General features: G+C 51.6%; 84 protein-coding genes, 4 tRNA genes, 1 other RNA gene, 1 pseudogene and 3 riboswitches. Of the genes and pseudogenes, 27 read left to right on the top strand and 63 right to left on the bottom strand.

The window, feature by feature from the left end; all coding sequences use genetic code 11:
- Positions 1–496: 496 nt before the first annotated feature.
- The 4 genes from C8R21_RS15875 to wecB all read right to left on the bottom strand — a co-directional run bounded on the left by C8R21_RS15875 (position 497) and on the right by wecB (position 5,165).
- On the bottom strand, positions 497–1,069 hold the full coding sequence (locus tag C8R21_RS15875) for an FxDxF family PEP-CTERM protein (protein ID WP_181258885.1): 573 nt from the start codon (positions 1,067–1,069) through the stop codon (positions 497–499).
- Positions 1,070–1,285: 216 nt separating this feature from the next.
- The gene (locus C8R21_RS08140; RefSeq protein ID WP_107762251.1) at positions 1,286–2,731 is read right to left on the bottom strand and encodes a mannose-1-phosphate guanylyltransferase/mannose-6-phosphate isomerase; all 1,446 of its coding nucleotides are present in this window, start codon (positions 2,729–2,731) and stop codon (positions 1,286–1,288) included.
- Between the two features lie 95 nt (positions 2,732–2,826).
- The gene (gene galE / locus C8R21_RS08135; RefSeq protein WP_107762250.1) at positions 2,827–3,882 is read right to left on the bottom strand and encodes a UDP-glucose 4-epimerase GalE; all 1,056 of its coding nucleotides are present in this window, start codon (positions 3,880–3,882) and stop codon (positions 2,827–2,829) included.
- Between the two features lie 167 nt (positions 3,883–4,049).
- Positions 4,050–5,165, bottom strand: coding sequence for a non-hydrolyzing UDP-N-acetylglucosamine 2-epimerase (gene wecB / locus C8R21_RS08130; RefSeq protein ID WP_107762249.1), 1,116 nt, complete (start codon positions 5,163–5,165; stop codon positions 4,050–4,052).
- A gap of 473 nt (positions 5,166–5,638) precedes the next feature.
- Between wecB and C8R21_RS08125 the strand changes: the two genes are divergently transcribed.
- Complete coding sequence (locus tag C8R21_RS08125) at positions 5,639–6,013, top strand: class I SAM-dependent methyltransferase (RefSeq protein ID WP_107762248.1); 375 nt, start codon at positions 5,639–5,641, stop codon at positions 6,011–6,013.
- Between the two features lie 467 nt (positions 6,014–6,480).
- Here C8R21_RS08125 and C8R21_RS08120 read toward each other — a convergent pair.
- Positions 6,481–6,609, bottom strand: a pseudogene (locus tag C8R21_RS08120) (IS5/IS1182 family transposase); the annotation flags it as partial.
- Positions 6,610–6,727: 118 nt separating this feature from the next.
- Between C8R21_RS08120 and C8R21_RS08115 the strand changes: the two are divergent.
- Positions 6,728–7,036, top strand: coding sequence for a hypothetical protein (locus C8R21_RS08115; protein ID WP_107762247.1), 309 nt, complete (start codon positions 6,728–6,730; stop codon positions 7,034–7,036).
- A gap of 186 nt (positions 7,037–7,222) precedes the next feature.
- Here the strand turns inward: C8R21_RS08115 and C8R21_RS08110 are convergent, their stop codons facing one another.
- Positions 7,223–8,365: a putative sugar O-methyltransferase gene (locus tag C8R21_RS08110; RefSeq protein ID WP_107762246.1), complete on the bottom strand. Its 1,143-nt coding sequence runs from the start codon at positions 8,363–8,365 to the stop codon at positions 7,223–7,225.
- Between the two features lie 238 nt (positions 8,366–8,603).
- Positions 8,604–10,340 carry a hypothetical protein gene (locus C8R21_RS08105; RefSeq protein WP_219906628.1) on the bottom strand — a complete coding sequence of 579 codons (1,737 nt, stop codon included), beginning with the start codon at positions 10,338–10,340 and terminating at the stop codon, positions 8,604–8,606.
- Between the two features lie 278 nt (positions 10,341–10,618).
- Positions 10,619–10,704: riboswitch (cyclic di-GMP riboswitch) on the top strand.
- Between the two features lie 904 nt (positions 10,705–11,608).
- On the opposite strand from C8R21_RS08105, the gene C8R21_RS08100 reads away from it, so the two are divergent.
- On the top strand, positions 11,609–13,969 hold the full coding sequence (locus tag C8R21_RS08100; protein WP_181258884.1) for a right-handed parallel beta-helix repeat-containing protein: 2,361 nt from the start codon (positions 11,609–11,611) through the stop codon (positions 13,967–13,969).
- 13 nt (positions 13,970–13,982) lie between these two features.
- Here C8R21_RS08100 and C8R21_RS08095 read toward each other — a convergent pair whose 3' ends face one another.
- The 21 genes from C8R21_RS08095 to epsA all read right to left on the bottom strand — a co-directional run bounded on the left by C8R21_RS08095 (position 13,983) and on the right by epsA (position 38,032).
- On the bottom strand, positions 13,983–14,747 hold the full coding sequence (locus tag C8R21_RS08095) for a WecB/TagA/CpsF family glycosyltransferase (RefSeq protein ID WP_107762243.1): 765 nt from the start codon (positions 14,745–14,747) through the stop codon (positions 13,983–13,985).
- Between the two features lie 371 nt (positions 14,748–15,118).
- On the bottom strand, positions 15,119–16,399 hold the full coding sequence (locus tag C8R21_RS08090; RefSeq protein ID WP_107762242.1) for a GH39 family glycosyl hydrolase: 1,281 nt from the start codon (positions 16,397–16,399) through the stop codon (positions 15,119–15,121).
- 475 nt (positions 16,400–16,874) lie between these two features.
- The gene (locus C8R21_RS15870; protein WP_181258883.1) at positions 16,875–17,468 is read right to left on the bottom strand and encodes a glycosyltransferase family 4 protein; all 594 of its coding nucleotides are present in this window, start codon (positions 17,466–17,468) and stop codon (positions 16,875–16,877) included.
- Positions 17,469–18,542: 1,074 nt separating this feature from the next.
- Complete coding sequence (locus C8R21_RS08080; protein ID WP_107762240.1) at positions 18,543–19,709, bottom strand: DegT/DnrJ/EryC1/StrS family aminotransferase; 1,167 nt, start codon at positions 19,707–19,709, stop codon at positions 18,543–18,545.
- Positions 19,706–20,638, bottom strand: a complete 933-nt coding sequence (locus C8R21_RS08075; RefSeq protein WP_107762239.1) for a GDP-L-fucose synthase family protein — start codon at positions 20,636–20,638, stop codon at positions 19,706–19,708. The genes C8R21_RS08080 and C8R21_RS08075 overlap by 4 nt, the downstream gene beginning before the upstream one ends.
- A gap of 60 nt (positions 20,639–20,698) precedes the next feature.
- Positions 20,699–21,784 (bottom strand): GDP-mannose 4,6-dehydratase, encoded by a 1,086-nt coding sequence (gene gmd, locus C8R21_RS08070; RefSeq protein ID WP_107762238.1) that lies wholly within the window; start codon positions 21,782–21,784, stop codon positions 20,699–20,701.
- Positions 21,785–21,829: 45 nt separating this feature from the next.
- The gene (locus tag C8R21_RS16410) at positions 21,830–22,225 is read right to left on the bottom strand and encodes a hypothetical protein (RefSeq protein WP_258192318.1); all 396 of its coding nucleotides are present in this window, start codon (positions 22,223–22,225) and stop codon (positions 21,830–21,832) included.
- Between the two features lie 172 nt (positions 22,226–22,397).
- Complete coding sequence (locus C8R21_RS08060; RefSeq protein ID WP_258192321.1) at positions 22,398–23,285, bottom strand: glycosyltransferase family 2 protein; 888 nt, start codon at positions 23,283–23,285, stop codon at positions 22,398–22,400.
- 113 nt (positions 23,286–23,398) lie between these two features.
- Positions 23,399–24,922: an O-antigen ligase family protein gene (locus tag C8R21_RS08055; protein WP_107762236.1), complete on the bottom strand. Its 1,524-nt coding sequence runs from the start codon at positions 24,920–24,922 to the stop codon at positions 23,399–23,401.
- Complete coding sequence (locus C8R21_RS08050) at positions 24,874–26,412, bottom strand: oligosaccharide flippase family protein (protein ID WP_107762235.1); 1,539 nt, start codon at positions 26,410–26,412, stop codon at positions 24,874–24,876. Before C8R21_RS08050 ends, C8R21_RS08055 begins: the two co-directional genes overlap by 49 nt.
- A 308-nt stretch (positions 26,413–26,720) precedes the next feature.
- Positions 26,721–27,653: a glycosyltransferase family 2 protein gene (locus tag C8R21_RS08045; protein WP_107762234.1), complete on the bottom strand. Its 933-nt coding sequence runs from the start codon at positions 27,651–27,653 to the stop codon at positions 26,721–26,723.
- A 309-nt stretch (positions 27,654–27,962) separates the two neighbouring features.
- On the bottom strand, positions 27,963–28,124 hold the full coding sequence (locus C8R21_RS16100) for a hypothetical protein (protein WP_219906626.1): 162 nt from the start codon (positions 28,122–28,124) through the stop codon (positions 27,963–27,965).
- A gap of 9 nt (positions 28,125–28,133) precedes the next feature.
- Positions 28,134–28,811, bottom strand: coding sequence for an exosortase-associated protein EpsI, B-type (gene epsI, locus C8R21_RS08040; protein WP_107762233.1), 678 nt, complete (start codon positions 28,809–28,811; stop codon positions 28,134–28,136).
- 1 nt (position 28,812) lies between these two features.
- Complete coding sequence (gene xrtB / locus C8R21_RS08035; protein WP_107762232.1) at positions 28,813–29,727, bottom strand: exosortase B; 915 nt, start codon at positions 29,725–29,727, stop codon at positions 28,813–28,815.
- Positions 29,728–29,956: 229 nt separating this feature from the next.
- A complete protein-coding gene (epsG, locus tag C8R21_RS08030; RefSeq protein ID WP_107762231.1) occupies positions 29,957–30,886 on the bottom strand; it encodes a chain length determinant protein tyrosine kinase EpsG in 930 nt (309 codons plus the stop codon).
- A gap of 22 nt (positions 30,887–30,908) precedes the next feature.
- Positions 30,909–32,297, bottom strand: a complete 1,389-nt coding sequence (gene epsF, locus C8R21_RS08025; RefSeq protein ID WP_107762230.1) for a chain length determinant protein EpsF — start codon at positions 32,295–32,297, stop codon at positions 30,909–30,911.
- A 12-nt stretch (positions 32,298–32,309) separates the two neighbouring features.
- Positions 32,310–33,104 (bottom strand): polysaccharide export protein EpsE, encoded by a 795-nt coding sequence (gene epsE, locus C8R21_RS08020; protein ID WP_107762229.1) that lies wholly within the window; start codon positions 33,102–33,104, stop codon positions 32,310–32,312.
- Positions 33,105–33,132: 28 nt separating this feature from the next.
- The gene (locus C8R21_RS08015) at positions 33,133–34,104 is read right to left on the bottom strand and encodes an EpsD family peptidyl-prolyl cis-trans isomerase (protein ID WP_107762258.1); all 972 of its coding nucleotides are present in this window, start codon (positions 34,102–34,104) and stop codon (positions 33,133–33,135) included.
- A gap of 261 nt (positions 34,105–34,365) precedes the next feature.
- Positions 34,366–35,688 carry an XrtB/PEP-CTERM-associated polysaccharide biosynthesis outer membrane protein EpsL gene (epsL, locus tag C8R21_RS08010; RefSeq protein ID WP_258192317.1) on the bottom strand — a complete coding sequence of 441 codons (1,323 nt, stop codon included), beginning with the start codon at positions 35,686–35,688 and terminating at the stop codon, positions 34,366–34,368.
- 129 nt (positions 35,689–35,817) lie between these two features.
- Positions 35,818–37,287, bottom strand: a complete 1,470-nt coding sequence (locus C8R21_RS08005) for an undecaprenyl-phosphate glucose phosphotransferase (protein WP_375136001.1) — start codon at positions 37,285–37,287, stop codon at positions 35,818–35,820.
- Positions 37,229–38,032, bottom strand: coding sequence for an XrtB/PEP-CTERM-associated transcriptional regulator EpsA (gene epsA, locus C8R21_RS08000; protein WP_107762227.1), 804 nt, complete (start codon positions 38,030–38,032; stop codon positions 37,229–37,231). Before epsA ends, C8R21_RS08005 begins: the two co-directional genes overlap by 59 nt.
- 471 nt (positions 38,033–38,503) lie before the next feature.
- Here epsA and C8R21_RS07995 point away from each other — a divergent pair, with 471 nt between their 5' ends.
- The gene (locus C8R21_RS07995) at positions 38,504–38,719 is read left to right on the top strand and encodes a hypothetical protein (protein ID WP_107762226.1); all 216 of its coding nucleotides are present in this window, start codon (positions 38,504–38,506) and stop codon (positions 38,717–38,719) included.
- 357 nt (positions 38,720–39,076) lie between these two features.
- Here the strand turns inward: C8R21_RS07995 and C8R21_RS07990 are convergent.
- From C8R21_RS07990 to C8R21_RS07960, 7 genes are all read right to left on the bottom strand, one after another.
- Positions 39,077–39,151 (bottom strand) — tRNA-His (locus C8R21_RS07990).
- Between the two features lie 65 nt (positions 39,152–39,216).
- A tRNA-Arg gene (locus tag C8R21_RS07985) sits at positions 39,217–39,293 on the bottom strand.
- A gap of 35 nt (positions 39,294–39,328) precedes the next feature.
- Positions 39,329–39,405: transfer RNA gene (locus C8R21_RS07980), tRNA-Pro, on the bottom strand.
- A 164-nt stretch (positions 39,406–39,569) separates the two neighbouring features.
- Positions 39,570–40,364: a GTP cyclohydrolase FolE2 gene (gene folE2, locus C8R21_RS07975; RefSeq protein ID WP_107762225.1), complete on the bottom strand. Its 795-nt coding sequence runs from the start codon at positions 40,362–40,364 to the stop codon at positions 39,570–39,572.
- Positions 40,365–40,425: 61 nt separating this feature from the next.
- Complete coding sequence (gene dxs, locus C8R21_RS07970; RefSeq protein WP_107762224.1) at positions 40,426–42,270, bottom strand: 1-deoxy-D-xylulose-5-phosphate synthase; 1,845 nt, start codon at positions 42,268–42,270, stop codon at positions 40,426–40,428.
- Positions 42,271–42,319: 49 nt separating this feature from the next.
- Positions 42,320–43,213 carry a polyprenyl synthetase family protein gene (locus C8R21_RS07965; RefSeq protein WP_107762223.1) on the bottom strand — a complete coding sequence of 298 codons (894 nt, stop codon included), beginning with the start codon at positions 43,211–43,213 and terminating at the stop codon, positions 42,320–42,322.
- Positions 43,203–43,457, bottom strand: a complete 255-nt coding sequence (locus tag C8R21_RS07960) for an exodeoxyribonuclease VII small subunit (protein WP_107762222.1) — start codon at positions 43,455–43,457, stop codon at positions 43,203–43,205. The genes C8R21_RS07965 and C8R21_RS07960 overlap by 11 nt, the downstream gene beginning before the upstream one ends.
- Before the next feature lie 232 nt (positions 43,458–43,689).
- On the opposite strand from C8R21_RS07960, the gene C8R21_RS07955 reads away from it, so the two are divergent.
- The 6 genes from C8R21_RS07955 (at position 43,690) to spt (ending at position 50,132) form a co-directional block, all read left to right on the top strand.
- Complete coding sequence (locus C8R21_RS07955; RefSeq protein ID WP_107762221.1) at positions 43,690–44,787, top strand: aromatic ring-hydroxylating oxygenase subunit alpha; 1,098 nt, start codon at positions 43,690–43,692, stop codon at positions 44,785–44,787.
- Positions 44,788–44,894: 107 nt separating this feature from the next.
- Entirely contained in the window at positions 44,895–45,239 is a 345-nt protein-coding gene (locus C8R21_RS07950; RefSeq protein WP_107762220.1) for a SpoIIAA family protein, read from the top strand.
- Positions 45,240–45,912: 673 nt separating this feature from the next.
- A complete protein-coding gene (locus C8R21_RS07940; RefSeq protein ID WP_107762218.1) occupies positions 45,913–47,742 on the top strand; it encodes a fatty acyl-AMP ligase in 1,830 nt (609 codons plus the stop codon).
- A gap of 7 nt (positions 47,743–47,749) precedes the next feature.
- Positions 47,750–48,664, top strand: a complete 915-nt coding sequence (locus tag C8R21_RS07935) for an NAD-dependent epimerase/dehydratase family protein (protein WP_107762217.1) — start codon at positions 47,750–47,752, stop codon at positions 48,662–48,664.
- A gap of 29 nt (positions 48,665–48,693) precedes the next feature.
- Complete coding sequence (locus tag C8R21_RS07930) at positions 48,694–48,948, top strand: acyl carrier protein (RefSeq protein ID WP_107762216.1); 255 nt, start codon at positions 48,694–48,696, stop codon at positions 48,946–48,948.
- Entirely contained in the window at positions 48,945–50,132 is a 1,188-nt protein-coding gene (gene spt / locus C8R21_RS07925) for a serine palmitoyltransferase (protein WP_181258880.1), read from the top strand. The genes C8R21_RS07930 and spt overlap by 4 nt, the downstream gene beginning before the upstream one ends.
- Before the next feature lie 289 nt (positions 50,133–50,421).
- Here spt and C8R21_RS07920 read toward each other — a convergent pair whose 3' ends face one another.
- Together C8R21_RS07920 and rnpB are read right to left on the bottom strand one after the other, a co-directional pair.
- Entirely contained in the window at positions 50,422–51,018 is a 597-nt protein-coding gene (locus C8R21_RS07920; RefSeq protein ID WP_107762215.1) for a hypothetical protein, read from the bottom strand.
- A gap of 228 nt (positions 51,019–51,246) precedes the next feature.
- An RNA gene (gene rnpB / locus C8R21_RS07915) (RNase P RNA component class A) lies at positions 51,247–51,547 on the bottom strand.
- Between the two features lie 101 nt (positions 51,548–51,648).
- Here rnpB and C8R21_RS07910 point away from each other — a divergent pair.
- On the top strand, positions 51,649–52,179 hold the full coding sequence (locus tag C8R21_RS07910) for an LEA type 2 family protein (protein ID WP_258192316.1): 531 nt from the start codon (positions 51,649–51,651) through the stop codon (positions 52,177–52,179).
- A 6-nt stretch (positions 52,180–52,185) separates the two neighbouring features.
- Here C8R21_RS07910 and pyrE read toward each other — a convergent pair whose 3' ends face one another.
- Positions 52,186–52,872 (bottom strand): orotate phosphoribosyltransferase, encoded by a 687-nt coding sequence (gene pyrE / locus C8R21_RS07905; RefSeq protein ID WP_107762214.1) that lies wholly within the window; start codon positions 52,870–52,872, stop codon positions 52,186–52,188.
- 23 nt (positions 52,873–52,895) lie between these two features.
- Here pyrE and C8R21_RS07900 point away from each other — a divergent pair, with 23 nt between their 5' ends.
- Entirely contained in the window at positions 52,896–53,675 is a 780-nt protein-coding gene (locus C8R21_RS07900) for an exodeoxyribonuclease III (RefSeq protein ID WP_107762213.1), read from the top strand.
- A 68-nt stretch (positions 53,676–53,743) separates the two neighbouring features.
- Positions 53,744–55,123 carry an AmpG family muropeptide MFS transporter gene (locus C8R21_RS07895; RefSeq protein ID WP_107762212.1) on the top strand — a complete coding sequence of 460 codons (1,380 nt, stop codon included), beginning with the start codon at positions 53,744–53,746 and terminating at the stop codon, positions 55,121–55,123.
- 34 nt (positions 55,124–55,157) lie between these two features.
- Here the strand turns inward: C8R21_RS07895 and metW are convergent, their stop codons facing one another.
- From metW to C8R21_RS07855, 8 genes are all read right to left on the bottom strand, one after another.
- On the bottom strand, positions 55,158–55,760 hold the full coding sequence (gene metW / locus C8R21_RS07890; protein ID WP_371265862.1) for a methionine biosynthesis protein MetW: 603 nt from the start codon (positions 55,758–55,760) through the stop codon (positions 55,158–55,160).
- Positions 55,761–55,774: 14 nt separating this feature from the next.
- On the bottom strand, positions 55,775–56,908 hold the full coding sequence (metX, locus tag C8R21_RS07885; RefSeq protein WP_107762211.1) for a homoserine O-succinyltransferase MetX: 1,134 nt from the start codon (positions 56,906–56,908) through the stop codon (positions 55,775–55,777).
- 192 nt (positions 56,909–57,100) lie between these two features.
- On the bottom strand, positions 57,101–58,828 hold the full coding sequence (gene ptsP, locus C8R21_RS07880) for a phosphoenolpyruvate--protein phosphotransferase (RefSeq protein WP_107762210.1): 1,728 nt from the start codon (positions 58,826–58,828) through the stop codon (positions 57,101–57,103).
- Positions 58,825–59,094, bottom strand: coding sequence for an HPr family phosphocarrier protein (locus tag C8R21_RS07875; protein WP_107762209.1), 270 nt, complete (start codon positions 59,092–59,094; stop codon positions 58,825–58,827). Before C8R21_RS07875 ends, ptsP begins: the two co-directional genes overlap by 4 nt.
- A gap of 3 nt (positions 59,095–59,097) precedes the next feature.
- Entirely contained in the window at positions 59,098–59,490 is a 393-nt protein-coding gene (locus C8R21_RS07870; protein WP_107762208.1) for a PTS sugar transporter subunit IIA, read from the bottom strand.
- A 54-nt stretch (positions 59,491–59,544) separates the two neighbouring features.
- Positions 59,545–60,495: a glutathione synthase gene (gene gshB / locus C8R21_RS07865; RefSeq protein WP_107762207.1), complete on the bottom strand. Its 951-nt coding sequence runs from the start codon at positions 60,493–60,495 to the stop codon at positions 59,545–59,547.
- Between the two features lie 264 nt (positions 60,496–60,759).
- A complete protein-coding gene (gene gshA, locus C8R21_RS07860) occupies positions 60,760–62,055 on the bottom strand; it encodes a glutamate--cysteine ligase (protein WP_107762206.1) in 1,296 nt (431 codons plus the stop codon).
- 114 nt (positions 62,056–62,169) lie between these two features.
- Positions 62,170–63,960, bottom strand: a complete 1,791-nt coding sequence (locus C8R21_RS07855) for an AAA family ATPase (RefSeq protein ID WP_107762205.1) — start codon at positions 63,958–63,960, stop codon at positions 62,170–62,172.
- 305 nt (positions 63,961–64,265) lie between these two features.
- Positions 64,266–64,352, top strand: a riboswitch (glycine riboswitch).
- Between the two features lie 21 nt (positions 64,353–64,373).
- Positions 64,374–64,481: riboswitch (glycine riboswitch) on the top strand.
- Positions 64,482–64,523: 42 nt separating this feature from the next.
- On the opposite strand from C8R21_RS07855, the gene gcvT reads away from it, so the two are divergent.
- The 8 genes from gcvT to C8R21_RS07815 all read left to right on the top strand — a co-directional run bounded on the left by gcvT (position 64,524) and on the right by C8R21_RS07815 (position 72,052).
- On the top strand, positions 64,524–65,606 hold the full coding sequence (gene gcvT / locus C8R21_RS07850) for a glycine cleavage system aminomethyltransferase GcvT (protein ID WP_107762254.1): 1,083 nt from the start codon (positions 64,524–64,526) through the stop codon (positions 65,604–65,606).
- 41 nt (positions 65,607–65,647) lie between these two features.
- Positions 65,648–66,037, top strand: a complete 390-nt coding sequence (gene gcvH, locus C8R21_RS07845) for a glycine cleavage system protein GcvH (RefSeq protein ID WP_074973774.1) — start codon at positions 65,648–65,650, stop codon at positions 66,035–66,037.
- A gap of 92 nt (positions 66,038–66,129) precedes the next feature.
- Entirely contained in the window at positions 66,130–67,488 is a 1,359-nt protein-coding gene (gene gcvPA, locus C8R21_RS07840; RefSeq protein WP_107762204.1) for an aminomethyl-transferring glycine dehydrogenase subunit GcvPA, read from the top strand.
- A 55-nt stretch (positions 67,489–67,543) separates the two neighbouring features.
- Complete coding sequence (tpx, locus tag C8R21_RS07835; protein ID WP_107762203.1) at positions 67,544–68,041, top strand: thiol peroxidase; 498 nt, start codon at positions 67,544–67,546, stop codon at positions 68,039–68,041.
- A gap of 158 nt (positions 68,042–68,199) precedes the next feature.
- On the top strand, positions 68,200–69,717 hold the full coding sequence (gcvPB, locus tag C8R21_RS07830; RefSeq protein ID WP_258192320.1) for an aminomethyl-transferring glycine dehydrogenase subunit GcvPB: 1,518 nt from the start codon (positions 68,200–68,202) through the stop codon (positions 69,715–69,717).
- 26 nt (positions 69,718–69,743) lie between these two features.
- On the top strand, positions 69,744–70,679 hold the full coding sequence (locus tag C8R21_RS07825) for a carbohydrate kinase family protein (RefSeq protein ID WP_107762201.1): 936 nt from the start codon (positions 69,744–69,746) through the stop codon (positions 70,677–70,679).
- Positions 70,680–70,693: 14 nt separating this feature from the next.
- Positions 70,694–71,152 (top strand): outer membrane lipoprotein, encoded by a 459-nt coding sequence (locus C8R21_RS07820; RefSeq protein WP_107762200.1) that lies wholly within the window; start codon positions 70,694–70,696, stop codon positions 71,150–71,152.
- Positions 71,153–71,236: 84 nt separating this feature from the next.
- Complete coding sequence (locus C8R21_RS07815) at positions 71,237–72,052, top strand: lysophospholipid acyltransferase family protein (protein ID WP_258192315.1); 816 nt, start codon at positions 71,237–71,239, stop codon at positions 72,050–72,052.
- Here the strand turns inward: C8R21_RS07815 and C8R21_RS07810 are convergent.
- Together C8R21_RS07810 and C8R21_RS07805 are read right to left on the bottom strand one after the other, a co-directional pair.
- Complete coding sequence (locus C8R21_RS07810; RefSeq protein ID WP_107762199.1) at positions 71,973–72,800, bottom strand: symmetrical bis(5'-nucleosyl)-tetraphosphatase; 828 nt, start codon at positions 72,798–72,800, stop codon at positions 71,973–71,975. The genes C8R21_RS07815 and C8R21_RS07810 overlap by 80 nt on opposite strands.
- 131 nt (positions 72,801–72,931) lie before the next feature.
- Positions 72,932–73,486 (bottom strand): c-type cytochrome, encoded by a 555-nt coding sequence (locus C8R21_RS07805; RefSeq protein ID WP_107762198.1) that lies wholly within the window; start codon positions 73,484–73,486, stop codon positions 72,932–72,934.
- Between the two features lie 138 nt (positions 73,487–73,624).
- On the opposite strand from C8R21_RS07805, the gene C8R21_RS07800 reads away from it, so the two are divergent.
- Positions 73,625–73,701: transfer RNA gene (locus C8R21_RS07800), tRNA-Arg, on the top strand.
- Positions 73,702–73,973: 272 nt separating this feature from the next.
- On the opposite strand, the gene C8R21_RS07795 is transcribed toward C8R21_RS07800, so the two are convergent.
- From C8R21_RS07795 to C8R21_RS07760, 7 genes are all read right to left on the bottom strand, one after another.
- Positions 73,974–75,071, bottom strand: a complete 1,098-nt coding sequence (locus C8R21_RS07795; RefSeq protein ID WP_107762197.1) for a nucleotidyltransferase domain-containing protein — start codon at positions 75,069–75,071, stop codon at positions 73,974–73,976.
- The gene (locus C8R21_RS07790) at positions 75,061–75,963 is read right to left on the bottom strand and encodes an HprK-related kinase A (protein WP_258192319.1); all 903 of its coding nucleotides are present in this window, start codon (positions 75,961–75,963) and stop codon (positions 75,061–75,063) included. The genes C8R21_RS07795 and C8R21_RS07790 overlap by 11 nt, the downstream gene beginning before the upstream one ends.
- A 344-nt stretch (positions 75,964–76,307) precedes the next feature.
- The gene (locus C8R21_RS07780; RefSeq protein WP_107762196.1) at positions 76,308–76,751 is read right to left on the bottom strand and encodes a hypothetical protein; all 444 of its coding nucleotides are present in this window, start codon (positions 76,749–76,751) and stop codon (positions 76,308–76,310) included.
- Positions 76,752–77,191: 440 nt separating this feature from the next.
- Positions 77,192–80,458, bottom strand: a complete 3,267-nt coding sequence (locus C8R21_RS07775) for an AAA family ATPase (RefSeq protein WP_107762195.1) — start codon at positions 80,456–80,458, stop codon at positions 77,192–77,194.
- A gap of 11 nt (positions 80,459–80,469) precedes the next feature.
- Complete coding sequence (locus tag C8R21_RS07770) at positions 80,470–81,699, bottom strand: exonuclease SbcCD subunit D C-terminal domain-containing protein (protein WP_107762194.1); 1,230 nt, start codon at positions 81,697–81,699, stop codon at positions 80,470–80,472.
- A gap of 4 nt (positions 81,700–81,703) precedes the next feature.
- Complete coding sequence (locus C8R21_RS07765; protein WP_181258879.1) at positions 81,704–82,018, bottom strand: CHASE domain-containing protein; 315 nt, start codon at positions 82,016–82,018, stop codon at positions 81,704–81,706.
- A gap of 237 nt (positions 82,019–82,255) precedes the next feature.
- The gene (locus C8R21_RS07760; RefSeq protein ID WP_107762192.1) at positions 82,256–84,154 is read right to left on the bottom strand and encodes a potassium transporter Kup; all 1,899 of its coding nucleotides are present in this window, start codon (positions 84,152–84,154) and stop codon (positions 82,256–82,258) included.
- A 134-nt stretch (positions 84,155–84,288) separates the two neighbouring features.
- On the opposite strand from C8R21_RS07760, the gene C8R21_RS07755 reads away from it, so the two are divergent.
- The gene (locus C8R21_RS07755) at positions 84,289–84,564 is read left to right on the top strand and encodes a hypothetical protein (RefSeq protein WP_107762191.1); all 276 of its coding nucleotides are present in this window, start codon (positions 84,289–84,291) and stop codon (positions 84,562–84,564) included.
- A 53-nt stretch (positions 84,565–84,617) separates the two neighbouring features.
- Here C8R21_RS07755 and sixA read toward each other — a convergent pair whose 3' ends face one another.
- The 3 genes from sixA to rsmI all read right to left on the bottom strand — a co-directional run bounded on the left by sixA (position 84,618) and on the right by rsmI (position 86,671).
- Positions 84,618–85,088, bottom strand: a complete 471-nt coding sequence (sixA, locus tag C8R21_RS07750) for a phosphohistidine phosphatase SixA (protein ID WP_107762190.1) — start codon at positions 85,086–85,088, stop codon at positions 84,618–84,620.
- A gap of 311 nt (positions 85,089–85,399) precedes the next feature.
- Positions 85,400–85,639, bottom strand: coding sequence for a thioredoxin family protein (locus C8R21_RS07745; RefSeq protein ID WP_074748058.1), 240 nt, complete (start codon positions 85,637–85,639; stop codon positions 85,400–85,402).
- A 159-nt stretch (positions 85,640–85,798) separates the two neighbouring features.
- Positions 85,799–86,671: a 16S rRNA (cytidine(1402)-2'-O)-methyltransferase gene (gene rsmI / locus C8R21_RS07740; protein ID WP_107762189.1), complete on the bottom strand. Its 873-nt coding sequence runs from the start codon at positions 86,669–86,671 to the stop codon at positions 85,799–85,801.
- A 127-nt stretch (positions 86,672–86,798) separates the two neighbouring features.
- Between rsmI and C8R21_RS07735 the strand changes: the two genes are divergently transcribed.
- The 3 genes from C8R21_RS07735 (at position 86,799) to C8R21_RS07725 (ending at position 89,415) form a co-directional block, all read left to right on the top strand.
- Entirely contained in the window at positions 86,799–87,158 is a 360-nt protein-coding gene (locus C8R21_RS07735; RefSeq protein WP_107762188.1) for a YraN family protein, read from the top strand.
- A 217-nt stretch (positions 87,159–87,375) separates the two neighbouring features.
- Entirely contained in the window at positions 87,376–87,963 is a 588-nt protein-coding gene (locus C8R21_RS07730) for a BON domain-containing protein (RefSeq protein ID WP_107762187.1), read from the top strand.
- A gap of 84 nt (positions 87,964–88,047) precedes the next feature.
- Entirely contained in the window at positions 88,048–89,415 is a 1,368-nt protein-coding gene (locus tag C8R21_RS07725) for an FAD-binding oxidoreductase (RefSeq protein WP_107762186.1), read from the top strand.
- 81 nt (positions 89,416–89,496) lie between these two features.
- Here C8R21_RS07725 and C8R21_RS07720 read toward each other — a convergent pair whose 3' ends face one another.
- The 4 genes from C8R21_RS07720 to C8R21_RS07705 form a co-directional block, all read right to left on the bottom strand.
- Complete coding sequence (locus C8R21_RS07720; protein WP_107762185.1) at positions 89,497–90,114, bottom strand: SCO family protein; 618 nt, start codon at positions 90,112–90,114, stop codon at positions 89,497–89,499.
- Between the two features lie 9 nt (positions 90,115–90,123).
- Complete coding sequence (gene cyoE / locus C8R21_RS07715) at positions 90,124–91,020, bottom strand: heme o synthase (protein ID WP_074973721.1); 897 nt, start codon at positions 91,018–91,020, stop codon at positions 90,124–90,126.
- A gap of 128 nt (positions 91,021–91,148) precedes the next feature.
- Complete coding sequence (locus C8R21_RS07710) at positions 91,149–91,694, bottom strand: SCO family protein (RefSeq protein ID WP_258192314.1); 546 nt, start codon at positions 91,692–91,694, stop codon at positions 91,149–91,151.
- Between the two features lie 37 nt (positions 91,695–91,731).
- The gene (locus tag C8R21_RS07705; RefSeq protein ID WP_258192313.1) at positions 91,732–92,445 is read right to left on the bottom strand and encodes an SURF1 family protein; all 714 of its coding nucleotides are present in this window, start codon (positions 92,443–92,445) and stop codon (positions 91,732–91,734) included.
- Positions 92,446–92,508: 63 nt separating this feature from the next.
- Between C8R21_RS07705 and C8R21_RS07700 the strand changes: the two genes are divergently transcribed.
- A complete protein-coding gene (locus C8R21_RS07700; RefSeq protein ID WP_074973715.1) occupies positions 92,509–92,697 on the top strand; it encodes a twin transmembrane helix small protein in 189 nt (62 codons plus the stop codon).
- Between the two features lie 39 nt (positions 92,698–92,736).
- On the opposite strand, the gene C8R21_RS07695 is transcribed toward C8R21_RS07700, so the two are convergent.
- Positions 92,737–92,832, bottom strand: a 96-nt coding sequence (locus tag C8R21_RS07695; protein WP_176980930.1) for a cytochrome c oxidase subunit 3, incomplete at its 5' end; no start/stop codon positions are given.

The raw sequence follows: 92,832 nt of genomic DNA, 5'->3' as shown, positions 1-92,832 counted from the left end.
GGCCCAGACGTGAATGCCCTGGGCGCGCTTTACGCTTTGCACCACCAAGCCATCGATCCCTAGGATAGAATCGATTGGGGACATCGGTATTGCCTCCATTAAACGTGTTCTTCGTAAAAACAAGTCTAATGAATACCCTTGTCCCCCGTTAATGATGAAGAGCCTATCCTGTTTCCTCCAATAAACAGGATAGCGCGCTTGGTCTTTATCTTGCTTTTTGCTGCACGCTCCCCTGCCATACTTTCTCTCTGCCGCGTCCGATCATTTAAACCATCGAAAGAAGTTTCGATTACACGCGGGTTACGAGCAAAACGCCCAAGACCAGGAAAGCGTTTAAAGTATTCCTTTGAGGGAAGAAAGACCCCTTACTCAAAAAGGGAAAGCAGACAGACGAAAACCTCAGAAATCCGCCGGAATGAAAAGAACATCCCAGCTAGGAAATGAGAACGGCCCCCGAGGGGGCCGCGTAAAAGAGCGAAGGACTGCGGATCTTCGCTTATGAGGTTTTGCGCATTCCCCGGCGACGAACGACGGCACCCATGAGCCCCAAACCAGCCAGAAGCATCGCATATGTCTCGGGTTCAGGTACAGCGGAAGCAATTGCACCAGAATATATACCACCCTCGCTCCCACCAGTCACCCCTGTAATGTTGAGGTAGTGTAATCCTCCGGAAACCGGGGTATCCCAGTTCAGACTAAGATGGTCTGTACTGTTGCCCGATGAGGGGAGCACGACTGACTGGAGAACCGTATCATCGCCACCACCAATGGCGTTATCAGCGCCGGCAGAAACGAGCGACATAGTGGCAAGTACCGTATCGAAAGTAAATCCACTAACGTTAAGTGGAATGTTTACCACCGACGCTCCAACACCGAGATTGGGCTCCGCGACTGTAAACGTGAAGATGTCGCTAAAACCAGTGGTGGTAGGTGCCACAACACTGCTGAAAGTCGTAGGGAAAGAGGTCGATATCGTACCCAGACTCTGTTCCGTATCTGCATAAGCACCCGCGCTCGCTCCCGCGAGAACCGCGATTGCAACAGCTTGTTTCAATGAAAATTTTGTCATCTTATACCTCCTAATGATCATGTACTTGGAAAATTAAAGCCAACCATCCTGTTATTTTTACCATGCAGAAGAAGGCTGGTAATTTTTGTTGGTAGTACTTGCTACCTGCTACACCGAGGTGCGAAATCAATCCGCGAGCCTCGATAGTGAAAGATTACACTCCATGGGAAAATGATCAATAGACCGATAGGACTAGCAGGAAAATTGATTGCGTCTTCAGCTTTCCTTTCTTCCATAAACATCCTCGAATCGCACGATGTCATCTTCTCCCAGATATGAACCGGACTGAACCTCTATCATCTCCAATGGAACGCAGCCAGGGTTCTGCAAACGATGACGAGTGCCCAACGGTATGAAAGTGGACTCATTTTCCGACACGAGATAAGTCGTATCGCCACGGGTTACCTGTGCAGTCCCGTGTACGACGATCCAATGCTCGGCGCGATGATGGTGCATCTGAAGAGACAACGAAGCGCCTGGCTTGACAACGATCCGCTTTACCTGGAAACGCTCGCCCGAATCGACTCCGTCATACCAGCCCCAGGGACGGAATACCTTTCGGTGCAATTCGCTCTCCGGTCGGCCCCTGCGCTTGAGATCGTCCACGATTTTCTTTACATGCTGCGTTTTACTCATGTGAGCCACGAGGATGGCATCAGGGGTTTCAATCACCACCATATCCTCAATCCCGACGCAGGCCACCAGCCGATGCTCGGACAAGGCCAATACGTTGCGGCAATCATTCAACAGCACATCGCCTTGAGACACATTGCCTTGATGATCCTTGGGCAAAACCTGCCACAAGGAATCCCACGACCCTACATCGGACCATCCGGCGGAGAGAGGAATGAATAGGCCAGCCGGCAGCGAGTCATCGTGAGCGAGGCGCTCCATTACCGCATAATCAATCGAATCGCTCGGACAGTGCAGAAATTCTTCTTTATTGACACGTAAAAAATCGCCGTCGACTACGCCTTTCTCCCAGGCGGCACGACAAGCAGTTGAAATATCGAGGCGACAGATGTCAATGGCAGCAAGCCATACGGAAGCCTTCATCATGAATAACCCGCTGTTCCAGAAATAAGAACCGGCTTCGAGATATGTTTGCGCGGTGGCACGGTCGGGTTTTTCAACAAAGCGCGCTATCCTGCTTGCCCCACCTGTTTCCAGTGACTCGCCGGCTTCAATGTAGCCATAGCCTGTTTCCGGCGAATCCGGCGTGATTCCAAATGTTATTACCGCACCGTCCGCAGCCAGTGTCATGCCTGCACGAATGGCCATTTGAAAACGGGGCACATCAACGATCACATGATCTGCCGGCATCACCAGCAGAACTGGATCGCTTCCATCCCGCATGGCGGCGAGTGCAGCCAGTGTAAGTGCGGGAGCAGTATTACGTCCCACCGGTTCGAGCAGAATATTCCCTTTTGTTCCCATGAGCCGCAGTTGCTCGGCGATAACAAAGCGGTACTCCTCGTTGCAAACGACGAGAGGCGCTCCAAGCTCGACATTGGCAAGCCCTTCCATGCGGCGGAGGGTAGCTTGCAACAGCGAGTCTTCACCGATAAAAGACAGGAGCTGTTTCGGATATTTCTGGCGTGAAAGGGGCCACAGGCGGGTTCCGGACCCGCCGGAGAGAACAATGGGAACTAATGGTTGCATAAAGTTTTTACGAAAACGGATCGCCGCTACTCGAGCGGGTTTACCAGGTATCCCGGCTCAGCAAGGAATTGATGGCGACAAAGAAATCGAACCACTTAGTGTGATTTCTCGCCTCCATATCCCTCGGGATTCTGGCTCTGCCAGCGCCATGTGTCAACGCACATTTCTTCCAGCCCCTCCTTTGCCCGCCAGCCAAGCAGATCGGATGCGAGCGCGGGATCGGCATAGCATGAGGCGATATCCCCCGGCCGGCGGGAAGCAATTCTGTGTGGTACCTTATGGCCGCTCGCCTTTTCAAAAGCCCTTACCATTTCCAGCACACTATAGCCCGTCCCGGTTCCGAGGTTTACCGTCAAGCATCCTCCTTGCCTGTTAACGGCTTCTGCATTGCGTACTCCAGGATTCTCCAGGGCTTCGAGGGCTTTGAGATGGCCTGATGCCAAATCCACGACGTGAATATAGTCGCGTACGCCCGTTCCATCCGGCGTTGGATAGTCATTGCCCCACACATTCAGATACTCCCGACGGCCGATGGCAACCTGGGCCACAAAGGGCATGAGATTATCAGGAGTTCCTCTGGGGTCTTCACCGATCAGCCCGCTAGAATGCGCTCCAACAGGATTGAAATACCTGAGGATGGCGCAACGCCAGGAAGAATCACTGCGATACAGATCGCGCAGGATTTCTTCGATCACTAGTTTGCTCCGCCCGTAGGGATTCGTGGCAGAGAGCGGATGGTCTTCGGTTAACGGTAGCCACTTCGGCTCACCATAAACAGTGGCGGAAGAACTGAATACCAGAGTTTTCACTCCGCACTCATTCATCGCCTCCAACAAACGAAGGGTACCGGCAACATTATTATCGTAGTAAGCCAGCGGCTGCTGCACCGACTCTCCCACGGCTTTGAGGCCGGCGAAGTGGATGACAGCGATTGCTTGGCTCTCCTGGAGAGCCTTGGTCACGGAGGAGCGGTCACGGCAGTCGCCTTGCACAACGCGTAGCTTCTTTCCGGTGATATGCTCAACCCGTCTTAATGCCTCGGGATGACTGTTACAAAAATTGTCGAATACGGTGACATCAAGACCTGCATTCAGCAGTTCCACACAGGTGTGTGAACCTATATAGCCTGCGCCACCGGTGACAAGGATCATGATTCTATCCGGATTAAAAATTAACTATTAACAATCTTTAGGCCTCCAGTTAAGCATGCTATTCAAGGAACGCCCTGCTGCAACTTCCTCAGCAATCATAGACAATATCCCATATCTGCTTATGGAGATCCGCGCTGCCGGCTCTCAACGGATAAAAACAGTATGTATTAGGGCTCACCCCGCGCATACTCCGTTGCAAGTATTTGTACGATTCGCTGTGCCGCCTTGCCATCCCACAAATGTGGCCGGCGTCCCTTCTTACCCTCCCCCCGTAGCACCCTCCGTACCTCTGCAATGATACGAAGCGGGTCCGTTCCGGCCAGCACATTCGTGCCCTCTTCCACTGTAACAGGACGTTCGGTGTTGTCGCGGATCGTGATACAGGGCACGCCCAGAGCAGTAGTTTCTTCCTGCAAGCCGCCGCTGTCGGTGAGTACTACAGTAGCGTCTTTCCACAGATTAAGGAAAGGCATGTAGGCCTGCGGTCCCACTAGCGTTACGTTTGGTCCCAGATGAATGTCGAATTTATCCAGGTTTACACGAGTGCGAGGATGCACGGGAAAAATCAGGGGAAGCTCACTCGCAATATCATTCAGGGCTGAACTGATACCTCCCAACGTTTCAGGATCATCTACATTACTCGGCCGGTGTAACGTAACCACCCCGTACCCGCGCTCATTCGTCAGATGAGCAGTCTTGAATAGGCTTGTTTCATATACAGAGGTATCAGCATGGGTCAGTTTTTCCACCTGGTAGAGCAAATTATCGACCATTACATGCCCGACATAGTGAATGGCAGCATCTTCCTTGCCCTCGTGCCTTAAATGCGCAACACCACTTGGTTCGGTGACAAAAAAGAAATCTGAAATACTGTCCGTAACCAGCCGGTTGATTTCCTCGGGCATCCTCATATCGCCACTGCGTAGTCCAGCTTCAACATGAGCGACCGGAATATCCAGCTTTTTGGCGACGATCGAACATGCGAGCGTCGAGTTCACATCACCTACCACCACCACAATATGTGGCCGCTCGCGGAGACAGAGTTCCTCAAATGCGATCATGATCCTGCTCGTCTGTTGAGAATGACTGCCACCGCCCGCTCCCATGAAAACATCAGGTGCTGGAATGCCCAATTCCTCGAAAAATACATCATTCATTTCCCTGTCATAATGCTGACCAGTATGAATGATACGAAAGATAAGACCACCTAGAGTTTGAAGAGCACGCACAATAGGTGCGATCTTCATGAAGTTTGGGCGCGCACCGGCCACTAAATAGATCATGCTCCCTATCCCGATCCTTTCCCGGCTCCACTTATCTGTAAGGAATTGCTTTTCCAGAAAAGAAGCTTATGAAGAAGCGACTGATAGCGAATAAAGGTAAACGACGGTAAACTGCATAATTTGAGTAAGCCTGAAGAGTTCCAATGCATTATGAACTGAAATAGTACGAGAATATAAAAACTGGCGACGCAGAAGCTTTCTATTAAACGACTTAATTTCTGGAAACGTAATACGTCTCTACTAGTCGCTTCAATGCACGATGAACTATTGTCCTTAATAAATTCGCAATGCAAAGGAAGATGCTCCAGAAGCAACGTTAAGCAAAAGACTCGAAGGTCCTATAATGTAATTGTTCCGATTTTTTAAGAGGAACATATGCCGATCTTGGCCCTTTAACAACTCCTACAACTCCTGACAATACTTATCGAATGTAGTAACACTATCAGGAAATACAGCGACTAGAAAGGTCAAAGATGAATCATTTAAGCGCGCTTGAATTTTCACCCAGCCTTGAACGAGAAGTAGAGTTAATAGAGCATTACATTGCTCAGCAGGTAACCACAGAGGATCCGATCTGGATCCTTGAAGCAGGTTGTGGTCAAAGATGGACACTACGCCTCGATGGAATCAGATATTTTTTAACAGGAGTGGATTCTGATCCCCATGCACTCGATATTCGCAAAAACATCCGACAGGACCTAGATCAAGCAGTGGTAGGAGATTTACGAACAGTGAGGCTTGATCCTGGAAAATTTGATGTTATTTATAGCTCCTTCGTGCTAGAGCATATCCAAGGAGCAGAAGGTGTATTGGAGTCATTCGTGCGTTGGTTGAAACCGGGGGGATAATAATTATCAGAATACCTGATCCTGATTCCGTTCAAGGCTTTATCACGCGAATCACCCCCCACTGGTTTCATATATTTTATTATCGCTATACTCGGATACAAAAACGCCGGTCGACCAGGATACGCGCCGTATCCTACCTACTATGACCCAGTAGTTTCTCGTGCTGGTCTTCGCAGATTTTGTGAAAAAAATAACGTCACGATAAAAGTGGAGCTCGGGGATGCATACTATCGACCTGGGCAAGGGGCGGTTCAAAGGGTGATTAGTGCGATCAAGCGAACTGTCAAAACTATATCGCTCGGGAAATTTTCCGACAGGCACACAAATCTTCTCTACATCCTGCAACTTGACAAGCAGTGATTGTTCTTGCACCTGCCGGACTTCAGGGTCTTCCGAAAAAACTGAATACTCCTGCAGGTTCTGACGTCATCCCCAAAAACTGTATCAGTTTTAAATTGCCGTTGACACTCGACGATCCAGCGCTTGGGCATTACCTTGAAAGTGTGCAGTTCGCTGCGCCTGGCGATCTGCACCGAGACTTCTTCTCCCAAGAGATCTCGCCCGCCTTGGGCGAATGATTTTCCCGTATAGCCGCTGTGTGAACAGGTCCTTAGAGGGGCCCTCGATGAAATCCCTGCGGCCTACTCACCCCTACGTGCGTATACGAGCAGGCTGACTTTATCTTGCAGTCCGGATCTATTCTCACGCAAAATCGTGGGCTGGGCAATTGCCCTTGCCATGCCTGCCGAACTGGTGGCCGCGGCATTGCGCATGTCAAATCTGGCAGCGCAAGCTTGCGCCGGAATTGTTGTTGTATCCCGAGCGGGGCAGCCAGTATGCAAGCCTGGAGTACCAGAGCTTGCTCGATCAGCACAGCATCCGCTGCAGCATGAGCCGCAAGGACAACTGCTGGGTAATGCCATGATGGAGCGTTTCTTTCTGAACCTGAAAATGGAACGCGTGTGGCAACGTGATTATGCAAACCTTGGCGAAGCTCGGCGTGATATCACGGATACATCGTGAGCTTCTACAACGGATCAGATTACATTCGAAATTGGACTATCTGTCACCCACCGTCTATGAATGGAAAATGGCAGCAATACCACCTATTCCAGTGTCCGAATTACTTGACACTACACTCGCCACTCCCAGCACCGTCAGCTTTCACCCCTCAGTCCTCGTTAAGTGCTGCTTTTCGACTTTCTCTAGCTAGATGGCAACTTTCCTCCGGAAGAGGAAAAAATGGTCATTAACCCCGATGAATTCACGAAGATCCGGATTCATGTATGCCGGCCTTCGATCCCATAACTCATAGCCGCAATTAAGTACATCAGACAGGAATTCTTTCTTCGTTCCGTCAGCTTCGGTGGTCAACAGTTCGGTGGGGTCGTTCGGCACTATCAGTAACCACTCTATCTCCCGGCTCCGAATCTGCTCCAGCCACCAGCGTACAGCGACATAAGAACATTCGGAAAAGCTATGGATATTGACTGCCAAATCGTAACGTTGACTCAATGTTTGATATTCAGTCAATGGGACAGAACGGGCGCGATCCCCGATTCCTCTGAATTGGAGATAATAGTCACAAAGGAATGTAGACTCCGGAACAGCATCTATACAGTCATACGCACTCAAGTTTGGAAAAGCCTCACACATCCTGTGTGCAAAACGTCCGTAGCCAGCCCCTATATCAAGAACTTTAAATTCGCTGCGTTCAGAAAGATGGAGATGCTCATCGAGGTAATTTATTTCGTTTACTGAATCCAGAAGATCCCGGCTTAAAAGGTCAGTGCGCCCCGTAAAAGAAAAGGTCCAACATCCAAATAATCCGTCTTCCTTCAGCCGTTCAAGCAAACCCAGCTTGTCTCTATTCTCGACATCCAGTACAGCAAGATAAAAGCGAAGACGTGCATCACTTTTAAGCTGGCGATACTGCCAGACGTACAGATTATCGCCGCGAAACCAAGCCAAAGAGAGTTGACGATCAAGTTGTTGCTCCCTCCAGACAGTATGTTGCAGCACCGGTAACTGTAGACCACGATAAGCAGCTCGGAGAGATTGCAAGCGTGGATTTTCGGAATTCAGAAAAGATTGTGCTCCGAGGGGCAGTTCACGACTCTTATCGTAACTGCTTAGAAAATACTTTAATTCGTGTTCCCTAATGCGCTTAACGCTGTAGCCACTCTTAATTAAAAAATTATTTACAACACTTTTTAGGCCGGCTGGCATTTTTAGAAACTCCAAGTTATTAATAGGAAATGCTTCGCGTCCTTTATCACGGAGACAAACGAAACAAGAAATTTTCTCTCTGGCATTAAGAAAAAAACCCGCAGCGTAAAATCCTATTTGCATAAGATTTGCGCGAGCGGAAATCAGGAATAAGAATGTCTTCTTTTATTTTATATTAACCCTTTTAGATGACACGCTACTGGAAGCAATATACTGACGTCGATTTCAAGATTCCTGATAAATACTCGCAAAAATGCGCTATTAAGCAATCGGGTGGAGTTCATATGATACAGAACATTTTCAACCTGAAGGGCCTGCCGCTGGTCTGCCATGCTCATCGCGGATTATTTTTTAGCAGCAATTACTCGACGTACTTCTCCACAGTTCCGCGAAGAAGTTGTTCATAACGGAGCAGGGTTAAGACTTGTAGCAGAAGAGGAAGGTGCCGCTGCCGGGCTTCGGACGACGTAGTTTTACTCAGAAGTGAGTCAAACTGCGGCCGTCTAATGTAGTTCCAAACATGGGAGTTTCTCGTCTCCATACAGAAATTCCGTACTTCGCCAAGTTTTTTCTCGAGAATTATTGCTTGCGTAGAAATACACGAAGTGTCAGCAGGATGCGCTCGACGTATTTTCTTCTCCCAAATCATTTTGAACATGGCAAGGTTAGGATTCTGATTTCGCCAAGGCTCGGTTGAAAATGGAATTCGATGAAGTTTTGGATTAAGCCCTATCAACTGATAATGAAGCGGTTCGGAGAAGCGAAATGATGGAGTGAGTCGGAAGGCCGCTTCTACAAAGGGACGGGTACAAAGTGGTGCAAACAGATTAACACGAGGATGTATTTTTCGTGCATTAGACCCCCCCCAGCGGCGCACGCGCTCGAACGTATAGAAAAGATCGGGAATGTCTGCGACAGGACATCCGGAATCCAGCTTTTGCTCCACCCACTGGTTGAGAAATTCGCCCGCTATAGTGATCAGCTCATCATTGATCAGTTCGGACTTTTGTAAAAGTCTGTCGGCGAGAAAGTGTTTAGCGAACCTGGCGCTCTTCAATCCGTAATGCCATTTAGGATGATCAAAGTTCGCCCGCCCGATTTCGCCCCCAATACCCCAAATCAAAATGGACGGTGATCGCTCCGGTTCGGATCGCCCCAGGACATCCACCATCTGCCAAAGACTGACCATCCCGTCGTTCTGGCGTATCAGTTGATCCATAGCACGAGACCAGTCGCAGATGAGATCATCAACGTCTTTCGTGATAAGGTCATACGAGAGCCCGAATCTTTGGGCTATTTGTTGTCCTGTAACCACATCGGCTTCGCTGCCTGGAAATACATCTGTGTAGTATTGGGCCGGGATATCTGCATGCATCATCAGCAAGACAAGAGCCCGACTATCCCTCCCGCCTGTAAGGGGACATTTCAAAACCCCCTGGTGTTTCGATAGCTCAGCACAGATGCCCGCCAGCTTCGCCGCCAGCTCTACTGCCTCTGAATAACCGAAGCGCGAAACTCGGGGATGGCTCCACAAACGGCTCAAAGGATAATCGCATGACTTTACGGGATCGTTTCTGATTCCTTCCCATTTCCAATGAGCGGCCGCTGGCAAGACTCTGATTGTACGATGAAGCGTCCGATCTCCGGACACCCAGCCAAGTGAAATGGCCAAACTCATACCTAAGGGATCGAGTTCTGCAGACCGGATTATCGTGGCAAGAAGTTCCACGCTGTTGCTGAGCAACCAGCGACCGTGCTCTGTCCAGAAATACACCTGCCCAATGCCGAGAAAGTCATTCCGGACCTCAAGGCGAGGACCCTCTAGTTGGGCTCGAACTGTCCAGAATTGACCTTCACTTGCCTCAACCTCATCCCAGTGATAGAATAAATCTCGTGCATTCATAGGGTTAAATCTTCCCGACGGCTGGACAAGGCATCCATCGTAAAAACAAAGTTCGGTGGCGGTGCCATGTATTTGCATTCGCAATGAGGAAGCGCTTTGATCGGAATTACTGAGTTGCATGACGGCGACAAAGATACCAGGTCCTGTCAACTCGTTCAGCGATTGAAGATCAAGAGACGGATAGATGGAGGTCATGCGTCGTAATGATAGAAGCGCAGAGTTCTGCATCTCCATCGTTATATTCCACCCGGCAACAAAGACGTTTATGGCGAACTCCAAAGATTAAAATTCGATGTTTACTTGAGGAGACTACATTACATAAAACAATTATAAGGCACTGATAAAACTAATATTTTTATACTCAAGGCGATATTGTAGGTAGTCTAATCTCCATTAGCAAGAAAAGCAGGACGTTTACAATTCTATTTGTTCTCTTCATTCCTGCTCCCTGAGCTAAAATTCTCATCTGAAGAATTTGTAAAAGGCAAACCATGCGAAAGCGTGGGACGCAAAGTCATCGGTCTAAAGGGCTAAGCCCCAGGATAGCGAGACTGCCAGAAGTACGGCTCACTCTACCAGGTAGAAAATATTTCCTCGGAAGGGAGAGCGCTGTCTCCTGCAGTTTCGCCTGAATCACAAAAAGGGAGAACTGCAAGATGCAAATTTACGAGAAAGGACAAGAAACCACCCGTTCAAGGGCGCAATCGACAGCTAAAATCTTAAAGGTAGCGGCTTCCAGAGCAACTTTCAACATCAAGGCAATCGGTGCCTTCCTTGTCTGTTTCCTGGGATTCCTTCCCTCCGTTTTCGCAACTACATACTACATTAATTCCGAGCTCGGTGATGATTCTTCGACTGGCAAACAGCCTGTTGCCAGTGGCTCGTCAAAGGATGGCCCCTGGCAGACGTTGGGTAGACTTGCCAGCGCGTCTCTGCTTCCCGGCGACACTGTTTACCTCGCTTGCGGTTCTGTCTGGAATGAAACGCTTCGCATCGCGTCCTCAGGTACTGCAACAGCGCCTGTTGTCATTTCCGCGGGACCGGGCCAATGCGATGTCCGTCCTACTATTGACGGTGCCGTAACGATTCCCCCGCATATGTGGAAACAACATGCAGGGCACATCTATCGGGCTCGCCTGCCAGTCGAGCATATTGCTAACACTGCCTTCAGCGAAGGTATCAACGGGTGGAACATCTGGTCCGCCCGCAATGACGCTTCAATAGGCCTGGATACGGACTGCAGCGGCTTATCGGAACCTTGTCTCGCGTTCATGTCCGGCACCTCTCCGAGCGTTGCAATCAGTAGCAGCTTCGCGGTTGCAGGAGGGGTAAATTATTCTGCGAGCCTGCGCGTCAAAGCGCCAGCAGGAACACGTCTTCGCTTTGCCATTCGCCGCGCTGGCTCAAGCTATGAATCTCTTGCACCTGACCAGTCCATGACAGCATCAGGGGTATGGCAAACCATGAAACTTACCTTTCGCGCCTCCTCGTCGACTCCCAAAGCTCGTCTGGATATTGAAGAGCCGGGGGGAAAGGTCAAAATCTACCTGCGGGAGGTGAGTGTCCGACGCATGCTACCGTTTGAGGGCGTAAACGAAGTGTTCGTAGACGGAGCCGCTGTCCGCAGGGCACATCATCCTAATTTTGGCTGGAAAGATACGAATCCAGACTCAGCTTATGCCCCCATCGCTTCAGACGGTGGAAAAACAACACTTGATACACGAAACCTCGAACTACCGAATGATGGAAGCCTCACATCCGGACTTAACGTATCCATCCGTACAGCACCGTGGATATTGGAAGAACGTCGAGTTGCTTCTGTATCAGGAAGCAAACTGACGCTTGATAAGCCGACTACATACTCGATAAAACCTGGATACGGCTACTTTTTAACGGGGGCATTATGGATGGTTGATTCGCCAGGAGAATGGCACTTTGATTCTTCCACAGGGGACTTATACATATGGATGCCGGATGATTCCGCTCCAGGCGGCCGAGTTTCCATCAACTCCCTTCCGGTTGGAGGAGACTTCAGTTCCAAAGCTTATATTGATGTCGCTGGACTGGCGATACGGCATGTGACAACGGGCGTGCGGTTGAACCGGGCCAGGTCAGTAAATTTAAAATACATGGTACTGTCTGAGCTCGATTCTCAAGGTGTTGAAGCTGATCGTTCCAGCTCCTGTGCTGTTGAAAGCAGCAGTATTACCAATACTGGACTCGAAGCGATAAGGGCATTGGAGGGAGCTACGGGATTCAGTATTTCGGATAGCAGCATTATCAACTCAGGCGGTGGCCGTAGAACTGATGGCTGGCGGCGACTGACACGTGGACCTGCCAAGGCATCCATAGACGTAAATGCCAACGGCAAAATTTTAGGCAACAAGGTTCTGAACTCGGCAAATAACGGTGTTTTTGCCGGTTTGAATTCTGTTATTAAGGATAATTATTTTGGATATTCCTGCCTTCGGTTTAATGATTGTAGCGGCATTTATACAAATAACTGGGGCAATAACTCCTCTATCATAGGAAACGTGGTGGAGACAGTGGTAGGGGACTTAAACGGTCTACCTGAAGGATGGCCTAACCACGCGGTTGGAATTTATCTCGACGAAGTGGGTACCGGGCATGAGGTACGGCGAAATACAGTCACCAATGCAGAGTATGGCCTTCAAATCCATAATGCAAGTCGCTCCATAGTCGCTGACAATCTCTTCTTTGGAAATCGCCGCTACCAGCTCTGGTTGCAGGAACGAACGACAAGCATACGTTCCAGTGGCGACATTTTTGAAAACAGGATCGAGTCAAATACCTTCGTACCCACGGTCGGCGGACCGAGTATAGTGATGGAATCAGAAATTGGAGATACAGCCGACTTTGCCACATTCCACAATAACTATTATTCCACGTTGATCTCTCCCCGTGCCATCAGTGAGCTCTGGCCTGGTGGCAGTGGGGGTTATACTGTCTCTGAATGGCAACTAAAAGGCCGGGAGGAGGGACCTCAAGGCACTGAACCGGCGGGTTACGCAGCTTTCCTTTCCATTGGATCCAATATCATCCCGAACGGAGATTTTGGAAATGGTAGTAGTCAGGGGTGGACGTGGTGGACTAAAACGGCATCTCGTCCTCAAACTCAAATCCTCAGCTGCAGCTTTGGGCCATGCCTGCAAATCACTGCTAACAGCGCCCCCGCGTCGCTCTCTTCACCCAATTTTTCTGTAATCGGAGAACAATGGTATCGTGTCACCTTCGATGCTGCCACTACAGGCTCAGATCAACCCATAAATGTAGTGGTTCTCCGCGGTGGGGGGGGAACTGCGCCTTATGAACTGCTGATGCCGGCAGCCGAGACGTTCTCAATTACTCCAGCTTGGCGCCGGTATTCATTCTTGTTCCGGGCGGCAAAAACAGTTATTGCCAATGATCCCGCTACGGGCGAATCTGGGGCGCGCGCTGATTTTGGCGGCGTCCAGCCAGGAACCTCTTTGATGATTGGAAAAATAGAAGCAGTTCCCGTCAGGCGGTCGGAAGCCGCGTTGCAGCTTTGGCTTCGCCTCAACTCCTCTAAACAAAAGGAAACGGTGCCCTGCGCGCAGGAAGATGAAGCAGCGGACCTCTGTGGCAAGTTCGTTCATTTAAAGGATGGGCAACTGGTAAATTGGTCATCTTCCGTTGAGCCACTATCGGGGGAGCCTGCTTATACCCGTGATATCTCCCTTCAGGATGAAGACGGTGACGGTGTAGCAAGTGTGGAAGATGTTTGTCCCAATACTCAGCAAAACAAGGCAGTTAACGCACAGGGCTGCGCGTTAGATGATTAATTTTCTCAAAGCGCTACCGCTCTTTAAAAAATAGTTGATGCAGGGTGAACCAGATAAAGAGGGTGTTCGTAATAAGGTAGCGCTTCCAAAGTCTACGTGGCTCGTGAATCAGACGGACGAGCCACTCAAGACCAGCCTTTTGCATCCATAAGGGTGCACGAGTTATCGTTCCAGCATGATAATCAAAGGCTGCACCAACGCCTATCATTACCGCATTAACCCGCCCCTTGTGAGAGGCCATCCATTTTTCCTGCTTTGGACAACCTAAGCTAACCCATACTGTCCCGGCCCCGGAATTATTTATGCGCGCTACTTCGGCTTGATCCTCCTCGTCCGTGAGAGGGCGAAAAGGAGGGGATACGGCCCCTGCTATTTTTAGGCGGGGAAAGGTCTTTATTAGTCTGTCTTGCAAGGCATTCAGCGTTTCGGGTGAGCTACCGTAAAGGTAAATAGATTCGCCACGTCTGGCCGCCTCCTCACAATAACGCCACATTAAATCCGGACCATTTATGCGTTGTTGCTGCAGGAAGCCGCGATGACGCAGCATCCATGCAATAGGGGCACCATCCGCAGTAGCCATATCGGCTGCATATAAAACTTTTTGGAAGAAAGTATCCTGTGTTGCGGTGACGACCGAATGAACATTGCAGATACAAACATATCGACTCTCCCTTAATGCCGCCCAATGTTGAATTCGTCCAATTGCTGTTACCCAAGTCAATACGTCTATCGGTGTGTGTAAAACCGTTGTAGTAAGTCGTTCAGCTTTTTGATTCATGTTTCACTTTTACTTCACGGTGAATGAGGAGTGCGAACACTAATATTTAAAATCTGTCATAGTTCCAAAAGGAAAGTGCGAAAGCTTAGTACAGCAGATGGCATTGTCCGAGCAAGCAGCGAAGAAACGCAACCTCTCGAATTCGCAAGTTCTCGTAAACCATCTAAGGTCTGTTAACACATATTACACATGTCATTGTTTATAAAATTTTTCTTTAGATGAAAGGATTCTGGGTAATACTTTGAGTTCAATGAGTTACTTTGAAGTGTTAACAGGCCCTAGTACAGTAAAGTACGATTGAAAATGAGATGCCCAAACAAAGTATTTTATAGAGTAATTTTTCAAAATTGGTATCGTAATGTTGAATATCGCTACTTTTTTATTGATAAGAAGATAGGGTCGGGACCAATCCGAACAAAACTGTTCTTTATCTCGAGCGTACCTCCATCAAGGGCTTCGACCCGATTGATATTCCATTCTCCCGGTACCTGCCAATCCTGCGCGTTATCGTCTTCTGTCCATACCATCCATAGTCGCTTACCATCCGCTTGAGTAATAGAGCAAGTCCATATGGACTTGCTCTGACTGCAGTCTTTCAGTATTCCTCCAGCAAGTAGCCTAGCCATCCTGTCATAAGCGGCAGCAGCAGGCTTCAGCTTAAAAGTGTCAAGTTCTATCAATCCCATATGGACATTATCCCAGGAATACCAATAGAAACGGGAAACGCCCCTAACCCAGTTCAATACTAGGGCTCGTGCCACATAGGCCGCGCCCCCCCTATCATCCAGCTTCTTCCATTTTTGCTCTATCAAGCCAAGCGGCACCTTTTTTTTCTGTCTGCTCTCCATCTGCCAGCCTGCTTCCGTATTCCAGAGGGGCTTCTGATCAAGGCCATGCTTCGCCATCACGGCCTGTGCCTGCTTAATAAGCGGTAGCATGGCTTCAGGGGGATGCGTGGGTGCATAGAAATGACTACCCACGACGTCCAGATACGACGCTCCGCCTTTGGCAAAATACTCGTCTAGCCAGATGTAAGCAGGTTGACCTCCAGTTACTGAAGGAGATACGAAAACAATATCAGGGTCTACCTCCTTGAGTGTTCTATAAGCTTCACGTGCCAGTTCTACCAGCTTATCTTTACTTCCTGAGTAGAATCCGGGCAGGTTCACCTCGTTCCAAAGCTCGTAATTTTTGATTCGCCCCTTGTAGCGTGTAGCAACGGTATGTACATACGTGCGCCAATCCTGAAGATCGGAAGGTTCGGCGGCGTTACCCGGACGATAGTTGGAAGGTTCAGTGGGGCGAGCTGACGCCCAAGCGGGGGACAAACCCAAAGGCAACAAAAGCTCAACCCCAGCATTTTCTGCTAAAGCTACGTACTTGTCCAAAAGTTCAAAATCCCATTTACCTTTGGACGGCTCAAGGCTTGGCCAACCCACATAAGCATCCCATAAGCGCCATGAGCCGAATTTGACGGAAGGCCAAGGTGTCTTGGCAGCGCTGGGATTCCAGTAGGGGGCTTTTCCGGTATTCTGAATATGCAAGCCAAAGTATTCTTTAGGAATAGGCTGATTGATTTCCGCAGCAGCCTCAAGTGCAGACGGAATGGTTATCGAGCTTATCATCAATAAAGCACTTAGAACCTTCATCATCTCAACCTCCACCGTTCATCGTCCTAAAAGAACTCTTGTTTAAAGTTCGCTCCCGATCATTTGGCTGATTGCTTGTATTCTTCTCCCCTCGGGAGATCTTGAGCATAGTAGTCTTGAACAAGTGCTCATCCCGAATATTACACATCATCTGACATTGCATCCCGGCTCTCACCACATCAGTGCTTCTAGAGAATTTCTCCCCTCAACACTCCCCTGCTTCCACAGGCGGAATAACTGGCAGGACTCATACTGCTCGTAATCTTTTTTAAAGTTGTCGGCACCTCAAGCGAACACTGATCAGGTTGGGAATGTGTTGAGGGAACATCGAGCAGATCGAATCTCCAAAGTGAGGCGGGAACAACTTGAACCTTGAAGACAAATACAAGCTCTTTTTTCGCCAGTGATACCCTCCTTTATGAGCCGTCGCAGGCCCGCGGTTATAAGAAAAGATTTGCTAGATTCTGGGTTGATAATACTAACGATGGCCTGGCGATTGCAGACATCTCTCAATTCCGTCTACGAATCGTTCCACCATGTTGTTAAGCGTGTACAACCTGGCACCCTCTGTTGCTGCTAAACGTAATCGCGCATGTTCGGGACGGTCTTTCAACACCCGAATGACTCTCTGGCTGTAAATTTCCACATTATCCGGAGAAATGATGCCATTATGCCCGTCCTTTAGGTAGGCAATTTCCGGGCCGTGCTTTGCATCTAGTGTCGTCGCCATGGGAAGGCCCGCATAGAAAGCATCCAGTACATGTAGGCCAACAGCACCGGGATTAAAAATCACGTCTGCCAGTCGAAAATAAGGGGCTTTTTCCAGACCCCTGAGCGCTCCTAGGTATTTGATCCAAGGCCGAGATCGTACTGCCGATCGAATCTCCCCTGCACTTGGCCCGTCACCGATCACGATCAAGCGGAAATCGGGTAGCTCAGCATGCACATAATCGGCGGCAGCAATCATGAAATCGAGCCTTTTGTCCGGATAGAGTGAACCGCAAAACAAACCTATTGATGATCCCCCGATGTCCGCACGCAGCCGTTCTACACAATCATCCGTGACTGCCATTAGGTCTGATCTGAAACCCTCGTTATCGATCGCGTTGTTAACGCACGTTATACGGTTCCTTGGATACCCATTTCGCTCAACAATATTTGCACTCAATTCTGTGTATGCGAACCACCAATCTACCCGCGTAAGTGTGAATCGCTTCCATTGTTCGCGCAACCCCCTCGAGGCATTGCTCTGGAAATTTGCTCCGTGACCCCAGTAGGCCACCTTTGGGCCACCCAACTTGCGACGCAGCAGCAACGGATAATTGGAGAGAATACGATTCTCCTGCATTACTATAACCAAGTCCGGGTCTCCGAGCGCAGCTGGAAAAGGCTGCCATATGATGTCGCGCTCCCCAAGCTCCCACACTCGATTTTGGACTTTATACGCCCACGGTAACGATCCCTCATCTTTTTTAACCGCTTCACGTCGGGTCGCTCCCCCGTGAACTAGACATAGATTAATACCACGCAGCGCACACGACTGACGCAAAAGATTGAAGAAAGCAAGCCTATAGTGTAGAAGGCGGTATTGAAAAATAATTACCTGGGTCATTTTTGTTAAGCCCCTTAGACGACTGGGCTTTCTGTAAATCGCGCTTCCTTCATTTGAAACCTCAAGACAAAATCCTGCCAGAAAGCTCTATTTTTTGCTTCTAAATCACAGGCGAAGAACTGTCAAGTTTCCCTATAGTTTCTCGCTCTGATATACGTATCCGTAAACGACAATTTTTTACTCCAGTAACAAGTGCTGGGAAGTCGCGATCTATAGCCAGATAGAAAAATCTTAAAGAGTTCTTTCGCTACTGTTCCAGCAGAGAAAGACATAAAAGGATACTTTTTAACCAGAACAATTTCAAATCCGAGTCTTATTAATAGGTCGCGGACTGTGAGATCCACCAGGCTTCTCGCCCCTATAATCCATGACACACCCTCCCGACTCATTATCAGCCTTTTTAGATGTGTCCGTGAAATCGGGGGAAAACCCCCTTGAGATGGAAAATTAATGAGTTCGACAGTGGCAAGATCAAGACACTTTCCCCTGAATACTCAAAGTGTCAATCCAAATTTTGACTATTTCTTGCCTGATTCAAAGTTCGGCTATCGCCGTCATTGCTTCGGGCATAGGAAAGTGTTGATTCCCAATAAATAGGCCATTCTTATCGATGTGATTTGCATTTTGCAAAATTCCGTGCGTTTCTGAATCAAATAGTTTTACCACCTCGTTTTTTGCGAAGTTGCCTGCAACAATTGGTCGACACTCAAAACCGAGATCATTCAGTCGAGTCAGCAGTTGTTTGCGCGTAAGACTGCTGCCAGGTCGGATCACCAAACTGAAACCAAACCAGCTACTCTCTCCAATCTCTTGCTGGATGATTATGTCGGGATGTTTGTCCAAAGTTTCTTGCCACAGTTTGCCATTCTTGCGCCTCTCATCTACTAAATTTGGCAGGCGCCTTACCTGCTCCACACCCAGTGCTCCCTCCAACTCTAGAGGCCGAACGTTGTATCCAGGCAGGACAAAACGAAATGACTCCTCGAACGGGTCATCGCTTTTAGTACCGCATACGTGGTTGTGTTTTGGCAAGTTTCTGGTCCAGCCATGGGCTCGCAATGACAATAGAATATGGTACAGCTCTTCATCGTCAGTTACGACCAATCCCCCTTCCATTGTTGAAATGTGGTGGCTAAAGAAGGAACTGAAGCTACCCATTACACCAAAAGTTCCTGCGTGTTTTCCGTTTAGTTTTGCGCCCATGGATTCACAGTTGTCTTCCATAAGCATGATCTCACGATCACCTATGATTTGATTGATGCGGTCAAAATCATTCGGATTTCCGAGAAGATTTACAGCAAAAATCATCCGGGTTTTATCTGTCACCGCTGACTCTAGCTGGTCAAGATCAAAATTTAGTGTGTTTAGATCAATATCGACAAATTTAATCTTTAACCCGTACTGGTAAAGAGGGTAGTAAGTGGTACTCCAAGATACCGCTGGCACTATGACCTCATCCTCACGTTTCAGCTTAAGCCTTGGGTTCTTGGTATAGAACAACGCTGCTACTATCAACAAGTTAGATGAGGAACCTGAATTCACCATCACACAGTATTTGCTGCCTATGTAGTCAGCGAAATCGCGTTCAAATGCTCGAACGTTTGCTCCCATGGTAAACATTCCTGACGCAATGACTCGCTGCATTGCGTCAATTTCTTCTTGGCCCCAGGTTGCAGTAGCCAAAGGGAACTTGTAGTTCATTGAAATTTCTCCATCAAAAAAAATTGATATGTTTCTCTGATACCAGTCTTTAATTTCTGCTTGGCATGCCATCCCCATTCCTGTTGGCGTTCTACGCTAACCAGTTTGCGCGTCATGCCAACAGGTTTGCTTAAGTCGTGTACAAATGAACCTGAATAATTCATTACATCTGCAGCGGCTTGGTAATACTCATTGATGGAGCAGTCATGCCCGAGACCTATGTTCATGAGGGCAGGCATGGAATCAAATCTTTTTACAGCCTGTACGAGTGCATCTGCCAAGTCCCCTGCATACATGAATTCTCGACGTGCAGTGCCATCTCCCCAGATTTCCACGGTTTCATCACCCCTTTGTTTGGCTAAATGCACTTTGTAAATGATTGCTGGAATCAGGTGTGAGTGGACTGGATCGAATTTGTCATGCTTGCCGTAAATATTGCATGGAATCAATGACTTGTATTGATAATCGGCATTTTCCCGAGTTATATATTCGCATAGCCGTGCTGTAACGACTTTTGCGAGAGCATATCCCTCGTTTGTCGGCTCGAATTCACCTTTGAGTACTAATTCTTCGCGCAAGGGCTCATTGTGGTTCCGCGGGTACATGCAGGAGCTACCCAGGTTAATTAGGCGCTTTATCCCCGCTTGTCGTGAAGCCCAAACAATGTTACGTCCAATGTCGAGGTTTTCCAGTAAGAAAGCTACAGGCTCGCGCATGTTTGCCTGGATGCCGCCGACTTTACCGGCGGAGTGAATCACCATGTCCGGTTGATGTGTGTTCAGATAGCGCTCAACAGCTTTGTAGTCCCGTAGATCTAGTTCACTGCTGCGCGGAGCGAGCATCTCAAATTCGCCAATGTCCGGATGTTCGAGCAGATTGCGCCCGACCATACCGCCACCTCCTGTTAGAAGAATTCGCATTTTGTTCATCCTATTACCCCTATTATTCCTGAGAGAAGAATTCGCATTTTGTTTATCCTATTACCCCTATTATTCGTTTGGGATGAACGCAGCGTAACCGTGTTTTTTCACTATTTCGTCACGCTGAGCGCTTTTAAGATCTTCGCGTACCATCTCGCTAACGAGCTCATCAAAGCTGATCTTGGGTGTCCACGCTAGTTTATTTTTTGCTTTGCTAGCATCGCCAAGTAACGTTTCAACTTCGGTGGGACGGAAATAACGCGGATCAACTGCAACGAGACACTTACCGGCTTTGTCGTAGCCTTTCTCGTCAACACCATCACCCTTCCAGGTAATGCTCATGCCAAGCTCTTTTGCTGCAGCGTTGACGAAATCACGCACACTGTATTGAACCCCAGTGGCGATGACAAAATCCTCAGGTTTATCTTGTTGCAGCATCAACCATTGCATTTCGACATAATCCTTGGCATGGCCCCAATCTCGCTTAGCACTTAGATTTCCCAGATACAAGCACTCTTGCAGCCCAAGTTTGATGCGTGCCAAGGCGCGGGTTATCTTGCGGGTGACAAAAGTTTCACCTCGGATCGGGCTTTCGTGGTTGAACAGGATACCGTTGCAGGCGTAGATGCCGTAGGCCTCGCGATAGTTGACGGTGATCCAGTAGGCATAGAGCTTGGCCACCGCATAAGGGCTGCGGGGGTAAAATGGCGTGGTTTCTTTTTGAGGAATCTCTTGAACCAATCCGTAAAGCTCAGAGGTTGAAGCCTGATAAAAACGCGTCTTTTGGGTTAATCCCAAAATACGAATTGCTTCAAGAACGCGTAATGCACCAAGTGCGTCGGAGTTGGCCGTGTACTCCGGCTCTTCAAATGAAACAGCGACATGACTTTGTGCTGCGAGGTTGTATATTTCATCCGGCTGTATTTTCTGAATGATGTGCGTCAGACTTGAGGAGTCTGTCATGTCACCATGGTGTAAATAAAAGGCGTCTCCTTTTTCGTGCATATCGTGAAATAAATGATCGATACGCGCGCTATTAAAAAGCGAACTGCGCCTCTTTATTCCATGTACTTCATATCCTTTGTTTAGGAGAAATTCCGCAAGATATGCGCCGTCCTGTCCTGTTACACCTGTAATCAATGCTTTCTTTGTCATTTCGCTCTTCCGTAGTTGCCTGAAAATCTAACAATGTATCTTCGCCTAAGCACCTACCCGACTGCACCTTGATGATTTCCAACGGAATGGTGGGTTGGCTAGACGATGTACTTCGCCCAGTGGGATGTAGGTGGACTGGTTTTCTGTCAGGGTGAATGCTTTGTCGCCATTGGTGATTTCGGCGGTGTCCTTGACGACAATCCAGTGTTCAACCCTGTGATGGTGCTTTTGCAGGCCTAGGCTGGCTTTGGGTTTAACCTGAATGCGTTTGACTTTGAAGCGGCCGCCTTCGTCAATACTGTCGTACCAGCTCCCGGGGCGGTGTACCTGGCGGTGCGGGTTGTGTTCCTCGCGCTGTTGCTGGCTCAGGGCGTTGACGATGTGCTTCACGTCCTGGCTGCGTGTTTTGTCAACCACCAGCACCGCGTCCGGTGTTTCCACCTCACGCAGTTGCTTCTGGGCCAGGAAGCGTTGCTCTTCGTTGCTGACGATGTAGGGTGTACCGCCCAGGCGTGGTCGTCGGGAGTTGTCCCTATCAATTAAACAGGGGCGCAGATAATAATTGGCTAAATGAAATGTTTTGTCTTCTTCATGTGCGATACGTATTTTCGTACTAATATCCGTTCCAACGGACTCCGCTTAATGCAACTATTCGCCCTAAACCACCTATCGCACGCCGCCATAGCTTTATTGCGTAATGCAGGCCGAAGGGTGCCATGATGACTCCAGCAACTCCGAAAACAGCGAACATTCCCCCACCGACCATTGCTCGAATTGTAAGTTGCAATCGAGTTGCAGGATGCTCAGACCAATAATTTGTCGCTCCTCGAAGGCGTCTCTCCAGAACCCATGAGACACGCTGGCGCTCAAGTGGTACCAGTTCGAACACCTCAGCCTCGTCACACCACGCAAATCGCGCTCCACGAGCCTCAATGCGAGCAAAAAAATTGTAATCTTCACCCCCAGTGTTAGCAAACCGTATGTCGAAAGGTGGAACGTCAGTTCGAAACCATTCTGCTTTAACAAGCGCATTACCTGTACGAGCTTCTCGTGCATCTATTTGTGTTCCAGTTGGGTATCGAGCGCGCTCGAATACCCCGCTACGCCTGGGCCACGCACGCGAGCCTTCAGGAAAAACGGGAATGACCGGACCGAATACCCCGTCGGCATCGCTTTCGGCGCAAGTCGCGTAGAGCGAAGCTAGCCAGTTCTCCGTAGCGGTTTCGTCATCGTCGATCCATGCAATGAAATCTCCGCAAGCAAGCGATACTGCCGTGTTTCGCGCGAATGAAATGCCTTTCCTCGGTTCAATCGCAAAGCGGATATTTAATCCTCCATAATGTCCTTGTGCCTTCTCCACAACCTCCGCCGCAAATCCGGCCGGATCGTTATCCACAACGATTATTTCAAAGGACTTGGAGAAGCTTTGTCTTGCCAAACTATTCAGAAGTGCAATCAATAGGTCAGGCCTGCGGTAGGTGCACAAACATACGCTGACCACAGGTGTCTTCCGGTCATCAAGGTTTGTTTTCACCCTGAAAGATGAACTGGAAATCGAATTCAAGTTAAAAACAGTAAAAAGGCTGGAAGAGGCTTGACACTTTATCTGCCAAATTATGCAGCACTTGTTGTGCCGTCCGCGCCACCGCGCTGAGTTCGCATCGTTGTACCAGCTTTTCTCCTGTTTTCTGGCTGAATGCTGGAGAGATGCCCTGTTTCTTTCTCTGGCAAAAAGCCGATACATGCGACCATGGCCAGAAGCTGGACAAAAAATTCCAGTTGAATAACACTTAATGAGTTGAAGGGGGTTTCGGTTATACTTCTGATAAGCATCAGAGCGACAAACGCAAGAGACATGCCTTTCGAACGTTTGGCCGCCCTGATCGCATACATCGTTAGTGTGACGGTGTAGAAGGACAAACCTAACGCACCTACAAGGCCGCCGCTGCTTAAAGATTGCATGAGTTGATTATGAGCGTGAGGTGCGATCAACATGCCAACGCTCTCGCGATAGGCGGGACCCCATATGGAAGGCCCGTAACCGAATATGGGGCTGGCCATAAATTCCTGCCAAGAAAGAAGCCAGATCCAGGTTCGGCCTGTCAGCGTTGCGACGCTATGCCCATCATGAACATCCAATTGATCAATGAATTTTTGCCCAGCGTCAATACCCAGCCATACCATTGCAATAACACCCGATAGCAAAAGGCAAAAAGAACCTGTGATAGCTATGAACAGACTGGATCTTGGCGAAGAATTCTTACGGCCCTCATAGTTATATAGCGCGAGCAGTATTCCTACAACTCCGGCAGTGATGATGCTGGTTTTGGATTGAGATAAAAGCAGTGAAATCAACACAAGAAACCAGGAAAAGCGATTTAGTTTGCAAGAATGATAGGGAAAACGCCAGAGGCAAATCACCAAGGCTACTGCCAGCGGGCCAATACCGTTGGCATGAGTTCCAAGTCCATGATAGCGCACTGGTATCCCTGGTAAAAATCCGGAATATCCTGTTTCAATCACTGCTTGTGGCATTATCACTGCCCCTAGCACACTGCACACGAAAAATAATAAAAGACTGTCGCGCGCAAAGCGGAGACAAAATTCCGCCTGGGTCTGTGCAACCAGAAAAAAGCCGAAGTAAACGGGAAAGGCATATAAGTACTTGTGATCAAAGAATGGATGAGAGCCGAATATCCCATTCGCAATCTGGTTCGATAAAATGAAAACAACGAACGCCCAGAAAAGGCCCCAACCGCGAACACTCGCCCATTCGTGCCGAATAAGGAAACGCAGAATACGTTCAACGCACAGGGCAAGCACACCGAGTGTAATCAAACGATTGACCCAGAAAGAGGAATAAACATTCTCAACTACATCGCCCAGCATCAAGGTACCTCTGTCAATGACCCGGCCTGTCACAAGGGGCGCAACCATGGTAGCGACGAGTATTGCGAGAAGCGTGAGCGGGAGCAATTCACGACGTACACTAGAGCCCAGATGCAGCAAGAACCCTAGAGCAACGACGCACGTCAAAGCTAGAGTCAAGGCAGTAGTAAGATACGCGGTGCCCCATACAATTTGAGCAGTCATGGTTTTGGGTGCCGCAATAAAAATCTGGATGCGCTCCTGGCCCACCCCGGGAGTCGCTCTCCTTCTCTCATTAGATAGGCCCGCAGATCCTGAGCCAACAATCTGGGAACCAGAAAGTACAAACTCAATAAATATGAAACAGACGCTGCCCCCAGCAGAAGGAGGAGTTGCAATCCTACATCGATATCGAGCCCAGCAATGATGGGCTTTACAGCAGCAGAAACGACACCGAGGAGCAAACTAAGGACAACACCTGCGGCTATCGCTCTGAGAAAAGAGGATATGGGAATTTTCAGGACATATAAAGCGGCTGCCGCCATCGCAATCGACCGAAAGGCAAATAACGACGCTGCTGCAATGGCCAGTGTTAGCGGCGGCAAATCAGTTATGAAATAAAGCACCGCCAGCCATAGAAACACCAGGGGCAACTGTAAGCGCAACTCAAGCTTCGTGTGCCCGGAATTCCACAGCACCGGAGTAGATATGCCCCAAAGCAGCAGGAAAGGCGTTGCGAAAGCGAACGGAACCAGGAATGGAGAGGCCTCAGCCCATTTTACTCCATACACTGTCTCTATAATAAAATCACTTCCCCACCCGATGACGATAAAAAACGGAAAAGCCGTCAGGGTTATTAGCGAGAGTAATCGCAAAAAAATCGTGCGCAATGCCTCATGGTCCTCCTGGAGGCGGGCGCCTGCCGAGAAGAAGACTGCTTGCAAATTTACAAATATTGTAAAAGCCGGCGTGTTGACCAGATTATATGCTGTTGTATAAAGTCCTACTATATAAGCAGAATAAATCTTCCCCACCCATATTTTGTCAACTCCATTCAGTATCCAATTCACGAGATTGGTCCCGAAGGCCGTAAGACTATAACGTAGCATGTGGTTACCATCCTGCGTCTGCAAGCGAAGAGAAACTGGATGTCGCACTTTTGTATATAAAATTGTGAAATGCATAGCTGCCTGAATCAGCCATGCAACAGCCAAAGCATTATGTCCATATCCAGCGAAGGCTAACGGAATACCGACACAGGCAAAGCCTAGAAAATAGCTGATTAGTTGGGATATTTGTATCACCTTGTAATTCAAGGACTTTTTTAACAAGTTGAAAGAAAGGGCGGTCAGGGAATTTATCAGGATGACCAGAGAAAGCGACTGGAATAAAAACTCAGCTTTTGGCTTAGAAAAGAAATTCGCGATCAAGTCACTTGCAAAAAAAATACTTGTGGCTACAGACAATCCGAGAATGCATTGCCATGTCCAGACGAAGCGTATGTCGTCAGCGGAGATCGATTTCTTTTGGATCAGGCTGTATGCCAAGCCAACGTCATAAAAGATCGCGGTAAGACCGACAACGATCACACCAAGAGAAAAAATACCGTATTCTGCTGGTCCAAGCAGCCGCGCCAAAATAACCTGCGTTACGAACTGGAGAACGATTTTAAGTATGGAACCGCCGGCACCCCAAAAAAAAGCCTTGAAGCTTTGTACCGCCAAGTCCTTCTGAGGGGTGATAGCAGCTTTAGCGCTCATCTCCCATGCCTGCTGAACTCACAATATCTTCGGCTGATTCTATTCTGATTGCACCAACGTGTGCCCATATCACTGCCGCACTGAACATACCCTTTCTGCTCGAGAACGTAGCCGTGAAACCTCTGCTCGAAATCTCGAGTGTGGGAATCGAAGGCCAGTATGTGCGGCGACACAAAGTTTTGCACTTTATCCCTGTTTGATATTGGATCCGAATCCATTAGCAGTAACATAAAGCATGAATCCTTCCCTATGTTATTCAAGGAGCAACAGCTCAAATCAAGTTCGGTGTACAAAACGTGTACAGCGCCTCATACCCACTTCAACCATTGCAACTTCATAAGTCTGATCGGCAGACACAAGCGAATAAGAGTGCGAAGCCAATAGGTAAAATGGTACATTGAGGGGGTCTGAAAAATCAGTCTCGCCGCATCGAAGCGTCGCGCTTTAGTAATCAATATGCGAACTGCACTCAGATACCCTACTGACGCCATACGATACGCTCCCGATCTTAACTGTGAAGGATAGTTGGGCGTGCGAGCCCGTTGGGCAAGCCTTGCATAGCAAGGGAGGAGATAATCGGGTAGGGAACTGTACAGGCTATTTGCGATTTCCTGTGAGTAACACATAAGCGGCCTGGGAGAGAAGGCGACCAAGGTGGATTCCATTAGTCGGAAAATAACGTCCTGATCCTCACCAATATTCTCGCCCAGGGGGAAATAGATATTTTCTCGAAAGAGAGTATCCTTTCGCACGCAAAATGACCCTGTATGAATGAAGGAACCGCGTGACCAGGCAGTAAATGGATCCTGCACTAATTGGGCTTTCCCACTATCGAAAGTCATCGGGATATATGCAGGCTCCCTTCTTCCGTTTGGCCACTGTTTATAAAAACTGGTTGCGTAGACCTCGGTGCTTGGAAAGTCTTTGATGAGTTCGACAATTTCTGCTATATAACCGTCGAGATAGATATCATCGGCATCGAGAAAAGTAATATATTCCCCGCGAGCTTCTTGAATCCCCCTATTTCTGGCAGATGAAACTCCCCCATTTTTTTTTCTTATAACTCGTACCTTCGAGTGGTTCAATGCTTCCACGCGTTCTGCGCCTGAGTCAGTGGAACCGTCGTCCACTACGAGGACTTCCATTACCGCATCACCTTGAGACACGGCTGACTTGACCGCATTCAGCACATAGGTTTCTTTGTTATACAATGGAACGACCACTGAAACTTGGATGCTCATTTATTAACTTATTTAGTATTTAGAGGAACAAATCTATTGCTGCCAATAAGACTAAAGATTGACAAGAAATAGGGCCTTTCATCGGGTAAAAGTTTTTAAGCCATTTACTGAACAATTTAATCTGAAAGCGCCCAGCACAAATGGCAGATAACTTGCGGGGACCGGAATAAAGATTCTTCTTCCCAGGAAGTCGATTTTAACTTGTAGGGACCTAGTTTTGATGGGAGCAGAAGAAAGAGACGGGAGAATTCCAATGTGTTATTCGTTCAAGGTATCTTCAAAACTACCTAATCGAATCTCCTCACGAGATTATTCCGTTTCGCGATTTTCGGTATACCTCTGCTGACTGATTTTGTGGAGGTCGTTTTCCGCGGCTATGAGGCTTTCTTCCTCAAGGAGTCGCTCAATATTAAGTGCTTCCGCTTCCATTGCGCGAAAATCATGCTGGATCAGTGTAGTCCCCTGCCTCATTGTTACAAACTAAAGGTTGCCGTTTATCTTGTACCGATACTCAGGTGCTAATGCTGCCAACATCTGATTGGCAAATCTCGCCTGTATCTCATATGCAGCTTCACTATCGGGATCAATGGAAGATATGCGAATGAGCATCCCATCCGGTATTTTTCCATTCAACCCGTACCTCATTTCTGCAAGCTTCTTCTGCAATCCTCCCTGAAACACGGTGTTGCCAACCACTGTCCAGTACGTAACAGGCTCGTCTCGCTGACCGAGACTGGTAAGGATACGAACTACGGGTATAATGCCACCTTCCGTAATAATATCTCCCTTTTCCTTGTTTTTCAGTAGGAATCCCTGAGCTGGGTAACATACCTCTGGATAATGGATCTGCATGGAATCTCTCTGATCGTCTCCATATGCTATAGCAAGCATAATGCGATAGCCCTTGGAATTCACGTAAGTGCGACTCAACGTTTGTGTATAAATGCTGTCGATCAACTCTTTCTGCTGTGGATCGACCATTTGTACAAAATTATGCTGCTCTTCCCGCCAATCTCCGAATTCTCTCGGGATTATTGTGCCCAAGTCGATGGCGGGTCCCAAGGCGGCGATTTTTTGAGTAGGACGCATACTCAGCGCCAAGGCCGAGGCTGAGAGCATAAGCACTAGAAGCAAGCAATTTCTTAGCAACGGGTTCATTTCATGCTTCGCCTAACGCGCTACTCCGAACACCCCGCAGCTTGACCAGCAGTTGTAGCAGGGAATCGGTACCTATGATCAGAAGCAGGGCACTAAGGAAAAGTACCATACCCGCAAATCCGTGTAAGAAGCCCTGGCCAGCCTCGTCCCCAAAATGATAAGTGATAAGCGTTAATACCATTACGCGAATAACGTTGGCGGTAAAGGATATCGGAACAATAAAAATTGCCAAGGCGATATTTCTGAATAACGAGTCGTGACGAATCAGATTAAGGTAGAGCAGTCCCAGTGCTTCGAGTGTAAAGAGGGTGTGCAGCCCGGCACACGCATCGGCGACGAGTAGCTTGTATTGCCCGATTTGCAGGATAACGCCGGTACGGGCGATAGGATAGTTGAACCAGAAAAGAATAGTTTCCGCCACATAGGAAACTGCCATTTTCATCGGCATTGTCACGGCATCAACGAGAGCCGACGGAAGAGGAATCATGAATAACATGAAAAAGAGCGGAAACCACTGCATCCTGAGCGCAGTTGTTCCACACACAAGCAAGAGGATAGAGGCAAGCAGCCAGATTACCGAGCCTATCTCGAGCAATAGGATTTCTTGAGAGCGCCCGATGACGTAGAGCACTAGTCCAATTATAAAGATCAGCCACCCGGCAGGGGCCGAGGACTGGTTCGCACTTCGTTGCCACATTAGTGGCCACTTCCGGTAAATAAGCCAACAGGCGATGCTGAGAACAATCGGGCCATGAGCTTGCTGATCAGTAGACCAGATACCTCGAAATAGGTCAACCAGGCTAGGTAGATAAAGTACGGTTAACCCGATAATGATAGGCAGCCACAAGAGCAGAGGGTCACGCGATCCCCCAAGCAGGTTCTTTTTAGTTAAGATAATTGAAGAATTAATAGCCATCTTGCGGATTATTTCGCATCTTTTGCACTAGAGAGATGTCGCTAATGCTGGGATTTTGCTTGAATAGATTACCCCAAACCGTTCTTTTTTCGTGAATTCGAGATCAATCTTCGAATAGATACCAGCGCCACGCGTTCCGACGCAGTTTTTACGTTTACGGACCCTCCATTGAATTAGAGTCGCGCTCAGTTATCGTAGTACTACCAAGTGCATATCAGTGCTTTAATTATCAGAATTCATTCAACACTGATCCCACCATTGAAACACCTGTCTGCTGGAAGCGCCCCGCAAGTTCGGCTGCTCGCGATACCGGTGTATGGTCTTTGCGAACTACGATCAAAGCAGTGGAAGCTTCGGTTGCTATGATTTGCGCTTCTGCATATGCGCCTGCTGCCGGTGTATCCAAAATAACAATATCGAACTCAGCACCGAGCGATTGCAATAAATTAGAGAAAACGGGACGGCCGATCAGTTCCTGCGGGTTTGGCGGCACTGCACCCGCTGGCAATAGGGAAAGCCCGAGTAATGATGGAATCCTGATAATACAATCCAGGCCACCCCGGCCTGCGAGAAAGCCGGATAAACCCGTTCCGGCACGTGTCTTAAAAAACTCCTGTTGACGAGGGGCACGAAGATTTGCGTCAATAAGGAGGGTGCTCTTGCCCAACTGCGAAAAAATAATGGCCAGATTCGCAGCTATAAAGCTGCGGCCTTCGCCAGCACCCGGGCTTACGATGGCAAGCACGTTCTGATCAGCATCAGGATGAAACCAGCGTAGCATAAGTTGGCTACGCAGACCCCGCAGGTGCTCAACGACAGGACTGAATGGCTTGTAGGCCGCGAGTAAATGATGACTGAGACTCTCGTCTCCTGCGGGGAGATAGAGATTGTTAAACTGACGAGAGAGAGCAAAACGTACATCATCCTCCGTAAGAAAACCGAGGTTAACGGCAACTTCTCCAAAGCGTTGCCCCTGCTCCGCCTGGACCTCCAATATGCGGCTTATATTTTCTTCGGATAACCTCCCCGCACCTATGAGAATCGCTCCAATCGAACTGCCGTTCCCCACAGTTTGGGTTCGTCCGGTCAGGAATGGTTCCCGCGGGTTTGAGGTATGACTGCGTTTAATAGTGGGTAGACTTGCGCTGACAGGATTCATGGCTTAATTTCCGTTTGAGATATCAGCTCGATTCCGCTTTGAGTAGCTTCGGAATCCGCTTGGGAAGTTTTCGAGGTGGGCCTGATAGAACTGCGAGGACGGGTACCTCCATAACCTCAAGTAAATCATCCGCAGAGCGCACCCGGCGATTCATGATTTCCAGCATCAAAGCTACTCCGACACCGAGCAGCGTGCCAAGAAAAGTAGCAATCAACATATTGAGCAGTATCTTGGGCTTGGAGTGGCTTATCGGTATCGTAGCGGGATTTAGTGTGGCAATGTTGGTTTGCACTGAGAGGCTCTCGAGCCGGGTTAGAGCCGAGCGTTGGCTCACGCCCTCGAAATCACGCTGGGCGGCTTCGACATCGCCCTTAAGAACACTCAACTGGTCACGTTGCCTGTTGAGTTCAAGCACCCGCTCTTTCTGCTTCTCCATTGCTTCCAGCAATTCTTCTTCTTTTCTCTTCCCCACCTCATAGGATGTACCAATACTGCCGTGTATTTTGCTTATCTCAGCTGCCAACTTGTTCCTTAGCGATGCGAGTTCGGTCTGAGAGCGCTTCGTCTGGGGGTGATTTGCTCCGAGGTTAACACTGGCTTCCTGAAGTTTGGCCTCGAGCCGGGCAATGTCTGCCTTGAGACCATTTACGAGCGGATTCTGGATTACCTCCGCTAACGTTTCCGGATCCTCTCTCCCTTTCCGTTTGCTGCTGCTGTCGGATGTCTGTGCCTGGATGAGGGTAAGTTGGGTAGAAAGATCGTTGAGCTTCGCAATTTCATAATCAAGACGTTCATCGGTACCAACCAGACCGGTATTCTGCTGATAAGCCGAGAGCGCTCCCTTGGCTTTCTCGAGTCTGTCACGCATCGCCCGGGTCTGATCTTTAAACCACTCGGCATATTGGCGAGCGGGAGCAACTTTCAGATCGAGGTTGACGTCGATATATGCCTGAGCGAAGGCGTTTGCAACAGCTGCCGCAAAGTTTGGTTCGTTTCCGGTGTACTCTATTTGTATGACGTTGCTTTCGCGTGACGGTTTAACGTCCAGTTTCTGTTTAAGCAAGTCTGCCAACCCGGCTACGAGATCGCCCTTTTCACCATCCTCGACCCATTGCTCTTTGATAAGCGGGTTCTCATCCATTCGCAGCATTTTCACAACACGTCGGGCTACACGGTCGCTATTAATGATGTCGACCTGGGTGGCCATGTATGCAGGAGCAGCCAAAGCCGGCAGAACCATGCCGGCGACCGGATCAGGGGATTTGATATCCACCACTACTGCGGCAGTTGCTGTATATTGCTTCGGCAGCAGCAAGCTGACCAGGAGTGTCGCTAGAACGACAAACAGCAAAGTGAAGAACACCACTTTGTGACGCGCTCGAAGGATAAGCAGGAATTGATGAAAGGTCATATTATGTCAGCGTCAGAAAATGCTTTCACGCACATAGATTATGTCATTGGGCTGGACAGCGTCGGTCATTTCGGGTGAAAGCTTCTCTACGACTCCTTCCGCGTTTCTCCGATGAAGACGCAGCCACCATTCGCTACCTCGGGGAGTAGGACCGCCACCCTGAGCCAAGGCCTGCATAACAGTCATGCCCCGTTCGATACGATAGGCCCCAGGTCGTTGCGCCTCCCCATAAATGTAAAAAACCGGCGCGCGATGGACATAAATCGTATCCCCTCCGGCAAGAATGATATCCTCCTCTGATCTTTCGTCCAGATAGAGAGCAGGAATATCGATCACCTTTCGGAAGGCCTGTCCGTTGCGTGTACCGGTAACAATGGCGTAGTCATCACCAAGCGCGGTAGTACCACCGGCGGCAGCTAGCATATCACTCACCCTGCTGAGTGTTTCCAAGGGAAAACGGCCCGGCCGGTTGACCTGGCCAAGCACACTCACCTGATTGCCTCGCATCTGCAGGAGGACAATGGTTACCTGGGGTTGCTTTATGAAACCACCCTTTTTAAGGGCGGCTGCAAGCTTATTTTCGGCAGAAGCAACAGAAAGCCCTCCGACCTCGAGAGCGCCAACCAGTGGAAACGTGATGGAACCACTTTCGGAAACTCGGGTTTCAGTAGTAAGGTCGGGGTTTTGAAAAACCTGAACGCGCAGGATATCACCCGGACCCAGCGGGTAGTCAGGGCTCTCGGCAAAAGCCTTAGCCGAAGACAACATTGATAAAAGGATCAAGGTACGAACCAAAATTTGGAACATATTGTCGAACTTCCTCTTGATAATTGCGTTATCTCAACAAACCAGCCGCACCCTTTTCAAGGCCGGTATTATCGACTTGCGGTGAATTCGTATCCGTAGTACTGGCGACTGACGGAGCGGAATGTTCTCCGCCGGATACATTTTTATCCGGAGCAGCGAATTCGCCCATATAGGTGATATTGGCTTTTGCCTTGAGAGCTTTTATTTCCCCCCTCGCAGCTTCTGTTGCACGCTGATTTCCAAGAAACTGCTGGATACGCGGTAACGCCGCTGCTTCGGTAATCGGCACTGTTTGTGCGGCGGCAATGCGCATGAGGGTAATCGATTGCGGACCCTGGATGAGCAAGCCCTGGCCGGGTTTCAGTGGATGTATCTTGGGCAGGAGCTCGAGAGGAATCTGCTCGGCAGAACGTGTTGCGCTGCCAGCGGCAAACTTTATCTCCTTGCCTTTCAGCCACTTTGCAATGTCTTCCATGGGCTTGCCCGAGTCGAGCATTTGCCGCAGTTCGTCCGTGATACCGGCTGATGAAGGAAGGACAATTTCCTGTATGTTATAAATGCGGCGTTCCGCGAAAAGCTGAGGATGCTCCGAATAGTAGGTTTCTGCTTCTTCGACGGTTGGCTTTGGGGTGGCCGCAGTGATCTGCTCGAGATAGGCACGTGCAAGAATCTCTCTACGAGCGTTATCCAGGGCCATGAGAACCTCCGGTGAACGGTCAAGTTTTTTATTGATAGCCTGTTCTACCGCAAGCTCCTGATCGACCAGGCGGTCAAGAACTTCCTGCCGAATTCTGGATGCGTTTTCCGGAGAACTTGCGCTATTGCGCGTAGCTCTAGCCAGAACATAATTGAGCTGATGCACGGAGATTTCGCCGGAATTTACTTTGGCCGCTACCTGACTGGCCGGTTGTTGTGATTCTTTTTTGTCGCAGGCCACGAATCCTAAAGCAAGCAACGGGAGTAATAGTGGCGTTATGAATTTCTGACGATTCATTTTCATATGATCAAATTTGTTGAGCCATTGGCTTTCGGTTAAAGAATAGGACAAATAATTTAAAACAATTCGGTGTTTCAAGTATTTTAAACTTCCCGTCAGTACAGATTCTCATCAATACGGTCGTGTAATTCAGGTACTTGACAACCACGGTAGCCGAGGTGGTATTTGGCCGCAATAGTCCGTTCGTACTATCAGACTCTCATTGTAAATCACCTTCTCCCCACTCCTCAGTAGTAATAATAGCGAAACATGGTTGCTTGATCATCAGAAATTAAGCGTGGCCGAAACACTTCCTGCGGTGCTGTCAAAATCAAAGCCGCGATGGTTGGAACTGCGATGATCCCGATGAAAAGCGGCGCTTAAATAGAGTGTGTTAAGTGGCCGCCAATCAAGAGCAACCAAACCGGAATGCATTTGATCGCTCCGACTCTCTGTAGGAAGGGGAATAACAGCGCCATGAAAATCACTTAGAACATAATCATAGCGCACCCGCAATGCAGTCTTTTCCGTGATTTGCCACGTCGGGGCAATCGAGAAGCGATTGGTGGCAATGTAACTACTCGAGAAACGCTCAAAGATAGAATGCTGAAAGGCAAATGGTGCAGTCTGATAATTGGATAATTGTCTGGACCATCCCCCCACCACTTGCACTTTGCTGGTCGGCATCCAACTTATATTGAGATCGCCCACGAAGCCGGCGAAGTCGCGCTGGGGAAAATGAGCATGCTGACGATCGAGGTAGCCAACTCGTCCCTCTATGGAGGTCTTGACCGTGATGGGCCAACGCATGCGGAGCTCGTGCTCCATTTCATCGAAACGGGTATCAAAGAGAACGTCGGCACGGGGCTCCGGTCGATCGATGAACTCTCCGCGCCCGCTTCTCACTTTGTAAGTAAGCGAGCCACCGGAACTTGAGACATAGCGTATTCCCCCCTCCACCGAGGAAACCTTATTATTAAAATCCTGAATGGTCAGGCGGCTGTTCTTCATGACGCTATGGTCCAGGCCCCCAATGAGATGCCAAGCCCTGTTAAGCTCAAGAACCCCGTCGAAATGATAGTTGTCATTGGTGCGCAGGTTGCGGTTCGTAGCATTCACAAAACCGGAGAGGTTTGCAAAATTGTTAAGCGCTTCACTGTGACGGCTAGTCAATCTGCCATACAGATAAGGGGTTACATACCAATACCAGGCCGCGCTGTAATTTTTTCCGAGAAAATCAAGAAAATCAAAGTTCATGTAACGATTATCAATCAAGGTGCCGGTTACCTCGAAGCGTTGCATGGAATATCTTTTATTAAACCCCAGAGTTGCAGACGTGATAATGATCTGATCGGCTCTACGTGGTTGGCCGGTAAAAGCAACCGGGTCAACAAGGGAAGACAAACGAAAGACATTGCTGTCGTACGTAAACGTGGTGCCTGCGGTCACACTGAAAGTCTTGTCGGGAACCATCCTAGGGGGATGCGGTATCGACTGTTGAGCCATTACCTGTTGCGCATCCAACAAAAAAAAACCTAATAAAGGAGCAATTACTGCGATCCAACGACGGCGACCAAGGGAAAGATTTAACGGCAATCTTTTTTTCATTTTAGATATCTCTATCTTTCCGATACAAAGAAGGCTGCAAGAGTATCACCTTGACTAACGGGAGGATAGCGGAAGTGGTATTCGTGTTAACGGGTGCTGAGAGGCTTTGCGGCGCATGGAGGGAAGCATTTAATATGCAGCCCGATCTTTCAGTACTACCAGAATAGTCTTGCAGATGATGTGCAAATCGAGCCGCAACGACCAGTTGCGTAAATAATCGAGATCATGATCGATGCGCGCCTGCATCTTGTCCAGAGTCCTTGTCTCTCCGCGGTAGCCATTGACCTGCGCCCAACCCGTAATTCCCGGCTTTACCTTGTGCCGGATCATGTAGCCTTTTATAAGATTGCGATATATCTCGTTGTGCGCCACTGCATGAGGCCTGGGACCGACAATGCTCATGCGCCCCTGCAATACATTGATGAACTGCGGCAATTCGTCCAGGGAATTCTTCCGCAGGAAAGCGCCGATGCGGGTTATGCGGGAATCATCCCTTTGTGCTTGCCGGATGGTATTCCCATCTTCGCAGACGCTCATCGATCGAAACTTGTAAACGAGAATTTCCTCGCCGTCCAGCCCATAGCGTCGCTGCTTGAAAATAATGGGGCCTGGCGAATCCAAGCGGATGGCAGTCGCGATGAGCAGCAGAAGTGGCGATATGAGTAGAAGGATCAGCAGCGAGAGGATAATGTCGCTGGCCCGCTTAATGATCCCATTGGAACCCGCAAAGGGGGATTCGCAGACGGCGATAACCGGCGTACCGCACACCGTCCCGCTTCGCGCCTGGATAAGATCAGTAATAAACATGTCAGGCACGAAATAGATTGAAGCAGTCGTATCCTTCAGCTCGTCGAGAACATGCAGAATGCGTGGCTGCGAGGCCATCGGCAACGACAGATAAATGAACTGAATGCGGTGCTCCTTGACAAATTCAGGGAGTTCTCGAAGTCTTCCGAGCAAGGGATTATGGCGCGTGTGTGGAAGTCGGCTCTCATTCCGATCATCAAAAAAACCGGCCAGTTCCATATTGGAATAACGCGTTTCATGGATACGACTGGCGAACGCTGCCCCCTGCTCGTTCATGCCAACGATGATGGCGCGCTGTGGCGGACCCTGGAGCATGAGGAGATAGGGTGCAGCGATACGGAACAGCAGATGGACGCCGATTTGACTTAAGGGCGCAGCCCATAGCCATGTGATGAGCACCTGGCTGGAGAATTGTGCGATATAACCGGTGGCAAAACCGAGAAAAAACAGTAGTAAAGCCATCCAGAACCAGGTGTAGAGCACGTCGAAGATAAGGACTTTGACGGATGACCGGAGATGTGACGCACCTGGAAAGGAGATAGAGAATACGATCACCGACAGGATCAAGTAAGGCGGGAGCAACTCGCCTTCAAAACTGGTGCTTATCAGCCATAACGAAAGTGTCAGTATTGCCGGATCAAGCACTGACTCGACCGCGCTCAGCATATTGTTAGCCAGCGGGCCTTTCGTCTGGCGCGTGGTAACAGTTGAAGCGGAAAATGTGGGATTTGCCTCAGCCATGACCAACACGTTGCTCAATTTTGGAAATGGCTTGCACCCGGTTGTAGACATCGAGTTTCCGGAATATCTGGTGCAGGTGGTTTTTGACAGTGTAAGAACTGATGCGCAGGATACTGCCGATTTCGGCATTTGTTTTGCCCTTTCTTACCCAGGTCATTATTTCGGCCTCTCGCTCGCTCAACCCACGGATATCGAACTCCGGCGCATCTGTGAGGAGGGAGGGCCTGCAGGAGTGCTGCGGCAAGGGTGTTACGCGGCGCAAAGCCGTATCAAGGTAGGGCAGCAGAATTTCCATTGCGATCAATGTTGAATCGTCAAGCTTATCCTTCGAACTGAAGACAACATAAAGGCAGTCATGGTGTCCGCGCTCATCACTGATACCATGGAACAGTGACGAGCGCATGTTGCGTAACGCTCTTCCGAAAGAGCAGTGCGCCGCCCCATCCCCCTGAAGAATCTCCGACACGCCTAACTGCGCCTCGCAAACCCTGGATGCACAAGGAATGCGTCCCCTCTCAATCCACCGGTTGTAGGATACGCTCAGCAATGGAGAAAGCCGGTCCAACTGCAATTGCGCCGTTCTGAGACCGGGTAGCGGGGAAATGATGTCGTATCGAATATTGTTCGAGCCGAAATCGCCCCAAGCCGCAAGCAGGATCTCATGGGGCAAATAATGCTGCACCTCCCCTTGCAGCCATTTTAGTAGATCAAAATGGCGACGAACTGCTGTTCCTTCCTGAATGATGCGAAAGTAACGCTGAAGATGATCATCAGTGAACGGAGGGAAGAAACCCATTTTATTTGTGAGTAATTGGTTTATTGAATGGGTTAAATAACTCAGGCTTTGATACTAGCGATAAAACGTATGTAAATTGTGGGCGGAGGCTGCCGTTACATTCCGTAGTTGATTGTTCTTTCTCTGATACAGCCCAAACGCCCCTGGTTTCCCCCTCAGTCTTTCCAATGTTGGACGCTGTGAGTTCTGCTCGACACTGTGCTTCATTTTGGCTTCCGCTTTAGCTTTATCGGGAGTATTTGAAATAATGACTCACTACACTCACTACAAATAATGGCTTACTACTGTTACCAAAGTATTTCGACCGCTACCATCAATATTAGGGATAACAGGTGAAAAGTCTTCCCTGCTAACGACTGCTACCTGCAAAAGAGCAAAAACGAGAACGAGAACAACACAATAGGCTAAGGACCAAATATTACCGGTAATAAAAATGCTGTCTGTTCGCTAATTCACATAACTTCAATAAATATGAATTTGCCGCTCGGGAGGGAATTTGATAATCGGAACGTCAAGACCCGAAACAGGTATGACGAAGAGCATATGCGGGAGATTTCCCGGACAGAGGACCGTTTTATGGGCTGCTACCGGCAAATCCATATGCTTCTCAAGCGTGCAGGCTGGCAGCCGGGTAAAAACCAGGCGTACCGGCTAAGGACGGACCCTCTTGCGCTGCCGCGGACATAAGCCTGTTATGCAAAATTGCTGACAATAGAAGCAGACCCGGCAGTTGTGAAGGAATCATGATGTGAATTTACGGGGAGGTAGCATAGGAGAGGAGGCTTTTGACTCCCAAGCAGAAAAAGGGTGAATCCTGACTCTGATAAAGTTCCTTGTTTCGTCGCACTTTACCCATAGCCCACCCGCTTTTAAAACTCTACTACAAAAGATTTCAAACTGAAAGATTGTGTACGTCATGCTGTGCACAACTGGTGGACATATGGGTTATGCCGTTTACTTCACGCTGCGCAGGGTAAGTTCAAATAGCGAGGATCTCGCGGTGCGCAAAGTCTCGCACTGAATGAAATAGATGGGTAGATGTTTTGGGGTGGCTGATGGGGATCGAACCCACGACAACCGGAATCACAATCCGGGACTCTACCACTGAGCTACAGCCACCATCCGAGAAAATCGCAATACACAATTCCGAAACCTGCCGCAAGGCTACGATGAGAGGTAGCTTGTGGCGTGCCCGACAGGAATCGAACCTGTAACCCCCAGCTTAGAAGGCTGGTGCTCTATCCGGTTGAGCTACGGGCACCACTCAAATCGGATTTCGCCTCGAATTAGCATGAATGGTCGGGGTGGAGAGATTTGAACTCCCGACATCCTGGTCCCAAACCAGGCGCGCTACCAGGCTACGCTACACCCCGGAAAGGGCGATAATATACCTTTCCGCCGCTAAAAGGTCAATTTTGGTTCCCTGGGAAAAATCAGATCGAGCGTAGGATTGCGCTTATTACTGTACCTTATCCCCGAAGCGGGGACACTGGATCAAGGAGCCGGGCGCAGGAAACAGATCGAGACGGGAGGGAGCTCAATTCTTCAATTTGTCGCACTCGATCAGTGCATATGCGGAATGATTATGAATGGACTCGAAATTCTCCGCTTCCACCGTGTAAGCATCTATCCGCTCGTCACGATTGAGCACTGATGCGATATCCCGCACTGCATCCTCGACGAACTTGGGATTACCGTAAGCCTTCTCGGTGACATACTTTTCATCTGAGCGTTTAAGCAATCCATAGAGCTCACAGGATGCCTGGTCTTCCGCGATGCGGATCAGATCTTCTATCCATACAAAATGATTTATCCGGATTGATATGGACATATGGGATCGCTGGTTGTGTGCCCCATAGTCCGATACCTGTTTGGAGCATGGGCAAAGACTCGTTACGGGCACGACCACTTTCAAAGTGAAGCGGTATTCTCCGTTTCTGATTTGCCCGATGAACGTAACATCATAGTCCATCAGACTCTTTATTCCGGAAACCGGCGCGGTTTTACCGATGAAATACGGAAAGCGCATTTCGATATCGCCGGATTCCGCCTCGAGCTTCTTCACCATCGAAACCAGCAGCTTTTCAAACGTTTCAACAGAGATCTCCAAATCATGCTCATTCAGCATCTCGACAAAACGGGACATGTGCACGCCTTTGAGGTGATGCGGCAGGTTTACATACATGTTGGACACGGCAACTGTATGCTGAACAACGCGAGCCTTATCCATTACCCTTACCGGATGGCGGATTGCCCTGATTCCCGCCTTGTCGATGGCAATGCGTCGCGTATCGGCCACACTTTGCACATCTGCAATGAGCGTTTCGTTCATTGTGTACCGTTGCAAGGAAGAACATTGCATATCAAAGGCATGCAATGCAAAAGTGAGCGGTTTACTTCGGGAATCTCGCTCTTACGGAGCGTACGATACCTTCCCTATCCAGTCCGCACTCGCTCAACATCTGAGAGGGGTCGCCCTGGTCGAGAAAAGTGTCCGGCAGGCCCAGCTGCAATACTGGAACTGCGCGACCTCGTGCAGATAGCGATTCCAGAACCGCGCTGCCTGCGCCGCCCATGACAGTGTTTTCCTCCACCGTAACGAGCAATTCGTGATTGGCTGCCAGCGATGCGATGAGATCATCGTCCAGCGGTTTGACAAAACGCATATTGGCAACTGTCGCATTCAATTCTTCCGCTGCCTCAAGGCAAGGCTGGAGCATGCTGCCGAACGCGAGCAGTGCAATTTTTGCTCCCTCCCGCCGTATTTCACCACGCCCGATCGGCAGCATCTGCATCTCTTTCTGCGGCGCCCCACCGCTACCTGAACCCCGAGGGTAGCGCACAGCGGCAGGTGTATTCATCTGAAAAGCGGTGTACAGCATCTGGCGGCACTCGTTCTCATCCGCAGGGGCCATTACGGTAATGTTCGGAATACAGCGCAGGTAAGTCAGATCGAAACTACCCGCATGGGTAGGTCCGTCTGCTCCCACCAGTCCGGCACGGTCTATGGCAAACACGACAGGAAGATTCTGAATGGCGACGTCATGAATCAGCTGGTCATATGCGCGTTGGAGAAAGGTCGAATAGATCGCCACCACCGGCTTCAGCCCGTCGCACGCGAGGCCGGCTGCAAAGGTGACGGCATGCTGCTCGGCGATACCCACGTCAAAATAACGATCGGGATACTCGTGGGAAAACCTCACCATACCAGATCCCTCCCGCATGGCTGGAGTGATCCCTACCAGACGCTGGTCCAAGGCCGCCATATCGCACAACCAGTCCCCGAAAATCTGGGTATAGGACGGTTTGGCTGAAGCTTTGGGAATGATGCCCGCATCGGGATTGAACCTGGTTACGCCGTGATAAAGAATCGGATCGTCTTCCGCCGCCTTGTATCCCGCTCCTTTACGGGTGACCACGTGCAGAAACTGGGGACCGGGAAGATGCCTGATGTTGTTGAGCGTGCTGACAAGCACGTCAAGATCATGGCCATCAATAGGCCCGATATAATTGAAACCGAATTCTTCAAACAGCGTGCTTGGCGTCACCATGCCTTTTACATGCTCCTCGGCACGCTTGGCAAGTTCCAGCACATGTGGAACCACTCCCAGCATTTTCTCGCCGGCGCGGCGCGCGGTCGCATAGAACTGGCCGGACATGAGCCGCGCCAGATAATTGTTGAGCGCTCCCACTGGCCGGGAAATCGACATATCGTTGTCGTTCAGAATGACCAGCAGGTTGGTATCCATGGCACCGGCATTATTCAAGGCCTCGAACGCCATGCCGGCGCTCATCGCGCCATCACCGATCACTGCGACCACGGACCGCTTCTTGCCCTCCCGCTGCGATGCTACTGCCATCCCAAGCGCAGCGCTGATGGAGGTGCTGGAGTGGGCGGTGCCGAAAGCGTCATATTCACTTTCATCCCGGCGCGGAAAGCCGGCGATACCGCCGCGCATGCGCAATTTGCCCATGCCTTCGCGCCGTCCGGTCAGAATCTTATGGACATAGGTCTGGTGGCCCACATCCCAAACCAGGCGGTCGTAGGGTGTATTGAAAACGTAGTGCAATGCGATGGTCAGTTCGACCGTGCCCAGATTGGAGGACAGATGACCGCCGGTCTTGGCTACCGATTCAACCAGGAATTGGCGCAACTCGTCTGCAAGCTGTGGCAGCAACTTGCGTTCCAGTGTCCGCAGCTTGGCAGGATCGGTAATGGTATTGAGCAATGGGTGCATTTAAACCTTGAAAATTACAAAATCCTTTTTCCGGGAAACACGCCGGCCTTCAAAATTCCCGGTGAATGATAAAATCAGTTACCTGCCTCAATCGTCCCGCGGCTGCCTCAAACATCTTCAGGGATGCATATGCCTCCCGCCGCAACTCCTCCGCGAGCTCGCGCGCCCGTTTGCTCCCCAGAATACTCACATAGGTAGGCTTATTGTTTTCGGCATCCTTGCCGGCGGTCTTGCCGAGGGTGGCAGTGGTTGCCTCGGCGTCGAGAACGTCATCGACAACCTGAAATGCAAGACCGATGCATTTGGCAAAATGATCAAGGGCTGCCAACTGGGCTTCGCCCAACCTGCTGCCACAATAGGCACCCAGCATTACCGCGGCTCGAATAAGCGCGCCCGTCTTGTGAATATGCATGAATTCCAGTTCGGGGAGACTTAATGCCCTGCCGACACTAGCAAGATCGACAGCCTGCCCTCCCGCCATGCCGCGTGAACCGGCCGCTTGCGCCAGACGCCTGATCATTTCGAGTTGCATCTTCGGAGTGTCAGCGAGGGAATATTCGGCCAGCAACTGAAAAGCGAGGCTCTGCAAGCTGTCGCCCGTCAGTAGCGCGATTGCCTCTCCATACTCGATATGACAGGTGGGTTTTCCCCGACGCAATACATCGTCATCCATGCAGGGCAAATCATCGTGCACGAGTGAATAGGCATGAATGAGTTCCACTGCGACAGCAGCAATCGTTACCCTCTCCTCATTCGCATTGTTCAGCTCGCCGGCCGCAAAAGCGAGCAAAGGCCGTACGCGCTTGCCCCCACCCAGAACGGTGTAGCGCATCGCTTCATGCAAGCGCTCAGGCGCGATGTCTGTGACGGGAAGCAGGGTCTGCAGAGAATTTTCGATGCGTACCTGGTGGCTTCTCGCCCAATCCTGGAAATCAGCGGTCATCAATACCGGAGGGGGAGAAATTTTTCAGCGTGCTGGCTTCAAGGAGGCGTACCTGTTGCTGCGCATCCTGCAGCTTGGAGTGGCAATATTGTAGCAATTCCGTCCCACGTTTGTGAGCCTCGAGGGATTCTTCAAGCGGCATCTGCCCTGTTTCCATTTCCAGAACGATGCTTTCCAGCTCAGCCAGCGCAGCTTCAAAACCTTCCGGAGGGGAAAATTTGACGGGATCGGCGGGCTTTGTCATGATAAACACGCTGTCAGAATGGGTGTATTGCGGACAAACGGCAAAAATAACGCAATAAGTGGTGTCAGGTCAATTAAATCCACGAAACTTTCTCACGAAAGAGGTTTCTTAGTCGGATTATAAGCGTTTCAGGGCAAGGACATGAGGACATGCTTATTCTCTTCCTTGTCTTGACTGCCGTTCCCGGTTTTGATAATCCAGCCATCTTTATTTGAAAGGTGAAAAGTAGCATATGGTCGATCTGATTGATGTTTGCCAATCGGCTCCAACGCAACTGCCGGTTGACTGGTATCTCGACTCTCAAATCCTTGAACTGGAAAAACGCATTCTGTTCGACCAGGGACCGGGCTATGTCGGCCATGAGATCATGGTGCCAAACATTGGCGACTATTATGTGCCTGAATGGATGGATAACGCGAAAATGCTGGTGCGCAATAAGGATGGTATCGAGCTGCTGTCCAACGTCTGCCGCCACAGGCAGTCGCTGCTGCTCAAAGGGAGTGGCAACACCAGAAACATCGTTTGTCCCGTACATCGCTGGACGTATGACTTGAAGGGCACGCTGCTCGGTGCGCCCCATTTCCCCGAAAACCCTTGCCTCAATCTTTCCAATACGCCTTTGCAGAGCTGGAACGGACTCCTGTTTCAAGGCAGGCGGAATGTTGCCCGCGATCTGGGCAACTTGCAAATCCTGAAGAATTTCGACTTCTCGGGTCATGTGCTGGAACGCCTTCAGATAGATGAATACGCCTGCAACTGGAAAACCTTCATAGAGGTTTATCTGGAGGACTACCACGTCGAGCCGTACCATCCGGGCCTGGGCAACTTCGTTGACACGGCTGCGCTAGAATGGGAGTTCGGGGAGTGGTACAACGTTCAGACTGTGGGGATCAATAACGCCCTGACCCGCCCGGGGACGCCCGTCTATGCAAAATGGCACGAGCAACTGTTGCTGCAGACGGCGGGCGAAATACCGAGGCATGGTGCAATCTGGATGCTGTACTATCCCAACATCATGATGGAATGGTACCCCCATGTATTGGTCATCAGCACGGTGCTTCCTGCCGGAGCGGAGCGTTGCACCAACGTAGTGGAGTTCTATTATCCTGAAGATATCGCTTTGTTTGAGCGTGAATTCATTGAAGCGGAACAGGCCGCCTATCGTGAAACCGCTGCTGAGGATGATGAAATCTGCAAGCTGATGACAGAAGGGCGGCGTGCGCTGTGCAGACAAGGCGTGAGCGAGGCCGGACCGTACCAATCACCGATGGAAGATGGCATGGTGCACTTCCACAAGTTTCTGCGGCGAGAAATTGAACCGCACATCTGAGCGATAAGTGATATCCTTTTGCTGAACGTATTTTCTTCGGTAGCCCGAATTTTTTGGGCTACCCGGATTTTTTCCCTGCCCGCGCAATTTTATATTGTGGGTAACACATGATAACCATTGAGGAAACAGAAAATCTGATCAGTATCGCTGTTTTCGGTGAATTCACATTGGCCGATTACCGCGAATTCGAGGACAAGGTACTTCGCAAGGCTGCCCCCGGCGGCAAGGTGAACGTACTGTTCGATTGGCGGGATATGCTGAGCTACACCATCGATGTCGCTTGGGAGGACATCAAATTCGTGCGGGAACACGGCAGCGAATTCAACCGCATCGCGATAATCACTGAAAACCAGTGGCGCGCCTGGGCGGCCTGGGTATCCAATCTATTTGTCAATGCCGATATACGGGTATTTCGGGATTATGCTGAGGCAACGGCATGGCTCGAGGCATGAAGTGACGGTACTGAGTGAGTGTAAATCGGGCCTTGCGCCTTCGACGTCAGCGGAAGCCCCATTCCAGGGGAGGAATTTTTTCAAGGATTCCGTATGGTGTATAGTGTGATTCCGGAAGAGCGCTCGGGCCCTGCAATAATCTGCTTCGAAAATAAAAGAAGAGTTGATCCCTCGAGAGAGGGATTCCTGTAAAATGTCGCGCGGCTGCGAAAGAGATTGAGACCAGATCTAACGCAAAGCTGAAGGGTCCGGTTCCGGCAAGTGTTGCAAAAAAGACACACATTTCCCTTCCATTCTCCAAAACCTCTTTATATCGTCTGCCAACTCGTACAGAATGGAGCTTATCGCCTATCCTGTAAGTATCGAAAGCAGACTGCAAGCGCGAGAAACAGCCTCTTGCACGTGAAAGGAGCGTGATCCGGTAATGCCGAAGTACATGCCCTGTTACGATAATGAGAGCTGAATATAAGAAGGTTCGTTAATTTCACGGATTAGCGCATTTATTTTTTGTTTTTCGAGCTACTGCCTTTACCGGGAGCCAGGTAGAGTCGATATTTTCAAGCAGCAACTCGAACGACGCGACAGCGGATGACGGCCAAAACAACGATTGCCCGACTGGAATCCTTTATATTATAAAAAGATGACTAGTACGATTAATTTGGAGGGGAAGACCTTGAGTTCAACAATAGCGAAGTTGAACGCTCCGCTAACGCAAGCGTTTAACCCTCAATTATTATCAAGCGAGCAGCCGGCAACTGCGATCCCCACACCCACGTATAACACTCAAGCTCAGAGATTAGCCGACTTCGACACCTTGATCGCTGCACTCGAGTATGCCGCGGCCGGTACAGCCGGGTATAACTTTTATGATGCCAAGGGTAATCTCCGCTCCGTTCTTTCCTATCAGGCATTAAGGCAAAATGCCCAAGCAGCGGCGCGTCAGTTGCTCGGGCTTGGATTGGCGAGAGGGGACCGTGTTGCGGTTATTGCCGACACGACGCCGGAGTTCGTGGAAATCTTTTATGCATGCCGCTACGCAGGACTGGTACCTTATGCAATGCCTGTCCCTGTCAACCTCGGCAGCCATGCGGTTTATGTTCGGCAGCTGCGCGGAATGCTGGAGGCGGGTCAGGCAAGCGCTGCCCTGGCGAACGTTGACTATGTCGGGTTTTTGAAAGAGGCAGCCGAGGGGTCGCAATATCTGCGCTGGGTGGGAACGCCGGAGCAGCTCGGGGAACTGCCGGCGCTGAACACCGAGCTCGCGGCAAATAGTCCGGATGAAATCGCGTACCTGCAATTTACTTCGGGAAGCACGCGCATGCCACGTGGAGTGGTAATTACCGAAGGCGCACTGATGAGCAATCTCCAGGGCATTGTCCGTCACGGCCTGAATATTCGGACAGGAGACCGCTGTGCGTCCTGGCTGCCGTTTTATCATGACATGGGTCTGGTCGGCATGGTAATGGCACCCATGGTGGCGCAGGTTTCCGTCGATTATCTGGCTACCCGTGATTTTGCAATCAGGCCGTTGCAATGGCTGCGCCTGATCAGCAGAAATCGCGCCACCGTCGCGTTCAGTCAACCCTTCGGGCTCAAGCTCTGCACGCTTCGCGTACGCGATTCCGACCTGGAGGATCTTGATCTCAGCAGTTGGCGTGCAGCGGGAGTCGGCGCGGAAATGATCCGCCCGGATACTTTGAGGAATTTTGCGGAAAAATTTGCGCCCGCCGGTTTTGACGCGCGCGCATTCCTCCCCTGCTATGGGCTGGCTGAGTCGACGCTCGCCGTTACTTTCTCCCAGGTTGGCGAAGGCTTTCAGAGTTTGCGAGTCGACGCGGCAACCCTCGTTGACAGGAAAATGGCAGTACGGCTACAGGTGGAAGGCCGGAAGTACAGTGAATTCGTCAACTGCGGCCGCCCGTTGCCGGGGCATACCGTCAAGGTGGTCGACGAGGCCGGCCAGCAACTCCCTGATTTGCGCGTAGGCAGCGTACTCGTGCAGGGCAGCAGTATCATGACAGGTTATTTCAACAATCCGGAAGATACCTGCAAGACGCTCAAACCTGGAAACTGGCTGGACACAGGTGACCTGGGATTCCTCTTTGAAGGTGATCTATACATCACCGGGCGTCGCACCGATGTAATCATCGTCAATGGGCGTAATATCCGCGCCCAAGATATCGAGGAGCTTGCCGAACAGCAACCCGAGGTGAGAACGCGTGAAGCGTCTGCCTTCGGGATTACTGACGCCAATGACGTTACGACCATTGTCCTGGTCATCGAATGCCGACTTACCTCGGTCACGGATCGCCAGTCCCTTACCAGTCGCCTGCAACGGCTGGTCTACATGGCGTTTGGCGTGAATTGTCTGGTGGAGCTGGTTCCACCGCACACCCTGCCGCGTACTTCCTCTGGAAAACTGTCCCGTTTTGCTGCACGCCAAGGCTTCATCCAGCGAACACAGTTGACAGACCAGTTATCTGCCGAGTCCGGGGACAAATAATCGGCGTATGTCGGAGTCCTGGGTCGCCGTTACCGGCGCCACTGGCTTTATCGGGAAGGCGTTGTTACAGTCCCTGATAAAGGAAGGATGGAAAGTCAGGGCTCTGACAAGACGCAGGCGAGTCGATGACGAGTCCACGCAATGGATAGAAGGCGATTTACATAACCTCGATGCATTGCGAAAGCTCGTAATCGGCGTCTCCGCTGTTGTACATTGCGCCGGTCAGGTTCGGGGAAGTTCTCTCGAGAGCTTTGTCCGTACCAATGTGGAAGGTACGAGCAACCTGATGCAGGCTTCTCTGGAACAAAACCCGCCTCCACGTTTCCTGCTGATTTCTTCTCTGGCCGCCCGGCAACCCCAGCTTTCCTGGTATGCCATGAGCAAGCACAGGGCTGAACGGGTGATAAATGAGCGTTCGGCTGGTATGGCCTGTGCCATTTTTCGCCCAACGGCCGTTTATGGCCCCGGAGATAAGGAAATGAGCCCCCTTTTCAGGATAACGCGCCGCGGTATCTTGCCAATGGTGGGACAACCTGACATGCGGTTTGGATTACTGCATGTCGCTGATCTGGTAGCAGCCATCATCTGCTGGCTTTCAACTGCGGTGCCTGTACAAGGCACCTACGAGCTTGATGATGGCAGGCCGGGAGGTTACGACAGCCGGGCGGTAGCCACTATTGCGCAGGAAGTGTGGAAACGCCCCGTACACTGCGTCTTTTTCCCCGCGCCACTGGTTTCATTGATCGCAAACGTCAACTTGTGGTCTGCCAGATTGCTAAGCTATTCACCTATGCTGACACCGGGAAAAGTGAGAGAATTGCGCCACCCCGACTGGGTTTGTGATATTGATCCCCTGACCCGGGCGCTCCCTGATTGGCGACCCTGCATCCACCTTCGCGACGCTTTGCCACAAGCGGTCTAATTTCAATCATCGAATCATTTTGAATCCAGATGTTGAACGATTATAACGACGTTCTGCAAAAACTTTGCCATCACCTCAAACAGCTTGCCGGTGCGGAGGTGGAAATCACACCGCAGACCGATCTTATTAATGAGCTGGCAATCGATTCTGTAAAATTGCTGAACCTGATCATGGAAATCGAGGACGAGTTCGACATTTCCGTACCAATCAATGCTCTTGCGGATGTACAGACCGTTCATGAGCTCGCCAACTTGATCCACCAGATAAAGTCTCAAAAACAATGAGTTTGCTAGATAAGCTGGATGCCGTGGCGGCAGCGAGAAAAGCCTTGCTGCCTGAGGGCGTTGAGGTTTTTGGAACGCCCATAGAAGAAGTTTATTCCTCGACCGAGGCCAGGATCGGGGATCACCGGATATTGTTTCTGGGAACAAATAATTATCTGGGACTTACCTTCGCGCAGGAGTGCCGGGATGCAGCGCAGGAAGCGATTCACAGCGAAGGTACGGGTACAACCGGCTCGCGCATGGCCAATGGCAGTTACAGTGGTCATCGTGCCCTCGAGCGCGAGTTTGCCGAGTTTTATCAATACCGGTCCTGCATCGTATTTACCACAGGGTATCAGGCCAACCTTGCGACCATCTCAGGCCTGGCCGGGCCCGGCGACATCGTTCTTATTGATGGCGATTCCCACGCAAGCATCTACGATGGCTGCCGTTTGAGCGGCGCCGAAATAATCCGCTTCAGACATAATGATGCAGCAGATCTGGAGAAACGTCTCCGCCGCCTGGGAGAACGATCGCGCTCCACCCTCATCATTGCCGAGGGCATCTACAGTATGCTTGGAGACCGCGCGCCGCTGGCGGATATCGTCAAGGTAAAGGATGCGTATAACAGCATGCTTCTTCTTGATGAAGCGCATTCCCTGGGGGTGCTGGGTGAAACCGGACAAGGTCTGGTAGAAGAAACCGGCCTCCTCGATAGAGTAGACTTCATCACAGGCACCTTCAGTAAAAGCCTGGGCGGGATCGGCGGCTACTGTGTGAGCAATCATCCACAACTGGATCAGTTGCGCTACGTGAGCCGGCCTTATATTTTTACTGCCTCACCTACGCCTGCCACCATCGCCTCAACCCGTGCAGCTCTCAGGCTGCTGAGGGAGGGGGTCGAATTACGCCGGCAGCTCTGGAAGAATGTGCACCAGCTCTACTCGCAACTCAAGGAACTGGGTTATCGACTGGGACCGGAGCCCAGCCCTGTTATCGCAACAATCCTTGAAACGCCGCAACAGGCGCTGGCACTGTGGAAAGGACTGCTTGAACATGGTATCTATGTGAATCTGGTTTTGCCACCCGCAACGCCGGAGGGCCATTCGTTGGTGCGTTGCAGTGTAAGCGCTGTTCATACGAGCGAACAGATGAATCATGTCGGCAAAACTTTCGCCAAGTTGCGCGAGATTATTTTCCAGTAAGGATTTCGTTTCTCTGACGCATTCGCGTTGAAAGCCGGCCTGGAGAGGAGGATTCTCGCCTTGCTACCCTGCCTTACATCGCCCACTCCACGTTACGGTAGTCACAGGAGTATACTGTAAGGTCCGGAGCAGACCCAATGACGAATAAAAGAAACGGCGCCGGGTCAAGAAGGGAAAATGGACAATCCCTTAAAACCCGGCGCCGTTCGTTCAGGAGGATTCGCGGAAGTGCGTGCTTTTGATTTCGCGAATCGAGAGTTGAATAGCGCTGATTCTGCTCAGACGTTGGTCAGGACATTTTGGCGCTCGTCCGCCGACGCAGCAGAAAGAAGGCTGCTACGCCACCTACACCCAGTATCAGCGCAATCTCTGTCATGCCGATACCACCACCGTGTCCATCATGGCCGCCACCTCCGCCTACGTGTACCGGAATGCGTACCGCCGGAGTCATCTTGCCGTCCTTCTCGGTTTCCAGCAGCAACGCGTACTGCCCCAGTTCTTCCAAATTTACGGCAAATGTAATGCTTCCGGAAGGATAGGGTTTGGCGGGTATTGACATGATTTCATGCTCTCCCTCTCCATGACCTTCCATCACCAGACGCATCGCGATGGGAATTTCGCGGGATTCAGGATCGGTCAGATCCACCGTGAAATACAGCTCGCCGGTCTCAGGAACATGGTCGCAATAGGCATGAGTGGGTGGAAGCTCGCCCTTGGGCTTCTCATAGGCAGTGAAGGATACAGGAAAGGCGCCCGATTTGATGGCGCAGTCGCCTGAATGGTGGCCTTCATGCGCAAGCATGAGTTGTGCATGGATGGGGGCAGCCGCGAAAGCTATCAACGCAGCCGTTGCCAGCCCGGCAACCCACTCAAAAATTTTCTTCATAATATCTCCGGTTTTGTGTCCGCAATTTAATCTGTCGCCCCGCGCGAGCGGGAACAATTTTCGATTGTATAACAAACCTGTCTGGAAAAGGAAACAGAGAATATTCATGCAACAGGCTACGGAAGAGCAGCAAGAGGTCTATTTTTGCGCTTTATCCTGTTCCGAGAGTGCGGACGGCTGCGATCGGCATGGCGTCGCTTTCACCTTTATGGAATCATAATTCAGAAGAGAAGAAGCTGGCCGATAAGCCGGGTTCTGTCAAGGACAGTCATTCCTCTAGGCGTGCAGTCACCCGCACGCTCAAGCAACCTACCCGCAGGCTCAGCGAGCAGCATCATCGCCTGCCTATTTGGTCTTGCTCCGGATGGAGGTTACCGCGTTTCACCGTAACTTAATACGCTCGTCTCTGTGGCCCTGTTCCTCGCCTTACGGCGGCCGGCCGTTAACCGGCATCCTGCTCTGCGGAGCCCGGACTTTCCTCTCCCTGCCCTCGTCATCGAGGACAGGCAGCGACTGCCTGGCCAGCTTCGGCCCAATGATAGCCTAAAGCCCGGCTGCACCGCAAACCTCCGCACTCCCCTACCACCAATGACCACGCTCAACAAAACAGAATAAAAATGGATGCAGGCAGTGAACTCGCAAAATGAAATATTCGGGTATGATCTCCCCGTTGCCACCGGTGAAATCATGAGACGAAGCGTACTGGTCATATCCGCCCTGATTTTTTTCCTTTCCGCGTGTGCGGCTCTCAGGCCGCAGGAGCCGTTGCGAATTTCCGTTGCCGGGCTTGAGCCGCTTGAAGGAAAAGGCATGGAGGCCCGTTTTGCAGTCAGCCTGAGAATCCAGAACCATGGCCCGATTCCGCTGGACTATGATGGCGTTGCGCTCGACCTGGACCTGCGTGGAATGAGCTTTGCCAGCGGAGTGAGCGATCAGCAAGGCACGATTCCCCGCTTTGGCGAAACGGTCATCATTGTTCCGGTAACGGTTCCTGCCAGCGCAATCATCCGGCATGTATTCCGCCTGACCACGGGGGATCATGGAAGGACCGACTACGAACTGCGTGGTCAGCTGGGTGCCCCAGGCTTTGCCATTGGGCGCTATTTTGATGCAAAGGGTGAAATCACACTCCCCAACCTGCCGGCGGAGGAGGCCCGGTAAAACACTTCAGCCAACGCGATGAATGCCGCCGCCGCGTTCAATCGGTTCTATCATTCTGGCCGAATACCGGGTGCGATATTCTTCCACTGCCAGGAGGTGATTTGCCAGATCCTGACTCTGGCGCAGGTAATCGACGATGCTTTCCAGGTTGACGATGCTCATGACAGGAATTCCATACATGCGGCGCACTTCCTGCACGGCGGAAAGCTCGCCCTTACCCCGCTCCATGCGGTCCAGGGCGATGGCCACCCCCGCGGGAGTGGCACCTGCAGCATGAATATACTCGACCGATTCCCGCACCGACGTGCCGGCGGAAATCACATCATCCACAATCAGCACGCGCCCGGCAAGAGGCGCGCCCACGAGATTCCCTCCTTCTCCATGGTCTTTCGCCTCTTTGCGGTTGAAACAGAAAGGGTAGTTGTTGCCCTCGGCAGCCAGGGCAATGGCAATGGAACTTACGAGCGGAATACCTTTGTAGGCGGGACCGAAAAGCATGTCAAACGGAAGCTGGGCAGCAAGAATGGCTTTGGCGTAAAATTGCCCCAGCTTTCCGAGAGATTCCCCATCGTTGAACAGTCCCGCATTAAAAAAGTAGGGTGAAAGACGTCCTGCTTTGGTCTGGAATTCGCCAAAGCACAGGACATTCCGGCTGATGGCGAACTCGATGAACTCCTTTCGGAAATCGGGCATGATAATGGCTTCGGGAAATTGACGTGCGAATTATAACGCTTAACCTCAACGGAATACGCTCCGCTGCCAGCAAGGGTTTTTTCCGCTGGCTGCCTTTGCAGGATGCAGATATCGTCTGTGTACAGGAACTCAAGGCTCAGGTGAGCGATATTACCGGGGAAGTGCTCTCCCCTGATGACTACCACGGCCACTTCCACTGCGCTGAAAAAAGAGGATACAGTGGAGTAGGCATTTACACACGGCATGAGCCGGACAACGTGACCGAGGGCGTCGGCATGCCGGAGATCGATGCGGAGGGACGTTACCTGCGCCTCGATTTCGGGCAACTGAGCGTCATATCGATCTATTTTCCATCCGGTTCCGCGGGTGAACATCGGCAGGCCGTCAAATATTTCTTCATGGAGCAATTTTTTCCCATGCTTAAGAAATTGGCAGCATGCGGCAGCGAGATTATTTTGTGCGGAGACTGGAACATCGCCCACAAGGAAATCGATCTCAGAAACTGGCGTTCCAACCAGAAGAATTCCGGCTTCCTGCCGCAGGAGCGCGCCTGGCTTACCGATGTATTTCAGGAGCTTGGATTCGTAGATGTCTTCCGCCAGATAAATCCGGACCCGGACCAGTATACCTGGTGGTCCAATCGCGGGCAGGCCTGGGCGAAGAACGTCGGCTGGCGCATCGATTATCAGATCGCCACCCCCGGTATCGCAGCCAAGGCCAAGGCGGTTTCGATTTACAAGACCGAGCGTTTTTCTGATCATTCCCCACTTATCATTGACTACGATTACAGCTTATCCGCCTGATCCGGTAATTTGCCGCGAACCGCCGATAATGTCCGGAAATGGCCCGCCAGAATGACTGATCCAGAATAATGCCAGCTATCCTTTCGAGTTGGCTGCACGCTTTTCGCATTTATACCCATCCAAGAGTGCTGGGCATGCTGTCTCTTGGCTTCTCGGCGGGATTGCCCCTGCTCCTGGTGATGGGCACACTTTCCTTCTGGCTGCGGGAAGCGGGAATCGACCGTTCCACCATAGGCCACCTGAGCTGGATCGGCCTGGCTTACGGGTTCAAATGGATGTGGTCTCCCCTGGTGGATCGCCTGCCTCTGCCATTATTGACACGATGGCTGGGCCGGCGCCGCTCATGGCTTTTACTGTCACAAATCGTTATCGCGCTTGCCCTCGTCGGCATCGCGTTTACCGATCCACTCCAGAATCTTTCGCATACAGTCTTTTTTGCCCTGGCAGCGGCCTTCGCTTCCGCAACCCAGGACATCGCTCTGGATGCATACCGGATCGAGGCGGTCGCGCCCAGGCTCCAGGGGGCGATGGCCGCCACCTATCAGGCAGGATATCGTCTGGCGATGATTCTGGCTTCCGCAGGTGCGCTGTGGATAGCCGCCGCCGCAGGCTCATCAGCAGATATCTACGACTACGTGACCTGGCGTATCGCTTACCTGAGCATGGCTGCCTGCATGTCTGTAGGGATCATTACTACGCTCATCATCCGCGAACCGGAGGTTCCTCTCACCCGCCTGATTTCAGAAAATGAGGATCGCGCGAGGGCCGCCATTGCACATTGGCCAATCAGCACGACGCTCAAGCAGATGCTGGCGTGGCTGTATGGAGCCGTAATCGCCCCTTTCCGCGACTTCATTGTCCGTTATGGTGGACAAGCCTTGCTGATTCTCGCCCTGATCGCGGTCTACCGCATTTCCGACGTAGTAATGGGTGTCATGAGCAATCCTTTCTACGTCGACATGGGTTATACGAAAGATGAAGTGGCAACGGTTTCCAAGGTCTATGGCGTCCTCATGACGATCGCAGGCGCAGCGCTGGGGGGCATTCTGACAGCCAAAATCGGCATTATGCGCACGCTGTTTCTGGGAGCGGTTTTGTCCGCGGTAACCAACCTGCTGTTTGTCTGGCTGGCAGGACGCGGGCATGACTTGACGGGCCTGATCTTCACGGTATCGGCGGACAATCTCTCAGCCGGGATAGCGTCCTCCGCTTTTATCGCTTATCTTTCCGGCCTGACCAATTCCGCCTATTCCGCTACTCAATATGCGCTATTCAGTTCAGTAATGCTGTTGTTACCGAAATTTATCGCCGGATTCAGCGGAGACTTCGTGGATGCGTACGGTTATGCCAGCTTCTTTACCGGCACGGCGCTGCTCGGCCTCCCGGTGCTGGTTCTGGTCTGGCTGGCTGGCCGTGCAAGATTCGAGCGCGCAGAACCAGAAGATTGAGGCTTTTCCGGGGAAACAGCTCTCGCAAAAATAGCTATTTCTGCTGCTCAAACCGGTAAAAGGCTAGCATTCCCAGCAAATTGGGCATGAACGTGATCTGGTAATTTCCACTCATTACCCTGCGTTCGAGAATACGTGCCCCGTGCTGGCCGCAGAATTCCTCGAAATCGCCCAGAGTGCAGTTATGAATATTGGGAGTATCGAACCATTGGTAAGGCAGGGCTTCGGAAACCGGCATATGGCCGGAAAGCACCTGCAAACGGTTCTTCCAGTAACCGAAATTGGGAAATGACACGATGCCTTCCTTGCTTACACGAAGCATTTCCTTGATGATATTCTCGGTATTTTTTACAGCCTGCAGGGTTTGCGAGAGCACCACGTAATCAAACGATCCCGATTCAAAACTCTGCAAACCGGACTCCAGGTCGCTCTGGATCACATTCACACCATTATTGAAACAGGCCAGGACGTTGACATCATCAATTTCCACCCCGTAGCCACGCGACCCCCGGGAATCCCGCAAAAAACGTATAAGCGAACCGTCGCCGCAACCCAGATCGAGCACCTTGGACCCCGGTTTGACCCATGCTGCAATCAGGGCAAAATCGGGCCGGGCAACCTTAAACGATGAATTCATGCCAGGGGATTTCGTCATACGACAATGTTATCCATGTAAGCCCGCACCAACCTGTGATAATGGCGATCCTCCATGAGGAACGAGTCGTGGCCGTGGCTGGATGTAATTTCGGCATAACTGACGTTCAGTTCGTTGTCCAGCAGTGCCCTTACGATGGCGCGCGAACGCTCCGGGGAAAAACGCCAGTCGGTAGTAAAGGACAGTACCAGGAAATTCGCCTTGGCGAATCGGAACGCGGCGCTCAGGTCGTTGTTGTGCGGGAAGGCCGGGTCAAAATAGTCCAATGCCTTCGTCATCAGCAGATAGGTATTTGCATCGAACTGGCTGGCGAATTTATCTCCCTGATAACGAAGATACGATTCGATTTCGAACTCCACCTCGTAGCCGAAGGCAAGTGCCCCGTTCCGCAGTTCCCGGCCGAATTTGGCGGCCATCGAGTCGTCCGAAAGGTAGGTGATATGTCCCAGCATTCGCGCCAGACGTAATCCTCTCCGCGGAATGACGCCGTGTGAATAATAGTCGCCGCCGTGAAAATCAGGATCGGTAATGATAGCCTGGCGGGCCACGTCATTGAATGCGATGTTCTGCGCAGTCAATTTTGCAGCCGCGGCGATGACCAGCGCGTGGCGCACCCTCTCGGGAAAATCAAGTGTCCACTGCAAAGCCTGCATTCCGCCAAGACTGCCGCCGGCCACAGCGGCAAACTGGTCGATGCCCAGATAATCCGCAAGGCGGACCTGTGTCTGTATCCAGTCTTCCACTGTCACAACCGGAAAATTCGGGCCGTAACACTTTCCGCCCCTGGCATCGATACTCGCCGGACCGGTGGATCCATGACAACCGCCCAGATTGTTTACCCCGATTACGAAAAATTTCTGGGTATCGATCGATTTGCCCGGCCCGATCATATTGTTCCACCAGCCGGCACTCTTGGGGTTATCGTCGTAAAGACCTGCCAGATGATGGTTCCCGGATAGGGCGTGACATACCAGTACGGCATTCGACCGCGCCGCGTTGAGCTCCCCGTATGTTTCGTACACCAGCTCGTAGCTGTCGAGCACCGCACCGCTCTTCAAATGCAAAGGCGTGTCAAAACGCACCACCTGCGGAGTAACAGTACTGAATGAATTCGAATCTTGCATGAGCATGAAAAAGGTCAGGAGGCTGATGTCACGATTGGTTCCTTCCCGAGCCCGGTCTCCAGAAAATTAAAACCGGCTTTGTGCAGGAATTCCCATTCTGCCAAATAATTGCATCGCCTGATTGTAACCGGCAATTATAGTCGTACACGCTGCTCATATGCATTGGCATTCTGTGAAATGGCGCAGGGAACCGATCGTTCAACCGTTGAGCTTCGCCAGCAGTACGTGAATTTTCTCCGGATCAGCGGTTTTCAGTATTTTTTGCGTGATCGGAATGAGGTCGGGCAGATTTGCGCGCAAGACTTCACGTTTTACGGTCAGCAGTTGGGCGGGGTGCATGGAAAATACCCGTAAGCCGAAACCGAGCAGCAGACGGGTAAATACCACATCCCCTGCGATCTCGCCGCACACGGACACGGGTATGCCCACCCGGTTGGCACTGCGTATGACATGCGCTACCAACCGCAGCACTGCAGGATGCAGCGAGTCATAGAGATGCGCAACACTGTCATCGGCGCGATCTATCGCCAGCGTATACTGAATGAGATCATTGGTGCCGATTGACAGGAAATCGAGCTTGCGCATGAAAATGTCAAGACTCAGCGCAGCGGCTGGAATTTCTATCATTCCTCCCACCTGCACTTTTTCGTCAAAAGGAATTTTTTCATTGCGCAGGCTTTGTTTGGCACTCTCGATCAAATGCAGCGTCTGCGTTATTTCAGCCACGTTGGAAAGCATCGGCACCAGAATCCGGATCTGCCCATAGCGCGAGGCGCGTAGAATAGCGCGCAGCTGGATATTGAACATCTGGGGTTCGGCTAGGCTCAGCCGGATGGCGCGCAGTCCCAGAGCGGGATTTGCGGCTACCCGTTTGGCATGATCCAGGTTCTTGTCCGCGCCAAGATCGAACGTGCGCACCGTTACCGGCATTCCCCGCATTTTTCGCGCCACGGTTCGATAAGCTTCGAATTGCTCTTCCTCGTCGGGCAAGCTATCCCGATTGAGGAACAGGAATTCGCTCCGAAACAGGCCGACGCCGGTCGCTCCATTTTCTTTTACCTGATCGACGTCCTGCGGCAACTCGATATTTGCATACAACTCCACTACCGTACCATCCAGCGTCGCCGCTATCGTCGTCCTCAAGCGTTTGAGCTTCTGTTTTTCCAGTTCCAGTTCGCTCTGGCGCAGTCGATATTCCGCAAGCACATGCTCGTCCGGATCCACGATGACCACACCCTGTTTGCCATCCACGATCAGAACGTCATTTTCCCGGATAATTCGGCGGGCATGGTGAAGCGCGACGACAGAGGGGATGTTCAGGCTGCGGGCGACAATGGCCGTATGCGAAGTCAGGCCGCCAAGATCCGTCAGGAATGCAGTAAACGAATGCTGTTTGTATTGAAGCACATCGGCCGGACTCAAGTCGTGCGCTACCAGGACACTGTTGCCATCCAGCTTTTGCGAAGGGGGGATATATCCGGGATGCCCCAGCAATACCTTGAGAACGCGCTCCACCACCTGGATGACGTCCGTTTTACGTTCGCGCAGATAGGGATCTTCTATTTCCTCGAACTGCGCCATCAATACCCCCATCTGCTGGGTAATGGCCCATTCGGCATTGCACTGATTCTGAGCAATGGACGCTTTTGCCGCAGTCGAGAGCGTGGGATCATCCAGAATCATCCGGTGCAGATCGAGGAACGCTTCATATTCGGCGGACGCAGGTCCGCTGACGATCGTGTCGTGCAATGCCTGAAGCTCTTCGCGAACGGTTGTGAAAGCGGTGTCTAGCCGGGAGATTTCATGGGTGACCTGATCCTCGGGCACGACGTGATGGGCGACCTCGAGCGCGGCATGAGACGCAAGATGAGCATGGCCTATGGCGATACCTTCCGAAACGCCCACGCCATGCAGTACAAAGCTCATTCGCTTTCTCCGAAGCGATCCTCGATCAGTTGTATCAAGGCCTGCATTGCCTCCATCTCGTCCTCACCCGTGGTTTCGATGACCAGGGTCGCACCCTGGTTCGCCGCCAGCATCATGACGCCCATGATACTTTTTGCGTTGACTTTGCGATCGTTTCGGGTCAACCATACGTCGCTCCGGTATCGACTGGCCAACTGGGTGAATTTGGCGGAGGCACGAGCGTGCATCCCCAGTTTGTTCAGGATCTTGATCTCTTTATATTGCATTTATCAACCTGGGCTTATACGAAAAACGCCGTCCCGTCCGCCTGCCAGCGCCTTCTCCGCCACCGATTCCAACGGCTCGGCGCGATAAGTAAGCGCCCGCACCAGCATGGGCAGATTCACTCCCGCAAGGCATATCACCCGTTCTCTGGAAACAGCGAGCCGGGTGGCTATATTGCACGGGGTTGCGCCGCAGATGTCGCTCAATACCAGCGCACCCTCGCCGCTATCCAGCTCTCTTACCGATTCCACTGCTTTTGAAAGGATAACGTCAGGATCATCCTGAGGGTGAATGGCAATGTGTGCCAGATCCGGCAATTTCTTTCCCATCACGTGGTTGGCGCTCTCGACGAGGCTTTCGCCCAGATTGCCGTGAGAAATAATCAAAATCCCGATCATGGTATTGTCAGCACCCAGACAACAAAGAAGGCAACAAGAAGGCAATGGAATGGATCAACGCGGCATCTTTTCAAGGGCATCCACCATCATTCCCGCCACATTGAAGCCGGTCTGGTCTGAAATTTCCCTCATACCAGTAGGACTGGTGACATTAATCTCGGTAAGATAATCCCCGATGACATCCAGTCCCACCAGCATCAAACCTTCATTGAACAATGTGGGACCGAGTGCTTCGGCAATTTCACGATCCCGCGGGCTGAGTGACTGAGCGATGCCGGTAGCACCCACATTCAGATTACCCCGGAATTCTCCGGGCCGCGGGATGCGGGCAAGTGTATAAGGGACTGGCTCCCCCGCGATCAACAGGATGCGCTTGTCCCCCTCGGTGATTTCGTGGATATACCGTTGAGCCATGATGGTCTTTGTGCCATAGTGCGTCAATGTTTCTATTATCACCCCGATATTGTGGTCCCCCTGGTGAACGCGAAACACGCTTGCTCCGCCCATGCCGTCAAGCGGCTTGAGAATGATGTCGTCGTGCTCTGCAAGAAAATGACGAAGCAGGCTTTCGCTTCGCGTCACCAGCGTTTCCACGGCATATTCGGGAAACTTCGCCACCGCGAGCTTCTCGTTATGGTCCCGGATTGCGCTCGCGCTGTTGATGACACGGGCACCGCGCGTTTCAGCCAGTTCCAGCAAGTAAGTGCTGTAGATATACTCCATATCAAACGGCGGATCTTTGCGCATCAGTACGGCATCGAATTCCTGTAGTGGCATTTCTTCCGGCTCGTCCACCCGGTACCACAGCCGTCCCTGAGGATCCTCGCCGGTCAATTCGAGTGTGCGCGCGAAACCGACCGTATCCCCTCGCTGCCAGGCCAGGTCTCCCTGTTGCATAGAGAATAACGTGTGACCCCTTGCTGCCGCCTCGCGCATGATGGCAACGCTCGAATCCTTGCGCGTTTTGATTGAATCGAGGTGATCAAGAACAAAGGCAAGTCTCATGAGTTATCAGGGGGATTATATGGAGAATGGAATGAAGATGAGGCATCAGAGGTGGGAGAGTGAACAAAACGCGCGTTATCAATCCAAAATGTGCGGGAGGCTGTTATCAGCATAGCATCTGGGGCAGATTGCTTGCCTCTTTCATCAAGCCGTGTGGTTTTTAACGGGCTCACCCCTGCAGATGAGCCGCTGTCCATTTTCGGGATTCGTTTTAAGGGAAACTTCCCAAGGAAAATCCGGAGAGAATAAATGGATGAAGCTGCACTAAGCCACGATGGCTTCGGTTCTCACCTCACTTTTTTCCAGTTCTTGTGCAGCAGCCAGCAAGGCCAGCCGGGCTATGACGCCATAAGCATAAAACCGGTTGGCGCTGCAACCCGGCTGCGCTTCCCGGTCCGGCAGAAGGCAGGTATCTTCGAATGCCAGCGGTACAAAGTGCATACCGGGAGCATTGAGGTTCTCGTCGACGCCCCGCTCGGTATGCACCCGATAGAAACCACCGACGACATAGCGGTCGATCATATAGATGACGGGCTCCGCTACGGCGTCGCTGACATTCTCAAACGTATAAACCCCTTCCTGCACCATGATGTCGGTCACCTGCAATCCTTCTTTTACGACCGCCATCTTGTTGCGCTGTTTCCGGCTGAGCGTGCGCACTTCTGCGCCATCTTTTACGGTCATTATCCCCATTCCGTATGTACCGGCATTGGCCTTCACAATCACGAAGGGATCTTTTCTGACTCCATACTCGGCATATTTCTCCCGGATCTGGCCCAGGATCTCATCCACTGTATTGGCCACGCAGTCTTCACCCTTTTTTTCGCGAAAGTTGATTTTTCCGCAGGAAGCGAAATAAGGATTGATAAGCCACGGGTCAATACCGATCAGGCTCGCAAACTGCTGCGAGACATTATCATAGGCGGTGAAGTGATGTGATTTCCGCCGGCTGGTCCATCCCGCATACAGGGGAGGAATGACCGTCTGCTCAAGATTCCGCAGGATAGCCGGTGTGCCGGTGGAAAGGTCGTTGTTGAGAAGCACGACGCAGGGATCGAAATCTTCCAGAACGACCCGATTGCCCTTCCGCTGGATCGGTTCGAGCGTGAGTTTGTTTCCATCTGGGAGATCGAGCGCAGTGGGTGCGGTGATCTCAGGAAGCAGCGTACCGATACGGACGTGAATGCCGGCGTGCCGCATGATTGCGTGCAAGGTCGCCAGATTTTGCAAATAAAAAATATTGCGCGTGTGACTTTCTGGAATCAGCAGCACGCTGCGTGCGCCAGTACAGATTTTATCGATGGCCGCCATCATCGCCTGGACGCATAAAGGCATGAATTCGCGGTTGAGATTATTGAAGCCTCCGGGGAACAGGTTGGTATCGACGGGCGCCAGCTTGAACCCGCTATTGCGCAAATCCACGGAGCAGTAAAAAGGCGCCGCATGCGTCTGCCATTCATTGCGCAACCATTGCTCGATCGAAGGCATGGCATTGAGGATGCATTTTTCAAGATCAAGAATGGGACCGCTCAGGGCAGTATCAAGATGGGGCGTAGGCATGAAGAAAGCGGGTATCAACAGGAAACGGCGATTGTAACATCAGGAAAGCAGGGAATAAGCCGCTCCTCCCACAAAGCTGCGGCGTCTGGACAATGGGGCAATGTTTGGCGCAAATTATTTCAGTTCACCCAGGGTACGCAACTCCGGATCGAAAGCGGTCTGGTATTTCTCGGGAAGTCCAGCCACCGCCATGCTCGCTTCGTACTCGTCCGGATATAGGCCGTAGGTGACGACAAACCTGGTCTTGTCCCTGGGGAAGGGATAAACATAAATATTCGACAAATCGACGAGCGCGCGGGCTCGCCCCAGAAACCGTTCCATGCGATCGGGCTGAGCATTGCTGGTGATGTATAGGAGGATGGTGTACAGATTCCGATCTGCCTTGGAGAAAGCTCCAAGGGTCGCCTCAACCCGTTGTTTCAGCAACTTGTACTCCGCCAGATCGACTCCTGCAATAGTGTTTGCTGCATCTCCGGGGGGCTGGCCTTCGGCAGAAAGCCCGCTTCGTGCAGCCGTGTCTGTCGCCGCTGCCTTTCCGCTTCCGGAGGGTGTTTTATCAGTTCCGATCTTGGCGGCAGTTTCCTTATTTGCCTTGTCCGCAGCAGTCTTATCCGTAGCGGTCTTGGCGGTGGTGTTGCTGGCAGGTGGCATCTTTCCCCCGGCCTCCTTGTTGCTCCCGCCGGGGGGAAGCGGAGTGACGGCGGAAATGGAAGAGGAAGATGGAGCATTCGCGAGAACGCTTGGGGGAGTGGTCGCGATCGTTGTGGGATAAATCGTGGCAGCGGGAGCAGACAATGTCCCCGGCGCCGCCGCTTCAAGCGGCAAGGAAGCAGAGGCATTGCCGATGCGTGCCAGTTGAGGGTGCGAGACCTGCCAACCCGCGACACCCAGCACTATTACGACTGCCGCACAGGATGCGGCGCCCGCGCCGGCTATCAGATGTCCCACGAAATCGGGGCGATTGCGCTTGTCCCTCCAATCGAGATGCGGTTTGAGCCCGAGATCCGTTATCACTTTTCTGACATGAACCGCCTCCACGCTCGAAGCTTGCGCAAGAAACGCTGCTATCAGCGACTTCTCGGCGATCATATTCAGCTGGCGCAACAGTCCACCGGCGGCAACGTCGATCAATCGCAGCGCAGCAGGTGAAAAAATGTCTGGCCCTTCATAGCCCGTGATCGTCCTCATCCGATAGAGCAGATATTCACTCGCGGCTTCGCAATCCAGTAGCTGCAAAACATATCGATGGCGAACCGTTTTTCTGATCTGGGTAAACTGCTGTGAAGCCAGTGTGCGCTCCAATTCCGGCTCACCCACCAGAACGATCTGCAGCAATTTATGGTGGGACGATGCCTGCTCGTATAGCAGCCACAGTGCTTCCAGCGTTTCTGTTGGCAGAGTATGCGCCTCATCTATCAGCAACACGACTTGTCTGTCGCCAGCCTGCACGGCGGCGAGAATTTCCTGAAACTCATCGGCATCAGCGGGCGCTGGTGGAAGGACCAGGCCTTCTTTCTCCGATTGAAACTTCAATTCGTCCATTATGGAATTCATTAAAGCTTTCTTCGACGAATCTTTCTTTGCAGAATAAATAACCCGCGTGCTATCAGACAGCCATTTCATCAACGCCTGGCATAGTACCGTTTTCCCGCTACCCGATTCGCCTGTGAGAGCAATCATGCCCTCTTCACCTTCGCCGTGCGTCAATACATAGATAAGGGCATCCAGAGTTGCGCCTCGCCCTCCTCCTTCATAGAAACAGTCACCATCAGTGCCTGACGATTGAGAAAATGGCTGCCTGGATAAACCGAAATGATCAAGATACATGGGTGCCTCGTTGTCCGATCCGCCTGGAGGATGTGTTTCGTAATTGATCCGGTCAGAAAATACTATGAATCCCGTCATTCCGGGCCAAACCAATAATGGCGTGCTTTGAACGTTACTGGATACCTGCTTCCGCCGGCATGACGTTTGTACTTACTGTTTGCCCGCTGACTCAATGGGTCGCTTGCTGCTGTCAGGAACTCTAATCAAGGATTCTGAATAAGATACACTATGGAGCATAAAATTCCTTGATGAACCAGATACCCCATCTATACAAACCTGAACGAAACCATCCGGGAGCTTAGCTTCTAAAGGAGTTCCAAAGGCGCTTTAAACCTTGTATTGATCCCGCGTGCTAGGGTATAGTTCGAATTTCGCCATTTATATATATCCAAGCGGAAGAGCGCGAACTAATCGTCGCCGCCGAAGGCGCAACCCCCCGGAATCGCTCAGGCGCAGATCATGTCGATCTTGATCCCTGATAACCGCTTGCGAAAAGGCAATCTGGAGAGTGCCGGCATTGGGCTGGCCACCGAAGGGGCAGACGGAGCAGGGGAAACCCTGTCCGTAATCTCTCAGGTAAAAAGGACAGAGGGGTGAGGTCATCAGGCGTGACCTCACCTTTTTTTTTGGGACATCGATCTGTGAAAACAACTCCTCTAAATCAAACCCACCGCGATATGAACGCCAAGATGGTGGATTTTGGCGGCTGGGACATGCCCCTGCATTACGGTTCGCAGCTTGATGAGCACCACAAGGTGCGCAGCGATGTGGGAATGTTCGATGTGTCCCATATGCTCGCCGTCGACATCGAAGGGGGGGACGCACGCGCATTCCTGCGGCAACTGGTCGCCAACAATATAGACAAACTGACGCAGCCAGGCAAGGCGCTTTACTCCTGCATGCTCAACCCCGATGGCGGAGTAATAGATGATCTTATTATCTATTTTCTGACGGAATCGCATTTCCGGATGGTGGTCAATGCAGGAACCGCCGATAAGGATATGGCATGGATGCTTTTGCAACGCGACCGGATAGCCCCCGGTCTCGAAATCACGCCGCGCAGGGATCTGGCGATGATCGCAGTGCAAGGCCCCAATGCCCGCGCCAAGGTGTGGCAGGTACTTCCCGGCTCGCAGACGGATACTGAGAATCTGAAGCTGTTCCAGGCGGCCTTTTTTGACAAGTATTTTATTGCCCGCACAGGCTACACCGGCGAAGATGGTTTTGAGATTACGCTTCCGGCAGTCGACGCCGCGAGTTTCTGGAATAAGCTCCACGCGGCGGGAGTGGCCCCCGCGGGCCTGGGTGCAAGAGATACCTTACGGCTCGAAGCAGGCATGAACCTTTACGGGCAGGATATGGACGAAACCATCAATCCCCTGGAAGCAGGGCTGGGCTGGACGGTGGATTTGAAGAGCGATCGGGACTTCATCGGCAAGCAGGCGCTTCTGGACAAGCCGGCCATCCAGCAGCTGACCGGCCTGGTGTTGCTGGATCGCGGAGTATTGCGCAGCCATCAGAAGGTGGTTACACAAAACGGCGGAGGCGAGGGCGAAATTACCAGCGGAGGCTTTTCGCCCACACTCAATCAGTCGATCGCTCTGGCGCGCCTCCCCCTGGCGGTATCTCCAGGAGACGAAGTTCAGGTCGTCGTTCGGGATAAACAGTTGAAAGCGAAGGTCGTGAAATATCCTTTCGTCCGCAATGGCAAGATTCTCGTTTGATGAAACGGCAAAGCAATATCATTTAATTCTGGAGCAAAAACATGAGTATTCCGAATGATTTGAAATACACGAAATCTCACGAATGGGTGCGTCTCGAAGATGACGGCACGGCAACTATCGGTATTACCCCGCATGCTCAGGAGTTGCTTGGGGACATGGTATTCGTTGAAACTCCCGCAGTCGGTCGCCAACTCAAGCAAGGCGATGAATGTGCCGTAGTTGAATCGGTAAAGGCGGCGGCCGATGTTTACGCGCCGATTACGGGGGAAGTCACTGCCGCCAATCAGGAGCTCGCCTCCGCTCCGGAAAAAATCAACCAGGATGCTTATGCCGCCTGGCTTTTCAGACTGAAGCCGGCAAACACCGCTGACCTGGAAAAATTGCTCGATTCCGCCGGATACCAGAAACTGCTCGAAAGCGAAGATCATTAATCAAATCACTTGAGGGAAATGAAACGGGACTGTTTCTCCCGCCGTCATTTCGCCTGCCTTTTACGCCTCACCGATGATTCACGGAACAAATCATGCCGTTCATTCCACATACTGAAGAAGATATACAAGCCATGCTCGCGAGCATCGGCGCAAACAGCATCGATGAGCTGTTCGATGAGATTCCACCTGCGCTGAAAACCGGCAGCTTGAAGCGGGTGCCGCCCGGTTTGAGCGAAATGGAAATATCGCGTTTGATGCTGGAGCGCGCCGAGCAGGATGGGCGCTACCTGAACTTCATCGGCGCGGGCGCTTATGAGCACCATATTCCTGCGGCTGTCTGGCAGATTGCCACGCGTGGGGAGTTTTACTCCTCTTATACGCCCTATCAGGCGGAGGCCAGCCAGGGCACCCTGCAATTGCTGTATGAGTACCAGACCATGATGGCGTCGCTGACGGGGATGGATGTTTCCAACGCCAGCATGTACGACGGCGCTTCGGCCCTGGCGGAAGCCGCCCTGATGGCCGTGCGTTCGCACCGGACCTCGCGGCGGATTCTGATCCCGCAGACCGTTCACCCGGTCTATCGCAGCGTGGTTCGCGCCATTGTCAAAAACCAGGGAATCGAGGTGGTGGAGATTCCCTACGACAAGCTGTCCGGACAGACTTCCCTGGACGGACTGAAAAACTTCGGCAGCGAAGAATTTGCAGCGCTCGTGATTCCCCAGCCGAACTTTTTCGGCGTGCTCGAAGATGTCGATACCCTCACCCACTGGGCTCAGAGCAGAGATGCTTTTGCCATTGCCGTTGTAAACCCCATGGCGCTGGCAATGCTGACTCCGCCCGGCGAATGGGGGGAGAAAGGGGCAGACATTGCCGTCGGCGAAGGACAGCCATTGGGCATTCCCTTGTCCAGCGGGGGACCGTATTTCGGTTTTATGGCCTGCAAGCAGCCCCTGGTGCGCCAGATGCCGGGCCGCATTATCGGTCGCACGACGGATCAGGAGGGCAGCGATGGCTTCGTGCTTACGCTCCAGGCGCGGGAACAGCACATCCGGCGGTCCAAGGCCACCTCCAATATTTGTACCAATCAGGGACTCATGGTCACGGCGGCTACCATCTATCTGGCCTTGCTGGGTCCGGAAGGCTTGCGCCGGACTGCTGCCCAATCGCATGCAAACACGGCAGCGTTACTGGAAAAACTCGAAAGGCTGAAGGGGGTGAAAAGAATGTTCAACGGCCCTCTGTTCCATGAAGCGGTTATCTCCCTGCCCCGTCCCGCTGCCAGCGTATTGCAGGCGCTCGAGGCCCGGCGGATATTGGGTGGACTCAATCTCAGGGAGTACTATCCGGAACTGGGAGATGCCGTGCTGGTATGCGCAACCGAAACGAAGACGTCTGCGGACATGGAGAATTACGTCACGCAACTGGGCGATGTCATCAGAAATTCATAGCACCCATTTTCCATCGACGTTTAACACCCATCCCATATCATAAAGGAGAAACAGTATGGTCACTCTAGCCGGCAACCCCATCAAAGTTGAAGGAACCTTTCCCAAGGTAGGCGACAAGGCACCCGATTTTTCTCTGGTAAACAGGGATTTGAAAGATGTCACCCTGGCCGATTTTGCGGGCAAGAAAAAAGTGCTCAACATTGTTCCCAGTCTTGATACCCCGGTCTGCGCCATGTCCACGCGCAAGTTCAACGAGCAGGCCAGCAACATGGAAAACACGGTGGTGTTGATCATTGCTGCCGATCTGCCCTTCGCGATGAGCCGCTTTTGCGACATGGAAGGACTCGACAAGGTGGTACCGCTTTCCACGATGCGCGGCTCGGAATTCATGGAAAACTATGGGGTGGCGATTACGGACAGCCCTCTTGCGGGTATCACGGCCCGGGCTGTCGTGGTCCTGGATAAAAACGACAAGGTCATCCATGCGCAGCTCGTGCCGGAAATCAAGGACGAGCCGGATTATGACGCGGCGCTGAAGGCACTGGAATCCTGAGCAGGACAGGCACATGGAATGCGTGTCGCGACAGTCGATGATATCGGTATCCGGCGCCTGCGGAATGCGCGGCGCCTTCCTTCTCCCAAGCTCTGAGGTACAGGAAGGCGACGCCTGCCTGTCAATATCTTTCACCACATTCACTTAGCAAACACCGGATTGAACCCATGCTGATATTTGAACATTCTCGCCCTGGCCGGCGCAATTATTCCCAATCTCCGAAAGCTGCGGAAGCAATGGATATTCCGGAGAAGCTGTTGCGCAAAACCCTGCCGCTGCTGCCGGAAGTGTCCGAGATGGACGCGGTGCGCCACTACACACGGCTGTCGCAAAAGAATTTTTCGATAGACACGCATTTTTATCCGTTGGGTTCCTGCACGATGAAGTACAACCCGAGGGCGTGCAATTCACTTGCGATGCTGCCCCAGTTTCTGGCCCGCCATCCCAGATCGCCGGAAAGCACAGGTCAAGGATTTCTTGCGTGCATGTACGAGCTGCAGGAAATTCTGAAAGATGTAACCGGTATGGCCGGGGTAAGCCTTACGCCAATGGCGGGCGCACAGGGCGAGCTGATCGGGATCGCGATGATACGCGCCTATCATGAGTCGCGGGGGGACACCGCCCGAACCGAAATCATCGTTCCGGACGCGGCGCATGGCACTAATCCTGCCACAGCGGTCATGTGCGGCTACAAGGTCGTGGAGATTGCCACCGACAAGGAAGGTAATGTGGACATGGCTGCCCTGAAAGCAGCGGTCGGTCCGAAGACAGCCGGGCTGATGCTGACCAACCCTTCCACGCTCGGTGTATTTGAAGAGAATGTCGCCGAGATGAGCAGGATTGTTCATCAAGCAGGTGGATTGCTCTATTACGATGGCGCAAACCTGAACGCCATACTTGGCAAGGTCAAGCCAGGCGACATGGGCTTTGACGTCATTCACATCAATCTTCACAAGACGTTTTCCACCCCGCATGGCGGCGGAGGCCCCGGCTCGGCTCCGGTGGGGGTCGCCCCGCGACTGTTGCCGTTTATGCCTGTGCCTATCGTGGCATTTGAAAACGGGACCTATCGCTGGCAAACGGAGAAGGAGATACCTCAATCGATCGGAAGACTTTCGGCGCACATGGGGAACGCAGGCGTTCTGTTGCGCGCCTATGTGTACGTACGCCTGCTCGGGGCGGAAGGCATGCATCGAGTGGCCGAGTTTGCGGCGCTCAACGCCAACTACCTCATGGCGGAACTGCGAAAGGCGGGTTTCGAGATCGCCTATCCCAACCGCAGGGCCAGCCATGAATTTATCGTTACCCTGAAGGATCTGAAGGAAAAAACCGGCATCACCGCGATGAACCTCGCCAAGCGTCTGCTTGATAAGGGTTACCATGCCCCAACGACCTATTTTCCGCTCCTCGTGCCGGAATGCCTGCTGATTGAACCGGCCGAAACCGAATCGAAGGAGACGCTGGACGCCTTCGTAACAGCAATGAAGGAAATCCTGGAGGAAGCCCATACGCAGCCGGACTTGGTGAAAAACGCCCCTCATACCACGCCCGTCCGCCGGCTGGATGACGTAAAGGCCGCGCGCGAGCCGGATCTGGCCTGGAAAGCACCCACGCGCAACATAAGCGTAACCAGGACTGAAACCCTCACCGCAATCCCAAGCGTAAGCGTAGCTTAACGATTCAGACTTTCCGGGCGCTTCCCATGCATACACTCATTTGCGGCTCCATCGCCTATGACACCATTATGGTGTTCGGCGATCATTTCAGGAACCATATCCTGCCGGAAAAAATTCATATACTGAACGTTGCTTTCCTGGTGCCGGATATGCGCAGGGAATTTGGCGGCTGTGCCGGCAATATCGCCTACAATTTACAGATGATGGGAGGTTCTCCCCTCATTATGGCAACGGTGGGGGATGATTATCAGCCGTATGCGGAACGCCTTTCAGGTCTGAATCTGGCGCAAACACATATACGGCACGTGCAAGGCTCATTCACTGCCCAGGCGTTCATCACCACGGATCTGGCCGACAACCAGATAACCGCTTTTCATCCGGGAGCAATGAACAGTTCGCATGAAAATCACATCGCTGCTGCGGAAAACGTGAGCCTCGGCATCGTGGCGCCCGACGGGCGTGACGGCATGTTGCAGCATGCACGCGAGTTTCATGAAGCAGGTGTTCCCTTCATGTTCGACCCTGGCCAGGGACTGCCCATGTTCAATGGCGAGGAGTTGATCGATTTCATCCATAAGGCGGACTATGTCGCCACCAACGATTATGAGGGGCAGTTGCTGCAGGAACGAACCGGCCTCACGATGGAGGCGCTGGCGAAACTTGTAAAGGGATTGATTGTCACAAAGGGCGCACAAGGATCGACAGTTTACGCGGACGGTCAACAGATCGAGATCCCGTGCGTTAAGCCGGATAGAGTGGTCGACCCCACCGGTTGTGGCGATGCATATCGGGCAGGCTTGCTTTATGGAATCGCCAAGGGAATGGATTGGCAAAGTGCTGGGCAGCTCGGTTCACTCATGGGGGCACTGAAAATTGGCCAGCGTGGGGGACAGAACCACCGCTTCACCCGGGATGAGATCGACCAGCGCTACTTTGAGGTTTTCGGCAATCGCATTCTATAGAATGAGAGGTCGCAATGAAACAGCACATTTTAGCCATAACCTTCCTCTGCTCAGGTGCGGTGCTTTTGAACGGCTGCGTTGCAGGACAAGGGGGAAGCGACTATGCTCGCGGCGAGGCGCGGCAGGAGCAGAGCGTGCGAACGGGTGTGGTCGAAAGCGTGCGTGAAGTAAGACTGGAAGGCACGCGTAGCGGCCTCGGGACAGTAGCAGGGGGTGTCGCCGGTGGAATCGGTGGCGCTCAGATTGCACATGGGTGGCTCGGCGCCCTGGGAGCCCTTGCCGGAGCAGTGGGCGGAGGTCTGCTCGGCCAGGTGGCGGAGGAAGGTGTAACCGGCCGGAAGGGAGTTGAAATTACGGTGAGACTCGACAACGGTTCCCTTGTTGCCATCATGCAGGCAGCCGACGAAGAATTCAGGCCTGGCGAACGGGTAAGGATTTTATCGGGTGGCGGAGTCTCCCGCGTTACCCATTAGATGACCTTGGTACTAGGCAAGAGATGTGAACCCCAGCTTCCGGTTGCTTGGATTCCCGTGTCCGGAATGCGCTAATATTACGGCATGCCCAACGTTACAACCAGTCTCACCGCCAGCCAGCTGACAAGAGCAGTACGCTGGATTCGCCTTCTGCTTCACATCGCTTCCGGATTGATTCAATCCGCGATCTATCCGCATGTCGGTCAAAGGACCCAGAGATGCATGGCGCAAAAATGGTCAGCGCGGCTTCTTTCAATTCTGGGAGTCAGAGTGCGCCATCAAGGCATATTGCCTGTCGCGGAAACACAGCGCGTAATGCTGGCGGCCAATCATGTATCCTGGCTGGATGTGTATTCGATTATCAGCGTATGCCCGGCCCGGTTTGTCGCAAAATCTGAAATCCGGGGCTGGCCCCTGTTTGGTTGGCTGAGCAATAATGTGGGTACCTTGTTCATCGAGCGCACGAAGCGCAGAGACACGGCCAGAATAAACGACCACATTGCAGAGGCGCTCAACAATGGCGATCGGGTAGCGGTATTTCCTGAGGGTGGCACCAGCGACGGCACCATACTCCATCATTTCCATGCCTCGTTGCTGCAACCTGCGGTGAGCGTGTCGGCGATGCTGCATCCGGTGGCAATCCGCTATACCGACATGGCCGGTAACATCAGCAAGGCTGCGGCATACTTTCGTATTTCATTACTTGAATCGGTAAGGCAAGTATTGAGTCAGCCGCACATCGATGTCGAACTCGTCTTTACGGAGGCGATCGATAGTCATGGGAAAAATCGCCGCGAGCTTGCACGAAGCGCGGAGCACGCTATTGCCAACGCCTTGTCGCTCCCCCTGCCCCACAAGCCGTCTGGAAAACCTTCCGATCCTCTAGACGAACAGCCGTAAGGCTGCCTCCCCATAAGCACCCGGTATCGAGGGCCATCAGATTGCTCCTGATCTCAAGACCCAGTGCTGACCAGTGACCGCAGATGACGGTTGCCTTCCGGCTGGCTCGCTCCGGGGCATCGAACCAGGGCAAATAGCCGGGAGGAATGTCCTTGACCGAACCCTTATGGGCAAAATCCATTCTTCCATGGGGAGTACAGACTCGCATGCGTGTCATGGCATTGACGATTACACGCAGCCGTTCATACCCGTTGAGGGTTTCATTCCAATGATCCGGCCGGTTCCCGTACATCTGACGGCAAAATTCATGGAATTCGCTTCCCCGTAAGGCGCTCTCTACCAGCGCAGCAAGCGCTTGCGCCTGTTCGACACTCCAGGAAGGCAACAGGCCAGCGTGCACCATGACGTAGTTTCCGTCCACATGCAACAGCTTCTGTTGCCGCAGCCAATCGAGCAGTTCATCCCGATCGGGTGCATCGAGGATGTTCTGCAAGGTATCGCTTCGGTTTAGCTCCGCGCACCCTTCCGCAACCATGAGCAGATGCAGATCATGATTGCCCAGTACCATTATTGCGGAATCGTTCAGCTCTTTTATGAAGCGCAATACCGAGAGCGAGTCCGGACCGCGGTTGACCAGGTCTCCCACCAGCCACAGCTTGTCTTTCGTTTCGTCGAAACGGACCAGGTCGAGGAGTTCCCGGAATTCCCGATAGCAACCTTGCAAGTCACCGATTGCGTAAATGGCCATGAGATGGAAAGACGATTGCCAACAGGCTGAAGGCAACGAAATAAACTGAGTTACCTTGAGAAAAACAAGGGCGATATGAAATTCTCCCTATCGCCCGCCGCATCCCGCTCCACCTTCAACTTCTCAGCAGGTCATTTGGACTGGCTGACCATGTAGTCGACCACGGCTTTGACGTCGTCATCAGACAGTCCCGCGTTTCCACCTTTGGGCGGCATGGCATTCTTGCCTTTCAATGCGCTGGTATAAAGCGTCTCCGTGCCTGTCTTGATGCGGGGCGCCCATGCTGCATTGTCTCCCACTTTGGGGGCACCGGCGGCGCCGGTGGCGTGACAGGCGGCGCAACTAGCGGTGTAAATTGTCTTGGCTTTTTCCGCCGGGCCTTCCGCCGCAGGAGCGGCGCTGGCGGTTGCCGGAGCGGTCGCAGCCAAGACTGCGCCTTCCCCTGCTTGCGCCTGGGGTTGGGTGGAATCGCCTGCAATCACCAGCTTGCCCACCGGATGAAGACGCTTCGCTACGGCTTCTTCCGAAAAAGCAGGACTGTTTGGATCCACCGAGCTTTCAACGGCAAATCGTCCGATGAGTGATAAAACAACGACTGGAACTATGAAAGCGGCCAGGACGACAACAATCAACTGGCCCGGTGTCTGGATAGGCGTGGAATGTCCTTCATCTTCAACGTCGCTCACAATAACTCCCCAGTAATAAACGTTAAAAACGTTTATTGTATAGATTCACGTATTCAAGCAAAAGCGGTTTTATTCAGGTTGGACGGAGCGGTTAAAAAGCGTTATCCTATGCGCCCGATTCAAAAATGCCTTTCATCCGCGCCCATAGCTCAGCTGGATAGAGTACCGCCCTCCGAAGGCGGGGGTCACACGTTCGAATCGTGTTGGGCGCGCCATTTTCTTGTTTCACCCATAGAAAAATCCGGTAAGACCTTGAAGAGCCGTCAAGCAGATGAGCAGAGAAACACCAATGTTCAGCTGCGGCATGCTTCCTATAATCTGGTTTACCTCACCTCCAAATATATCGGTGAGAACGAATCGGCGGAACTCTACTGAGAAAATGACGAATGTACAGTCCAGTAGTTCGCTCGATTCGTGCTTAATTCCACGCTCCGGATTTCACCTTCGCGGGTTTCATCGTTCGGCATCAACTTTTCAGCGGAGGCGCCTACTGCTTTGCTGGGAATATTGATAAATAAGTTTTATACGCAAGATGCGGGACTAAAAGGTGAATTGGCATCCGTATCCAGTGACTGCGCAGATACAGCAATGAACGAGCTACCAGAGCATGCCTGGAATGTTTGTCCGGATGCAATGGGAATAACGCTTGTGGAACGAGGTAATGCATGATCCTTCGTGAAAGCGGATTGGGCTTTTCATTCAGATCGTTTTCCAAATTTTCAGGAATCGGCGTTTGAAAAATGAAACGGCTGAAGTACAGCCCATAAAAAAGAGACCTGCCAAGACTCAACTGATTTGCACGTTCTATTAATTTTTTCCAGAAGTCCTTTTCATTTTTACTGAAAAACAGCAATAGGTCGTGAATATCGAGTAAATCGCGCAAATCATCTGCCAGCTCATTATTCTGGAACAAGTTAACAGCGCAGTGGAGCACCATGTCGACCGGGCAGAGGATCCTGTAGCCGGAATTGCCGACTGCCACAGCAGCACTCAATAGCAAACCGGTATTTATTTCCAACCTGCTTGTCGGCGGGGAGAGCGTGTGATGGATATCGACTTCCGTTTCTCGCTCAGAATGAACCAGGGGTGGTATTTCATGGCTCCATGCACGATAGTAATGTTCATCATAGGCGGAAAGCTTATGATGATGCACCCATCCTTTCTTCGTCAGTGTTGATTCAACGTCTGATAACCGATCTTTTGGAACCATGATGTCCAGATCAACATAAATTCGACCGTCTGATTCAGGCACTCCAGCAAGAGAATAAGCAACCCCCTTCAGGGCGACGACCGGTGCGCCCGTATCCTTTAGTGCCCACGAAATCCGGTTCAATTCCCAGTGTGTGATTTGCTGTAGTCTCTTTACCTGAATGAGGCTGGATTGCAGTAGATTTGCCGCCCGTAATGGAATATGATCCAGAAGCCCTCTATTTTTGAGCTCTATCGCAAGGCGACCCAGTAGCTTCACCTTTCTCGCCGATCGTAATAATAGCTCCCATTTTGTCGCATTATATTCAACCAGAGACGCTGGGTTAATAAGCGCGTTCAATAACAGCGAGTGGTGCGCTGGTGGCTTATATGTCATCAGTCAACGCATCTATAGCAGTTAATGCGGCGTCAAAATCCGAATAGATCAGTTTATAGCAGCGGCAGCTTCTTATGAGGCGGGTGACAGCCTGGAAACTCGTATCGCCCAAAACTTCATAATTGAATGAGTTACTGGCTAAAAGGAGAAAAGCTTCTGAGTCAGGAAGAGTCTCCAATCTGAGCGGGGCATCAGACATCCATTTGGGGAATATAATCCACTTTGCCTTTGCAGTTTCGTCGGAGCGCGCGATACTTTCAGTGGGAGGACGAACATACGCAATTGTACCTTTGTGCGTATTTCTTATTTCAGGTCCGAGAGTTGCTTCCGGCAGGTAATTTCTTATGGCACGGATAGACTCATTCTTGAGTGGCATCAGTCTTGGAATAGGTAAAAAAATTTCACGACCGGGATCCATCAGTCCAAATTCATCCGAGAACAACCGATATCCCCGATGCACCAAGGCTGTACATAACGTGGTTTTGCCACTGCCTGGCCATGCAGGAAGTATTACTGCGTAACCATTTCTCTCGACTATGGCTGAATGGAATAATAATAAATGATTGATCCTTGCCGCAATCGCGAGATTAATGCCCCATTCAAGTGCTGCAAGTGCTTGCTCCGCGGGAAACGGTGGAGATAACGAGCGCCCATCAAGAAAAAAACGGGCATGGGGAGAGAATGGCTTTTTTATGAGCCGTACTGGACTAATCTGCACGTGAAACTCGGCGAGATCACGCTCCACCAGTTCGTAATCCCCATAGAGGCTGTATAAATGCTCCGCAAGGGTTGAAGACGCTGTGCGGATTTGCACATTGAAGGGACCCATCTTGACCCTGAGCCCCTGGTTTGAGAGCAACGAGAAAAATTCGCTGAACGGGATCTGTCCCACTATCACATCGACGGTTCCTATTCTGCCTTCTCAATCAGGCCAAGCTCGTCAAGATGATGAAGAGTCTTTATGATCTGCTGGAAAAAATTCTGGTCTTGCGGCAACTGGAATTGCTCAGCCAGGAGAATGCAGACATCATTTGCCGACGCGGGAGACTGTCAAGAGTCGAAAGAATCTGCATTCCCATCCGATTCAGAAAATGGGTTTTCCCCGAATCAGGTTGGAATACGGTGAATTCCTCATTCCATTCCTGGATCTGCAGGAATGAGAAGCTGACCGACCGCCAGCAAACTTTTGAAGGCACGCTCTTGGTGTTGGAGAGTCCGCTATCGGACCAATGCGATTTACGTCGTGATGGTTGAGATACTGCTCAACTTTGGCAGAACAGAACTCCAGGCAGTTGCAGATATCAGAACTCCACCCCCGTTTTGGCATGCTGTAGCTTGAGCTTGCAGATCCGTAACGCCATTTGCATCGTTTATCGGATTGACGGTGGCGGTTGGACTGGCTCCAAGATCAACAGGACCAGTGCCCGTATATGCCTCTGAGCTTGGATGAACACAATATAAATCCCCATTTTCATCCTTCTGTGCGCTATTTATATCTTCAGTAGGTCCCACGAGATTGCTCGTACGCGCCAGTGCCGCACCACTGCGCAGGGTCATGATTATGGGAATGGCTACCGTACCCTTGAGTAAGCGCCTCCTGCTCGATTCAGGCAAATTGCCAGCTTGTTCTTTCAAACTGAGTGGCTCTGATTCTTGTTTATTTGATTGCTTTTCAGACATGATATAGCCTCTCGCGTATGTAGAGTGCGTTTGAACCATATGCTGTACTCATCAATTTCTGAACTTGCCATTTATTGATAAATAACAGTATACCTAATTCGAAGGAAACAATAGCACATACTGGATATGTTCGAACTACTATAACCATCTTTATTTGTCAAGATAAAATTCGCAGGTCGAAATTCTCACGGCGCCCTCCATGCTTTCGCATAACTTGAGCTCCTCACTTAATCTCTAGGAAGCAAAATCTATGCCTATTATAATAATGACCAATTTTCATCACCTTATAAAGATATGCATGGAATGAATAACTGCTTTTGGAAATATTTTCGACACGATCACAAGGAAAAGCAATGGCGGGACGACTAGCCTGAAGCAAAAATTTATCAGGCCAAGCCGCGCTCACCAAAACGCCATGATGGAATATGTAAACCGTACGGTTAAATAGAAGTCTGACCGGTTATGTTTCTTCTGCAGCCTGGTCCAGATATCTCGCTCCTTCCACCGGTTTGAGGAATTACCAGAATCTGTGTGCTGATGCGCTCCTTGAGAGTTGGGACATGCGAGATCACGCCAATCAACTTACCGTCCTGCTGCAAGCTCGCAAGAGTTTCCAGAGCAGTATCCAGTGCTTCTTCGTCCAACGTGCCGAAGCCTTCATCCAGAAAAAGCGAATCCACTCGAACGTTTTTGCTGGCCATGTGAGACAACCCCAACGCCAGCGACAAACTGACGATGAAACTCTCGCCACCTGAAAGGTTTTTCGTGGATCGAATCCCACCCGCCTGATAGTTGTCAACAACGTTGAGTTCCAAGGGCTGAGTATCATCGCGAACCAGCAGATAGCGATCGGTCATTTTATGAAGTTGCCGGTTAGCATGGCTAATCATCATCTCAAAGGTCAGCCCTTGGGCAAAATTCCGGTATTTCTTTCCATCTGCTGAGCCAATCAATTCGTGCAGATTTTCCCAGCGGCGGCACTCTATTTTTTGAGCCTCGATAGCCGCTTGCTTTGCCTCCAGCCGTTCTTTGGCAGCAGCATTCTCGCTCAGTCTGTGTTTGAGACGGGTAATAGTATCCCGTAGCTGTCTCAGGGACTCCTCGTAATCCTTGAATTGCGGTTCCAGTTCCTCAAGAGATTTGTCGGTAATCTTCCTCGCAGCTTCCGTGTCCAAACGCGCTTCTCGATCCTTTTGTCTGGCCTTGAGATCTATTTGGTGATCGTCCAGATTCTTTGCCTTTGCAGATAGCGCATCCCTTTGCCCAACCGTGAGTCTGGCTTCAAGAAACTGTTTTTCATCTGAAAAACCGGCTAATCCAAATGCTTCTGCAAATTCGGCTTCCAGCTCCTTCAGTTCCGGGTCTCTTTGACCAATGCGCTTTTTCAGAGCTTCAATTTGAGTCTTGGCAGCATTCAATTTCTGCTGAAGATCATTATGCAGGACTCTGGCCTTCCTTTCGACCTCCTCTGAAACGGAAATACCCCTGTTCAAACGGCGTTCTTCATCATCAGGATCTTTATCACCGTACAGTTCTTTCCGCTCTTTACATCCAGCGGCGTAATCCTTTTTGAGGGACTCCAGATATTCCCGTTTTTCATTTAATGCATTGCTTTGAGTTTCAATGACTGCGTCCAACCTTTTCAACTCGCTATCGAAATCTCCAATCTGCTTCTCGATATCAGTCTTTCTCTTGACCTGTATCTGCCATGCTTTAACACGCTCTCGAAGGGATTCCAGCAGTGACAAAACATTGGAATCCAGAATTTCCGCAATGCCAAGTGGTTGGAGTTTGGCTGATACAGCCTGCTTCAGCGCGGTAATATCAGTTTGGAGTTTTTCCAGATATTCCTGCAGCTCGGCAAGGGCTTGCTCGGCAGTTTTTTTGTCATTAATCGCTGTTATTTCCTGTTTTTCACCGTCCATCAAATTTTTACGGGCTGTGCCTTCGGCTTCCTCAAAATGTCTGATGGCGGTTTCATGATCCTCAGCCTTGCTTATCAGTCTGTCGAGCGCCTCAATCTTCCGTTCGATTTCATCGGGAATGGGAACGTTGCCCTCCGCAAATGGATGCTCTGTCGCGCCACAAAGCGGGCATGGTTTGCCATCTTCCAATTTAGCCCGGTGATCTTCAAGTTCCGCTATTTTTTTCAGAAGAACCATTTCTCGAAGCAGGATTTCCTTTTCTGTGCGGTATTCACGCAACAGCCGGTCACCCAATAACTGGCTTAATTTATCTTTGCCTTGTTGGAGATTCTTTGATGTGTTCTCCAGCTCCTGTTTCCGAGCCCCGCATTGCCTCCGGCAGGCAGCTAGTTTTCTTGTTGCCTGTTCCAGAGCCGTCACTGCCTTCTCTTTATCGGCCTCTTTTTGAGCTATTTCCTTCTGCCTGGAGAGCAAATTGTCCAGTTGTTCCTCAACACCGGCTAGACCGCTTATCAGCCACTCATCCTGAGCGTTCTCCTTGAGATAATCTTCAGCAACCTTCAGATTCTTTTCAGCATCGGCGCGTTTTCCCTGTTCTTTCAGCTTGGCCTGTTTGTCAGCATCGATCTTTATCGCGTCCTTTCTGCAGCTGTCTTCATCTTTCGAGATAGCCTTTTTCCGGTCGGCAAGCGTCTGATCGAGGGAACGAACCTTCCTGATGAGCGGTAAAGCAACTTCCAGCTCCGCTTTGGCTCCGGTGGACTGCTGCTCAGTCGATTTCAGGGATTCGGCCTGTGCCTTTGCAGAGGATGCCAGTTCAGGAAGGGCTGCTTCCTCAGTTTTCAGTGCCTTCTGCTCATCCGCATGTTGTGTTCGGATTGCGGTCAGCGTCGCGTAGGAACCCTCCAGTGACGCTGCCTGAATTGCCCGGCTGAGTTTGTCACGCTCTGGTTTAAAAATGCCGATGTCGGCTTGCAGTTTGCTCGCTTCCGCTGTCAGGTTGTCGATTTCCTTCCTCAGTCCATCTACGGCCTTCACCCACGTGATGGCTTTATCCGTATCCATTAATTTTCTGGTCAGACCGGACTCTTCTTTCTGTTTTGACTCGAGTTCCTGTTGAATATCCTTTTCCTGTTCCTGCTCCAGAATCACGATACCGGCTGTTTCAGCCTGAAACAGATTCAGTTTTTCCCGCTCTTCACGCTGGCGCTCATGGACGCGGATGGATATCTTGCTATAAATCTCCGTGCCCGTTATCTGCTCCAGGATCGGCGCCCGCTCATCAGGTAACGCCTGCAGGAATGCGGCAAAGCCTCCCTGAGCCAGCAACATGGATCGGGTAAATTGGTCAAAATCCATACCGGTAGCCGCCTCGATCTGGTCGGCGACCCCCTTGATCTTGGATTCCAAAATCTCCCCTGAATCGGCATGAGCAATCTCATGTTTCGGAGCCTGAAGTTCGCCATCCGGTTTTTTACGTGCCCGGTGCTGGCTCCAGTGGCAACGGAAACGACCGGCCTGAGTTTCAAATGTCACTTCAGCAAAGCATTCGCCGATCTGACGAGACATTATCTCGTTTCCGCTTTTGGTGACCTTGCTCAGCCGGGGCGTCCGCCCGTAGAGAGCGAGGCAAATGGCATCGAGGATGGTTGTCTTGCCGGCACCGGTCGGACCGGCGATGGCAAAAATACCGTCGGAGGTAAAGGCCGGGTGCGTCAGGTCGATTTCCCATTCACCCACCAGCGAATTCAGATTCTTGAATCGTACCTGCAATATCTTCATCCACAGCCTCTCTATTCCGCTTGCATGTCGTCCTCATAGAGAGACGAAAGCGCTTCCTGATAAGCACGAAGTAATTCTGGCCGCTGGTCTTCAGGCACTTCATGTACGGTCAGGCATCGCTCGAATACGTCGTTCACACTGAGATCGTCCAGTGTTTCTTCTTCATGGATTTTTCCAAGGACGCGATCGATAATATGATTGTTCTTCACCCGCAGAATTTCCATTTGAGTGCCGGTAATCGCGATTTCCAGACGCTCGCGCAGATCGCCGATTACTTCTTCACCTTCGTAGATGACTTCGAGCCATGCTTGAGAGCCGGTCGCTGACAGTTTACGAATCTGGGTGGAGATACCGCCCCAGTCTCCCTTGATACGTTCGAGCTTCTGAAACACCGGCACATCGATCAGTTGAACAGACGCCGCAGTACTGTGGAATTCAACCTGGCAAACGCTCTTCTGTTGTCTAGCCTCCCCGAACCCCATGGGTAGAGGAGAACCACTGTATCGTATGATTTCGGAACCGTTTACCTTCTGCGGGACATGGAGGTGGCCAAGCGCCAGGTAGCTGAAGGATGCAGGAAAAATCCCGGCGCTCACATGAGCCAGCGAACCGACATAAAGGTCCCGCACACCGTCACCCTCGATAGTTTGCCCTCCAGCGGCGAAAAGGTGGCCCGTGGCAACGATGGGAATATCTACCCCAAGCTCCATGCGCTTCTGTTCGGCCAGGGCGGCTATGGCAGCGTAGTGATCGCGAATACCGGCGAGCAGCTTCCGTTCCTTATCCTCGACACTCTCGCCGGCTTCCGCCACGCGGATGTCTTTGTCACGAAGATACGGCACAGCGCAGACAATCAGTTCGGACACATCTTGCTCATTTCGGAGCACCAGTACTTCATCTTCAAGAGATTCGGAGGTGCTACCGATTACATGGACATCAAGGGCTTTGAGCAGCTCCTTGGGTGCATTGAGAAATGAAGGGGAATCGTGATTACCCGCGACGATGATCACATGGCGGCATGATGAAGCTGCTACCTTCCAGAGAAAACGATAATAGAGTTCCTGGGCACGATTGCTTGGAGCGCTGGTATCAAAGATATCACCGGCTACCAGAAGGGCATCAATTTCGTTCCTCTGAATCATCTCTGCCAGCCATGTCAGAAATGCCTCGAATTCCTCGTACCGTTTTCTGCCATATAGGGTCCGGCCAATGTGCCAGTCGGAGGTATGGAAGAGTTTCATGCTGTTATCCAGCCGCTGTAGGGAGGAAGCATTCCATGTATTCCTCGCGCCAATTTTTGAGTGTCATGATATCGGTCAGAAGATCTTCTGGCTCAGGTAGTTCTGCTGGTAATTCTGCTGGTTGTGAGTGTTCAAACCTGGAGTATTGGTTCACCGGTCCCCTAAATTCTAACTTACACAGCTCCTGAACTTTATAGGATGGGAAACCTTCCGCACGTACTTCTTCAGTATGGACGGCAAGCTGTGACGAGGGGATATATTTGGCGAAACCGATACCGTGAATGCCTGGATACCGTTCGTTTATTCGGAGCGCATTCACGTTGATGCTTCAATGGTCACGCTGAAATTCCTCAAGCTAGCAATCTAATCGACATTGGGTTTTACGGATAAATGGATAAGGGATACTAAAAATGCCAAGCTTTACGTTTTGCGCGGCCCGTCGATTTGTTAGAAATATCGAGCTGGTTAAACAAAAACCCGCCGAAGCGGGTTTTGAGAGGAAGCGGCAGTTACCGTCGCTCGAGGCAGAGGTAACTGAAGCGGAGGAACAGCATCTCTAAATCTCCACTCTCGCCCCTAGTTCAAGTACACGGTTTGCCGGCAGTTTGAAGTATTCCGCGGCATTGCTGGCGTTGCGCACCATTGCCGCGAACAGGCGTTCACGCCACAGGGACATGCCGGCACCCGGACTGGGCACCACGATCTCGCGGCTCAGGAAGTAGGAGGTCCTCAAGGGTTCGAACACGAGGCCATGCGGTTCGCACAATTCGAGTGCATACGGCAGATTCGCCTCATCCTTGAAGCCGTACCGCACCGTGATCTGGTAACAGTTTTCCATCAGGGGTTTTATCGAGACCCGCTGCTCTACCGGCACCCAGGGAGTTTCCTGGTATGCCACCGTGAGGAAAACCACACGCTCATGCAGGACCTGGTTATGGGCAAGATTATGCAACAGGGCGTGGGGTACACCGTCGGGATTGGCCGTCAAGAAAACCGAGGTACCGGCGACCCTTGTGGGGGGATGTGCGATAAGCGATTCGAGGAAGGATTGGAGCGGTATGGCAACCGATCGCAGGTGATCGACCAGAATTTGCCGCCCACGACTCCAGGTGATCATAATGAAAAAAATGACGGACCCGATTACGAGCGGGAACCAGCCCCCCTGGGCAACTTTCAGTATGGTGGCGGAGAAGAACGCACTGTCGATCGTCAGGAAAAATGCAGTTACCAGGATGCCCAGGAGGAATGGATAATTCCAGGCATAGCGGAGCACGAAAAAAGTGAGCGTGGTTTCGATAACCATCGTGGTCGTGACCGCTACCCCATATGCCGAGGCAAGATTGGAGGATGAACCGAAGCCCAGTACCGCCATGAGGACAACCGACAGCAGAGTCCAGTTGACAAACGGGATGTATATCTGCCCGATCTTACGTTCCGAGGTGTGCCGGATCTGCATGCGCGGCAGGAAGCCCAACTGAATGGCTTGCCTGGTCACCGAGAAAACACCGGAGATGACGGACTGCGAGGCGATCACGGTGGCGGCAGTCGCCAGAGCTACCGCGCCATAAAGCGCCCATGAAGGAAACAGCAGAAAGAAAGGATTAGAGATTGCGGATGGATTGGACAGCAGCAGTGCGCCTTGCCCCAGATAGTTCAATGTAAGGGCGGGAAGAACGCCTCCATACCAGGCCAACCGGATCGGCTTCGCGCCAAAGTGTCCCATATCCGCATAAAGCGCCTCGCCCCCTGTCACTGCCAGCACCACCGCTCCCAGGGCAATAAATGCCAGCCAGCCATTACTGATACAAAAGGCAAAGGCATACATGGGATTGAATGCCGCGACGATCTGTGGCGCGCCCGCGATATTGATCAAACCTATAAGTCCCAGGCTGACGAACCATATCACCATGACGGGCCCGAACAAGGCGCCAATTCCCCCCGTTCCTCGCTGTTGCAGCATGAAAAGCGCGATCAGCACAGCCACGGTGATGGGTAGCACGTAAGGCTGGAGCAGCGGTGTGGCAACTTCAAGACCCTCGACTGCGCTCAATACTGAAATGGCAGGCGTGATAACACCATCGCCAAAAAACAGTGCTGCCCCGAATGCGCCGATGAGAAACAGAATGTTGTGCAACCGCGGACGGTCTGTGACGGATGAGCTGGCCAGCGATAGCAACGCCATGATCCCGCCTTCACCGTGATTGTCGGCCCGCAGGATCAACGTTACGTATTTGAGCGACACCACGATCATGATCGTCCAGAAAATGAGCGAAATGATACCGATCACGTTGCTCTCGGTGACAGCAAGTCCATGGATGGGGTCGAAAACCGTCTTCATGACGTATAACGGGCTTGTTCCGATATCCCCGTAAACCACTCCCAGCGCGGCAAGGCACAGCAGACCCAGAGGCTGGCGCTCGAGAGGATGTCCCGATGGCATCTGTTGATTCGTCATGTTGATTAACATTGATTCAGCCCTTGCCTTGGGGCAAGCAGCTGGAAGAAAGGATAAATACTTCGCGGTTGGCAAAACCACGAGCTTCTTCTTTCGGCCTTTAGCAAAGAGGCCAGGAGCCCATATCCTTTAACGTGAGCATTTACTATCTTTCCGACAGCCGTGATACCGCATTTGCAATTGACAGGAAACAGCTTTGCGCACATTTTACACGACCTGCACATGCTGATGGCAAAAGCAGCCTTGACGGCGTCCTGCTGATTCCCCGCAGCTACCTCTTTTTGGGAGCGGTAGCCAGCGTCACGGCGGGCATACTGCTGATTCTGCTCGCGCTGCCGGTTGGGCCGATCAGGAGCCATTATGGCGCTTGGGATCGCTGGAATTCCATCGGAGCAGTACGGCGCAATTGATAAGGCCGAGCCGGTACGGGGCAGAATACCGAAACCTTAAAAAGACGGAACGCTTATCGATCTCCTGCCTGCAGCGTGTCGGGAGAAACGACGGCCTGGAGCAGTAACTCCCCCAGATTGGGGTTCCCTTTTTTCTGGGCGAACCACCATATCGAACCTTTCCGGATGGTCCATTGCGCGGGATCACCTGACATGAGCAAAGCGGCGACTTCCCCGAGCGTAGGCTGATGACCTACCACGAGCACCGCACCTTTCGCATCGGGCCATCCTGCTGCCTTCAAAACCGCCTTCGGGGAAACACCGGGGCCGATTTCCCTGACCGTCTCAAAATCTTTGTCGAGCGCGGAAGCCGTCTGCTGGGTACGCTGGGTTGGGCTGACAATGATGCGCGTGTTCTTTGGCAGTCTGGGCTTGAGCCAGGCGGCCACGAGGTCAGCCTGTTTTCGCCCTTTATCGGTAAGTTCCCGTGCACTATCGGGAATGCCATCTTCAGCCTCGGCATGACGCCACAATATGAGCTCCATGAGCTTCTCCTGAGAGCTGTTGTAATATTTGGAAGTATAGAGGAGATTCAGTGCTTGTCGCGTTCATATCAGGAGTAGCATCTGAATCAGAACAAGATGAGGTTCTGTTACCGTCACCCCTGGGCACGTACCGAAGCGGAATGCGAGGCGAAGCGAACCGGTTGTTTGACGAACTGATTGTAACGCGGCGATTGCCGCGGATCGGAACCCAATCGGGACAGACACGGGAGTGGCAGATATTACTCCCTGGGTTACCGGCAGCTATAGGGCGGGCGGTTTGTTGGCGGGCATAGTGCCCGCCGTCTTCTCGATTAGGACTTCAACGCCGACATGGGGGCGCCAAAGTTGATGTGGAAAGGTGCTCCGTTGATTACCAGGGCGGGAACAGACTTAACGCCAGCCGCTTCGGCAGCCGCGATCTTGTCCTTTTGCTCGCCAAGATGTACGAGTTCAACCTCGTAGCGATCGGGATCCAGGGCTTCAGCAATCTGATGCTCGGCCTCGACACATACGGGACAGCCAGCGTGATAGAAGGTAGCAGGTGTTTTCATAGTCGATCTCTCCAAAAAAATAAATATCGATGGGGAACTGCCCCCACTCGCACCACCAATGACGGTGGCCATGCGAGCCCGACATTATAAACGCGGGCTCATCCTTGTGCCAGCGCTCCCCCATTGAGGAGCCGGAAGCAACTGTACCATATCCATCTTTCAGGAATTTGAATGAGGCTGAAGTGAGAGTGCCAGTGAATAAAGTCTGTTTTTACTTTCGCCGCTGATTTCCGCAGTCAGCCTCACCGCCTGCTTGAGGGGCAATTCGTGCATCAACAGCTGAAGTGTGCTGCGCGCCTGCTCGCTCAGCTCGGCTTCCTTCGAAGGCTCAGCCCCCGACAAAATGAGTACAAACTCGCCCTTGCGGCGATCGGAATCAGCCTCCAGCCAGGCAAGCGCCTCACCCAGGGGGCACCCATGAATGGTCTCGAACACCTTTGTCAGTTCCCTGGCAAATATAATCCTGCGATCCCTTCCGAATACCTCCGTCATATCCGCTATACACTCGAGAATACGATGTGGCGCTTCGTAAAATATGAGGCTGTAGGGATGCGGCTTCAGGTTGGCAAGCGCACGGCGCCGCGGGCCGCTGCTGGTGGGAAGGAAACCGTAAAACAGAAAATGTGGATTGGATATGCCGGCAACGGACAGGGCGCATGTTGCCGCGTTGCAACCTGGAATCGGCACGACTTTGAAACCCTGCTCCCTTACAAATCTGACGACAAGCCCACCCGGATCCGAGATTGCCGGAGTGCCCGCATCGGTCACTATGGCCACCGTTTTGCCTTGCGAAAGCAGTCCGGCAATTTTTGTAAACAACGCACTTTCGTTGTGGCGGTGCAGGGCGAATAGCGTTTTTGAGATGGCGTAGCGGGTAAGCAGATGCTTTGTCGTACGGGTGTCCTCCGCCGCAACGACGTCAACCGCTGCAAGCACATCGAGGGCTCTCAATGTGATATCACGCAGGTTACCTATAGGTGTGGCGACGACGTATAACGTAGCGGGGATTACAGTTGCTTTAGATTGGTCCATGCAAGCGATTTCCACAGGCTCTGTTCTGAGGATGATTACCAATGACTGGATTTTAAAATATCCATGGCGTTTGATTCCCCATGCAAAATGGGGTGGGAATTGATGCGTTTTGCAAGGATAGCGGGAAATGAACCTTAGGTTGAAGGGGAACCAGGCCGAGCGGTACGCGGAAGCGTTTCTTGCCGGGCACAAGCTTGTGCTGGTACAAAGAAACTACCGGTGCCGTTTTGGTGAAATTGATCTCATCATGCGCGATGGGGAAACTCTCGTGTTTGTCGAAGTGCGGATGCGTACGAACCGGAATTTTGGGGGCGCAGGCTCCAGTATCACTTTATCGAAACAACGCAAGGTGGTGCGTGCAGCCCGGCATTATCTGCTCTCGCTGAGAACCGAGCCCTGTTGCCGCTTCGACGCCGTGTTGTTGTCCGGCAATGATGGGCGCGACATCGAATGGATCAGGAATGCTTTTGATGGTAACTATCCGTAATACTGGTTGCCGCTTTGGACTGATGCATGGTCCCGCTGGCATGGGTACTCATTCCGTTTGAAATATTCCTTTTTTAAAGGCATCATTTTACTGGTTTCCCGAGATGCCTGCGTGCGTGACCCTGAACTTTCGATACACCGCTTGCCATAACCGGGATCCGATATATCTTCAGCGCAGATGCATATTATTGTACGTTTATCGTTTATTGGGGAAATCGATGCAATATCTTGAATTGAAATCGCTCTTGCTGGTTTTTTTCCTGCTTCCGTTTTTGTCTGCCTGCGGCCTGATAGCCGCCGGGGGGATGGCAGCCGGGGTCGGGACCGGGGTTGCAATGTCGCAGGACCGCCGTACAAGTGGTATGTTTGTAGAGGATGAGAGTATCGAGTTTAGAAGCGGTCAGCGTATCAGTGAGAAATTCAGCTCGGACGTTCACGTGAATATCACCAGTTTCAACCGGAACGTCCTGCTCACCGGCGAGGTGCCTTCTGAAACAATAAAAGAAGAAATTGGCAATCTCGTGAGCAATGTTGAAAACGTGCGTGAGGTAACCAATGAAATTACCGTCGGCAGCCCAAGCTCGTTTACCTCCCGCGGCAATGACACACTGATCACTTCTTTGGTGAAGGGGCACTTTATGGACTCGGGTCGGTTTCAGGCCAACCACGTCAAGGTTGTCACCGAGGACGGCATTGTCTATTTGCTTGGACTTGTAAAGGGAGAGGAAGCGGAGAATGCTGAAGATCTGGCCAAGCGGGTCGACGGTGTCAAGAAGGTGGTGAAGGTGTTCGAGTACATGGAGTAAGCTTCCGGCCTTGCTGAATGAAGAAGACGAGGCGATTTTCCAGTTCCGTATCCTTGGAATGATCTGTCTTTTCGCCCATCCTTGATGCTTTCTGCCACACATATTGCGCAGCTCGGCAAGCTGTTTCCACCAGATCGGGTCTATACCGATCCGGTGGATTGTTATGCGTATGCGTACGATAATACCCGGAAGGTTTTTCCGCCCGATGCCGTGGTATTTCCGTTGTCTCCCCTGGAAATTCAGGTAGCAGTGAGATTCTGTAACGAGACCAGGATCCCGCTTGTACCTCGGGGGCGAGGCACCGGCACCTCGGGCGGCAGCCTTCCGGAATCCGGTGGAATTGCGTTATCGATGGAACGGATGATGCACATCATCAAGGTTGATCCTGCCAATCGCGTACTCGTTGCTGAGCCGGGGGTTATAAACCAGACAGTGCAGGATATTGCAAGAACGCATGGTTTCTTCTGGCCCCCGGATCCTTCCAGTGCGGCTTTTTCGAGTATAGGGGGAAACCTTGCCACCTCAGCCGGTGGGCCGCACGCGGTAAAGTATGGAACTACCCGCGATCATGTACTGGGAGTAAAGGCGGTTACCGGCAAGGGCGAAGTGATCCGGACGGGTTGCTATACGACCAAGGGCGTCGTGGGGTACGACCTCACCCGGCTTCTGATAGGCTCCGAAGGTACACTGGCAGTTATTACCGAGGCAACGCTCAAGCTCACCCCGCTTCCCCAGGCACTGGGAGGCGTGACAGCCTATTATAGCGACCTTGCCGGCTGCACTGACGCCATTGTCCGGATCATGGCGCTTTCGCAGACTCCCAGTGCGCTGGAGTTTCTCGATGCCGGCTCCCTGAATCTGATCAGGGGGCGCTTCCCCGGTATGCTTCCTGCAGATGCGCGGGCCATGCTGATGATCGAAGTGGATGGTACCGAGCACTCAGTCGTAGAGTCACGTGACGCTGTTCTCAGGGCTTGCGGGGGCAACGGATTAATTCAGGCCACCCCAACAGCAGATGCTGCAACGCTGTGGCGAGCCAGAAAAACATTATCGCCGTTATTGAGAGATATTGCGCCAAAAAAAATCAATGAGGACGTAGTCGTGCCAGTTTCGGCTCTGCCAGAGTTTCTGCTGGGACTCACCAAATTGAGCGCGAAGCATCGCCTTTCCAACGTCAATTTTGGTCATGCCGGAAACGGCAATATTCATGTCAACCTGTTGGTGAATCCGGAGTCCGCGGACGAGATGCAGCGGGCGGAAATGTGCCTGAACGAGATATTCGACCTTGTAATCGAACTCAATGGCACCTTGTCAGGAGAGCACGGTGTGGGCAGCGAGAAAAGAGCTTATATCGGAAAAGAAATCGATCCTGCCACCATGGAGCTCATGAAGGAAATCAAACGCGTGTTTGATCCCAATAACATTCTTAATCCCGGGAAATTGTTTCCATAGGGATGTCTGGCTTGTGGATCGGCAACGAGAACATCGCCGTATTTGTTCAATTATTCAACTCGATATCAGCAAAGCGCCTTTCTAATCCGAAGTTTTCAGAAGTTGGGAGATATCATGTGCGAAGACATCAGCGCCTTTGTCATTGCTGACGTATAGTCGCAATTTCCCCTTTGTATCGTAGATGTAGGTTCCGGTGGAGTGGTCCACGCTGTCATGCTGGTGGGCGCCGCCTTGCTGTTTCTGGTAGACGACGTTAAATTCCTTGGCAGTCTTCTTTATCGCACGTTCGTCGCCATACAGGCCGAGGAAGCTGGGATTGAAGGCAGACAGGTAGGCCTGGAGAACTTCAGGGCGGTCGCGCTCGGGATCGACTGTAATAAACAGTACCTGCACACGCGCTGCATCAGCGCCCAGCATATCCATCGCCGCCGCAAGATTGGCCATAGTCGCAGGGCAGGCATCAGGACAGTGAGTGTAGCCGAAAAATACCGTGACGACCTGGCCCTTGAAGTCGGCAAGGGCTCGCATCTTCCCGTTGTGATCGGTGAGGTTGAAATCCTTGCCGAAATCGGCGCCGGTGATGTCCGTCGAAAGAAACGCCGGCTTTTCCGTCTTGCTACATGCTGAAAGGAGCGGCGCCATCAGTAGCGCCGCTGCCAACCATACTACAAGTTTGTAATAGTGCGGCCAATGCCTCACGCATGCCCCTTAGAAACGTATGTAATGGTCTACCAGCAGTACGGCAAACAACGCTGCCAGATAAATGATCGAGTAGCGAAACGCGCTTCGGGCCAATTGATCACTGTAGCTGAGGTAGATTTTTATTGCATAGTATAAAAATATCGCATCCAGCACTATCGCGCCGACCAGATAGATAAGCCCGCTCATTTGGGTGGCATAGGGCATCAATGTCACCGCGATGAGTATCAGCGTGTACAGCAGAACATGCAGGCGCGTAAATTTGTCGCCGTGGGTTACCGGCAGCATCGGCATGCCAACCTTTGCGTATTCCAGTTTCCGATAGAGTGCAAGCGCCCAGAAATGAGGCGGCGTCCATGCAAAAATGATCAGAAATAAAAGCAGGGCGTCAGCCGACACTTCACCCGTTACCGCAGCCCAGCCCAGAACTGGCGGCATTGCGCCGGAAGCGCCGCCGATGACGATATTTTGCGGGGTCATCGGCTTCAAGATCACAGTGTAGATAATCGCATAGCCGACAAAGGTCCCAAGCGTGAGCCACATGGTCAACGGATTGACCAGTTGATGCAGTATCAGCAGACCCGCGCCGCCAACAAGCGCCAGGAACACAAAGGTTTCAGGCGAGGTAACGGTGCCGCGAGGCAGCGGACGCCCACGCGTGCGGGCCATGACCGCATCGATTTTCTGCTCGACAAGGCAGTTGACCGCTGCGGCAGCGCCGGCAACGAACGCTATCCCCACGGTGGCAAAGATGAGCGTATCCAGGGGTACAACGCCCGGAACGGCCAGAAACATGCCTATAACGGCTGTAAAAACAATAAGCGATACAACTCGCGGCTTGGTTAACCGGTAAAACTGCTGCACACGCGAAGCAGTTTGCTGCCAAGCAATACTCGTTGTAGCCATAACGTTTCGTCTCCTAATTATCGCGGGTTCGGCGCCCGCCGTTTCGACAAATCAATGTGAATCACGACTGGTCTATGTGCAAGAGCAGTCTCTGCTGCTCACACCCATTCAGTTGCCGCATCTTTCATTCAGTGTTTCATATCCGTACCCATTGCGTGTTCCAGTTGGGATACCTTGAGCAGCCGCTTGATGTCTTTCGCCATCTTTCCAGGGTCGGGATCCTTTGGAAACCGCATCATCAGGTTTCCAATGGGGTCTATCAGATAAATATGATCATGCTGTGAACCGGGGGCCGGAACCTCCTTGAGCAACTCACTGTTTTTCGCCAGGATGACATGCATTCCCTCGTAGTCGCTCAGTACTTCGGGGGAAGGCTTCTGCTCGTCATCGATCAGCCACAAACGCTCGATGCGATCCATTTCGGCGTTTTGATAGGTACGCACCTGACGCATGTAATAGAGCTTCTTCTGGCATTGCTTGTCACACGCACCCGAGTCGATCGACATCAGCACCCACTTGCCGCGAAGGTCGCGCATGCGAAAAATTGTCCGGTCCGCGTCGTTCAGCCCTGTCCCTTTCAATTGCCTGACCTCGATCAGATCCCCGTAATTTACGGACTGAGGCCGCACATTCCAGAAGTACAGTGTATAGGAGGCTATAAAGGGCGCACTCAATACCAGCGCCAACAGTATCAGCGTCCGTCTATTCTTTCTAGTAACGCTCTCGTTTGACACTTAGCACCAGATAAATAATCAATACGGCGAGAGCCATCGCAAACCATTGGAAGGCATACCCGATATTCTTGGCTGAGCCGGAATCAGGCCGAACCCATTCCCGCACCAAACCATCATTCGTTTGATCTTTCTGCAGGATCATCACCGGCTGTAGTTTCAAGCCAGTGCTGCTTCGATAACGTTCGGGGTCCAGATTTTCCCATACCTGGCCTGCCACCTGATCGGGAGACAATTCCAGGGTTTTTTGCATTGCTGTCGTTGCAATGCCCGAAACGAAAATCTTTCCACCTGGTGTAGCCACTTCCGGCAATTTACTCCGATCGCGGCTTGCCGCTATCCATCCCCGGTTTACCAGAACGTGCATCTCACTGTTGCCGATTCTCAATGGAGTTACAATCTGATAGCCCGCGATACCCTTGTATATCTTGTTATCAAGATAAATCGTGTGTCCCGGTACGTATTCGCCCCGGGCTTCAACCTGATGATATTGAAAATCTTCAAGCTTTACCGGGTGATCAGGGAGCGTAATTGCCGGCTCCTGTGAAAGACGGTCGAGCCGCTCCTGCCGGGATTCCTTTTCCTGCGCTCGCGAGAGCTGCCAGTTACCGAGTTGCACCATAACCGTTATCACAGCTATTGCAGCTACTGTTGACCATAATCGTGGCGTAAAACGCCAGCCTGAAATAGTCATTGGATAGGATGCGAAACTCGGCTAAACTTCTTCCTGAAGACTTAACAATTCCGGGATAAGGCCTTGAAAATCGTTATCGTACTGCTTCTGTTTCTCATATTTGCCAGCCTGGGATCCGCGCTCTATTATCTGGTCAAGGACAAGGGAAATGACACACGTGTTGTCAAGTCCCTGACCTTGCGTATTGGATTGTCGCTTTTTCTGTTCACCCTTCTGATGGTTGGAACCTACTTCGGCTTTATTCCACTTTGAACCAGGATGCTCTGCATCCTGGTTATCTGGCTGCCCTTCTTATATCAGCCAGTATACAAATATGAACAGGCCCAGCCAGACGACGTCCACGAAGTGCCAGTACCAGGCGACGCCTTCAAAGCCGAAGTGATTCTC

It is taken from the genome of Nitrosospira multiformis (assembly GCF_003050865.1).
GTDB lineage: Bacteria > Pseudomonadota > Gammaproteobacteria > Burkholderiales > Nitrosomonadaceae > Nitrosospira > Nitrosospira multiformis_E.
This window is presented reverse-complemented; position numbering and strand designations above follow the sequence as displayed.

Bases quoted from the DNA above. Each gene is read 5' to 3' on its own strand.
- C8R21_RS07810 (WP_107762199.1), bottom strand. From the start codon at position 72,800: ATGGCCATTTACGCAATCGGTGACTTGCAAGGTTGCTATCGGGAATTC.
- C8R21_RS16100 (WP_219906626.1), bottom strand. From the start codon at position 28,124: ATGAGGCAGGGGACTACACTGATCCAGCATGATTTTCGCGCAATGGAA.
- C8R21_RS07760 (WP_107762192.1), bottom strand. From the start codon at position 84,154: ATGACGAATCAACAGATGCCATCGGGACATCCTCTCGAGCGCCAGCCT.
- gmd (WP_107762238.1), bottom strand. From the start codon at position 21,784: ATGACAAAGAAAGCATTGATTACAGGTGTAACAGGACAGGACGGCGCA.
- pyrE (WP_107762214.1), bottom strand. From the start codon at position 52,872: ATGCCCGATTTCCGAAAGGAGTTCATCGAGTTCGCCATCAGCCGGAAT.
- C8R21_RS07795 (WP_107762197.1), bottom strand. From the start codon at position 75,071: ATGACATATAAGCCACCAGCGCACCACTCGCTGTTATTGAACGCGCTT.
- rsmI (WP_107762189.1), bottom strand. From the start codon at position 86,671: ATGGACCAATCTAAAGCAACTGTAATCCCCGCTACGTTATACGTCGTC.
- wecB (WP_107762249.1), bottom strand. From the start codon at position 5,165: ATGATCTATTTAGTGGCCGGTGCGCGCCCAAACTTCATGAAGATCGCA.
- C8R21_RS08075 (WP_107762239.1), bottom strand. From the start codon at position 20,638: ATGAACAAAATGCGAATTCTTCTAACAGGAGGTGGCGGTATGGTCGGG.
- C8R21_RS08015 (WP_107762258.1), bottom strand. From the start codon at position 34,104: ATGAAAATGAATCGTCAGAAATTCATAACGCCACTATTACTCCCGTTG.
- C8R21_RS15875 (WP_181258885.1), bottom strand. From the start codon at position 1,069: ATGACAAAATTTTCATTGAAACAAGCTGTTGCAATCGCGGTTCTCGCG.
- C8R21_RS07735 (WP_107762188.1), top strand. From the start codon at position 86,799: ATGAACCTTAGGTTGAAGGGGAACCAGGCCGAGCGGTACGCGGAAGCG.
- gcvH (WP_074973774.1), top strand. From the start codon at position 65,648: ATGAGTATTCCGAATGATTTGAAATACACGAAATCTCACGAATGGGTG.
- C8R21_RS08090 (WP_107762242.1), bottom strand. From the start codon at position 16,399: ATGATGAAGGTTCTAAGTGCTTTATTGATGATAAGCTCGATAACCATT.
- C8R21_RS08140 (WP_107762251.1), bottom strand. From the start codon at position 2,731: ATGCAACCATTAGTTCCCATTGTTCTCTCCGGCGGGTCCGGAACCCGC.
- tpx (WP_107762203.1), top strand. From the start codon at position 67,544: ATGGTCACTCTAGCCGGCAACCCCATCAAAGTTGAAGGAACCTTTCCC.
- galE (WP_107762250.1), bottom strand. From the start codon at position 3,882: ATGATCCTTGTCACCGGTGGCGCAGGCTATATAGGTTCACACACCTGT.
- C8R21_RS08005 (WP_375136001.1), bottom strand. From the start codon at position 37,287: ATGTCTACAACCGGGTGCAAGCCATTTCCAAAATTGAGCAACGTGTTG.
- C8R21_RS07780 (WP_107762196.1), bottom strand. From the start codon at position 76,751: ATGTCTGAAAAGCAATCAAATAAACAAGAATCAGAGCCACTCAGTTTG.
- epsG (WP_107762231.1), bottom strand. From the start codon at position 30,886: ATGAATCCTGTCAGCGCAAGTCTACCCACTATTAAACGCAGTCATACC.
- C8R21_RS07965 (WP_107762223.1), bottom strand. From the start codon at position 43,213: ATGACCGCTGATTTCCAGGATTGGGCGAGAAGCCACCAGGTACGCATC.
- C8R21_RS07775 (WP_107762195.1), bottom strand. From the start codon at position 80,458: ATGAAGATATTGCAGGTACGATTCAAGAATCTGAATTCGCTGGTGGGT.
- C8R21_RS07920 (WP_107762215.1), bottom strand. From the start codon at position 51,018: ATGAAGAAAATTTTTGAGTGGGTTGCCGGGCTGGCAACGGCTGCGTTG.
- xrtB (WP_107762232.1), bottom strand. From the start codon at position 29,727: ATGGCTATTAATTCTTCAATTATCTTAACTAAAAAGAACCTGCTTGGG.
- C8R21_RS08045 (WP_107762234.1), bottom strand. From the start codon at position 27,653: ATGAGCATCCAAGTTTCAGTGGTCGTTCCATTGTATAACAAAGAAACC.
- C8R21_RS07960 (WP_107762222.1), bottom strand. From the start codon at position 43,457: ATGACAAAGCCCGCCGATCCCGTCAAATTTTCCCCTCCGGAAGGTTTT.
- C8R21_RS07950 (WP_107762220.1), top strand. From the start codon at position 44,895: ATGATAACCATTGAGGAAACAGAAAATCTGATCAGTATCGCTGTTTTC.
- C8R21_RS08080 (WP_107762240.1), bottom strand. From the start codon at position 19,709: ATGAACTACAAGTTCCCTTTGGCTACTGCAACCTGGGGCCAAGAAGAA.
- C8R21_RS07770 (WP_107762194.1), bottom strand. From the start codon at position 81,699: ATGAAACTCTTCCATACCTCCGACTGGCACATTGGCCGGACCCTATAT.
- C8R21_RS07895 (WP_107762212.1), top strand. From the start codon at position 53,744: ATGCCAGCTATCCTTTCGAGTTGGCTGCACGCTTTTCGCATTTATACC.
- C8R21_RS08050 (WP_107762235.1), bottom strand. From the start codon at position 26,412: ATGAGCGCTAAAGCTGCTATCACCCCTCAGAAGGACTTGGCGGTACAA.
- C8R21_RS07820 (WP_107762200.1), top strand. From the start codon at position 70,694: ATGAAACAGCACATTTTAGCCATAACCTTCCTCTGCTCAGGTGCGGTG.
- metW (WP_371265862.1), bottom strand. From the start codon at position 55,760: ATGAATTCATCGTTTAAGGTTGCCCGGCCCGATTTTGCCCTGATTGCA.
- epsF (WP_107762230.1), bottom strand. From the start codon at position 32,297: ATGACCTTTCATCAATTCCTGCTTATCCTTCGAGCGCGTCACAAAGTG.
- epsA (WP_107762227.1), bottom strand. From the start codon at position 38,032: ATGGGTTTCTTCCCTCCGTTCACTGATGATCATCTTCAGCGTTACTTT.
- folE2 (WP_107762225.1), bottom strand. From the start codon at position 40,364: ATGAACGAAACGCTCATTGCAGATGTGCAAAGTGTGGCCGATACGCGA.
- C8R21_RS07815 (WP_258192315.1), top strand. From the start codon at position 71,237: ATGCCCAACGTTACAACCAGTCTCACCGCCAGCCAGCTGACAAGAGCA.
- gshB (WP_107762207.1), bottom strand. From the start codon at position 60,495: ATGAGACTTGCCTTTGTTCTTGATCACCTCGATTCAATCAAAACGCGC.
- C8R21_RS07875 (WP_107762209.1), bottom strand. From the start codon at position 59,094: ATGCAATATAAAGAGATCAAGATCCTGAACAAACTGGGGATGCACGCT.
- dxs (WP_107762224.1), bottom strand. From the start codon at position 42,270: ATGCACCCATTGCTCAATACCATTACCGATCCTGCCAAGCTGCGGACA.
- C8R21_RS07745 (WP_074748058.1), bottom strand. From the start codon at position 85,639: ATGAAAACACCTGCTACCTTCTATCACGCTGGCTGTCCCGTATGTGTC.
- C8R21_RS07955 (WP_107762221.1), top strand. From the start codon at position 43,690: ATGGTCGATCTGATTGATGTTTGCCAATCGGCTCCAACGCAACTGCCG.
- epsE (WP_107762229.1), bottom strand. From the start codon at position 33,104: ATGTTCCAAATTTTGGTTCGTACCTTGATCCTTTTATCAATGTTGTCT.
- C8R21_RS07855 (WP_107762205.1), bottom strand. From the start codon at position 63,960: ATGACGGGATTCATAGTATTTTCTGACCGGATCAATTACGAAACACAT.
- ptsP (WP_107762210.1), bottom strand. From the start codon at position 58,828: ATGAGCTTTGTACTGCATGGCGTGGGCGTTTCGGAAGGTATCGCCATA.
- metX (WP_107762211.1), bottom strand. From the start codon at position 56,908: ATGCTCATGCAAGATTCGAATTCATTCAGTACTGTTACTCCGCAGGTG.
- C8R21_RS07930 (WP_107762216.1), top strand. From the start codon at position 48,694: ATGTTGAACGATTATAACGACGTTCTGCAAAAACTTTGCCATCACCTC.
- C8R21_RS07870 (WP_107762208.1), bottom strand. From the start codon at position 59,490: ATGATCGGGATTTTGATTATTTCTCACGGCAATCTGGGCGAAAGCCTC.
- gcvPA (WP_107762204.1), top strand. From the start codon at position 66,130: ATGCCGTTCATTCCACATACTGAAGAAGATATACAAGCCATGCTCGCG.
- C8R21_RS08125 (WP_107762248.1), top strand. From the start codon at position 5,639: ATGAATCATTTAAGCGCGCTTGAATTTTCACCCAGCCTTGAACGAGAA.
- C8R21_RS15870 (WP_181258883.1), bottom strand. From the start codon at position 17,468: ATGGCAGTCACGGATGATTGTGTAGAACGGCTGCGTGCGGACATCGGG.
- C8R21_RS08100 (WP_181258884.1), top strand. From the start codon at position 11,609: ATGAAACTTACCTTTCGCGCCTCCTCGTCGACTCCCAAAGCTCGTCTG.
- C8R21_RS07935 (WP_107762217.1), top strand. From the start codon at position 47,750: ATGTCGGAGTCCTGGGTCGCCGTTACCGGCGCCACTGGCTTTATCGGG.
- C8R21_RS07995 (WP_107762226.1), top strand. From the start codon at position 38,504: ATGAATTTGCCGCTCGGGAGGGAATTTGATAATCGGAACGTCAAGACC.
- C8R21_RS07730 (WP_107762187.1), top strand. From the start codon at position 87,376: ATGCAATATCTTGAATTGAAATCGCTCTTGCTGGTTTTTTTCCTGCTT.
- spt (WP_181258880.1), top strand. From the start codon at position 48,945: ATGAGTTTGCTAGATAAGCTGGATGCCGTGGCGGCAGCGAGAAAAGCC.
- C8R21_RS07725 (WP_107762186.1), top strand. From the start codon at position 88,048: ATGCTTTCTGCCACACATATTGCGCAGCTCGGCAAGCTGTTTCCACCA.
- sixA (WP_107762190.1), bottom strand. From the start codon at position 85,088: ATGGAGCTCATATTGTGGCGTCATGCCGAGGCTGAAGATGGCATTCCC.
- C8R21_RS07825 (WP_107762201.1), top strand. From the start codon at position 69,744: ATGCATACACTCATTTGCGGCTCCATCGCCTATGACACCATTATGGTG.
- epsI (WP_107762233.1), bottom strand. From the start codon at position 28,811: ATGAACCCGTTGCTAAGAAATTGCTTGCTTCTAGTGCTTATGCTCTCA.
- C8R21_RS08095 (WP_107762243.1), bottom strand. From the start codon at position 14,747: ATGAATCAAAAAGCTGAACGACTTACTACAACGGTTTTACACACACCG.
- C8R21_RS08110 (WP_107762246.1), bottom strand. From the start codon at position 8,365: ATGCAAATAGGATTTTACGCTGCGGGTTTTTTTCTTAATGCCAGAGAG.
- cyoE (WP_074973721.1), bottom strand. From the start codon at position 91,020: ATGGCTACAACGAGTATTGCTTGGCAGCAAACTGCTTCGCGTGTGCAG.
- C8R21_RS08105 (WP_219906628.1), bottom strand. From the start codon at position 10,340: ATGACCTCCATCTATCCGTCTCTTGATCTTCAATCGCTGAACGAGTTG.
- gshA (WP_107762206.1), bottom strand. From the start codon at position 62,055: ATGCCTACGCCCCATCTTGATACTGCCCTGAGCGGTCCCATTCTTGAT.
- C8R21_RS07705 (WP_258192313.1), bottom strand. From the start codon at position 92,445: ATGACTATTTCAGGCTGGCGTTTTACGCCACGATTATGGTCAACAGTA.
- epsL (WP_258192317.1), bottom strand. From the start codon at position 35,688: ATGAAAAAAAGATTGCCGTTAAATCTTTCCCTTGGTCGCCGTCGTTGG.